The organism is Novosphingobium sp. 32-60-15 (assembly GCF_002280675.1).
In the GTDB taxonomy this organism is placed as follows: domain Bacteria; phylum Pseudomonadota; class Alphaproteobacteria; order Sphingomonadales; family Sphingomonadaceae; genus Novosphingobium.
In genome coordinates, this window is record NZ_NCEN01000011.1 from 1 (window position 1) to 109,223 (window position 109,223).

At 61.4% G+C, this 109,223-nt stretch carries 110 protein-coding genes and 1 tRNA gene; 83 read left to right on the top strand and 28 right to left on the bottom strand.

Annotated elements, in window-relative coordinates:
• A partial coding sequence (locus B7Y89_RS09705) for an electron transfer flavoprotein subunit beta/FixA family protein (RefSeq protein ID WP_292938019.1) occupies window positions 1-667 on the top strand: 667 nt, incomplete at its 5' end.
• Window positions 667-1,512 carry an electron transfer flavoprotein subunit alpha/FixB family protein gene (locus tag B7Y89_RS09710; RefSeq protein WP_292938021.1) on the top strand — a complete coding sequence of 282 codons (846 nt, stop codon included), beginning with the start codon at window positions 667-669 and terminating at the stop codon, window positions 1,510-1,512. The genes B7Y89_RS09705 and B7Y89_RS09710, both read left to right, overlap by 1 nt.
• A 128-nt stretch (window positions 1,513-1,640) precedes the next feature.
• Here B7Y89_RS09710 and B7Y89_RS09715 read toward each other — a convergent pair whose 3' ends face one another.
• Window positions 1,641-3,176, bottom strand: a complete 1,536-nt coding sequence (locus B7Y89_RS09715) for an acyl-CoA synthetase (RefSeq protein ID WP_292938023.1) — start codon at window positions 3,174-3,176, stop codon at window positions 1,641-1,643.
• A 147-nt stretch (window positions 3,177-3,323) separates the two neighbouring features.
• Here B7Y89_RS09715 and B7Y89_RS09720 point away from each other — a divergent pair, with 147 nt between their 5' ends.
• Window positions 3,324-4,007 carry a spermidine synthase gene (locus tag B7Y89_RS09720; RefSeq protein ID WP_292938025.1) on the top strand — a complete coding sequence of 228 codons (684 nt, stop codon included), beginning with the start codon at window positions 3,324-3,326 and terminating at the stop codon, window positions 4,005-4,007.
• A 133-nt stretch (window positions 4,008-4,140) separates the two neighbouring features.
• Here B7Y89_RS09720 and B7Y89_RS09725 read toward each other — a convergent pair whose 3' ends face one another.
• The 4 genes from B7Y89_RS09725 to B7Y89_RS09740 form a co-directional block, all read right to left on the bottom strand.
• Window positions 4,141-4,854 (bottom strand): M23 family metallopeptidase, encoded by a 714-nt coding sequence (locus B7Y89_RS09725; RefSeq protein WP_292938027.1) that lies wholly within the window; start codon window positions 4,852-4,854, stop codon window positions 4,141-4,143.
• A 192-nt stretch (window positions 4,855-5,046) separates the two neighbouring features.
• On the bottom strand, window positions 5,047-5,877 hold the full coding sequence (locus B7Y89_RS09730; protein ID WP_292938211.1) for a ferritin-like domain-containing protein: 831 nt from the start codon (window positions 5,875-5,877) through the stop codon (window positions 5,047-5,049).
• Between the two features lie 38 nt (window positions 5,878-5,915).
• Window positions 5,916-6,389: a peroxiredoxin gene (locus tag B7Y89_RS09735; RefSeq protein ID WP_292938029.1), complete on the bottom strand. Its 474-nt coding sequence runs from the start codon at window positions 6,387-6,389 to the stop codon at window positions 5,916-5,918.
• On the bottom strand, window positions 6,386-9,049 hold the full coding sequence (locus tag B7Y89_RS09740; RefSeq protein WP_292938030.1) for a glutamine-synthetase adenylyltransferase: 2,664 nt from the start codon (window positions 9,047-9,049) through the stop codon (window positions 6,386-6,388). The genes B7Y89_RS09735 and B7Y89_RS09740 overlap by 4 nt, the downstream gene beginning before the upstream one ends.
• A 44-nt stretch (window positions 9,050-9,093) precedes the next feature.
• Between B7Y89_RS09740 and B7Y89_RS09745 the strand changes: the two genes are divergently transcribed.
• The gene (locus B7Y89_RS09745; protein ID WP_292938032.1) at window positions 9,094-9,228 is read left to right on the top strand and encodes a hypothetical protein; all 135 of its coding nucleotides are present in this window, start codon (window positions 9,094-9,096) and stop codon (window positions 9,226-9,228) included.
• Entirely contained in the window at window positions 9,225-10,214 is a 990-nt protein-coding gene (locus tag B7Y89_RS09750; RefSeq protein WP_292938033.1) for an agmatine deiminase family protein, read from the top strand. The genes B7Y89_RS09745 and B7Y89_RS09750 overlap by 4 nt, the downstream gene beginning before the upstream one ends.
• A gap of 9 nt (window positions 10,215-10,223) precedes the next feature.
• On the opposite strand, the gene B7Y89_RS09755 is transcribed toward B7Y89_RS09750, so the two are convergent.
• The 3 genes from B7Y89_RS09755 to galE form a co-directional block, all read right to left on the bottom strand.
• A complete protein-coding gene (locus B7Y89_RS09755) occupies window positions 10,224-10,838 on the bottom strand; it encodes an HAD-IA family hydrolase (RefSeq protein ID WP_292938035.1) in 615 nt (204 codons plus the stop codon).
• Between the two features lie 123 nt (window positions 10,839-10,961).
• On the bottom strand, window positions 10,962-11,087 hold the full coding sequence (ykgO, locus tag B7Y89_RS09760; protein WP_011446910.1) for a type B 50S ribosomal protein L36: 126 nt from the start codon (window positions 11,085-11,087) through the stop codon (window positions 10,962-10,964).
• A gap of 107 nt (window positions 11,088-11,194) precedes the next feature.
• Window positions 11,195-12,199 (bottom strand): UDP-glucose 4-epimerase GalE, encoded by a 1,005-nt coding sequence (gene galE, locus B7Y89_RS09765; protein WP_292938037.1) that lies wholly within the window; start codon window positions 12,197-12,199, stop codon window positions 11,195-11,197.
• A gap of 137 nt (window positions 12,200-12,336) precedes the next feature.
• On the opposite strand from galE, the gene B7Y89_RS09770 reads away from it, so the two are divergent.
• From B7Y89_RS09770 to B7Y89_RS09785, 4 genes are all read left to right on the top strand, one after another.
• Window positions 12,337-13,011 carry a DUF4136 domain-containing protein gene (locus tag B7Y89_RS09770; RefSeq protein ID WP_292938039.1) on the top strand — a complete coding sequence of 225 codons (675 nt, stop codon included), beginning with the start codon at window positions 12,337-12,339 and terminating at the stop codon, window positions 13,009-13,011.
• 75 nt (window positions 13,012-13,086) lie between these two features.
• Window positions 13,087-13,680, top strand: a complete 594-nt coding sequence (locus tag B7Y89_RS09775; RefSeq protein ID WP_292938041.1) for a DUF4136 domain-containing protein — start codon at window positions 13,087-13,089, stop codon at window positions 13,678-13,680.
• The gene (locus B7Y89_RS09780) at window positions 13,677-14,807 is read left to right on the top strand and encodes a M14-type cytosolic carboxypeptidase (protein ID WP_292938043.1); all 1,131 of its coding nucleotides are present in this window, start codon (window positions 13,677-13,679) and stop codon (window positions 14,805-14,807) included. The genes B7Y89_RS09775 and B7Y89_RS09780 overlap by 4 nt, the downstream gene beginning before the upstream one ends.
• 44 nt (window positions 14,808-14,851) lie before the next feature.
• Window positions 14,852-14,980, top strand: coding sequence for a hypothetical protein (locus B7Y89_RS09785; protein ID WP_292938045.1), 129 nt, complete (start codon window positions 14,852-14,854; stop codon window positions 14,978-14,980).
• Between the two features lie 206 nt (window positions 14,981-15,186).
• Here B7Y89_RS09785 and arsC read toward each other — a convergent pair whose 3' ends face one another.
• The gene (arsC, locus tag B7Y89_RS09790; protein WP_292938047.1) at window positions 15,187-15,528 is read right to left on the bottom strand and encodes an arsenate reductase (glutaredoxin); all 342 of its coding nucleotides are present in this window, start codon (window positions 15,526-15,528) and stop codon (window positions 15,187-15,189) included.
• Between the two features lie 184 nt (window positions 15,529-15,712).
• Here arsC and B7Y89_RS09795 point away from each other — a divergent pair, with 184 nt between their 5' ends.
• Window positions 15,713-17,791: a TonB-dependent siderophore receptor gene (locus tag B7Y89_RS09795; RefSeq protein WP_292938049.1), complete on the top strand. Its 2,079-nt coding sequence runs from the start codon at window positions 15,713-15,715 to the stop codon at window positions 17,789-17,791.
• A 64-nt stretch (window positions 17,792-17,855) separates the two neighbouring features.
• Here B7Y89_RS09795 and B7Y89_RS09800 read toward each other — a convergent pair whose 3' ends face one another.
• Together B7Y89_RS09800 and B7Y89_RS09805 are read right to left on the bottom strand one after the other, a co-directional pair.
• The gene (locus B7Y89_RS09800) at window positions 17,856-18,371 is read right to left on the bottom strand and encodes a (2Fe-2S)-binding protein (protein ID WP_292938050.1); all 516 of its coding nucleotides are present in this window, start codon (window positions 18,369-18,371) and stop codon (window positions 17,856-17,858) included.
• Window positions 18,372-18,403: 32 nt separating this feature from the next.
• Window positions 18,404-19,168 (bottom strand): class II aldolase/adducin family protein, encoded by a 765-nt coding sequence (locus B7Y89_RS09805; RefSeq protein WP_292938052.1) that lies wholly within the window; start codon window positions 19,166-19,168, stop codon window positions 18,404-18,406.
• 28 nt (window positions 19,169-19,196) lie between these two features.
• Between B7Y89_RS09805 and B7Y89_RS09810 the strand changes: the two genes are divergently transcribed.
• A complete protein-coding gene (locus B7Y89_RS09810) occupies window positions 19,197-19,823 on the top strand; it encodes an SOS response-associated peptidase family protein (protein WP_292938053.1) in 627 nt (208 codons plus the stop codon).
• Window positions 19,824-19,825: 2 nt separating this feature from the next.
• On the opposite strand, the gene B7Y89_RS09815 is transcribed toward B7Y89_RS09810, so the two are convergent.
• The 4 genes from B7Y89_RS09815 to B7Y89_RS09830 all read right to left on the bottom strand — a co-directional run bounded on the left by B7Y89_RS09815 (window position 19,826) and on the right by B7Y89_RS09830 (window position 22,883).
• Complete coding sequence (locus tag B7Y89_RS09815; protein ID WP_292938055.1) at window positions 19,826-20,521, bottom strand: HPP family protein; 696 nt, start codon at window positions 20,519-20,521, stop codon at window positions 19,826-19,828.
• A gap of 117 nt (window positions 20,522-20,638) precedes the next feature.
• Window positions 20,639-21,187 (bottom strand): 30S ribosomal protein S9, encoded by a 549-nt coding sequence (rpsI, locus tag B7Y89_RS09820; RefSeq protein WP_292938057.1) that lies wholly within the window; start codon window positions 21,185-21,187, stop codon window positions 20,639-20,641.
• Between the two features lie 2 nt (window positions 21,188-21,189).
• Entirely contained in the window at window positions 21,190-21,669 is a 480-nt protein-coding gene (rplM, locus tag B7Y89_RS09825; protein ID WP_054105999.1) for a 50S ribosomal protein L13, read from the bottom strand.
• A gap of 158 nt (window positions 21,670-21,827) precedes the next feature.
• On the bottom strand, window positions 21,828-22,883 hold the full coding sequence (locus B7Y89_RS09830) for a COX15/CtaA family protein (RefSeq protein WP_292938060.1): 1,056 nt from the start codon (window positions 22,881-22,883) through the stop codon (window positions 21,828-21,830).
• 136 nt (window positions 22,884-23,019) lie between these two features.
• Between B7Y89_RS09830 and B7Y89_RS09835 the strand changes: the two genes are divergently transcribed.
• Both B7Y89_RS09835 and thiS read left to right on the top strand, forming a co-directional pair.
• Window positions 23,020-23,391, top strand: a complete 372-nt coding sequence (locus tag B7Y89_RS09835) for a MerC domain-containing protein (RefSeq protein WP_292938062.1) — start codon at window positions 23,020-23,022, stop codon at window positions 23,389-23,391.
• Window positions 23,392-23,432: 41 nt separating this feature from the next.
• Entirely contained in the window at window positions 23,433-24,443 is a 1,011-nt protein-coding gene (thiS, locus tag B7Y89_RS09840; protein WP_292938064.1) for a sulfur carrier protein ThiS, read from the top strand.
• A gap of 53 nt (window positions 24,444-24,496) precedes the next feature.
• Here thiS and ruvC read toward each other — a convergent pair whose 3' ends face one another.
• The 6 genes from ruvC to B7Y89_RS09870 form a co-directional block, all read right to left on the bottom strand.
• Window positions 24,497-24,973: a crossover junction endodeoxyribonuclease RuvC gene (gene ruvC, locus B7Y89_RS09845; RefSeq protein WP_292938066.1), complete on the bottom strand. Its 477-nt coding sequence runs from the start codon at window positions 24,971-24,973 to the stop codon at window positions 24,497-24,499.
• A 1-nt stretch (window position 24,974) separates the two neighbouring features.
• Complete coding sequence (locus B7Y89_RS09850; RefSeq protein WP_292938068.1) at window positions 24,975-25,325, bottom strand: DUF3147 family protein; 351 nt, start codon at window positions 25,323-25,325, stop codon at window positions 24,975-24,977.
• A 1-nt stretch (window position 25,326) separates the two neighbouring features.
• Entirely contained in the window at window positions 25,327-26,091 is a 765-nt protein-coding gene (locus B7Y89_RS09855; protein WP_292938070.1) for a YebC/PmpR family DNA-binding transcriptional regulator, read from the bottom strand.
• Window positions 26,092-26,206: 115 nt separating this feature from the next.
• On the bottom strand, window positions 26,207-26,524 hold the full coding sequence (locus tag B7Y89_RS09860) for a heavy metal-binding domain-containing protein (RefSeq protein WP_292938071.1): 318 nt from the start codon (window positions 26,522-26,524) through the stop codon (window positions 26,207-26,209).
• Between the two features lie 44 nt (window positions 26,525-26,568).
• Window positions 26,569-26,805 carry a DUF2312 domain-containing protein gene (locus B7Y89_RS09865; protein ID WP_054105943.1) on the bottom strand — a complete coding sequence of 79 codons (237 nt, stop codon included), beginning with the start codon at window positions 26,803-26,805 and terminating at the stop codon, window positions 26,569-26,571.
• Window positions 26,806-26,912: 107 nt separating this feature from the next.
• The gene (locus B7Y89_RS09870) at window positions 26,913-27,242 is read right to left on the bottom strand and encodes a DUF1244 domain-containing protein (RefSeq protein ID WP_292938074.1); all 330 of its coding nucleotides are present in this window, start codon (window positions 27,240-27,242) and stop codon (window positions 26,913-26,915) included.
• 64 nt (window positions 27,243-27,306) lie between these two features.
• Between B7Y89_RS09870 and pyk the strand changes: the two genes are divergently transcribed.
• Window positions 27,307-28,782, top strand: a complete 1,476-nt coding sequence (pyk, locus tag B7Y89_RS09875) for a pyruvate kinase (protein ID WP_292938076.1) — start codon at window positions 27,307-27,309, stop codon at window positions 28,780-28,782.
• Window positions 28,783-28,832: 50 nt separating this feature from the next.
• Here the strand turns inward: pyk and B7Y89_RS09880 are convergent, their stop codons facing one another.
• Window positions 28,833-29,498 (bottom strand): YggS family pyridoxal phosphate-dependent enzyme, encoded by a 666-nt coding sequence (locus B7Y89_RS09880; protein WP_292938078.1) that lies wholly within the window; start codon window positions 29,496-29,498, stop codon window positions 28,833-28,835.
• A 22-nt stretch (window positions 29,499-29,520) separates the two neighbouring features.
• Here B7Y89_RS09880 and B7Y89_RS09885 point away from each other — a divergent pair, with 22 nt between their 5' ends.
• Together B7Y89_RS09885 and B7Y89_RS09890 are read left to right on the top strand one after the other, a co-directional pair.
• Complete coding sequence (locus B7Y89_RS09885) at window positions 29,521-30,063, top strand: thiamine phosphate synthase (protein ID WP_292938080.1); 543 nt, start codon at window positions 29,521-29,523, stop codon at window positions 30,061-30,063.
• Between the two features lie 75 nt (window positions 30,064-30,138).
• Window positions 30,139-32,529, top strand: coding sequence for a DNA translocase FtsK 4TM domain-containing protein (locus B7Y89_RS09890; protein ID WP_292938082.1), 2,391 nt, complete (start codon window positions 30,139-30,141; stop codon window positions 32,527-32,529).
• 172 nt (window positions 32,530-32,701) lie between these two features.
• On the opposite strand, the gene B7Y89_RS09895 is transcribed toward B7Y89_RS09890, so the two are convergent.
• Both B7Y89_RS09895 and B7Y89_RS09900 read right to left on the bottom strand, forming a co-directional pair.
• Window positions 32,702-33,103 carry an acyl-CoA thioesterase gene (locus B7Y89_RS09895; protein WP_292938084.1) on the bottom strand — a complete coding sequence of 134 codons (402 nt, stop codon included), beginning with the start codon at window positions 33,101-33,103 and terminating at the stop codon, window positions 32,702-32,704.
• On the bottom strand, window positions 33,100-35,190 hold the full coding sequence (locus B7Y89_RS09900) for a S9 family peptidase (RefSeq protein ID WP_292938086.1): 2,091 nt from the start codon (window positions 35,188-35,190) through the stop codon (window positions 33,100-33,102). The genes B7Y89_RS09895 and B7Y89_RS09900 overlap by 4 nt, the downstream gene beginning before the upstream one ends.
• A gap of 62 nt (window positions 35,191-35,252) precedes the next feature.
• Here B7Y89_RS09900 and B7Y89_RS09905 point away from each other — a divergent pair, with 62 nt between their 5' ends.
• From B7Y89_RS09905 to B7Y89_RS09925, 5 genes are all read left to right on the top strand, one after another.
• Window positions 35,253-37,052, top strand: coding sequence for an aminopeptidase P family protein (locus B7Y89_RS09905; protein ID WP_292938213.1), 1,800 nt, complete (start codon window positions 35,253-35,255; stop codon window positions 37,050-37,052).
• Window positions 37,053-37,281: 229 nt separating this feature from the next.
• Window positions 37,282-37,926, top strand: a complete 645-nt coding sequence (locus B7Y89_RS09910) for an EF-hand domain-containing protein (protein ID WP_292938088.1) — start codon at window positions 37,282-37,284, stop codon at window positions 37,924-37,926.
• A 5-nt stretch (window positions 37,927-37,931) separates the two neighbouring features.
• A complete protein-coding gene (locus B7Y89_RS09915; RefSeq protein ID WP_292938090.1) occupies window positions 37,932-38,669 on the top strand; it encodes a response regulator transcription factor in 738 nt (245 codons plus the stop codon).
• 5 nt (window positions 38,670-38,674) lie between these two features.
• A complete protein-coding gene (locus B7Y89_RS09920; RefSeq protein ID WP_292938092.1) occupies window positions 38,675-40,078 on the top strand; it encodes an ATP-binding protein in 1,404 nt (467 codons plus the stop codon).
• Between the two features lie 98 nt (window positions 40,079-40,176).
• Window positions 40,177-42,843, top strand: coding sequence for a M1 family metallopeptidase (locus tag B7Y89_RS09925; protein ID WP_292938094.1), 2,667 nt, complete (start codon window positions 40,177-40,179; stop codon window positions 42,841-42,843).
• Window positions 42,844-42,994: 151 nt separating this feature from the next.
• Here the strand turns inward: B7Y89_RS09925 and B7Y89_RS09930 are convergent, their stop codons facing one another.
• Window positions 42,995-44,251: a NupC/NupG family nucleoside CNT transporter gene (locus B7Y89_RS09930; protein ID WP_292938096.1), complete on the bottom strand. Its 1,257-nt coding sequence runs from the start codon at window positions 44,249-44,251 to the stop codon at window positions 42,995-42,997.
• 88 nt (window positions 44,252-44,339) lie between these two features.
• Between B7Y89_RS09930 and B7Y89_RS09935 the strand changes: the two genes are divergently transcribed.
• The 6 genes from B7Y89_RS09935 to B7Y89_RS09960 all read left to right on the top strand — a co-directional run bounded on the left by B7Y89_RS09935 (window position 44,340) and on the right by B7Y89_RS09960 (window position 48,777).
• Window positions 44,340-44,987 carry a queuosine precursor transporter gene (locus B7Y89_RS09935; RefSeq protein WP_292938098.1) on the top strand — a complete coding sequence of 216 codons (648 nt, stop codon included), beginning with the start codon at window positions 44,340-44,342 and terminating at the stop codon, window positions 44,985-44,987.
• Between the two features lie 76 nt (window positions 44,988-45,063).
• Window positions 45,064-45,960 carry an acetylglutamate kinase gene (gene argB, locus B7Y89_RS09940; protein WP_292938100.1) on the top strand — a complete coding sequence of 299 codons (897 nt, stop codon included), beginning with the start codon at window positions 45,064-45,066 and terminating at the stop codon, window positions 45,958-45,960.
• Between the two features lie 118 nt (window positions 45,961-46,078).
• The gene (locus B7Y89_RS09945) at window positions 46,079-46,378 is read left to right on the top strand and encodes a YggT family protein (RefSeq protein ID WP_292938102.1); all 300 of its coding nucleotides are present in this window, start codon (window positions 46,079-46,081) and stop codon (window positions 46,376-46,378) included.
• A 28-nt stretch (window positions 46,379-46,406) separates the two neighbouring features.
• Entirely contained in the window at window positions 46,407-47,300 is an 894-nt protein-coding gene (gene folD / locus B7Y89_RS09950; RefSeq protein WP_292938104.1) for a bifunctional methylenetetrahydrofolate dehydrogenase/methenyltetrahydrofolate cyclohydrolase FolD, read from the top strand.
• Window positions 47,301-47,382: 82 nt separating this feature from the next.
• Window positions 47,383-48,150 carry a hypothetical protein gene (locus B7Y89_RS09955; RefSeq protein ID WP_292938106.1) on the top strand — a complete coding sequence of 256 codons (768 nt, stop codon included), beginning with the start codon at window positions 47,383-47,385 and terminating at the stop codon, window positions 48,148-48,150.
• Between the two features lie 6 nt (window positions 48,151-48,156).
• Window positions 48,157-48,777, top strand: a complete 621-nt coding sequence (locus tag B7Y89_RS09960) for a MarC family protein (protein WP_292938108.1) — start codon at window positions 48,157-48,159, stop codon at window positions 48,775-48,777.
• A 2-nt stretch (window positions 48,778-48,779) separates the two neighbouring features.
• Here the strand turns inward: B7Y89_RS09960 and B7Y89_RS09965 are convergent, their stop codons facing one another.
• Complete coding sequence (locus B7Y89_RS09965) at window positions 48,780-49,409, bottom strand: LON peptidase substrate-binding domain-containing protein (protein ID WP_292938110.1); 630 nt, start codon at window positions 49,407-49,409, stop codon at window positions 48,780-48,782.
• A 4-nt stretch (window positions 49,410-49,413) separates the two neighbouring features.
• Window positions 49,414-50,310 (bottom strand): tetratricopeptide repeat protein, encoded by an 897-nt coding sequence (locus tag B7Y89_RS09970; protein ID WP_292938112.1) that lies wholly within the window; start codon window positions 50,308-50,310, stop codon window positions 49,414-49,416.
• A 209-nt stretch (window positions 50,311-50,519) separates the two neighbouring features.
• Here B7Y89_RS09970 and B7Y89_RS09975 point away from each other — a divergent pair.
• The 36 genes from B7Y89_RS09975 (at window position 50,520) to B7Y89_RS10150 (ending at window position 80,865) form a co-directional block, all read left to right on the top strand.
• Window positions 50,520-50,594, top strand: a tRNA-Gly gene (locus B7Y89_RS09975).
• A 635-nt stretch (window positions 50,595-51,229) separates the two neighbouring features.
• Complete coding sequence (locus tag B7Y89_RS09980) at window positions 51,230-51,394, top strand: hypothetical protein (RefSeq protein WP_006964003.1); 165 nt, start codon at window positions 51,230-51,232, stop codon at window positions 51,392-51,394.
• 105 nt (window positions 51,395-51,499) lie between these two features.
• Window positions 51,500-51,979 carry a hypothetical protein gene (locus B7Y89_RS09985; RefSeq protein ID WP_292938114.1) on the top strand — a complete coding sequence of 160 codons (480 nt, stop codon included), beginning with the start codon at window positions 51,500-51,502 and terminating at the stop codon, window positions 51,977-51,979.
• Window positions 51,980-52,359: 380 nt separating this feature from the next.
• On the top strand, window positions 52,360-52,677 hold the full coding sequence (locus tag B7Y89_RS09990; protein ID WP_006964005.1) for a DUF736 domain-containing protein: 318 nt from the start codon (window positions 52,360-52,362) through the stop codon (window positions 52,675-52,677).
• Between the two features lie 93 nt (window positions 52,678-52,770).
• A complete protein-coding gene (locus tag B7Y89_RS09995) occupies window positions 52,771-52,989 on the top strand; it encodes a helix-turn-helix transcriptional regulator (protein WP_292938117.1) in 219 nt (72 codons plus the stop codon).
• Between the two features lie 226 nt (window positions 52,990-53,215).
• The gene (locus B7Y89_RS10000) at window positions 53,216-53,479 is read left to right on the top strand and encodes a DUF2285 domain-containing protein (protein WP_292938118.1); all 264 of its coding nucleotides are present in this window, start codon (window positions 53,216-53,218) and stop codon (window positions 53,477-53,479) included.
• 137 nt (window positions 53,480-53,616) lie between these two features.
• Window positions 53,617-53,814 carry a DUF6499 domain-containing protein gene (locus tag B7Y89_RS10005; RefSeq protein WP_129927267.1) on the top strand — a complete coding sequence of 66 codons (198 nt, stop codon included), beginning with the start codon at window positions 53,617-53,619 and terminating at the stop codon, window positions 53,812-53,814.
• A gap of 118 nt (window positions 53,815-53,932) precedes the next feature.
• Window positions 53,933-54,388 (top strand): DUF2285 domain-containing protein, encoded by a 456-nt coding sequence (locus tag B7Y89_RS10010; protein WP_292938123.1) that lies wholly within the window; start codon window positions 53,933-53,935, stop codon window positions 54,386-54,388.
• A 118-nt stretch (window positions 54,389-54,506) separates the two neighbouring features.
• Window positions 54,507-54,758, top strand: coding sequence for a helix-turn-helix domain-containing protein (locus tag B7Y89_RS10015; RefSeq protein WP_006964014.1), 252 nt, complete (start codon window positions 54,507-54,509; stop codon window positions 54,756-54,758).
• Window positions 54,759-54,820: 62 nt separating this feature from the next.
• Window positions 54,821-55,642 carry a replication initiator protein A gene (locus B7Y89_RS10020; RefSeq protein WP_292938126.1) on the top strand — a complete coding sequence of 274 codons (822 nt, stop codon included), beginning with the start codon at window positions 54,821-54,823 and terminating at the stop codon, window positions 55,640-55,642.
• A 247-nt stretch (window positions 55,643-55,889) separates the two neighbouring features.
• Entirely contained in the window at window positions 55,890-56,411 is a 522-nt protein-coding gene (locus B7Y89_RS10025; protein WP_082751203.1) for a DUF2840 domain-containing protein, read from the top strand.
• Window positions 56,408-57,001: a S26 family signal peptidase gene (locus B7Y89_RS10030; RefSeq protein WP_066283458.1), complete on the top strand. Its 594-nt coding sequence runs from the start codon at window positions 56,408-56,410 to the stop codon at window positions 56,999-57,001. Before B7Y89_RS10025 ends, B7Y89_RS10030 begins: the two co-directional genes overlap by 4 nt.
• Window positions 56,998-57,330, top strand: a complete 333-nt coding sequence (locus B7Y89_RS10035) for a DUF736 domain-containing protein (RefSeq protein ID WP_066283463.1) — start codon at window positions 56,998-57,000, stop codon at window positions 57,328-57,330. The genes B7Y89_RS10030 and B7Y89_RS10035 overlap by 4 nt, the downstream gene beginning before the upstream one ends.
• A gap of 144 nt (window positions 57,331-57,474) precedes the next feature.
• Window positions 57,475-58,107, top strand: a complete 633-nt coding sequence (locus tag B7Y89_RS10040) for a lytic transglycosylase domain-containing protein (RefSeq protein ID WP_292938132.1) — start codon at window positions 57,475-57,477, stop codon at window positions 58,105-58,107.
• A gap of 235 nt (window positions 58,108-58,342) precedes the next feature.
• On the top strand, window positions 58,343-60,097 hold the full coding sequence (locus B7Y89_RS10045; RefSeq protein ID WP_292938134.1) for a DUF3363 domain-containing protein: 1,755 nt from the start codon (window positions 58,343-58,345) through the stop codon (window positions 60,095-60,097).
• Between the two features lie 34 nt (window positions 60,098-60,131).
• A complete protein-coding gene (locus tag B7Y89_RS10050) occupies window positions 60,132-62,192 on the top strand; it encodes a conjugal transfer protein TraG (RefSeq protein WP_292938136.1) in 2,061 nt (686 codons plus the stop codon).
• The gene (locus B7Y89_RS10055) at window positions 62,189-62,599 is read left to right on the top strand and encodes a ribbon-helix-helix protein, CopG family (protein WP_292938138.1); all 411 of its coding nucleotides are present in this window, start codon (window positions 62,189-62,191) and stop codon (window positions 62,597-62,599) included. Before B7Y89_RS10050 ends, B7Y89_RS10055 begins: the two co-directional genes overlap by 4 nt.
• A 372-nt stretch (window positions 62,600-62,971) precedes the next feature.
• The gene (locus B7Y89_RS10060) at window positions 62,972-63,619 is read left to right on the top strand and encodes a cytochrome b/b6 domain-containing protein (RefSeq protein ID WP_292938140.1); all 648 of its coding nucleotides are present in this window, start codon (window positions 62,972-62,974) and stop codon (window positions 63,617-63,619) included.
• 3 nt (window positions 63,620-63,622) lie between these two features.
• A complete protein-coding gene (locus B7Y89_RS10065) occupies window positions 63,623-64,162 on the top strand; it encodes a hypothetical protein (protein ID WP_292938142.1) in 540 nt (179 codons plus the stop codon).
• Window positions 64,159-64,851, top strand: coding sequence for a VIT family protein (locus B7Y89_RS10070; protein WP_292938144.1), 693 nt, complete (start codon window positions 64,159-64,161; stop codon window positions 64,849-64,851). The genes B7Y89_RS10065 and B7Y89_RS10070 overlap by 4 nt, the downstream gene beginning before the upstream one ends.
• Window positions 64,852-64,868: 17 nt before the next feature.
• Complete coding sequence (locus B7Y89_RS10075) at window positions 64,869-65,477, top strand: LysE family translocator (RefSeq protein WP_292938146.1); 609 nt, start codon at window positions 64,869-64,871, stop codon at window positions 65,475-65,477.
• A gap of 667 nt (window positions 65,478-66,144) precedes the next feature.
• Complete coding sequence (locus tag B7Y89_RS10080; RefSeq protein ID WP_292938148.1) at window positions 66,145-67,509, top strand: TolC family protein; 1,365 nt, start codon at window positions 66,145-66,147, stop codon at window positions 67,507-67,509.
• A complete protein-coding gene (locus tag B7Y89_RS10085; RefSeq protein ID WP_292938150.1) occupies window positions 67,506-68,606 on the top strand; it encodes an efflux RND transporter periplasmic adaptor subunit in 1,101 nt (366 codons plus the stop codon). Before B7Y89_RS10080 ends, B7Y89_RS10085 begins: the two co-directional genes overlap by 4 nt.
• A 40-nt stretch (window positions 68,607-68,646) precedes the next feature.
• Window positions 68,647-69,777, top strand: a complete 1,131-nt coding sequence (locus tag B7Y89_RS10090; RefSeq protein WP_292938152.1) for an ABC transporter permease — start codon at window positions 68,647-68,649, stop codon at window positions 69,775-69,777.
• Window positions 69,774-70,886 (top strand): ABC transporter permease, encoded by a 1,113-nt coding sequence (locus B7Y89_RS10095; RefSeq protein WP_231023373.1) that lies wholly within the window; start codon window positions 69,774-69,776, stop codon window positions 70,884-70,886. The genes B7Y89_RS10090 and B7Y89_RS10095 overlap by 4 nt, the downstream gene beginning before the upstream one ends.
• Window positions 70,887-71,416: 530 nt before the next feature.
• Window positions 71,417-72,400: a P-type conjugative transfer ATPase TrbB gene (gene trbB / locus B7Y89_RS10100; protein WP_292938158.1), complete on the top strand. Its 984-nt coding sequence runs from the start codon at window positions 71,417-71,419 to the stop codon at window positions 72,398-72,400.
• Window positions 72,397-72,729, top strand: a complete 333-nt coding sequence (locus B7Y89_RS10105) for a TrbC/VirB2 family protein (RefSeq protein WP_104960090.1) — start codon at window positions 72,397-72,399, stop codon at window positions 72,727-72,729. Before trbB ends, B7Y89_RS10105 begins: the two co-directional genes overlap by 4 nt.
• Complete coding sequence (locus tag B7Y89_RS10110) at window positions 72,729-72,998, top strand: VirB3 family type IV secretion system protein (RefSeq protein ID WP_006964035.1); 270 nt, start codon at window positions 72,729-72,731, stop codon at window positions 72,996-72,998. The genes B7Y89_RS10105 and B7Y89_RS10110 overlap by 1 nt, the downstream gene beginning before the upstream one ends.
• A complete protein-coding gene (gene trbE / locus B7Y89_RS10115) occupies window positions 72,995-75,451 on the top strand; it encodes a conjugal transfer protein TrbE (RefSeq protein WP_292938160.1) in 2,457 nt (818 codons plus the stop codon). The genes B7Y89_RS10110 and trbE overlap by 4 nt, the downstream gene beginning before the upstream one ends.
• The gene (gene trbJ / locus B7Y89_RS10120) at window positions 75,448-76,167 is read left to right on the top strand and encodes a P-type conjugative transfer protein TrbJ (protein WP_006964039.1); all 720 of its coding nucleotides are present in this window, start codon (window positions 75,448-75,450) and stop codon (window positions 76,165-76,167) included. Before trbE ends, trbJ begins: the two co-directional genes overlap by 4 nt.
• Window position 76,168: 1 nt before the next feature.
• The gene (trbK-alt, locus tag B7Y89_RS10125) at window positions 76,169-76,423 is read left to right on the top strand and encodes a putative entry exclusion protein TrbK-alt (protein WP_292938162.1); all 255 of its coding nucleotides are present in this window, start codon (window positions 76,169-76,171) and stop codon (window positions 76,421-76,423) included.
• The gene (trbL, locus tag B7Y89_RS10130) at window positions 76,420-77,700 is read left to right on the top strand and encodes a P-type conjugative transfer protein TrbL (RefSeq protein ID WP_292938164.1); all 1,281 of its coding nucleotides are present in this window, start codon (window positions 76,420-76,422) and stop codon (window positions 77,698-77,700) included. Before trbK-alt ends, trbL begins: the two co-directional genes overlap by 4 nt.
• 21 nt (window positions 77,701-77,721) lie before the next feature.
• The gene (gene trbF / locus B7Y89_RS10135) at window positions 77,722-78,405 is read left to right on the top strand and encodes a conjugal transfer protein TrbF (protein WP_054109445.1); all 684 of its coding nucleotides are present in this window, start codon (window positions 77,722-77,724) and stop codon (window positions 78,403-78,405) included.
• Window positions 78,402-79,319, top strand: a complete 918-nt coding sequence (gene trbG / locus B7Y89_RS10140) for a P-type conjugative transfer protein TrbG (protein ID WP_292938167.1) — start codon at window positions 78,402-78,404, stop codon at window positions 79,317-79,319. Before trbF ends, trbG begins: the two co-directional genes overlap by 4 nt.
• Entirely contained in the window at window positions 79,316-80,641 is a 1,326-nt protein-coding gene (locus tag B7Y89_RS10145) for a TrbI/VirB10 family protein (protein ID WP_292938168.1), read from the top strand. The genes trbG and B7Y89_RS10145 overlap by 4 nt, the downstream gene beginning before the upstream one ends.
• Window positions 80,638-80,865 (top strand): DUF2274 domain-containing protein, encoded by a 228-nt coding sequence (locus B7Y89_RS10150; protein WP_006964542.1) that lies wholly within the window; start codon window positions 80,638-80,640, stop codon window positions 80,863-80,865. The genes B7Y89_RS10145 and B7Y89_RS10150 overlap by 4 nt, the downstream gene beginning before the upstream one ends.
• On the opposite strand, the gene B7Y89_RS10155 is transcribed toward B7Y89_RS10150, so the two are convergent.
• On the bottom strand, window positions 80,853-81,749 hold the full coding sequence (locus tag B7Y89_RS10155) for a LysR family transcriptional regulator (RefSeq protein ID WP_066652654.1): 897 nt from the start codon (window positions 81,747-81,749) through the stop codon (window positions 80,853-80,855). The two genes, B7Y89_RS10150 and B7Y89_RS10155, sit on opposite strands and share 13 nt — an antisense overlap.
• Window positions 81,750-81,901: 152 nt before the next feature.
• Between B7Y89_RS10155 and B7Y89_RS10160 the strand changes: the two genes are divergently transcribed.
• From B7Y89_RS10160 to B7Y89_RS10255, 20 genes are all read left to right on the top strand, one after another.
• Window positions 81,902-82,159 (top strand): hypothetical protein, encoded by a 258-nt coding sequence (locus tag B7Y89_RS10160; protein WP_292938173.1) that lies wholly within the window; start codon window positions 81,902-81,904, stop codon window positions 82,157-82,159.
• Window positions 82,160-82,375: 216 nt separating this feature from the next.
• Window positions 82,376-83,287 carry a hypothetical protein gene (locus tag B7Y89_RS10165; protein ID WP_292938175.1) on the top strand — a complete coding sequence of 304 codons (912 nt, stop codon included), beginning with the start codon at window positions 82,376-82,378 and terminating at the stop codon, window positions 83,285-83,287.
• A complete protein-coding gene (gene dbpB, locus B7Y89_RS10170) occupies window positions 83,284-84,396 on the top strand; it encodes a DGQHR domain-containing protein DpdB (protein ID WP_292938177.1) in 1,113 nt (370 codons plus the stop codon). The genes B7Y89_RS10165 and dbpB (B7Y89_RS10170) overlap by 4 nt, the downstream gene beginning before the upstream one ends.
• Window positions 84,393-85,724, top strand: a complete 1,332-nt coding sequence (dpdA, locus tag B7Y89_RS10175) for a tRNA-guanine transglycosylase DpdA (protein ID WP_292938179.1) — start codon at window positions 84,393-84,395, stop codon at window positions 85,722-85,724. The genes dbpB (B7Y89_RS10170) and dpdA overlap by 4 nt, the downstream gene beginning before the upstream one ends.
• On the top strand, window positions 85,687-86,775 hold the full coding sequence (dbpB, locus tag B7Y89_RS10180; RefSeq protein ID WP_292938181.1) for a DGQHR domain-containing protein DpdB: 1,089 nt from the start codon (window positions 85,687-85,689) through the stop codon (window positions 86,773-86,775). Before dpdA ends, dbpB (B7Y89_RS10180) begins: the two co-directional genes overlap by 38 nt.
• Entirely contained in the window at window positions 86,772-87,404 is a 633-nt protein-coding gene (queE, locus tag B7Y89_RS10185) for a 7-carboxy-7-deazaguanine synthase (protein ID WP_292938183.1), read from the top strand. Before dbpB (B7Y89_RS10180) ends, queE begins: the two co-directional genes overlap by 4 nt.
• Window positions 87,404-87,778 carry a 6-carboxytetrahydropterin synthase gene (locus tag B7Y89_RS10190; protein WP_292938185.1) on the top strand — a complete coding sequence of 125 codons (375 nt, stop codon included), beginning with the start codon at window positions 87,404-87,406 and terminating at the stop codon, window positions 87,776-87,778. Before queE ends, B7Y89_RS10190 begins: the two co-directional genes overlap by 1 nt.
• Window positions 87,775-88,485: a 7-cyano-7-deazaguanine synthase QueC gene (gene queC / locus B7Y89_RS10195; RefSeq protein WP_292938187.1), complete on the top strand. Its 711-nt coding sequence runs from the start codon at window positions 87,775-87,777 to the stop codon at window positions 88,483-88,485. Before B7Y89_RS10190 ends, queC begins: the two co-directional genes overlap by 4 nt.
• A gap of 47 nt (window positions 88,486-88,532) precedes the next feature.
• A complete protein-coding gene (locus B7Y89_RS10200; RefSeq protein WP_292938189.1) occupies window positions 88,533-89,522 on the top strand; it encodes a hypothetical protein in 990 nt (329 codons plus the stop codon).
• A complete protein-coding gene (locus B7Y89_RS10205) occupies window positions 89,519-90,307 on the top strand; it encodes an HAD family hydrolase (protein WP_292938191.1) in 789 nt (262 codons plus the stop codon). The genes B7Y89_RS10200 and B7Y89_RS10205 overlap by 4 nt, the downstream gene beginning before the upstream one ends.
• A gap of 13 nt (window positions 90,308-90,320) precedes the next feature.
• On the top strand, window positions 90,321-93,566 hold the full coding sequence (dpdE, locus tag B7Y89_RS10210; RefSeq protein ID WP_292938193.1) for a protein DpdE: 3,246 nt from the start codon (window positions 90,321-90,323) through the stop codon (window positions 93,564-93,566).
• Window positions 93,566-96,148: a protein DpdF gene (dpdF, locus tag B7Y89_RS10215; RefSeq protein WP_292938195.1), complete on the top strand. Its 2,583-nt coding sequence runs from the start codon at window positions 93,566-93,568 to the stop codon at window positions 96,146-96,148. The genes dpdE and dpdF overlap by 1 nt, the downstream gene beginning before the upstream one ends.
• A complete protein-coding gene (dpdG, locus tag B7Y89_RS10220; RefSeq protein WP_292938197.1) occupies window positions 96,145-97,047 on the top strand; it encodes a protein DpdG in 903 nt (300 codons plus the stop codon). The genes dpdF and dpdG overlap by 4 nt, the downstream gene beginning before the upstream one ends.
• Window positions 97,047-100,154 carry a protein DpdH gene (gene dpdH / locus B7Y89_RS10225; protein WP_292938198.1) on the top strand — a complete coding sequence of 1,036 codons (3,108 nt, stop codon included), beginning with the start codon at window positions 97,047-97,049 and terminating at the stop codon, window positions 100,152-100,154. The genes dpdG and dpdH overlap by 1 nt, the downstream gene beginning before the upstream one ends.
• On the top strand, window positions 100,151-100,885 hold the full coding sequence (locus B7Y89_RS10230) for a hypothetical protein (protein ID WP_292938200.1): 735 nt from the start codon (window positions 100,151-100,153) through the stop codon (window positions 100,883-100,885). Before dpdH ends, B7Y89_RS10230 begins: the two co-directional genes overlap by 4 nt.
• Entirely contained in the window at window positions 100,872-105,425 is a 4,554-nt protein-coding gene (gene dpdJ / locus B7Y89_RS10235; protein WP_292938201.1) for a protein DpdJ, read from the top strand. The genes B7Y89_RS10230 and dpdJ overlap by 14 nt, the downstream gene beginning before the upstream one ends.
• Window positions 105,422-105,961, top strand: coding sequence for a phospholipase D-like domain-containing protein DpdK (gene dpdK / locus B7Y89_RS10240; RefSeq protein WP_292938203.1), 540 nt, complete (start codon window positions 105,422-105,424; stop codon window positions 105,959-105,961). Before dpdJ ends, dpdK begins: the two co-directional genes overlap by 4 nt.
• On the top strand, window positions 105,958-107,028 hold the full coding sequence (locus B7Y89_RS10245; RefSeq protein WP_292938205.1) for a hypothetical protein: 1,071 nt from the start codon (window positions 105,958-105,960) through the stop codon (window positions 107,026-107,028). Before dpdK ends, B7Y89_RS10245 begins: the two co-directional genes overlap by 4 nt.
• 26 nt (window positions 107,029-107,054) lie before the next feature.
• The gene (gene dpdD, locus B7Y89_RS10250) at window positions 107,055-108,224 is read left to right on the top strand and encodes a protein DpdD (protein WP_292938207.1); all 1,170 of its coding nucleotides are present in this window, start codon (window positions 107,055-107,057) and stop codon (window positions 108,222-108,224) included.
• A 176-nt stretch (window positions 108,225-108,400) separates the two neighbouring features.
• Complete coding sequence (locus B7Y89_RS10255) at window positions 108,401-109,171, top strand: ArdC-like ssDNA-binding domain-containing protein (protein WP_292938209.1); 771 nt, start codon at window positions 108,401-108,403, stop codon at window positions 109,169-109,171.
• Window positions 109,172-109,223: the final 52 nt, after the last annotated feature.

The window sequence follows — 109,223 nt, forward strand, 5'->3', positions numbered from 1 at the left end:
TCTTGCGAACGTGAAGATGAGCATGAACCCGTTTGACGAGATCGCGGTTGAGGAAGCCATTCGCCTGAAGGAAAAGGGCGTTGTGACCGAGATTGTGGCCATATCGGTTGGCCCGCAAAAGGCGCAGGAAACGCTGCGCACGGCGCTGGCGATGGGCGCTGACCGTGCGATTCTGGTGCTGTGTGATGACGAGGTTGAGCCGCTGGCGGTCGCCAAGATCATCAAGGGCATTGCCGATGAAGAGGCCCCCGGCCTGATCATCACCGGCAAGCAGGCGATTGACGATGACAGCAACCAGGTCGGCCAGATGGTCGCCGCGCTGCTGGGCCGTCCGCAAGGCACGTTCGCCAACGAAGTCACGGTTGAAGGCGATTCGGTTGTCGTGAAGCGCGAAATCGACGGCGGTCTGCAGACGGTGAAGCTGGCGCTGCCCGCTGTGGTCACCACTGACTTGCGCCTTAACGAGCCGCGCTATGCCAGTCTGCCCAACATCATGAAGGCCAAGTCCAAGCCCTTGGCCAACAAGACGCCCGCTGATTACGGCGTCGACACCGCCGCGCGCCTCAAGACGCTCAAGGTTGTCGAACCCGCCGTGCGCAGCGCAGGCATCAAGGTGCCCGATGTCGATACGCTGGTCGCCAAGCTCAAGGAAATGGGAGTAGCCTGATGTCCAAGGTTCAAGACGCAACGCTGGCAGCAATCACTGCTGCATCGCAGCTTGGCGAAGTGACCGCGCTGGTCGCGGGTGCAGGCTGTGACGGCGCGGCCCAAGCCGCCGCGCAAATCGCAGGCGTTGCCAAAGTGCTCAAGGCCGATGACGCAGCCTATGCCAATGCACTGGCAGAAAACCTTGCGCCGCTGATCGCGGGCCTGATGGCGGATTACGACGGCTTCGTCGCGCCTGCCACCACCACCGGCAAGAACGTCGCCCCGCGCGTTGCCGCGCTGCTCGATGTGATGCAGGTGTCCGACATCCTCTCGGTCGAAGGCCCCAAGACCTTTACCCGCCCGATCTATGCGGGCAACGCCATCGCCACGGTGGAAAGCACAGACGCCAAGCTGGTGATCACCGTGCGCGGCACCGCCTTTGCCAAGGCTGACGCGACCGGCGGCAGCGCCAGCATCGAAGCGGTCAGCGCAGGCGCCGACAGCGGCCTGTCCACTTTCGTCAGCGCCGAAATTGCCAAGAGCGAACGCCCCGAACTGACCAGCGCCAAGATCATCGTATCGGGTGGCCGCGCGTTGAAGGACGCCGCGACCTTCGAGGCGATCATCACGCCGCTGGCCGACAAGCTTGGCGCAGGCATCGGCGCAAGCCGTGCTGCGGTTGACGCAGGCTATGTGCCCAACGATTATCAGGTCGGCCAGACCGGCAAGATCGTGGCGCCCGAAGTCTACATCGCGGTCGGCATCTCGGGCGCGATCCAGCACCTTGCAGGCATGAAGGACAGCAAGGGCCTTTTTGTTTCAGGCAGCCAAATGCCAAGACGGTTGCATCCCATGCAACTGTAACTCCGTCCTTCGCACTTGCGGGGCAACCCTGAAAACCCCAAAAGGAACTTGCCTTTCAGGCATCCTCTCCCAAACTTTTCAAAGGTCGATCTTCGGGTCGGCCTTTTTTTTATGCAACTGACACGGCATCAGACCACAACCGCACTTGCCTGACCCAGCGCACGATATTCATCGCGCAACAGCCGCTTGAACAGCTTGCCCGTTGGCTCACGCGGCAATTGGCTACGAAAATCAATCTGGCGCGGCAGTTTCATCCGCGAAAGTTGCGGCGCCAGCCATGCAATCAATTCCGTTGCCAGTGCTGGCCCTGCCTCGGCCATGTCGCGCGGTTGCACCACTGCCACCACGCGCTCCCCCATATCCGCATCGGGCGCGCCGATCACCGCCACGTCAGCCACTTTGGGATGCGTGACCAACAGGTTCTCGATCTCTTGCGGATAGATGTTCACCCCCCCCGAAATGATCATGAAGCTCTTGCGGTCGGTCAGGAACAGGAACCCGTCCTCGTCCACCCAGCCCACATCGCCAAGGCTGGTCCAGCCGTGCTTGTTGGTGGCGTCGCGGGTCTTGTCGGGATCGTTGTGATAGGCAAACGGGCTGCCGCCCTCGAAATAGACCTGCCCCTCGGTCCGCGCTGGAACCTCGTCATCCGCCTCATCGCAAATGCGGATCGTGCCGAGCAACGCGCGCCCCACAGACCCCGGACGCTTCAGCCATTCCTCGCTGGAAATATAAGTAAAGCCATTGCCCTCTGTTCCCGCATAGTATTCCCGTATGACCGGTCCCCACCATTCGATCATCGCCTGCTTGATCGGTACGGGGCAGGGCGCGGCGGCATGGATCGCGCATTTCAGGCTGGACATATCGTAACGGTTGCGCACATCTTCGGGCAGTTTCAGCATCCGCACGAAATGCGTTGGGACCCATTGGCTGTCGGTCACCTTGTACCGCTCGATCAGGGCAAGGGCCTGTTCCGGATCAAACTTCTCCATCACCACCACTGTCCCGCCCAATCGCTGCACGGTCATCGACCAGCGCAACGGCGCGGCATGGTATAGTGGCGCGGGCGATAGATAGACCGCATCTCCGCCAATCCCGAACGCCTGTGTAGCCAGGCCGACCAACGAATTGGCCGCGCCGATCGCGGGGTCATCCGGCAGTGGTATCCGCACGCCTTTGGGGCTTCCGGTCGTGCCGGACGAATAGAGCATGTCACATCCGGCCCGCTCATCGGCAACCGGTGTGTCAGGCATTCCCGCCAGTTCCTCCTCAAGCCCGCCGCCAAAGCGCAATTGCGCAATCTCGGGCACAAAGCCGGCCGCTTCATCCAGCAGTGCCGCGGTATGGCCTGATCCCACCACCAGACGGCTACCGCTATCGCGCAGGATATAGGCGATTTCCGGCGCTGTAAGCCGCTCGGATATGGCCACATAGACCAGCCCCGCGCGCTGCGCGCCCCACGCCACGGTGAACAGGTCCGCCGTGTTTTCAAGGCACATCGCAATCGTATCGCCAACTTGCAGCCCGCGCGCGCGCATCAGTTGTGCAAAGCGGTTCGATGCTGCATCCAGTTCGCCATACGTCAACACCCGGCCGCTGCCGCCCATGATGATGGCAGCGCGGGATGGATTGCGGGCGGCATGATACGTCGGGTGTAGCTGCACCGGCCAAATCCTCTCAAAGGGCGACGCAGCGTCTCGAAGGGCCGCGTTCATGGCAGAGTTTAACCGATCGCTTAATCAACGCAACCGCCATTTGTAGTGTCCGTCCTTTGCGCCTAAGGCGGGCGCGACCAACCAAGGAGCTTGTCCGTGATCCCGCGCGAATTGATCGGCACCGCGCAAGTGCCCGGCGGCGAAGAGCTGCGCCTCTATCGCCATGACCGCGATTTCATGATCGTGCTTGATCGCAACGAATTGATGAGCAGCCGCCTTAGCGGCTCGGAAATTGCGCTTGCCGACCAAAGCCTTGCGCGGATCAGCGGCGCGCAACGCCCCGCCGTGCTGATCGGCGGCTACGGCATGGGCTTCACGCTTCGCGCCGCACTCGCCAAATTGCCCAAGGACGCGCATGTCACTGTCGCGGAACTTGTGCCCGAAATCATCGAATGGGCGCGCGGCCCGATGCAAGAACTTGCCGCCGGTTGTCTGGATGATCCCCGCGTGCGGTTGGTGATGACCGACGTGGCCGATGTCATCCGCGCCAATGGTCTTAACGTCGGCGGCACCGGATATGACGCGATCTTGCTGGATGTCGACAACGGCCCCGATGGCCTTGTCCGCGCGGCCAACAACCAGCTTTATTCCACACGAGGCCTACGCGCTGCCCGCTCCGCGCTGCGCCCCGGCGGTGTCCTGGCCATCTGGTCCGCCGCCAAAGACCCCAACTTCACCGTGCGCTTGAAGCACGTAGGGTTTGATGTCGAGGAAATCGAAGTGCGCGCCCGAAGCAACGGCAAAGGCGCAAAGCACGTGATCTGGTTCGCGCGGGATTGATCCAGCCTCCCCTCCCACCTGCGGGAGGGGCTGGGGGTGGGCATACACAGCGTCTGAAACCAAAAGAAAAGGGCACCGTCGCCGGTGCCCTTTTCAGCATCCTCTCCAAGATGCAAGTCTAGGCAATTGTGCCTTATTCAGGGCCGCCGCGGCCATCTGTGGCAGCGTTGCTGGCATAAACTTTGTCGCCATTGGTCTGCATGTAAGGAACGGGGTTAACCGCTTCACCAGCCACGCGGACTTCATAATGCAGGTGGGGACCGGTTGAACGGCCGGTTGAGCCGACATAGCCGATCACGTCGCCCTTGCGGACCTGCTGGCCTTCGGCAACCGCAACGCGTGACATGTGGCCGTAACGGGTTTCCATCGCGCCGCCATGATCAAGCTGCACGAACAAGCCGTATCCGCCGAACCAATCTGCCTTTTCAACGACGCCATCGGCGCTTGCGCGGATCGGGGTGCCGGTGCTGGCCGCAAGGTCGATGCCCTTGTGTGCGCGGCGACCGCCCAGAACGGGGTGATTGCGCATGCCATATCCGCTTGACAGGTATGACACGGTAACCGGAGCCAATGACGGGATCGATACGCCGGCGCGGCGCGCTGTGGTTGTTCTGGCCGATGGCAGGATGCCGTTATCAAGCTGCTGCCAGCTGGCGAAAAGACGGCGGAATTCCTGATCGCCACTGTCAACCGAGACGCCTGCTTTTGCAGCTTCGGCGGCGCGAAGCGGAGCAGCGATATCGGCTGAGGCTGAGCTGTTGGCCAGCGCAGGAGCGGCGGAAGAGAAGAAGGCAACGGCTGCGAAGGCACCGAGAGCAGTCTTGAAGGTTTTGCTGTTGAACAACATTGAGACCCGTACGACCTTTTAATCTGCGTTCCGGTTGATGCCTTGTGGCATTCAATCCGGTGCGCGCTGACCCCCAGTGCGAACCCGTTTGTTGGCGACCGACAGGGAAAGAAGCCTGCCGCCTGGGAAATTTCAGAGTTGGTCGGAACCCCCCGCCATCTCGTGAATTGGGGGTAGTAGATGGTGTTGCGCTTAGGCAACCCCTGCCATGAATTCGCGCGATAGACCGGCTTGATCGCGGGCTGAGTCGTTGAACGGCGGCTTAACGGCCCCGTGAAAATGGCGCGCAACCAGCCTTTTCCAAGCTTTGGGCGGTGATTCGCTGCGTTTTTCACACACTGCGACGAAATGCATTGTGCCAAAGCGCACATGGCGAATTTCATCGTCAAGGATTCGTTGCAGCACGCGCGCGGTACGTTCATCGCCTGCGTTCGCAAACTTGCTGATGGCACCGGGCGTCACATCCAGCCCGCGCGCTTCTAGGACCATCGGTACAATCGCCAGCCGCGCCGCCACATCATAGGCGGTATCGCGCGCGGCGTCCCATAAACCGTCATGCGCAGGCATCGCGCCGTAAAAGCTGCCCAGTGTGCGCAGCCGCCGCGCCAGCAGCGCAAAATGCATCGCCTCGTCCGCCGCAACGCCCAGCCAGTCTTCCACGAACTGATGCCCCATTTCCGCGCCAAATCGCCCGGCGGCATCCAGTGCCAGATCCATCGCCACGAATTCGATGTGCGCCAGCGCGTGGATCAGTGCGAGCCGCCCATGCGCCGATCCGCGCCCGCGCTTTGGCATTGCGCCGGGGTGGAGCAATTGCGGAGCAGCGGGACGGGCAGGGACGTCAGGCATTGGGCAGTCGAAAGCAAACTCCAACTGCCCCGCGCGCCACATCCGGAAGGCCTCGCGCGTTGCCATGACTTTTGCGGCCGGATCGGCAGTAAGCAGCGCTGCACGGACAACATCGCCCACAGAACGGCGACTTTTGGACCGGACCGTGCCACTTTGCCAACTTTCCGGCACCATAACGCCCACTTGCGCCACCTTTTTGCAACTGTTTGAAATTACAGCGCTTTTGCAGCAGCCAAAACGTCGTCCGCGTGGCCCTTTACCTTTACCTTGTTCCAGATTTGCGCAATCTTGCCATCCTTATCAACAAGATAGGTCGTACGTTCCATGCCCATGTAGGTGCGGCCATACATCGACTTCTCGGTCCAGATGCCCAAAGCATCCGACACGCCGCCTTCTTCGGCGTCGCTTGCCAGTGGTGCGGTCAGGCCATGCTTTTCAGCAAATTTCACATGCTTCTTCGGTGGATCCTTGCTCACACCCAAAACTGCCACATCTGCTGCTGCGAAATCTGCATAGAGCGCTGAAAAGTCTTTGTTTTCTGTGGTGCACCCAGGAGTGTCGTCCTTCGGGTAAAAGAACACTACCAATTTTTTGCCCGCGAAACCGGAAGCCTTTACCACACCGCCATCAGGTGCGGTCATCGCGATGTCCGGAAACGCATCGCCAATTCCAAGTCGCTCGCTCATCCCGCAATCTCCAAAGCAATATCAAATAGTTGGTCCCAAGCCGCCGCGACTGTGTGCCGCGCTGCCAGCACCGCATCCAACAGCGAATCCCAGCTTTCCAGCCCGCAAGCCAATGCCACAATGCCGCGACTGGCCTCTGGCGGGAACATGCCATCGGGGGCAACTAGCCGGACAACCACCAGCAGGCGCGTCATCAAATCATGCGCAGCGTGCAGGCCGATCGGTAAAAGTCCAGCCTTTTCAAGCGTCAAGATGGCCTCGCCAAGGTCTGGCGTGCGCGCGGCATGGTCCCGCAGTTGCAGGAAATGGACCATGAATTCGATATCGACCAGCCCCCCGCGCGCCAGCTTTACATCAAGCGGCCCCTTGGGCGGCTTGTGCCCGGCCATGGTGGTTCGCATGTCAAGCACTTCGGCGCGGAGCTTTACAGGATCACGTGGGAGATCAAGCACTTGGCTAATCGTCTGTTGCAGCAGATCACGGTCCGGTGCCGTGCCGAACATCGGGCGGGCACGGCACAGGGCCATATGCTCCCATGTCCACGCCTCTTCGCGCTGATAGCGCTCAAAGCTATCAAAACTCACGGAAATTGGCCCTTGCGCGCCCGATGGCCGCAACCGCGTATCCACTTCGTACAGGGCACCTGCCGCCGTCGGTACTGACAGAGCGGCGATGACCCGCTGTGCCAAGCGATTGTAATATAACGTTGCGCCTAATGGGCGACGGCCATCAGACTCTGCTTCATGATCACCACTGAACAGCAGCACCAGATCAAGGTCGGAAGCATGTGTCAGCGCAGCACCGCCCAAGCGGCCAAGGCCAAGGATGGCGAGATGACTGCCCGGAACATCGCCGTGATTCTGGCGAAATTCGTCAATCGCCGCTTGGCCTAGAACCTGGATCGCCGCCTCGGCCACGCGCGACAACGCGGCTGCAACTTCAAGCGGATCGCGCCCGCCCTCGATCAGTTGCACGCCCAACGCAAAGCGCATTTCGCCCACACGGACGCGCACGGTATCAAGCAGGCGCTGGTAATCATCGCCCGCTTCGCCGCGTGAAAGTTCAGCCGCGATATCGTCAACGCTGCCGGGCAAATCGAAGGCAGAGCGATCAATCAGAGTGTCGAGCAAGTCCGAGCGGCGGGCCAGTTCATCGGCCAGAGTGGGTGCATGAGCCAAGATGCGCATGACCAGCGCGAGCAAGCCAGGGCGGGCTTCGAGCAGGCGGAACACGTTGATTGCGCTGGGAAGTCCGGCAAGCAATTGTTCCCATCGCAGCAAGGCACGCGGCGGATCGGGGGCATCGGCAAGTGCGCGCTGCAATTGCGGGCGGATACGGGCAAACGCCTCGCGCGCTTCGGCAGAGCGCAAGCAGCGGTATTGCCCGCCCTCCCACGCATCAATGCGCGCGGTAAATTCATCCGCCACGGTGACAGCTTCGACCGGGACCGCGCCGGTGGGGGCGTACGTTTCGATCAAGGCATCGAAACGGCGGCCAACCACGTCCGAAATATCAGTCAATTCGCGAACCAATGCAGCGCCATCGGGCAGGCCCTCAAGCTTTGCCACGCTGTCGAGCGCGGCAAGGTCGGTCGGCAACGAGTGCGTTTGCTGGTCGGATACCATCTGTAAGCGGTGTTCAAGGGTGCGCAGGCGGTCATAGCTTTCGCCCATGACTTCAGCATCTTCGCCCGAAATGATCCCGGCGTGGGCCAGTGCATTCAACGACGCCCGTGTGCCGCGCAGACGTAATGCGGGGTTGCGGCCACCGTGGATAAGCTGATGCGTTTGCGCGAAAAATTCGACTTCTCGGATGCCCCCACGCCCGCGCTTCAGGTCATAGCCGGGGCCAATCGCCTGGCCTGCGGAATAGTGATCGCGGATGCGCGTGGTCAGGCGGCCAATCTCGGCAATCGCGCCGAAATCAAGGCTGCGCCGCCACACGAAGGGGCGGATCGTATCAAGGAAGGATTGGCCTGCTGCTATATCGCCCGATGCCGCGCGCGCGCGAATATAAGCTGCGCGTTCCCACGCCAAAGCGCTTGATTCGTAATGGGTTATGGCTGCTTCGAAGGGCAGGGCCAGCGGGCTGACTTCGGATGCGGGACGCAAGCGCAAGTCCACGCGGAAGACATATCCCTCCGCCGTGACGTTCGACATGATTTCCATCAACGCGCGGGCAATGCGCTGCGCGGCCTCGGCAGGATCATCACGCTCTCGTCGGGGCAGAGTTTCAGGATCGTACAGCAGGATCGGGTCAATGTCGGACGAATAATTCAGTTCTTGCGCGCCGTGTTTGCCCAGCGCGATGGCAGAAAAGCCCGCAGGCTGTGCATCCGGCGTACGCCGCTGAATTGCCGCAATGATCGCGCGGTCAAGCGAGCGGTCCGCAAAATCGGACAATTCGGTGATGACGCGGCCCAGTGGAAAGGCGTGCGCAAGATCGCCAATCGCCAGAACCAGCGACAGTGCCAGCCGTTCGCGGCGCAATGCCACGGCGGTGTCTTCAATGCCCTCGCCTGCAGACTTTGCCTGGACAAGCGCTTGTTCCACATCGCCTGCGGACAGCATCGCTTCAAGATCGGGCAAGCGGCCCAGCGCCATGGACAGGAACGGGGCATGGTCACGAGCGCGGGCTAGGGCGTTTGCAAAGTCGGTCATTTCAAACGGGGGAATGCCTGTGATGTGCGGGAGGATCAAGCGTGATGGAATCCGCAATCCTGTTTCCAACCCGAATCCACCAGACTGATCGCGATTGGTACTGCTGGTGGTTCCACCTGACGGCGTATGCCGTTAAGGCAGCCGCCAACACCCAGAACGCCGGATACCCTTACGTATGACTGCAAACTTTCGCATGCCGCCTGAATGGCACCCGCAGGACTGGCTGTGGGTCGGCTTCCCGCACCTTGCCGAAGAATGGTCGGGTGTGATTGGCCGGGCGCAAGAGCAGATTGCCGCTTTTGCCAATGCCGTGGCCGATAGCGGGCAGCACGTGCGGCTGGTGGTGCGCGATGCCGCCAATGAAATGCGCGCCAAAACGCTGGTTTCAGCGGCAGTCACGCTGGAGCGGCGGACCTATGGCGACGTGTGGCTGCGCGATACAGGGCCGTTGGTGGTGCTGGATGAAGCGGGGAACCGTCAGGCGCGCTTGTTCGGCTTCAACGGCTGGGGCGAGAAGTATCTCATGCCCGGTGATCAGGAAATCGGAGCGGATCTGGCGGCCTCTGCAGGGCTTGAGACGGGTGCCAAGGCCGACTGGATTTTGGAAGGCGGCGCGCTGGACGGCGATGGCACGGGCCTTGTGGTGACGACCGGCCAGTGCCTGCTCAATCCCAACCGCAACCCGCATTTGTCCCGCGCCAATCTGGAAGCGCGGCTCTTGCGCGATCTGGGCTATGACCGCGTTCTGTGGCTGGGCGATGGCTTGATCAACGATCATACCGATGGCCATGTCGATAATCTGGCGCGGTTTGTAGCCCCCAACCGGCTGGCCCTGCCGCGCGCCACCGGGCCGGATGATCCGAACGCCGCGATCTATGCCGATGCCAAGGCGCGCGCGCTGGCGGCGGGCGTTGCCGTGGCCGAAGTGCCATCACCGGGGCGGATCGAATGGGGCGATATGATCCAGCCCGCCAGCTATATGAACTTTGTGATCACCAGCAATCTGGTGGTCGTGCCGATATTTGGATCGCCCCATGATGACGATGGCGTGGCGGCAATTGCCGAACTGTTCCCGGACCGCGCGACGATTGGCGTGACGGGCGATGCGGTTTTGGCTGGCGGTGGCGGCTTCCACTGCGCCAGCCAGCAAATGCCGGCGGTTTAAGCCGCGCGATCAGGAGGTTAGCAGCAAACCCAACTGCACCATCTGGTCCTCAAGGACCGCCGCATCGCCGGTAAAGTGATGTGCTGTCCATCCCAGTTGCCGAGCCGTGGCGACGTTTGCGGCGCTGTCATCGATGAACAGCATTGATGCAGGGCTGCGGCTAAAGCGCTGTGCGGCCAGTTCAAAGATGGCTTCGCCGGGTTTCACCAGACGCTCGACACCTGAAACCACGATGTCCTGCATGTGATCGAGGATGGGGAAAGTCGGGCGAAACAAGTCCCAGGCATCAACGCCGAAGTTGGTGATGGCGTATTGGGGCACGCCGCGCCGGGTCAGGCGCTTGATCAGATCGTGAGTCCCGGCGACCGGGCCGGGGATGCTTTCAAGCCATTGCGTGGCGTAAAGCGCTATCAGATCAGCGTATTGGGGAAATTCCGCCTGGCGGGCAGCGACCATGGTTGCGAATGAGACGCCGGCATCGTGCTGCATGTGCCACTGTTCGGACACGACATCTGTCACGAATCGGCGGCGGTCCGATTCGTCAGGGATGGCATCGCGGTAGATTCGCGACAAATCCCACTCGACAAGCACGCGGCCTATGTCCCAGACGACTGCTTCGATCATCTTTGTGTGCCCCACATACGACAGCGCCCCCGCTTTTGGGCGGGGGCAACGTGCTTCCTAAAGAAGCCTGCCGTGTTTCCGGTGCAGCCCCGCCGTCGCGAGACTGCACCGAAACTTGTTCGATTAACCCTGGCGCGCCTTGAAGCGCTTCTGGGTCTTGTTGATCACATAAACGCGGCCACGGCGACGGATCACGCGGTTATCGCGATGACGGTCTTTAAGCGACTTCAGGCTGTTGCGAATCTTCATGTCGAATCCCTTTGCCCGAAGCTGACCGGGCTGAAAACTGAAGCGTGGCCGTTAAAGAGGGCGTGCACCCAAGTCAACCGTTCACGGCACTTAACGGCAAAAGACTCTTATCCGGCCTTGCGAATTTCACCAAGCTTACGCTCCCAAGCCAGCGCATGCATGACGATGGTATCGAGATCGGCATAGGCCGGTTGCCAGGGCAGCGTGGCCTTGATTGCGCGGTTGTCCGATATCAGCGCATCAGGATCGCCAGCGCGGCGGCCCTGCATATTGCGCACGATCTTGCGGTTGGTGACGCGGTCTACCGCATCGAGCACTTCAAGCACCGAGAAGCCGCGCCCATAGCCGCAGTTCATGGTGAGCGAGCGTTCTGGTGCTTCGACAAGTGCCTCAAGCGCAAGGACATGGGCGGCGGCAAGATCGGAGACGTGGATGTAATCGCGCACACCTGTGCCATCGGGCGTTGCGAAATCGGTGCCGAATACGCCAACCGATTCGCGCTTGCCCAGTGCAGCCTCGACCGCCACCTTGATCAGATGCGTGGCGCCTGCCGTCGATTGGCCGGTGCGTGCCTGCGGATCGGCGCCAGCAACGTTGAAATAGCGCAGGACGCAGAAGTTGAGCGGGTGGGCGCGCGATACGTCGGCCAGCATCGCCTCGGTCATCAGTTTGGACATGCCGTAGGGATTGATCGGGTTTTTCGCGCTGTCTTCATGGACCGGCGAAACCTCGGGGATGCCATAAGTCGCCGCAGTGGACGAAAAGATGAAGTGCGGCACCCCGCCTTGAATAGCAGCTTCGATCAATGCGCGGCTTTTGACGGTGTTGTTGTGATAATACTTGAGCGGGTTTTCGACTGATTCGGGCACGACCACAGACCCTGCAAAGTGCATGATGGCCTTGACGCCCTGTTCGGCGATGATTCGCGCGACGAGCGCTGCGTCTTCAATGTCGCCTTCATAGAAGGCCACGCCTTCTGGCACGGCAAAGCGGAAGCCGGTCACAAGGTTGTCGATCACGCAAACCGGCCAGCCTGCGTCCTTCAGAGCAAGCACGGCGTGGCTGCCGATATAGCCTGCGCCGCCGGTGACGAGAACGGGAACCTTGGTCATCAACGTGTTACTCCAATTCGCACAAGGCTATGTGCGGCCTTGTATGTCCGTGCTTGCGGGCGTTCATATCTGCGACAGCGCCAGGTGCCTATGCATACGCGATGGGCCGTGCCTAAGTCGTTAAGGGGTTGATCCGAATGAATGCCAAAATGCTTTTGGGCGGCGCCCTGTTCCTGTCTATGCCAGCGGTCACACAGGCCCAGCCCGTGCCCGGCGGTTGGGGCAGGCCGATGATGGACCAGCGTTTGCGTCAGGATGACGGGCGGCGAGTGGGCCAGCCAGACAAGAGAATCGCTGTCGAAGCGTTCCGTTCCAGTGATTCAGGCGGGCTTCTGGGCAAGGGTGCAATAACCGTGGCTGCGGCGGCGGGTGCTGAAGCCGAATGGAAGCTACCGGTTTATGAAGCAGCGGTTGTCGATCAACTGGCCAAGCTGGGATATGACACAGCGGTGAGCGGCGCAGAAGGCGGGCAAATTGCGCAGATCGGTATTACCCACAACGTGGTGGTGCCCGAAGAAGTGAAGCGCAAGCCGGTTTCGGGCGCGATGGAAGTGGGCGTTTCCAACCGCGGCAATTACACCGCGATGGCGCTGAATGTGGACCTGACCAAGCCGCGCAAGGCGATTGTGGCAACACGGCTGGACGTGCGCATTCGCGATAAGACGTCGGGCCGCGTGCTTTGGGAAGGCCATGCCGAGGCGCAAACGCGTGAGGATGATGAGGGGCTGAACAACGGTGCAGTGGCGGCGCGTCTGGCCTCCGCACTATTCGCGCAGTTTGAAGATGCAACCGTGGTTGCGCCCGTCGGGTAACCGATTGTGCCATTTGCCATTGCGGCAGGTCGGCGCGCCAGCCATCTTTGCCACCGAATTGAGGGATGCCTGCCAATGAAACGCTTTGCTGCCACGTTTGCCCTTGCGGTGCTGATTGCCACGCCGCTGGCCGCAAAGCCTGCGCCTGTTGACGTGACGCGCTTTCACACCGCGCAGACCTTGCCCCGGTTGAAGGGAGCCGCAATTATCGTTGAACTGGCACCGGGAAGTGATCCGGCCAGCCTTGAAGACGGCTTGTGGCGCGAAGCGGTGGTGCGCGAATTGACCGCAGCAGGTTTTGGCAGTGCGACACCCGGCGCGGCAGATGGCATCGCGCAAGTAATGGTCGAGCGCGAGACGATCCGGCGCGAAAACCGGCGGGGACCGGTCAGTGTTGGCGTTGGCGGGCAGACCGGCGGCTGGGGCAGCGGGCTGGGCGTGGGTCTGGGTTTCAATCTGGGCGGCGGACCGAAGGATGTGGTGTTGACGCGTCTATCGGTGCGCATTCGGGACCGGGTGAGCGGTGAGGCGCTGTGGGAAGGCCGTGCCGAAACGCGTGAAAACGCCAAGGCCAAGGAAGCCGCGCCTGCGTTGACGGCTCCGCGTCTGGCGCATGCCTTGTTCACAGGCTTCCCCGGAACCTCGGGTGAGACTATCAGCGTAAAATGACCGACATTTCCATCAATGCCGCATTTGATTCCGGCAATATCGCAGTCCTTTCTGTTGAGGGCGCAACCGCGCGGCTGGCGATCCGCAAGGATAAAGCGTCCGAGTTTTTCCAATGGTTCCACTTCCGTGTCGATGGTGCAGGCGGTCGGGAATTAACGCTCAAGATCACCGGACTTGGCGCATCGGCCTATCCCGGTGGCTGGCCGGCCTATCGCGCGGTGTTTTCAGAAGACCGCGAATATTGGGGCCGTACCGATACCACGTATGACCCGCAGGAAGACGGCGGGACGCTGACCATCCGTCACACCTCCCAGGCGGGCACCTGCTGGTTTGCCTATTTTGCTCCCTATTCGATGGAGCGGCATCATGATCTTGTGGCGCAGACGGCGGCGTGTGAGGGCGTGGAATACCGCAACTTGGGCCTGAGCATCGAAGGTCAACCGATCGATTGTCTGTCGATGGGTGAAGGACCGAAGCAGGTCTGGCTCTATGCGCGTCAGCATCCTGGCGAATCGATGGCGGAATGGTGGATGGAAGGCGCGCTGGATATGCTGACCGACCCTGCCGATCCGCATGCGCGCGCCTTGCGCCAGCGCTGCCGGTTCCATGTGGTGCCCAACGCCAATCCGGACGGATCATGCCGTGGCCATCTGCGCACCAATGCAGCAGGCGTAAACCTCAACCGCGAATGGCGTGAACCCAGCGCCGAACGGTCTCCCGAAGTTCTGGCAATCCGCAATGCGATGGATGCGACCGGCGTCGATTTCGCAATGGACGTGCACGGCGACGAGGCGATTCCCTATGTGTTCATTGCCGGGTTCGAAGGCATCCCGTCGTGGACCGAGGCACAAGGGGCCAGCTATACCCGCTATCGCCAGATCCTTGAGCGGCGGACGCCCGATTTCCAGACCAAGCGGGGTTATCCGACGGCGGGAGCGGGCCGCGCCAATCTGACGATGTCGACCAATCAGGTGGCGGAGCGATTCGGTGCAGTGGCGATGACGCTGGAAATGCCGTTCAAGGACAACGACGATCTGCCTTGCGCCGCCCGAGGGTGGAGCCCGGAACGATCAAAGCTTTTGGCGCGCGAATGCCTTGCTGCCCTTTACGAATGGCTGGAAGACTGACCGCCTTTACGGTTTGTTAAAGGCTGGCGGCGCAATGATGTTGCATGACACGCGCCATCGCCCTGATCCAATCGCCATTGCCAGCGTTCGCGCTGCAAGATTTTGCGCGCAAAGTGGTTGTGCTGGGGTGCGCGGCTGCACTGATCCTCGCGGGCAATTCGCTGCCGTTCTGATCAACGGATGGCCGGTCTTTACCGGCCTTCATTCCGCTTGCTTCACTCTCGTCACCCTAACCCCGTCACCCCGAACTTGATCCGGGGTCCATTTCTGAACATTCACCGTCGTGTGAGTGGATAGATGAACCCTGAAACAAGTTCAGGGTGACGAAAATTGGGCACCGTACGTCGAAAGCGGTGAGCGCCACCGTTATTCTGGCTGTCTAAAGAATTTCCAGCACTTTCTCTTTCGGACGACATAAGCGCACGCCTTTGTCTGTTTCCACCAGCGGGCGTTCAATCAGCTTGGGCTCTGCGGTCATGGCGGCAAGCACGGTTGCATCGTCAGCCTGTGGAAGTCCGCGCGCCTCCGCTTCAGTACCGCGCAAGCGCAGGCCTTGCTGCGGGGTAATCCCGGCATCGCGGTAAAGCTGCGCCAGTTTGCCAGCGGCAGGCGGGTTTTTCAGATACTCGACCACCGTCACATCGACGCCCGCATCTTTCAGAATCGCCAAGGTATTTCGCGATGTGCCGCAGCCGGGGTTGTGCCAGATCGTCGCCTTCATTGCTGCTGCTCCTTATTCCGAACAGGCGTTTAACCTGTTGCGAAGGTGCCGCAAGTCCAACCGTTTGGGACTGCATTGATCCAGATCAAGCTTATTGCGAAAAATTCGCAATTATTCCCTTGCAAATGCGATTGCCTCGCAATAGTTACCTTCTTGCGAATGATAATCAAATCAGGGAATTGCCGTGAACCGTCCGATGTACCGCTTTGCCAGCCTGCTTTTGGCCGGAACCACGCTGGCTCCGGCTGCGGCTTATGCAGACGAGCTGATTCCCGCAGATGCAGGTTTTGCCGATCCGGTGATCGTGGTGACAGGCACGGCTGATGGCTATCGCCCGGTTGATGCCAATGCGGTGAAGACGCCGACTCCGCTGGTGGATGTGCCGCAGACGATCACCGTGCTGACGCGCGAACAACTGGATGATCAGGGCATCACGCAACTGGGCGATGCACTGCGCTATGTTCCGGGCGTGGTGCTGGGGCAGGGCGAAGGCCACCGCGACCAGATCACCCTGCGCGGCCAGAACACCACCGCCGATTTCTATCTCGACGGCTTGCGCGACGACACGCAATACTACCGCTCGCTGTATAATATCGAACGCGTCGAGGTGCTGAAGGGCGCCAATGCACTGCTGTTTGGCCGTGGCGGCGGCGGCGGGGTGATCAACCGCGTGAGCAAGACGCCCGATCTTGATCGCGCAAAGGGCCAGGCGAGCGCCAATGTCGACAGCTTCGGCGCATTTGCGTTGGCCGCCGATTTGAACCAGCCCTTCTCCGAAGCGGTTGGCGGGCGGCTCAACGCGACATACGAAGAATTCGACAATCACCGGCAGGACTTCGAAGGCCGCTTCATCGGCGTGAACCCGACGCTGGCATTTGAACCCGGCGATGCGACGCGGGTGGAACTGGCGTACAATTACGACGATGACCGCCGCATCACCGATCGCGGTGTGCCATCGGTCGGCGGCAGGCCGCTTACCGGTTTTGACGATACGTTCTTTGGCCGCGCTGATCTGAACATCGCCACGGTAAAGGCGCACATCGCGCAGGCCCGTGTCGATCACGATCTGGCCGATAACCTCAGCTTCAATGTGCTGGGCCAGTACAGCCACACCGACAAGCTTTACGGCAATGTCTTCGCCAGCGGACCTGTCAGCGCCGCGAACACGGTTGCGCTCGCGGGTTATGACAGTGGCACTTTGCGAAATAGCTGGGTGGGGCAGGCAAACCTTGTCTGGACCGGCCAGACCGGCGGCATTGGCCATACGGTGTTGGCAGGGGTCGAGGCAGCGGATCAAGACACGCTCTCGACCCGTCGCAGCACCAACAGCGCTACAGTGGTCTTGGCGGAACGCATCGTCATGCCAGCCTTCACCTATGGCGCGCTGACGAACAATGCGCGCACCGATGTTCGTACGCTTTCTGCTTATGTGCAGGATCAGGTTGAACTGGCGTCGTTCTTGCAACTGGTTGCCGGTGTGCGCTTTGACGAATTCCGCATCTCCGGGCGCAATGCCATCAATGGTGTGGCGGCTGAGCGCACTGACAAAAGATGGTCGCCACGGTTTGGCGTGGTGATCAAGCCGCAAGCGTCGATGAGCCTTTACGGCAGTTTCACCCGCAGCTTCCTGCCGCAATCGGGCGACCAGTTTGGTGCACTGGACCCCACGCAAGCAACTCTGGCACCCGAGCAGTTCGAAAACCTTGAAGCGGGCGTGAAGTGGGACATCAATCCCGGCCTTGCTTTCACCGCTGCGGCATACCGGCTGGATCGCGAGAATTCGCGCTTTAACAATCCGGTCACCGGCTTGCCAGAACTCTCCGGCAAGACCCGCACTAAGGGCATCGAACTGCAATTGGCAGGCCGCGTATTGCCTGATTTGCAAGTCAGCGTCGGCTATACTTTGCAAGATGGCGAGGTTCGCTCGCAAACGACCGCTGCGCCTGCTGGCCGGAAACTCTCGCAATTGCCGCGCCACCAGTTCGCCGCGTGGACGCGCTATGACGTGACCAGGCAGATCGGCATCGGCTTGGGCGTCACGCATCAATCGGACAGCTTTGCCACCATCAGCAATGCGGTGACGCTGCCTGCGTTCACTCGCGTTGATGCAGCGGTGTTCTACGATGTTTCAGACCGCTTTTCGGTGCAGTTGAATGTCGAGAACCTGACCGACACCGACTATTTCCCGGCGGCGCATACCGACAACAATATCTCGACCGGCGAACCGCTGAACGCGCGTATTTCGGTAAAGGCCAAGTTTTAGAGCCCCCCGCTGGCGTCCTCCCCCGGTACCCCCACCCTCCTGCCGGGGGAGGGCGTCACACTTTTCAAAGTTTCCCCGCGCCCGGTGCGGTGATCGCAGGCGGCGGGGCGGCGCTGATGGTTTCTTCGCCGCGCAACACGCGGGCGGCGCGCTGGATGGCGCGGATCAGGCGGGGGTAGACGCCGCAGCGGCAGATGTTGGTAATGGCCCTGGCGATATCCTCGTCGGCCGGATTGGCGTTGGCCGTTAGCAGGGCGGCAGCAGCCATGACTATGCCCGGCGTGCAAAAGCCGCACTGGATGGCCTGCTCGGCCACCAGCGCTTGCTGCACGGGATGCGAACGATCAGACGAAAGCCCTTCGATCGTGGTAATGTTGCGGCCTTCAGCCTCGCCCAGCAGCAGCGTGCAACTGGGCATGGCCTGACCATCGACGATGACCATGCACGCGCCGCATTCCCCCGTGCCGCAGCCATATTTGGTGCCGGTAAGGTTTGCGCCATCGCGCAGCGCCCACAGCAGCGGCGTATCGTCCTCAAGACGATACTGGACGGGCTGATTGTTCACGGTGAGGCGGGCCATGGGCGGGGCTTAGCGCGGAGAAGCCCCTGCGATCAATCCCGCCAGCTGCGATCAATCTTGTCGATCCGCCGGGTCCATGCGGCAAAGTCCGCCGCGCCGGGGGCGCCACCTGCATTCACTTGGCCAAGATCGCGCTGGTGCACGGCCACCACGTCATCGGGCACACGCACCACCGGTTGGCCCATGGACAGCGTCGCCATCTGGATTTCACAGGCGCGCTGCAGGCTCCACTGCATCAGGAACATCATCTGGAGAGTGGGCGCGAGTACAACAGGGCCATGATTGCGCAGCATCAGGATGCGCTTGTTGCCCAAGTTGGCCAGCAGGCGCTCACCCTCTTCGGCGCGTACGGTGACGCCTTCAAAATCGTGATAGGCCAATTGCCCCGCAAAATTGCAGGCATAAAAATTGACCGGCATCAGCCCTTCTTCAAGGCTGCATACGGCCATCGTCGCGGTGGTGTGGACATGCGAAATGGCGTGTGCCCAGGGCAAGTGGCGGTGGAAATAGGCGTGCTGGGTGAAGCCTGCCTTGTTTACAGGATACGGGCTGCCATCCAGCGTATTGCCATCAATGTCGATCTTGACGAGGTTGGACGCGGTCACCTCGCTGTACAGCAGGCCGAACGGGTTGATCAGGAACGCGCCCTCTTCATCGGGCACTTTCAATGAAATGTGATTGTAGATCGATTCCGACCAGCCAAGATGATCGTAAATCCGGTAACACGCAGCCAGATCCTGCCGTGCCTGCCATTCGGCATCGCTACATTCGACATTGGGTCGCAATTGGGTGGCCATCGCGCGCTCTCCGGATATATTGATTGCTATGTGCAACTTGTATCGCATGACCGGCAACGTGCAAGCCATCGCGCAGATGTTTGCGCCCGTAGCCAATGCGCAAATGAACCTGCCCGCATTTCACGAAATATACCCCGACCGCGATGCGCCAGTGCTGGTGGCCGATGAAGGCGCACGGCGGATTGAAACGATGCGTTGGGGCTGGCCGCCGTTTGGTGATGTGAAGCGCCCGGTGACGAATATCCGCAACCTTGCCTCGCCCATGTGGCGCGCGGCACTGGCTGATCCGGCTCGGCGATGCCTTGTGCCGGTGACCGAATTTTCCGAATGGTCGCAAGCGGCAGATCCGGCGACGGGCCGCAAACGCAAGCATTGGTTTGGATTGAAGGACCAGCCGCTGTTCGCCTTTGCAGGACTGTGGCGACAGGCGGAGGATGGCGCGCGGTTCGCGTTTCTCACCTGCGCGCCCAATGACATGGTCGGCCGCATTCATCCCAAGGCGATGCCGGTGATTATTGGATCGGCTGAGGATGCGGATCATTGGCTTTCGGCAGACGGTGCGGGCGCGGCGGCGATGCAGCGCGGCTATCCCGATGCGGCGATGATGGAGGTTGCGTATCCGGAGGAACCGCCAGCGCAGGCAAGCTTGTTCTGACGCTATTTGCCCTCGCCCTCCCAACGACGCTGCACACGGCGTTCAATCGCGCGGAACAACGCGTCAAGGTCTTGGCGGTTCACGTCTAGGACTTCGTCCCATTCCTCCAGAACGGCATCCAAGTCGGCTCTTTCGTAAGCGCCTGCCCAGCCGATTTCCGGTGTTGGTGGTGCTTGAACGGGGGTGTGAGGCCATGCGTGGCCGGTGAGATTGTTGTAGAGCCAGCCTGCGCCGATCAGCGCGATGACATTCAGCAGCAGTGGCAGCATCAGGCCAAGCCAGCCGCCGTCAGGAGCATTTGCCGCCAGCGCGCCGACAATGGCGCAGGCGCCGCCGGGCGGGTGCAGGCAGCGCGTATATGTCATCACCGCAATGGCGATGCCGACGGAGAGGCCCGATGCAAGCATGGGCACCGCAACGGTATGGCCGACAATGAGCCCTGCCAATGCTGAAAGCATGCTTCCGCCCAGTACCGACCAAGGCTGCGCCAAAGGACTGGCAGGAACCGCAAAGACCAGCACGGCGGATGCTCCGATCGGGGCAATAATCCACGGCCAATGGTAGGTATCGGGCAATGACAGGCCAAACACAGCCGCCAGAGCGACGCCGATCAGCGCACCTGTGGCACCACGCGCCCAGCCCAGACGCCCGCCAAAGCGCAATTGTCCAATGGCCATCGGGCGGGGGAGTTTGAACATCTGGCAGCTTCCTCTCATCTACCATGCTCTTTCGGTTGCCCAAGCAGGACAGACAAGAAAAAAGGGGCCAGCCCGAAGGCCAGCCCCTTGATTTCGTTCGGCAGAAGCCGCGCGAGATTAACGCTTCGAGAACTGGAAGCTCTTGCGGGCCTTGGCCTTGCCGTACTTCTTACGTTCAACGACGCGCGGATCGCGGGTCAGGAAGCCAGCAGCCTTTACGGCGCTGCGCAGTTCGGGTTCGAACTTCGACAGGGCCTGGGCAATACCGTGCTTTACCGCGCCGGCCTGGCCCGAAAGACCACCACCCTTGACGGTGCAGACGATGTCGTACTGCTCTTCGCGACCGGCAACCTGGAACGGCTGGTTGATCACCAGACGCAGGGTTGGGCGGGCGAAATAGACTTGCTGGTCACGGCCATTGACGGTGACTTTGCCCGAGCCGGGCTTGAGCCATACGCGGGCAACGGCGTCCTTGCGGCGGCCGGTTGCATACGAACGGCCCTGCGCATCAACTTCGCGGTCGCGAATTGGTGCAGGCGGACCCGTGCGGATGACAGGTGCTGCAACTTCGCCGTCTTCAGCAGGTGCCGAAGTGGTGACAGGAGCAGCAGCGGTCAGATCCTTGAGATCAGCCAGGCTGGATACTGTGTTGTCGGTGTCGGCCATGATTATGCACCCACCTTGTTCTTGCGGTTCATCGAAGCGACGTCGAGCGCCACTGGCTGGGTGCCTGCATGCGGGTGTTCAGCCCCTGCATAAAGGTGAAGAGCGCGCATCTGCGCACGGCCCAAAGGACCACGCGGGATCATGCGTTCGACCGCCTTTTCAATCACACGCTCAGGGAAACGGCCGCTGAGGACCTTGTCCGCAGTCACTTCCTTGATGCCGCCGGCATAACCGGTGTGCTTGTAGTAGATCTTGTTCTTCAGCTTGTTGCCGGTCAAACGCACCTTGTCGGCGTTGATCACGACAACGTGATCGCCGCAATCGACGTGAGGTGTGAAGCTTGGCTTGTGCTTGCCGCGCAGACGATTGGCGATGACGACGGCCAGACGGCCAACCACCAGACCTTCGGCATCGATCAGATGCCAGTTCTTTACCACCTCGGCCGGTTTAATCGACCGGGTGACCTTGCTTAGTGCCTTCATGGCGCTTCGGTTCCCTGAATTTCAATCCACCGGACACGGCAGGCGAATACCTGTGCATCACGGCGAGGAAGCGCGCCTCTGTTGCATATGCCCGCCAGAGTCAAGCAAATCAGGGTGTTTTGGGAGAGGTAAAATAATACCTTCCCGAAAATAGTCCGTCAAAAACGCCTCGTCCCCAACACATGCGCGCTCCACACCGTTGCTGCCACCAGCAGCGCGCCGACCAGTTGGTGCAGCACGGCGAGCCATAGTGTTACGCCGCTCCATACGGTGAGGATGCCGAGGAGGACTTGGGTGCCGAAGACCGAGTGGAGGACCACCGAAGCTTTGCGGTTGAGCGGGCGCAAGGCTCTGGCGAGGACGACCAGCACGGCGACCACCACCCATGCCCACCAGCGGTGGATGAAGTGGACGAGGAACGGGTCTGACAGGAGGGCGTGCGATGCCCCGAGCGCCCAATCGACGCCAGCGGGGTACAGGTTGCCCTGCATCAGCGGCCATGCGTCCCAATTGAACCAGCCGCCACCTGCCGATGTGCCCGCACGCATCCCGGCAACGAGCGCGCCGTAGAACAATTGCACAAGCAGCGCGATCAAGGCCAAAGCGCCAAGACCGCCCAGCTTCGCGCGGCGCTCCCCCTTGGCCAACGCGACCAGATCAAGCGCGGTCCAGATCAACCCGCCCAGCGTGAACAGCGCGACGAGCAAGTGCGCGGCGAGGCGGAAGTGGCTGACTTTCACATCATTGACGATGCCGGATTTGACCATCCACCAGCCGACTGCGCCTTGTGCCGCGCCAAGCGCCAGAAGTGCAAGGAGGCGGGGCTTGTAACCTTGCGGAATACGCCCCTTGATCCAGAACCATGCAAGCGGTGCGGCAAAGACGAGGCCGATGGTGCGCGCCAGCAGCCGGTGAACCCATTCCCAGAAGAAGATGAACTTGTAGGCGCTGAGCGTCATACCAGCGGGGCCGTTGATCAACTGGTACTGCGGAGTGGCCTGATAAGCCGCGAATTCTGCCTGCCACTGCGCGTCTGTAATCGGCGGGATGGTGCCGGTAACAGGCTTCCATTCGGTGATCGAAACACCCGATTCGGTAAGCCGCGTAATGCCACCCACTGCGACGATGGTGATGACCATCAAGGCGACGATAAACAGCCAGCGCGCAAGGGCTTGGGCGTTGGATTTCAGCAGAGGCGAAGTGGCATCAGACATGGTGCGGGCACTGCTCCTGCGCCCCAAAAAGCGCAAGAGGCATTGTTTGTCGGGGCTGCATGGCTCTTGGGGCAGGGTGACGGGAGATGATCGCACCCCTTGCGTGATGATACACTATAACATATATGAGTAGCAGATGAGTGACGCCATACTTGCCTTGCGCACCCGGCTGGACCGGATCGGGGTGCTCCTTTCGGGGCTGTGCCTGATTCATTGTGTGGCGGGGCTGTTCCTTGTGGGAATGCTGGGCGTGGGCGGTGGTGTTCTGCTCAATCCTGATATTCACCGCTGGGGTTTGGTGTTTGCGCTGGTGATTGGCGCTGCGACCATCGGCATTGGCGCGCTGCGGCATGGGCGGTTTCTGCCATTGGCGATTGGCAGCATCGGGCTGAGTTTGATGGCGGGTGCCGTGGCGGTGGGCCATGGCAGTGAAGAAGTGGCGTTGACCGTGAGCGGCGTGCTGCTGGTGGCGACAGCGCACATCCTCAACATGCGGCACGCACACTAAGCGCTACTTGCACCACGCCATCCCCGCGCTAAAGCGGCGGCATGAGCGATACCCTATCCCTTACCGTGAATGGCGAACCGCGCCGCGCCGCGCCCGGATCAATTGCCGATCTGGTGCGTAGCCTTGAATTGAACCCAGCCAAAGTGGCGGTGGAGCGCAATGGCGAGATCGTGCCGCGATCAACGCTGGCAAACGTCCAGATCGCCGATGGTGATGTGCTGGAAATCGTGCATTTTGTGGGTGGAGGACAGACCGACGTGACGAATACTACGGATACTTGGCCAAAAGACACTTGGACCGTTGCGGGCCGGACTTTCACTTCGCGCCTGATCGTGGGCACCGGCAAGTACAAGGACTTTGAACAGAACGCAGCCGCTGTAGCGGCTTCGGGCGCGGAAATCGTGACCGTGGCGGTGCGGCGGGTGAACGTGTCCGATCCCAAAGCGCCAATGCTGACCGATTTCATCGACCCCCAAAAGATCACGTACCTGCCCAACACCGCCGGATGCTTTACTGCCGAAGACGCGATCCGCACATTGCGATTGGCGCGCGAGGCTGGCGGCTGGGATCTGGTGAAGCTGGAAGTGCTGGGCGAAGCGCGCACGCTCTATCCCAACATGATCGAAACCATCCGAGCAACCGAAGTGCTGGCCAAGGAAGGCTTCTTGCCGATGGTGTACTGCACCGATGATCCGATTGCGGCCAAGCAACTGGAAGATGCAGGCGCGGTGGCCGTGATGCCATTGGGCGCGCCGATTGGATCGGGCCTTGGCATCCAGAACCGCGTCACCATCCGCCTGATCGTGGAAGGTGCCAAAGTGCCGGTGTTGGTTGATGCGGGCGTTGGCACCGCGTCTGATGCCGCCGTGGCGATGGAACTGGGCTGCGATGGGGTGTTGATGAACACCGCGATTGCCGAAGCCAAAGACCCGCTGCGCATGGCGCGCGCGATGAAGCTGGCGGTTGAGGCTGGGCGTGATGCGTACTTGTCGGGCCGGATGGGCACACGCAAATATGCTGATCCGAGCAGTCCGTTGGCGGGTTTGATTTAAGGCCCGACAAGCCCACCCCCCCGACCGTTCTCTCAGGCGGGAGGGGGGAAGTCTTAGCGGTGGCTGCCGAGCATGTTGGCGTGGGTAATCGCCACGGCCAAGGCATCTGACGCATCTTCGCCGGCAAGCTTCACGCCCGGCAGCAGGATTTTCAGCATGTGCTGGATCTGCTGCTTTTCCGCGCCGCCGGTGCCGACCAGCGCCTTTTTGATCACTTTGGTCGAGTATTCCTCAACCGGGATGCCCGAGCGCGCGATGGACAGCATGGCAACGCCGCGCGCTTGCCCCAGTTTGAGCGTGGATTGCGGGTTCACGTTCATGAACACTTCTTCCACCGCGCCTGCATCCGGCCCGTAAAGCGCGATGACCTCGGCAAGTGCGGCATCGAGTTCGACAAGGCGCTCGGCCATGCTGGTCTTGGCATTGGTGCGGATCTGGCCATTGGCGACGTGGCGCAAGTTGCTGCCGGATTTTGAGATCACGCCCCAACCGGTGACGGTAAGGCCGGGGTCGATGCCGAGGATGATCATATCAGAGCCGCAAGCCCAAACGCGGGCCGAAATGCATCATGGCCAAGTATAGAACAACCGTAAGCGCGCAGCCGGCGGCCAATGCCATCCAGAATGGCAAGCCCATACGCAGCATTTGCGGGATTGCCAGAAACATCGGGAGGGACGGGAGGACATACCAGAAGGTTGCCTCTGCATGGACCGCCATGTTTTCAGCATCTGGCCGCTGCTGCCAAAGCAGGATCATGCCGAGAACCGACACAAGCGGCAAAGAGGCCACCAAAGCGCCAACTGCCGGGAGCTTTCGTCCGATCTCGGCGATCAGAGCAATCAGCACGCCTGACAGTAGCGCTTTTGCGACCAGGGCGAACATGTCAGCCCAGCTTCTCCATCACGTCATCGGGGATTTCGTAATTGCCCCAGACGGTCTGGACGTCGTCATCGTCATCCAGCACGTCGATGAGCTTTAGCAGGGTTGCAGCGTCATCAGCCGAAACTTCGGTTTTGATGCTCGGCTTCCATGCCAGTTTCACGCCTTCGGCCTCACCCAAGGTCTTTTCCAGCTCGCGCGCAACCTCGTGAAGATTTTCGATCGCGACCCAGATCTGGTGGCTGCCGGGATTTTCATCACCATCGCCCATATCTGATTCGACATCGTCGGCGCCCGCTTCAATCGCGGCTTCGAGTACCTTTTCCTCGTCACCCACCGAGCCGGGGTACTCGATCAGGCCAAGCCGTTCGAAGCCGTGGCTGACGGCACCGCTGGCACCAAGGTTGCCGCCGTTCTTCGAGAACGCGGTGCGCACGTTGGTGGCTGTACGGTTGCGGTTGTCGGTCAACGCTTCGACGATCACGGAAACGCCGCCCGGGCCATAGCCTTCGTAGCGCACCTCTTCGTAATTATCGCCTTCGCCCTTGGTTGCCTTGTCAATGGCGCGGGCGATGTTGTCCTTGGGCATCGACTGCGCTTTGGCCGCGTTGACGGCGGCGCGCAGGCGCGGATTCATGTCGGGATCGGGCATGCCCATCTTGGCCGCGACGGTGATTTCGCGGCTGAGTTTGGAGAACTGCGCCGAACGCTTTTTGTCCTGCGCACCCTTGCGGTGCATGATGTTTTTAAACTTGGAATGGCCTGCCATGGTCCGTGCTTCTTGCTGGTCTTGCGGGAATGTGGGTTGCCCCTAGCCGACGACGCGCTTGCGGGCAATGTTTGCCCGATGGGTTTGCCCGATGACCATTCCAGCGGGGTTCGGGTTAAAGCAGTACCGCCGTACCGCTGACGCTGACCATCAACATGGATCCGCGCGCGCCAATGGTTTCATAATCGATATCGACGGCGATCACGGCATTGGCACCCAATGCGCGCGCCTTGTCTTCAAGTTCGCGCAAAGCCTGTTCGCGTCCGCGCGAAAGGACTTCTTCGTACTTGCCCGAACGGCCGCCGAAAATATCGGTAATCGAGGCGAAAAGGTCGCGCACAATGTTTGCGCCAAGGATCACCTCGCCGGTAACAACGCCAAGATAGCGCTGTACCGGACGACCTTCGATAAGGCTGGTGGTAGACAAAAGCATGGTAGGCCTTCCGCTGTTTCTATCCAGTAGGCCTACCCCAATTCTTATTCGATGCCGAGAGCGGTTTTGTAGAGTTCCAGAACGGCTTCCATTTCGCGGCGGTCATCGGGCTTCATCTTGCGCAGACGCACGACCTGCCGCATGATTTTGGCATCATAGCCAACCGCTTTGCCTTCGTTGTAGACGTCCTTGATGTCGTCGCCGATGCCCTTCTTTTCCTCTTCGAGGCGTTCGATGCGCTCAATCAACAGGCGCAGGCGGTCGTCGGCAGTTTCGGCCATCGGGAAATCTCCGGGTAACGGGTGAATCAGTTGGCGGCGCTGATAGACGCGCCGCCGCCTATCGGCAAAGAGCAGCTTGTGGAAATCTTGAACTCTGCCGCTATGCTTCAGTGTGTTCCGCCGTTTTTCTTCAGGCTTTCATCCATGCGCGCCAGTTGTTCGGGCGTGGCTTCGGTCTGGAAACGCGCTTTCCATTCAGCGGCGGGAAGGCCGTGAATAGCCTCGCGCGCGGCGGCTTTATCAAGGCCAGCGCCGGCATCGATGATCCAATCGGCCAGGCAATTGCGGCAAAAGCCGGCAAGGCCCATCAAATCAATGTTTTGCGCATCATGGCGGTGACGCAGATGGCGCACCAGACGGCGGAACGCAGCGGCGGCAACCGCATCAGGCAGCGTGTCCAATGGCTCGTCCTGAGTACGTGTTGAATTCGTATCCATTGTAATGGTCCTTGGGTTTTTTTAGGCCATACGCCATAGCGCGTGACATTGATGCATAAGGAGTATGATTGCTGTGGCCAAGACTGATCCGAGCGCCGTGATTACCAGGGGCCGCAAGGTAAAGATCCTCGCCACGGTGGGCCCTGCCAGCAGCGACCCTGAAATGCTGGAAAAGCTGGTGCGCGCAGGTGCCGATGCGTTCCGCGTGAACATGAGCCATGGCGAACACGCCATTCACGCCCAAACCATCGCCAATATCCGCGCGCTGGAAGAAAAGCTGGGTCGCGCCATCACCGTGCTGTGCGATCTGCAGGGGCCAAAGCTGCGCGTTGGCAAGTTCAAGGAAGGCCGCGCGGTCATCCGCCATTCGGGCCATTTCACGTTGGACCGCAATCCGGAACCCGGCGATGAAACCCGCGTCTGCCTGCCGCACCCTGAACTGTTCGGCGTGCTGCAAAAGGGCCAGCGCTTGCTGATTGATGATGGCAAGCTGCGCCTGCGCGTCATTCGCGCTGACGAGAACGAAATCCTGTGTTCTGCCGAAGTGGGCGGGGTCATTTCCGACCGCAAGGGTGTGAACGTGCCCGATGCTGTCGTGCCCGTGCCTGCGCTGACCGAGAAGGACCGCCGCGATTTGTCGTTTGCGGTGGAGCACGGTGCAGACTGGATCGCGCTGTCGTTTGTCCAGCGGCCCGAAGATGTGGCCGAAGCGCGCCGCCTGATGGGCGGATACGGCGCATTGATGGCCAAGATCGAAAAGCCCGCCGCCATTTCGCGGCTGGAAGAGATCATCGAACTGTCCGACGGGATCATGGTGGCGCGCGGCGATCTGGGCGTTGAACTGAACCCTGAAGAAGTGCCGCCGTTGCAAAAGCGCATTGTGGAAAGCGCGCGCCGTCAGGGCAAGCCTGTGGTTGTCGCCACGCAAATGCTAGAATCGATGATCGAAGCGCCAACGCCGACACGCGCGGAAGTTTCGGACGTGGCCAATGCGGTCTATGATGGCGCGGATGCCGTGATGCTTTCGGCAGAAACCGCGGCTGGCGCTTGGCCCGAAGAGGCGGTGACGATCATGCACCGCATCGCCGCGCAAGTGGAAGCCGATCCCGGCTATGCCGCCCGCGTCCACTTCATCGAAACTCTGCCTGATCCGACCACGGCAGACGCCTTGGCACAAGCTGCAGCCAGCATTGTGGACACTTTGCCCATCTCGGGAATCATCGTGTTCACAGGGTCGGGTTCAACCGCGCGCCGGGTTGCGCGTGAACGTCCGGGCGTGCCGATGCTGGTGCTGACGCCTTCTGCCAAGACCGCGCGCAAGGTGGGCCTGCTGTGGGGTGCCCACGCGGTCACCACCAAGGACATCGGCAGCTTTGAAGAGATGATCGCCAAGGGCAAGCGCATGGCCCTGCGTCACGGCTTTGGCACCGCAGGGTCACGTCTGGTTGCATTGGCGGGTGTTCCGTTCGGAACGCCGGGCGCGACGAACCTGCTGCATGTGGTCACGCTGACGGGCAACGAACTCGATCGGTACTCCTGAGCGGCTATGCGCAACTGATTGGCGCGCTGACGTTCACCAGGTACGCGGATTCAGCGCGATCCGAACAAAGCTGAGCCAACGCGGACATATGTCGCGCCAAGTTGTACGGCGATGTCCAGATCGTCGCTCATGCCCATGGATAGCTGGGTCAGGCCGTTGTCGTCTGCCAGCTTATCGAGCAGCGCGAAGAATGGCGCCGGTTCGATACCGGCTGGCGGTACGCACATCAGGCCGATGACGTCGATCCCGGCATCGCGGGCCTGTGCCAAAAGCGCAGGCAAATCAGAAACTGCGCATCCGCCCTTTTGGTCTTCGGCACCGATGTTCACCTGGATAAAGCACGGCACGCGCTTGCACAGTTTGTCTTGCGCCTTGGCCAGCGCGGTGACGAGGCTTGGGCGGTCAAGCGAGTGGATGCAATCGAACAGGGCAACGGCTTCCTCGGCCTTGTTGGATTGAAGCTGCCCGACAAGGTGCAGGGCCACATCGGGGTGCGCGGCGCGGATGGCGGGCCATTTTTCCTGCGATTCCTGCACACGGTTTTCGCCAAACACCCGCTGGCCCTGATCGATGAGATCAAGGATGGCGTCGGCAGGCTTGGTCTTGGATATGGCGATCAGCGTGACGTCGCCCGCTTTGCGGCCCGCAATTTTTGCCGCCGAGGCAATGCGGGCGATGACGTTTCCAAGGGGTGATGAAGGGGCTGCCTGTTCCATGGCGCGGTGCTATAGCGTGAGGATGGCAAAGCGCCAGACCAACAAACGGGCTCGTGTCCCTTGTCTCATCCTGATCAGCGATTGCCGCAACGATGCGGCGCTGGAACGCGCCCTTGCGCGTCTGCCACGCGGGAGTGCGCTGGTGTTCCGGCATTACCACCTGCCGCCGGTGGCGCGGCGGCTGCGGTTTGAGCGGTTGAAGCGTATTGCCCGCGCGCATGGCATTCCTGTCATTGGTGCCAGAGTGCCGCGCGGCTGGGGGGCTGACGGGGTTTATGGCAGCCCGCGCGAGGTTGCCGGGTGCAAGGGTCTGCGCCTTGCGACTGCGCATTCGCTGGCCGAAATTGGCGATGCAGTGCGGGCGGGGGCCGATGCTGTTTTGCTGTCGCCCGTTTTCCCCACACGGTCACATCCGGGCGGTGCAGTGCTGGGGCCGGTGCGCTTTTCAGGCATGGCGCAGCAATCGCCAATCCCGGTGATCGCGCTTGGCGGGATGACCGCGCGCCGCGCCGCACGGTTGCCTGTCCACGGCTGGGCGGCGATTGACGGGCTGAATCACAGGTAAACCCGTCGGGATTCTTGACGGTGAGTCCCCTTCAGGCGCATGGTGGAAACAGTAAAGGCAGGGATAAGCGCAATCATGGCAAGCCGGGCAGGATCAAGTGCACGCGGAAGCGGGGCAGACTGGCGTGCCGTGCTGCGCCGGTCCTTGCGTCGCAGCCTTGAACTGATTGGCGGTGGAGTGCTGGTTGCGCTGCTGGTATTCCTTGCACTGGCCCTGGTCAGCTATACCCAGACCGATCCTTCGGGCAGCACCGCATCGGGCAGTCCGGTCGAAAACTGGATGGGCCTGCCCGGCGCATGGGCGGCTGAACGCGTATTGCTGTTCTTTGGTGTACCCGGAGCGCTGCTTTTGCCGCTGTTGTGGGTGTTTGCGCGCCGGTTGTGGGATGCGCAAAGCGATCTGATCGACTTTGATGACGAAGATGGCGAGCTGGCATCGCCGCGCTGGTGGCGGCCAACTTTGCTGCTGTTTGTGGCGATGGCACTGATCGGTACGGCGCTGGCGCTGTGGGGCGCAAGTGATGCCAGCCGTCTGCCTGCGGGCCTTGGCGGCATGGCGGGCTTGCTGGGCGCTGCGGCCATTACGGGCGTCGCCAGCCTGCTGCCACAAGTGCCGGTGATCTGGTTTTCCGCGCCGCTGGGGTTGATTGCGCTTGGCGTCGGGATGGCCATTGCCAGCCGCGTGTTTGCGTTTGACTGGGCGCGCATGCTGTCATTGCCGCCGTTCTTGCGCCGCGCCCCGCGCGAAGACATGGACGGCGATGATTATGATGACACGCCGGTGGCCGCGCCCGCCAAAAAAGCCAAGCGTGACAAGGAAGCGCGCGCGGTGGCCGATGCCATCGACATCGAAGCATCGCTTGCCCCGCGCAAGCCGACCGAGATTTCAGACCCCACGCGCAATCCCGCGCCTGCTGCGGCCTTCCCCAAAGTCCGGCAGGGTGATCTGTTCGATAAGTATGAACTGCCCTCGATCGACATCCTGATCGAAGCGCCGCCGGGTTCGGAACAGAAGATCGACAAGCTGGCGCTGGAACGCAATGCGCGGCTGCTGGAAAACGTGCTGGATGATTTCAACGTAAAGGGTGAAATCACCGCCGTCCGCACTGGCCCTGTCGTCACGATGTACGAACTGGAACCGGCTCCGGGCATCAAGGCCAGCCGCGTGATCGGCTTGGCAGACGACATCGCCCGCAACATGAGCGCGATTTCCGCGCGCGTATCGGCCATTCCGGGCCGAACCGTGATGGGCATCGAATTGCCCAACGCCATCCGCGATATGGTTTCGTTCCGCGAACTGATCGCTTGTGAAAAGTTTGCCAATTCTAAGGCCTTGCTGCCGATCATCTTGGGCAAGGACATTTCGGGCGAACCGATTGTGGCTGATTTGGCCACGATGCCGCACTTGCTGGTGGCTGGCACCACCGGTTCGGGTAAATCGGTCGGCCTCAACTGCATCCTGCTGTCACTGCTGTACCGGCTTACGCCCGCGCAGTGCCGCCTGATCCTTGTCGATCCCAAAGTGCTGGAATTGAAGTCTTATGACGACATTCCGCACTTGCTTTCGCCTGTGGTGACCGAGCCTGCAAAGGCCGTGCGCGCGCTGAAATGGGCGGTTGAGGAAATGGAGCGGCGCTATCGCCAGATGTCGTCCATCGCGGTGCGCAATATCTCGGGCTTCAACGAAAAGGTGCGCGCAGCACAGGCCAAGGGCAAGCCGCTGGGCCGCCGCATCCAGGTGGGCTTTGATCCCGATACGGGTGAGGAATTGTTCGAAGAACAGCAGCTTGAATACGAAGTGCTGCCCCAAATCGTGGTGATCGTCGACGAACTGGCCGACCTTATGGTGACGGTGGGCAAGGAAATCGAAGTGCTGATCCAGCGGCTTTCGCAAAAGAGCCGCGCGGCGGGCATTCACCTGATCATGGCCACGCAGCGCCCGTCGGTTGACGTGATCACCGGCGTGATCAAGGCCAACTTGCCCACGCGCATCAGCTTTGCCGTGACCAGCCGCATCGACAGTCGCACGATCCTTGGCGAACAGGGCGCAGAGCAACTGCTGGGCAAGGGCGATATGCTCTACAAGCCCAATACCGATCCGGTAAAACGCGTCCACGGCCCGTTCGTTTCGGACGAAGAGGTTGAAAAGGTGGCTGATCACTGGCGCAGTCAGGGCAGCCCTGATTACGTTGATTCGGTTACTGAAGAACCCGAAGACGGCGGCTTCAACTTTGACGATATCGATGGCGCATCGGACAATCCCGAAGACCGCAAGTACCGTCAGGTCTGCCAGCTGGTGTTCGAAAGCCAGAAGGCCTCGGCCAGCTGGATCCAGCGCCAGATGGGCGTGGGCTATAACACCGCGTCCAAATGGATCGAGCGGATGGAAGCAGATGGGCTGGTCGGCCCTGCAAACCATGTGGGTCGGCGCGAAATCTATCGCGACAAGGACGGCAACGTGCTGTGATGCAACGCTGATTTCATACCCCAACCCCGCACATCACCACACCCGCTCATGCTGAGCTTGTCGAAGCATCACGCGCCGCGTGTGGTGCAGGCACCCTTCGACAGGCTCAGGGTGAGCGGGTTTGGGGGATTTCGAATGAAAGGGGACTGCCCCAATTTTTAGGGAATGCCCCCTAATTCTGGATCATGAATGGCGCGGCCACATCCTTGGGTACGCGCATCAGGCGGCCTGAGGCGCGATCTATCAAGGCCCATGTGGTTTTCGCGCTGACGATGATCTTGCCCGCCGCATTGGTGAAATCCACCCGCCGGTCAAACCGTGCGCCGGTGGGGCCTTCGGGCAGGAACGTCTCCGCATCGACGCTTTCACCCTGTGCGATGTTGCCGCGATAATCGATCTCGTGCCGCGTCACGACCCAGACGTAGGCCTGCTGGTGCGCCAGCGGAGCCACCGCCTCCCAATGCGCGGTGGCCATGTCCTGAATCCAGTTCACCCACACCGCATTGTTCACATGGCCCAGCTCATCGATATGTTCGGGGCCAGCGGTGAAGGTGAGGGTGTGGCTGTTGGTCACGCCTCCACGCCCAACTGCCACAGGATGAACGCGAATTCCTCGGCGGTTTCCTTTAAGGATTCGAACCGGCCTGATTTGCCGCCGTGGCCTGCGCCCATGTTGGTCTTTAGGATCAGTTCGTTGGAATCGGTCTTCACTTCGCGCAGTTTGGCGACCCATTTGGCGGGTTCCCAGTAGGTAACGCGCGGATCGTTGAGACCAGCGGTGACCATCAGCGGCGGATAGGCCTGCGGTTTGACCTGATCATAGGGCGAATAGGACTGGATCAGTTCGAACGCGGCCTTGTCTTCAATCGGGTTGCCCCATTCAGGCCATTCGCCCGGCGTCAGCGGAAGGTCCGCGTCAAGCATAGTGGCCAGCACATCGACGAAGGGCACGTGCGCAACGACCGCGCCCCACAGATCGGGATCGCTATTGATCACCGCGCCCATCAGTTCGCCGCCTGCCGATCCGCCCGAAATGCTGATCTTGCCCGCCGCCGTAAATCCGCGATCAATCAGGCCTTTGGCGACATCGACGAAATCGTTGAAGGTGTTGGTGCGCGCCTCCAGTTTGCCCGCCTTATACCAAGCGCGGCCCAGATCATCGCCGCCCCGGATATGCGCGATGGCATATGCAAAGCCGCGATCGACAAGGCTGAGACGCGTGGTCGAAAAGCCCGGCCCGATGGCGATGCCATAAGCGCCATAGCCATAAAGGTGAAGCGGTCCGCCCCCCTGCCCATTAATGGCCGCACGATCCTTGCGCCAGACCACACTGACCGGAACCAAGGTGCCATCGCGCGCGGCGATTTCCAACCGGGCGGTTTCATAAAGCGAGGCGTCATAACCGCTGGGGATTTCCTGCACTTTCAGAAGTTTCAGGCTGCGTGTGGCGACATCGTAATCGAACGACGAAGCCGGGCTGACCATCGATTCATAACCGACGCGCAGCACCGTCATCGCCCATTCGGGATTATCACCCAGCGACGCTTCGTAGCTGGCTTCGGGGAATTCGATGGGCTCGATGCGCGCAGGATCATCGTAATAGCGCACTTCGATGCGGTCCAACCCGCGCACCCGGCCTTCGACCACGTAGAAATCGCGGAACAGTTCAAAGCCGGTGAGGTAAAACTCGTCCGACCCTTCGATCAGCGTGGTCCATTCACCCGGATTGCCGAGCGGTGCGGTTGCGAGGCGGAAGTTTTCGTGGGTGTCGTTGGTGTGGATGTAAAGCACGCCGTCGCGTTCATCGACATCGTATTCCACGCCCTTCTGCCGCGCTTTGACGAGGATTGGTTCCGCCAAAGGATCGTGCGCGGGGACCAGCCGCGTTTCACCGGTTTCATGATCGCCGGTGGAGATGATCAGCCACTGTTCATTGGCCGAAAGCGCCGCGCCGACGCGGAAGCCTTCATCGTCCTCGTGATACAGTTCCACATCGTTTTCGAGCGGCTGGCCGATCCAGTGAAGCCGCGCATTGTCGGTCCGCCAGTTTTCGTTGGCGAGGCTGTAAACAAGGCCGGTATCGTTCTTCACCCAGATCAGGCCGGACAATGTGCCGGGGATTTCGTCCGCCAGAACCTCGCCCGTGGCGATCACCTTTATCCGCGCTGTGAAGCGTTCCGAGCCATTGTCATCGACCGACCACGCCAGCTTGGTGCCATCGGACGACACTGCAATCGCGCCAAGGCGGAAGTATTCCACGCCGTCGGCCAATGCTACTTCATCAAGGATCAGTTCGTCCGCGCTGCCGTCATCGGGCGAACCCACCGGGCGGCGCCACCACTTCTTGTATTCCGCGCCCTCTTCGTATTCGATCCAGTACAGGAAATTGCCGTCCTTCTGCGGGACCGACTTGTCAGCCTCTTTGATGCGCGCGCGCATTTCGGTGAACAAGTTGTCGATCACCGGTTTGCGTTCGCCCATGCGGGCTTCGAACCACGCGTTCTCTGCCTCAAGATGGCCGAGTATGTCCTTGTCGGTCACTTCCGGATAGCCGGGATCGCGAAGCCACGCGTAATCGTCGGTCACGCTCAACCCGTGGTGCGAAAAGGTGTGGGGCTTTTTGGGGGCGAAGGGAGGTGTGGCAAGTGTCATCCCCCGCATCTATGGTGTGCACATGATGCCCGCAAGTCGGGCTTTGGATGATTCAGGAATTGCCCATGTTGATGCACACGCACGAAGCCCGTCTTGACGCCCTGCGCAAGCAATTGGCGAAGGACGGATGGGATGGCTTTGTCATCCCGATTTCCGATGAACATATGAGCGAGTATGTCGGCAGCTATGCCCAGCGGCTGGAATGGTTGACCGGCTTTGGCGGATCAGCGGGCACAGCAGTGGTGCTGGCAGACAAGGCCGCGATCTTTGTTGACGGGCGCTACACCCTGCAAGTGCGTGATCAGGTGGACGGCGCACTGTGGGCTTACGAATCGGTGCCGCAGACCAGCGTTGCGGCGTGGCTGGCAGACCATGCGCAGCAAGGCGCGCGGATCGGCTATGACGCGTGGTTGCATTCCAAGGGCTGGGCCGATGGTGTGGCCAAAGCGCTGCGGGCGAAGGATGCATTGCTCCTGCCGGTGGGGCGCAATCCGGTGGATGTGGTGTGGGAAGACCAGCCTGCGCCATCGCTCGCGCCCGCAGTGCCCCATGCCGAGGCTCACGCAGGCAAATCCGCGCATGAAAAGCGCGCCGAAGTGGCCGAATGGTTGGGCGCGAAACGGCTTGATGCAGCCGTGGTGACGGCGCTTGATTCAGTGGCATGGCTGCTGAATATTCGCGGGGCCGATGTGGACCGCACGCCCGTGGCGCTGTCGTTCGTGATTGCGCACGCCGATGGCACAGCGGACCTGTTTATCGCGCCGGAAAAGGTGACGGCGGACCTTGCGGCTCATCTGGGCAATGCGGTGCGGGTGCAGCCGCGTGATGCTTTTGTGCCCGCGCTGGAGGCGTTGAAGGGCCGCAAGGTGGCGGTTGATCCCGAACGCGCGGTTGCGGCGGTGTTCCATGCGCTGGAGGGGGCAGGGGCCAATGTTGTGCCGCTGACCGATCCCGTGGTGCTGCCAAAGGCGATCAAGAACCCGGTCGAGCAGGCAGGCCACCGCGCCGCGCAAGCCCGCGATGGTGCTGCAATAGCGCGGTTCTTACGTTGGGTGTGCAAAGAAGCGCCGAAAGGCGACGTCACCGAATTGTCCGCCGCTGATCGTTTGCAGGCCTTCCGCGCTGAAGGTGGCCTGCTGAAAGACTTGTCGTTCGATACGATTTCGGGCGCTGGCCCCAATGGCGCGGTGGTGCATTACCGGGTGAGCGCGGAGTCCAGCCGCACGCTGGAGCCGAACAGCGTTTACCTTGTCGATTCAGGCGGGCAATATGTGGACGGCACGACCGACATTACGCGCACCGTATGGATCGGCCCCGATGCGCCGCCAGCGCAAGTGAAAGACCGGTTCACCCGCGTGTTGAAGGGTCACATCGCGCTGGCATGCGCGGTGTTCCCCAAAGGCACCGCAGGCAGTCAGTTGGACAGCTTTGCGCGGCAGTTCCTGTGGCAGGCGGGCCTTGATTATGCCCACGGCACCGGCCACGGCGTGGGCAGCTTCCTTTCGGTCCACGAAGGCCCGCAGCGGATTGCAAAGGCCGCAGGCGGGCAAGCTGGCACGGGACAGGAATTGCTGGCTGGCATGATCCTGTCGAACGAGCCGGGCTATTACAAAACCGGCGAATACGGCATCCGCATCGAAAATCTGGTGTTGGTGGAACGGCGCGAGATTGCAGGCGCAGAGGGCGAATTTTTCGGCTTTGAAACGCTTACCTTCGCGCCGATTGACCGCGCGCTAGTGGATGTGGCGCTGCTGACGGGAGAAGAACGCGCTTGGTTTGATGGTTATCACGCGCAAGTGCGCGCTATTCTGGCACCGCAGCTTGCCGGTGCTGATCTTGGCTGGCTGGAAGCGGCCTGTGCGCCGTTGTGAAGCTCCAGCTTTCGGGCAAGTGAACAGGCTGCACCATGCGCGACAAATTGCGACAAAGAACCGGGGTTTCCGGCATAGTCGCGCGACAACCGGCGCTTAGATAGGGAATACGGAAACTGCGGTCGTCCCCAACCAGTCCCCCCACTGGGCAAGGTTCCCCCCTCCCCTTCCTTGCCAGATGGCGGATGGCCGCAGTTTCTCCCCTATTACGCTCACAGGAGCACCCGACATGAAAACCAAATTCCAGATCGCCGCAGCCGCTGCCGTTATGGCAACTGCATCGATGGCGCTTTATTCTGCATCGCCCGCAGCAGCACAAAAGATGAACGCCGATGGTGACAAGACCATTTCCTGGAGCGAAGCCAAGGCCAAGTCCGACACGATGTGGGCCAAGCTTGATGTGAACAAAGACGGCAAGATCGATCCGGCTGACCGCGCCGCCAAGATGGGCGAAAAGTTCGCCTCGATCGATACAGACAAGAACGGCGCAATCAGCCGCGATGAATTTATGGCCCATCACAGCCAGATGAAAGCGGGCAAGGAAGCGCGCGGCGATGGTCACGGCAAGTGGCGCGGTGAAGGCCGCGCTGAGGGCGGCAAGGGTCGCGGCATGGGCCATCACGACATGATGGGTGGTGGCATGCGCATGCTCGCCATGGCTGACACGAACAAGGACGGTGCAGTATCGCGCGCCGAATTCGACAGCGTGACAAAATCACACTTCGACATGGCCGATACCAACAAGGACGGCAAGGTTACCGCTGAAGAACGCCGCGCCATGATGGGCAAGATGCGCGGTCATCACGGCCCAATGCATAAGGGTGGAATGGGCGTGATGGGCGATGGTCCTCCACCACCCCCTGCGGCCAACTGAATGTCATGAGCGACACGCCGATCCGTGTCCTCGTCGTCGATGACGAACCGGCCCTGCGCGAGCCCCTGGCGGACTATCTTGTCCGGCAGGGGTTTGTCGTAACGCAAGCCGGAACCGCCGCCGAAGCGCGCAGCCGGCTGAACGAGATTGGCTGCGACATCGTCCTGCTGGATATCATGATGCCGGGTGAAGATGGCTTGTCGTTGTGCCGCCATCTGGTTGAGGCGCGAAAATTGCCGGTGATTTTCATTACCGCAAAGGGTGAAGCGACCGACCGTATCGTCGGGCTGGAAATCGGCGCTGATGATTACGTGGTAAAGCCGTTTGACCCGCGCGAACTTGTCGCGCGCATCCGGTCGGTCCTGCGCCGCGCGAGCAAGCAATCGAGCGAGATTGCCGATGCTGTGATTTACGAATTCGAAGGCTGGCGGCTTGATCCGCTCAAGCGCCGCCTGATTGATCAGGAAGGCGCGGTTGTGGCCATTTCCTCGGCCGAGTTCCGCTTGCTGCTGGCCTTCCTTGACCATCCCCGTCAGGTGCTCGACCGCGACCGCTTGCTGGACATGGTGCAGGGGCGCGAGGCGCACTTGTTTGACCGCGCGGTGGATAACCAGATCTCGCGCCTGCGCCGGAAAATCGAGGTGGATAGCCGCAATCCGCAATTGATCCAGACGGTCTGGGGCGGGGGCTATATGCTGGCCGCCGAAGTGCGCAAACGCGCGCCCACCTCTGAAGAGGCGTAAGCTACTTGCCATCATTTCTTTCCGGATTACGCTTCTGGCCGCGCAGTCTTCAGGCCCAGGTTCTGGCTGCCATTGCGGTTGCCCTGCTGGTGGCGCAAACGATCTCGGCGGTGCTGATCTGGCGTGAGCAAAGCCACCGCCGCGAATCTTCGATGGTCAGTTCGGCAGCGTTTCGTCTGCTTGGTCCGCCACCTGAACGCCGAAAACAGCACCGCAATGATGAAGACCGCCAATCATCACCTTTCCGTGCGGTATACAGCGATGCATCGCCGCAGCGTGAGGGTGAAAAACGCCTTCACCGGGTTGAGCATGAGCTGGCGGAAATCCTGGGGGCGCAAGGGTTTGATGCTGCCGAGGTGGTGGTGTTTGAACGCAACCCCTTAAACGATGCGATCAGTCTGCGCTTCATGCAGCGCCATCGCCGGGAGCTGGCGGTTTTTTCCAAGGAGCCAAAGCCCCGGTTGGTCATTGCGGCAGTGCGCCAAACCTCGGGCAAGTGGATATCCACCCGCGTGTTTACGGAAGGTGGCGAAATGATGGTGCTGGCGCCGCTCGTCGCGCAAACCATCGTCCTTTATCTCGTGCTGGTGGGTGCAATGGCCTTGATCCTGCGCCGCATCACCCGGCCCCTGAAAGTGCTGACGCGCCGGGTGGAGGACTTTGCCGGAAACCGCAAGCTTGAAGGGCAGCTTGAGCCTGATGGGCCGGAAGACATCCAGGGCCTTATCCTGGCCCATAACGCGATGGAAGCGCGCATCGGGGCGATGCTCGATGAAAAGGACGTCATGCTGGGGGCAATCGGTCACGATCTGAAAACGCCATTGGCTGCGCTGCGCGTGCGGATCGAGGCGGTGGATGATGATGTCGAGCGCGGGCGCATGGCCGCCACGATTGAAGATATCAACCGCTCGCTCGACGATATACTTTCGCTTGCCCGCGTGGGCCGTCCGTCCGATCCCATCGAGCCGAACGAGCTGGCGGCATTGGTGGCCGATGTTATCGGCGAGTTTGAAGATATGGGCGAAGCGGTGGAACTGGGCGAGACGGACCGGATCGTCCTGCCCATCCGCGCCACGTGGCTGCGCCGCGCCTTGCGCAATCTGGTATCCAATGCGCTGCGCTATGGCGAGCGCGCGCGTATTTCATTGGCGCGCGAAGGCCGGATGGCGGTGCTGCGCATCGAGGATGACGGGCCGGGCATTCCCGAAGGGGACATTGCGCGGATGATGGAGCCATTCACCCGGCTGGAAGCTTCACGCAACAGCGGCACCGGTGGCACCGGACTTGGCCTTACGCTTGCGCGCGCGATCGCCGATCAGCATGGCGGCACGCTGACACTGGCGAACCGGCGTGGCCCGACCGGCGACATTGTTGGGTTGACTGCTGCGATAACGCTGCCGGTCGGGTAGGCCCAGTTCCATACGGCAATTCGTTGTAAGGACTAGCAAAGCCACCGACTGGTTGCTAGTGCAACCAATTATAATTGCGCCGAGGAGTTGGGTTTCGCATGCGTAGCATTTCGTTTGTTTCAGCGCTCGCGCTGACTGTCGCCTGCGTTTCCGCACCGGTCATCGCCCGGCAAACCGCGGCAAACCCTTCTGCCGCCGCCGGGGTTCACACCGATTTGCCGCGCGTTGCGCATCCTTCACACTATACGATTGCGATCACGCCCGATGCTGCGAACCTGACGTTTTCGGGCACATCTTCGGTTGACCTTGAAGTGACCGAGGCGACGGAGTTTCTGACGCTCCACGCGCTGGACCTCAAGATTTCCTCAGCCACACTGACCCCAGTGGGCGGCACGCCCGTTCCCGTTACGGTGACGATGGATGCCGCGCGCCAAACCGCAAAGTTTGCTGCTGCCCAGCCGCTCAGCCCCGGAAAATACCGGCTGGACACGGCCTATACCGGCGTCATCAACACTCAGCCCTATGGCATGTTCGCGCTTGATTACCCTGACAAGATCACCGGCAAGGACGTGCGCGGCCTGTTCACGCAATTCGAAGCGCCCGACGCGCGCCGCTTTGCGCCGATGTTTGACGAGCCGATTTACAAGGCTACCTTCGATCTGTCAGCGGTCGTCCCCGCCGCCCAACTGGCGATCAGCAACATGCCGGTGGCCAAAGAGGAAAGCCTCGACAAGGGGCTGAAGCGCGTCACATTCGGCACCAGCCCGAAGATGTCATCGTACCTCTTGTTCTTCGGCCTTGGCGATTGGGAACGGATGGCCAAGGATGCAGCGCCCGGCGTGCAAGTGGGCATCGTCAGCCCCAAAGGCAGCGGTGAACAGGCGCGTTATGCGCTGGATGAACTGGCGCCGCTGATCCCGTTCTTTGCCGATTACTTCGGCCAGCCCTATCCCCTGCCAAAGCTTGATAACGTGGCAGCACCGGGCCAGTCGCAGTTCTTTTCGGCCATGGAAAACTGGGGCGCGATCCTGACGTTCGAGCGCATCTTGCTCAACGATCCGGCGATCACCAGCGCCTCTGCCCGCCAGAATCTTGTGACCACGCAGGCGCATGAAGTGGCGCACCAGTGGTTCGGCAATCTGGTGACGATGGCGTGGTGGGAAGACCTGTGGCTGAACGAGGGTTTTGCCAGCTGGATGGAAACCAAGACGACCGCCCATTTCCACCCTGACTGGTTCCCGCTGCTTGACCGTGTTGGCGGGCGCGAAACTGCGATGGGCCTTGACGGCTTCAAGACCACGCACCCCGTGGTGCAAGAGATCAAGACCGTTGAGGAAACCAATCAGGCCTTCGATGCGATCACCTATCAAAAGGGTGAAGCGGTCATTGCCATGCTGGAGGCCTTTGCCGGCGAGACGGTGTGGCGCGATGGGTTGCGCAGCTATATGCGCGACCACAAATTCGGCAACACGCGGTCAAAGGATTTGTGGCAAGCCGTTGAAAAGGCAGGCGCGCCCGGCCTTACTGCGATTGCCACAGACTTTACCACAAAGCCCGGCATCCCGCTGGTGAGTGTTGCGAAGCATACCTGCAAAAAGGGTGTTTCAACCCTATCCCTGACGCAAAGCGAGTTCAGCATCGACCGCAAGGACGAAGTGGCCGCAAAGCCCACGATGTGGAAAGTGCCGCTGCTGGTTTCGGCAGGCGGCGAACCTGTCCGCGCGATCATGGACGGGGGCAAAAGCACGCTCACCGTTAACGGCTGCGGCCCCGTGGTTATTAACGCGGGGCAGTTGGGTTATTACCGTTCGCTTTACACGCCCAAGATGCTCGGGCGTTTGAAAACCGCAATGCCTACGCTGAAACCGGTCGATCAGATGGGGCTTCTGCAAGACAATCTGGCACTGGCCAGCAGCGGTTATCAGCCATACGGACCGGCGCTTGATTTGCTGGCGGCGGTGCCGGGCAATGGCAATCCGGTTGTCGCAGGCGCCGCCTTTGCGCGCTATGTCGGCGCGTGGCGTGCGCTTGAGGCCGATCCGGTGGCGCAAAAGAAGCTCGCCGCCAAAGTTGCCGCCAATTACAAGCCACGCCTGATGGCGTTGGGTTTTGAACCCAAGGCGAACGAAGCTTTGCCCGATGCCGATCTGCGCTCAACACTGATCAGCGGATTTGGCACAATGGGTGATGCCGATGTGGTGGCCGAAGCGCGCCGCCGTTTTGCAACGCTGGCCAGCAATCCCAAGGCGATGGATGGCCCGCTGAAAACCACATGGCTTGGCATTGTTGCGCGCAATGCCACCAAGGCGGATTGGGATGCGATCCAGAAAATGGCGGCTGCATCAAACAGCGCTGTGGAGCGGCAGTTCCTCTACACCCTGCTGGGCCGGGCATCCGATCCGGCATTGGCCAAGGCGGCACGCGATCTGGCGTTGACGAACACGCCAGGCAAAACCACCAGCGCGGCGATGATCGTGGCGTCAGCAGGGTTGTTCCCCGAAGCCACGTATGACTTTGCCATCGCCAACCGCGCCCGCATTGAAGATTTGGTCGATGCGCAAAGCCGCGTGACGTTTATCGCAAGCCTTGGCAGCGGCGCAACCGACCCTGCGATGATCGCCAAACTGGAAACCTTCAAGGCCAGCGTCCCTGCAGAAGCCGCACGTCCGGTTGATCAGGTCATCGGCGGGTTGACGGAAAAGGCCAAGGCACGGCCCCTGTTCGTCAAAGGGCTGACAGGCTGGCTGGCGAAAAACAGCAAGTAGGGCGGTAGCGCGATCAGCTATAAAGCACGATGACTTTGATCTGACCCAAATGTCCGTTCGTGTCGAGCGAAGTCGAGACACCGCGCCCAGTGTCTCGACTTCGCTCGACACGAACGGGGCATGTTGTGGTTCTTGCGAAAGTCATAAAGCCCTAAAGGCTGAGGAACATTCCCGCCAAGGCGGCGCTCATCAGGTTGCTGAGCGCCCCTGCCACCAATGCGCGCATGCCCAGTTTGGCAATGACCGGGCGTTGATTGGGGGCAAGGCCGCCGGTCACTGCCATCTGGATGGCGATAGAGCTGAAATTGGCAAAGCCGCACAGCGCGAATGTGACGATGGCGACGGTGTGCGGGGACAGCGCAGTGTCCTTGCCCAGTTCGATGAACGCGACAAATTCGTTCAGCACGATCTTGCTGCCGAACAATCCGCCCGCCTGCATCGCCTCGGTCCAGCCATCTGCACCCAGCAGGAGGAATACAGGCGCGAAAACATAACCCAGGATCATCTGGAAGGACAGTTCGGGCGCGCCGAACCAGCCGCCGACCCATCCCAGAATGCCGTTGGCCAGCGCCACCAACGCGACAAAGGCCAGCACCATCGCGCCGACTGCTACGGCCAGCTTCACGCCGGTTTGCGCGCCCTGGCTGGCGGCCATGATGATGTTGGCGGGGCGCTCTTCCTCGTCAGAGGCAAGGCCGGGTTTGACGTGGGGGTTAGGCAATGCCTCGCTGCCCACTTCTGCCGGTGTGGGCGGTTCATCGGGCATCATCATTTTGGCCATGAGGATTCCGCCGGGAGCCGACATGAACGCCGCTGCCACCAGATAATCGATGCGGATGCCCATGCTGGCGTAGGCGGCAAGGATGGTTCCGGCAACGCCCGCCATGCCCACGGTCATCACGCAGAACAATTGCGACGGGTTGAGCGCTGCAAGATAAGGCCGGATTACCAGCGGGGATTCGCTCTGCCCGACAAAGATGTTGCTGGCAGCGCACAGCGATTCAACTTTGCTGATGCCGGTCAGCTTTTCGAGCGCGCCGCCGATCCAGCGGATCACCAGTTGCATGACGCCAAGGTAATAGAGGATCGAAATCAGCGCCGCGAAGAACACGATGACGGGCAGTGCCGAAATGGCAAAGCTGGTGCCGCCAATGGCCGGATCAGCCAGCGGGCCGAACAGGAAAGCCACGCCCGCGCGCGCAAAGCCGAGCAAGCCTTCAACCCCGCTGGCCGCGCCCTGCAACAGCCGGTTGCCGAACGGCACATAAAGCACTAGCGCGGCAAAGCCTGCCTGCAACGCAAAGGCTGCGGCCACCACGCGCGGGCGAATGGCGCGGCGGTTGGTTGACAGGGCAAAGGCGAGCGCAAGGATGAGCAGCATCCCGAGCAGACTGTAAACGACACGCATCGGGTGGGACAGGCTCCGCGATCAAATTGGTTTCAGACGAACCTAATAGCGAATTGGCGCAAGCTGAAAAGCGCGCTATCGGCCTTTGATGCACGATAACGCCGCCCCAGCGCCCGCAATCCCCCGTTCTTTGTTCCTGCTTGCCCTGTTCTATGGCGGGATGGTCACGCTTGGCGGAGTTTTGGGGGCCAAACAAGTGGCCCTTGGTCCCTTGGCGGTCGAGGCGGGAATCTTTCCGTTCCTGACGCTTGTCGGCATTTCCAGCGGCGTTGCCGAACTGCATGGCAAAGTGGTTGCCGACAGACTGGTGCGTTATGGCTTTCTGCCGCTGGCCTTTGCCATTTTCCTCACGCTGTTTGTGCTGACGCTTCCCACTGATACGGGAATGTATGAACCTGCCAAGGAAGCCTTCCCGATCGTGCTGGGCCAGTCATGGCGCATGATGCTGGCAGGAATCCTCGCCTATGGTGTGTCGGTCACGCTTAATGTCTGGATATTCAACCGGTTGCGCGGGGCCGTGGGGCGTTTCCTGTCCGTCCGGGGCTTTGTTGCGGCGGCGCTTTCGCAAATCGTGGATACGCTGATTTTCATCTCGGTGTCGTTCTATGGTGTGCGGCCGATCATGGCGTTGATGGCGGGGCAGATGCTTGCGAAAGTTGTGCTGTCGGCGGTGCTGATACCGCTGATAATCGCGCTTGTGCTGTGGATCGGGCGCAAGCTTGATTCTGTAGACTGACCTGCCCGATCTCTGTTCAGTCTGGAACGCACAGCCAATATTGGATTTCGCACGCTTTGCGCGTAAAGGCGCGGCCATGACTCAGAACCACGATCCTGCGATGCTCGCCAAGGCCGAAACGCTGACCGAGGCACTGCCTTATCTCCAGCGTTATGCGGGCAAGACTTTCGTCGTCAAATATGGCGGCCATGCGATGGGCGATCCCGAAGCCGCGCGTGATTTTGCCGAAGACGTAGTCTTGTTGCAGGCTGTGGGGATCAACCCGGTGGTGGTCCACGGCGGCGGTCCGCAAATCGGGGCCATGCTGAAACAACTGGGCGTGGAATCAAGCTTCGTCGATGGCCTGCGCGTGACGGACAAGGCCACCGCAGAAGTGGCCGAAATGGTCCTTTCGGGCAAGATCAACAAGGAACTGGTGGGCTGGATTGCGGCGGCAGGCGGCAAGGCCGTGGGCATTTCGGGCAAGGATGCGGGGCTGGTTACCGCCACCAAAGTGGAACGCACCACCAAAGACCCCGGCAGCAACATCGAGACAGCCGTTGACCTGGGCTTTGTCGGTGAACCTTCAGAGATTGATCCGGCGATCATCTACACCGTCAGCGCGGCGGGCTTTATCCCGGTGATCGCGCCGATTGGCGTGGGCAAGGACGGGCACACCTATAACATCAACGCCGATACGATGGCGGGCGCGATTGCCGCTGCGCTTGGCGCATCGCGCCTGTTCCTGCTGACCGATGTTCCGGGCGTGCTGGACAAGTACAAGAACCTGCTCACCGACCTGCGGCCTGCCGACATCAAGCGGCTGGCCGAAGACGGCACGATCAGCGGCGGGATGATCCCCAAGCTGGAAACCTGTGTCCATGCAGTGGAAGCAGGGTGCGAGGCGGCGGTTGTGCTCGATGGCCGCGTGCCCCATGCGATGCTGCTGGAAATCTTCACGGCACAAGGCGCGGGCACTTTAATTCGCGCCTGAACCAATTCTCGCCTAAGTGTTCGGGCGTAACACTGCTTGTTGCGCCCGTAGGGGCTCTTGTGGCTGAAGGAGCGGGTCGGCTAGAAGCAGATGCCGCCCGCTTGAAGGATAAAGCGCCATGTTTTTGTACACGCTGATTTCGATGATCAATTACCTTGTGAACATCATCGTGATCGTGGTGATCGTGCAGTTCGTGCTCGGCCTGCTGATCTCGTTCAATGTCGTGAACATGCACAATCAGGCGGTGGCCGCCATCTGGAAGGCGTTGAACGCCATTCTTGAACCGGTCCTGCGCCCGATCCGCAAGATCCTGCCCGATACCGGCGGGATCGATTTCTCGCCTATGGTGCTGATTATCGGCCTTAACCTGCTGATGATCCTGCTGGGTGGCATTGCCGCTTCCAGCGTCGGGGCTTGAGCCACTTTTCCAAAAACGGGATGATGCAATGACGGCTGCTGTGATCGACGGGAAGGCTTTTGCCGAAGGCTTGCGCGCGCGGGTCGGGACGCTGGCCGCGCAATTCGAGGCGAAGGCAGGACGCAAGGCAGGCCTTGCCGTGGTGCTGGTGGGCGAAGACCCTGCCAGCCAGGTCTATGTCCGCTCAAAAGGCAAAAGCACCGTCGAAGCGGGCATGAACAGCTTTGAACACAAGCTGCCCGCCGATACGACCGAGGCCGATTTGCTGGCGGTCGTTGCGCAATTGAATGCCGATCCTGCGGTGGACGGCATCCTTGTCCAGCTTCCGCTGCCCGCGCACATCGACGAACAAAAGGTCATCGCCACGATTGCGCCCGACAAGGACGTCGATGGCTTTCACGTCATCAACGCAGGCCGCCTTGCGGTGGGGCAACCGGGCTTTGTGCCCTGCACGCCGCTGGGTTGTCTGATGCTGCTGAAAGACCGGCTGGGCGATCTGTCAGGGCTGGATGCTGTGGTGATCGGGCGGTCCAACATCGTGGGCAAGCCGATGGCGCAATTGCTTATCGCTGAAAGCTGCACCGTCACAGTCGCGCACAGCCGCACGAAAAATCTGGCCGAAGTGGTGCGCCGCGCCGACATCGTTGTGGCCGCTGTGGGCCGTCCCGAAATGGTCAAGGGTGACTGGATCAAGCCGGGTGCCGTGGTGATCGACGTAGGCATCAACCGCGTTGCAGGCGCCACAGTAGGCAAGACGCGGCTGGTGGGCGATGTCGACTACGCCTCGGCCGCTGCGGTTGCATCGGCAATCACGCCCGTCCCCGGCGGCGTGGGGCCGATGACCATCGCGGTCCTGCTGCGCAATACGCTGGTCGCCGCTTATCGCAACACCGGGCTGGAACTGGCTGCGGACGCTGTTTAGGGATTGAGGCGCTTCTTTCCCCTCCCTTTGCGGGAGGGGTTGGGGGTGGGCAGAGCGCAGGCCATCGTCTAGTCTGCGCCGCATGAAGCGCTTTATCCCTATCGCATTGCTCACCTTTACAGCTCCGGCCTTGGCGCAACCTGCCCCGGGAGCGGCTCAGGGCCGTCCTCAGCGCGCTTATGCCAACCCCAGCGCGCTGATTGCCGCAGACATCGCCTTTGCCCGCCTTGCGCGTGAGAAGGGGCAGTGGACGGCGTTCCGCGAAACCGCCGATGACGCAGCAGAATTGTTTGAAGGCGGGCGGGTGCTTGCCAAGGCGGCGCTGAAGGATCGCAAGGACCCCGCCAGTCCCAACCAGTGGGCCCCGCGTTCTGCTTGGATCAGTTGCGATGGCTCTGCGGGCCTTACCTTTGGGGGCTGGCAGAGTCCGGGCGGCAGCAATGGCGAATATGTCACCGTCTGGCAGCGCCAGATAAAGGGCAAGGTGGCTTGGAAGTGGGTGCTGGATGATGGCCAGGCCTTGCCAACACCCTTGCGCGCACTGGATTGGGCCGAGGGTAAAGTGGCCGATTGTCCTGCCCGCAAGCCATCCCAATCCGCCAAGCCGCAGGCCAACGGCAAACCTGAAAAGCAAAGCAAATTGCCGCCGATACAGCCACTTGCCGGGCCGATCCCGCCCAGCGATGCGCTACAAGGTACCGATAGCAAGGACGGCCAATCGCGCGATGGCACGTTGGCATGGCGATCAACCGTCCTGCCCGATGGCAGCCGCCGCTTCGCCGCATGGCTGTGGAAGGATGGCGTGATGCAAGAGGTCGTCGCCCGCAATTTTCAGGCGAATGGAGCGTAAATCCCCATGTGGCAACTGTTTCTCTCCGCCTTCGTCACGCTGTTTGTGGTGATCGATCCCCCCGGTTGCGCGCCGATCTATGCCGGCCTTACTGCCAATGCCACCGCCAAACAGGCGTTCAGCATGGCGATGCGCGCCTGCCTTATCGCTACAGGCATCCTGCTGGTCTTCGCGCTGTTCGGTGAAGATCTACTGGGGGCGCTGCACATCGAACTTGACAGCTTTCGCATTGCAGGCGGGATCATGCTGTTCCTGATCGCGCTCGACATGGTGTTCGAAAAGCGCACCGAACGGCGCGAAGAACGCGCCGAAAAGGTCCGCACCTCGCAACCGCAAGTCGAAGACGTTGCCGTATTTCCCATGGCCATGCCAATGCTGGCCGGGCCGGGTTCTATCGCATCGGTCATGCTGCTGACGGCACGGGCCAAAGGCTCGACCGAGACGTTCGTCATCCTTGGCGCGCTGGCCGCGGTCATGGTCCTCAGCTTCATCGCGCTGGTTGGCGCACGCCCGATCATCCGCGCGCTGGGATCGCAAGTAGAAGCAGTTATAACACGTCTGCTTGGCGTATTGCTCGCAGCCCTTGCCGCACAATTCGTGATCGACGGGATACAGGCTCAGTTTTAGGGTTATTGCAGCGTAACGCGCCCGCCATCATCATTGTCGCGCTTGCTGAAAAATTGCATCAGTTGCACCAGCAGTTCACACCGCGCGCTCAGGCTATCGGCCTCCAGCAGTGCCTGCTTGGCGGCGGCATCGAACGGCGCAATCTGCGACACGCCGTTGATCAGCGACATATCATCCAGCCGTCCGACTGAATCCCAATCCACGGCATAGCCCTGGGCATCGGCAAATTTGCGCGATTCCTGCTCGAATGAAGCGCGCTCTACAGCGCTGAGTGCCTCGTTCATGTCATCGACCAGCAGTTCTGCCTCGACCTGGCGGAACGGCGTGGTCACTTCGAGTTCACGGATGATGCGGAAGCGCGAAATGCCTTCGAGGATGATGTTATAGCGTCCGTCATCAAGCGCCTCGACATCGGCAATCTTGCCAACGCAGCCGACTGTGAACAACGGCGCGCCCTCAACCGGTGCTTGCGGCTGGATCATTGCGATGCGGCGGTCACGCGCCAGCGAATCGCTGACCAGCGCGCGGTAACGTGGTTCAAAAAAGTGCAGCGGCAATTGCAGGCCGGGATAAAGCACCGCGCCTGTCAGCGGGAAGATCGAAAGGCGCGTCGGGTTTGCTGTGGCGCCCATCGGATCAACCGAACATCACAGTGGAAAGCTTGCGCCGCGTGGCCGAAACCCACGGGTCTTCCAGGCCGGTCGCCTCGAAGATCTGCAACAGCCGCGCCTTGGCCGCGCCATCGTTCCATTCCCGGTCCGTCGCAACCATCGCCAGTAGCTTGGCTGCGGCGTCATCGCGTTGGCCGCTGGCATAGAGCGCGTTGGCAAAGGCCAGTTGCGCATCCATATCGGCCGGACGTTCTGCCGCAGCCGCGCGCAAGGCGGCAAGCTCTGCCTCCTCCGGCGCGTCTTCTGCCAGGGCAAGGGCGGATCGCGCCTGCGCAATTGCCGGATCTGCGGCAAGCGCGGGATCAAGCGCGTCCAGCACAGCCTGCGCCTCATCGCGTTGCCCCGCCAGCAACAGGGCGCGCACAAGGCCCGCATTGGCTTGGGCGTTGTCCGGTGCGATCTCGATGATCTGGGCAAAGATGCTGACGGCACGTTCGCCATCGCCTTCAGCCAGAACCTCTTCGGCCATGGCAAGCAGGGGGGTGATATCCTGCGCCGGTTCCCCTGCCTGTACCGGCAGCTTGGCCAGCAACTGGTCAAGATATTGCCGCAACTGCGTTTCGGTCTGGGCGGGCGTCAGGTCGGCCACAGGCTGGCCCTGGAACATCGCATAGACCGTGGGGATCGAACGCACCTGAAACTGCGCGGCGATGAACTTTTCCTCATCGACGTTGATCTTGGCCAGAACGACGCCCTTGTCCGCGTATTCAGCGGCGATTTTTTCCAGCAACGGCGTCAGCGCCTTGCACGGTCCGCACCATTCCGCCCAGAAATCGAGGATGACCAGTTGCGTCATCGACGGTTCGACCACGTCCTTGCGAAAGCGGTCTACTGCTTTCTGTTCGTCGAGGTTAAGCCCCATGCTGGCCAAGATACGTCTCCGGTAAATCTGTTGCGATTATCTCTCGCCCATAATGTGGGAAGCGCGCGGCGTTCGGCAAGGGGAAACGGGGTTTTGCCCAGAGAGTTGTGCCAATGTGCATTTTTGGTGTTGCGCAAATCCCGACTCACCGTTAGAGGCGCCAACACCCCAGCCGGAAGGGACACTTCCAACCGGCTAGAAACGCTCGAGCGGGCGTAGCTCAGAGGTAGAGCACAACCTTGCCAAGGTTGGGGTCGAGGGTTCGAATCCCTTCGCCCGCTCCAGTTTTCTCCCATAAAATCAACGATTTCGCCGACCGGCGACCCTTGAAATTCTGGAGACAACGCCTCGCCGAGACCCCCATTGTCTCCATATTGTCTCCAATTTTGGTACAGGTTGGGGCGTCGTGGGGAAAGCCGGTCGTAGCTCGTGAATTTTGAGCCCCCTTTTGCACCTAAATTGTCGATCGATGTCGCCCGAACTTGCGCCTAGCGTTCGGTGTGAAACGGCTCATCTTGCTGCTTGCAGTCGGACCCCTTGGTCGAGTGGCAGCGTGCTGCGCTAGAACAGCGCAAGGCAAAGTCTTTTTAGATTACCGAGGTCGCACACATTGATATTGCCGGCCGCATAGTGCCTGACCGATCTTGAGAATCTGGCCGTCAACGGTGGACACCTGAAGAATATGTCACCGCCGGAATCTGACTGGCGTAATCGGAATGGCCCCGATCGCCGCAGAACCATCCACTCGCATTAGCCGCTGATCCCTGGGCTCGAAGCCTGTCCTCCTTCAATCAACCCGTGAAGGGTCCGCTACGCGTGCGCGTGCGGCCGCAGCTTTGCTGCGGTGATTGCGGCCAGCCCCCGGCCTTTGGGGCGACTGTCGAGCGGGGTGGTCCCGCTCCTAGGCAGGAGCCGCAACATGCCACTGGCAACCGCACAATCGCTTGGCTGGAACCTCTCCCGGACGCTGATGACGGTCATCGTCCTCATCGAAACCAATCAGGGCTACTTCGTCATCCCCGCTGACGAATTTGATGGCGACCCCGAACAGGTGGTCCGCGAATATGACCCCTTCAGCCGCTAATCTCAGGCACATTTCGCCTTTTCGGCCTGCGTCCTGTCGTGCTATTCTTGCACTGCAGATTGCGCTGAGGTGGTGGTGGCGAGCGCGTCCAGACAAGGGACGCTTATGACCATTTTTCTCATCCTCGGGGCCGTTGCTGGCCTCTATGTGCTCGCGCTGCTCTTCCGCCTCGCCAGCTACGCGCTGCCTGTCTATGCCGGGCTCACTTGTGCTTTCCTGCTACTCCGCCATGATGTCGGCCAACTCGGAGCAATCCTGGGCGGACTGGCGGCAGGCATTGCCACGCTTCTGATTGGACAGGGCCTCATTGCCTTTATCCGCTCCCCCATGCTCCGTGCCGGGATCGCGCTCCTCTTTGCCATACCCGCGGGCATCGCCGGTTTTCAAGCCGCGCACGCGCTTGGATCACTGGCAACGGACAACAGCATGCTGCTGACGATCCTTGGATCCATTGCTGCTATGGCGACATCCCTCTCGGCATGGCGAAGCGTGACGATGTCGGAGCTTGATAGGCGCGTCACCTCACAGTTTGCCGGTCCCGTGGCTGGGCAAGCCTCTACAGGCCAATCAATGTCGGCCGAGTGATGGCCGTGAGGGGGCAATACCGGTGTTCCAGTCGCTTCCTTTGCTTGGCCGATTTTGAAACGAGGGTTCAGGGCCAGCGTTCACCCGAGCCAGTGCATGCGATCAGCATCTGGCGTCCTTCCCGGCAGGACCGACCAGTACGGCCTCTTTCGATCCGCGCCCATGTCAGCAAGGCGCTTCGCTTGGCAGGCTTGCCGCAACGGTGCTTGCCGAACTTTCTTCCCCCGGCGTTCCGCCGTTCCTCGCGAGACAAGAAAGCCCGACCACACCGTCCTTCGCTAACGCTGCGGGCTGACGCTGCGGCGCCTGCCACTGGCTGACCCTTATCCGCGCATCGAGGCCGCACTGGCGCGGTCCCGTCCAACGGAAAGGAAATACCCATGGCAAAGATCGGCAACTTCAAGATGGTTTCAGGTGAACTCCGGGGCCAGATCGTCACTCTCGCCCTTCAGGCCAAATCGGTCAGGATCGTCGCGGAAGAAAACACCAGCGGCAATGCCCCGACCCACCGGGTCCTCATCGGCGAAGTCGAAATCGGCGCAGCCTGGAAAAAGCACACCCAGGACGACCGGCCGTACCTTTCGGTGAAGCTCGACGACCCCAGCTTCATGGCACCCATTTTCGCCCAGCTCTTCGAAGCCGAGGACGGCAGTCACGATCTGGTCTGGAACCGCCCGAGCCGCCGCAACGACCATTGAATCGGCCAAGTCATCGCCCGGGTCACTCCGGGCGATGACGAATCCCTAGTATATTGGGTGGCAGTATATTAGGGTTACGCCGACCCACGAAGCATGAGGCTTCGGGAGATTTTTGGGACGAATTTAAGGCGATTGCGACACGCCAGTGGGCTTTCGCAGGAGGAATTGGCGCATCGTGCCGGAATCAACCGAAACTATGTCGGCCTTCTCGAACGCGCAGCCAACTCGCCGACGCTCGACACGATTGAGCGACTCGCAGCAGAACTTGCAGTCGATCCCGTGCGATTTTTCGAAAAACCTGGCGGTCGTTGAACGCAAACCCACCGCCATTCACCGAATCTCAGCAGCAATTTTACAATTTCTGAACTACAAAAGGCAGATCATTGCCTCTGGGAATGTTTTGTCCCGGCAATCTGGGCTCGGCATTATCCGATGCTGGGGATAGCCCACTGCCGGATTGGGGATAAGTTCGCCCGGCTTCTCTGCGCGTTTTGCAACGGCGCAGTCACGAAACGGGTTTTGCTACAAGGAGAGACCCATGTCGGCTCCTGAGTTTGCCGATGAACCACCGCAGTCAGACCGATTGAGCGCTTATGATGAGCGCCACCTTGTCACGTACCTTCGCCTGCTGGATGCCGAAAAGGACGAGGCATCATGGGAAGAGGTGGTTTCGATCATCTTCGCCATTGATCCTGCCAGTGAGCCGGATCGCGCGCGAAGGGTCTATGATACCCATCTCGCCCGCGCCAGGTGGATGACGCAACACGGCTACAGACACCTGATGGTCCCGCGAACCCAATAGAACTGGGCATTTAGCACCAATCTGGCGCAATCGATTGTGCCTTGCCGCGGGGGAGCCCGGAACTGACTCGAGCACTTCTCTCGTCACGGCTCAGACATGATCGTTCGACTCCAAAAAAACCTCATAGGAGAGGTGCGATGGAGAAGCCGCCCGACTGGCGTTCGGAGAATTACGCCAAAGCGTATGAAACCTATGACCGCACGGATTTCGCGCAGGAATTCCTGCGCCGCAATCCTGAATACCGCGACCAATATGCTGAAGCCGTTGACGCTGCGCCACTCGCGCTGAGTCGTCTGGCCCGGCACTGGGGGTTGGTCTTTCGCTGCGGACCCTGACCTACCGGCCCACCATCTCCCGATCATCTGGCATCCATCTACAGCGGCCAGCGTCATCCTTCTGCGCCCGGCGCCGTTCCCTTGCGACGGCTGCAGCCAATCCGAAATTGTCGGGAGCATGAATATCGCGGCCGAGCACCGTGATGAGAAAGGGCGGCATCTCGTCCTATCGACGGGGAAGCGCCGCTACCGACTGAATATTTGCGGCGAGACAACAGAGACCGAACCGCTCGCCTATGTTCTTCCGGGCGACGCATTTTGGGAAACTCGGCAGGCCGCTGTTTGCGACTTTCATGAGCATTGCCGTCTCGGACATGTGAAGAAGCTCCCGTTCTGCCTTGCGCCCGGTCCGTCAGAGCACTGGCGTCTGGTCCAATGGCTTCGGTTGCTCGATGCGCTGTCCGGCGGTGCAACCACGCGCGAATTGGCCATCGAACTTATAGCCCGCGATGCCGGGCGATATTCGGCCGCCGAATGGGACACGTCGAGCGAGCGCAAACGGATTGCTCGCTGGCAGCGACAGGCGCTCGCTATGCGCGACGGCGGCTATCTCGCCCTGTTGAGCGGCCACTGATCGGGACATTCGGCAGCCACGCCTTATGTCCGTTCACCCAAGTCCCTGAAAATCTCAAATCTCGCCTCCTGCTCGCCGGGCCAACCCCTTGTGTCCGGCACTTCACAGGAGACGTTTCATGGATGGAGATTTCGTCCCGGTATTCCCACGCTATGTCAGGACGCCCGATGCTGCCGTGCATTTGGGTCTCTCAGCCCGCACGCTTGAAAAGCACCGTTGCTATGGGACGGGGCCGGCCTTTCACAAACTTGGTCGGCGGATTGTCTATGCCATAGTCGATCTCGATGCCTGGGCGCAAAATGGTCGCCGCAATTCAACATCCGATCCCGGACAAGGCATTTGCCTTTCAGCGCGACCGGTGCGCCGTTGATGCGAAGTTCAGCTGCCTCTTCCGCGCATGAAAAATGTGCGCAGCTCGACCTGTTCTACTCGATGCCCGGTGACATTGCCGCGCGCGATGCTCAGGATCTGATGTCCTGGCCCTTCTTCAGCCTTGCCAAGTCGCGGCGCTCCGCGCCGATCGACTTCGCAATGGGGGCCACATGGATCTCGGTCGAAGCCGTAGCCGAACACGGCATGGCGACCATCTGGGATGCCGACATTCTGATTTGGGCGGCGAGTCAGCTCGTCGAAGCGCGCGACGCAGGCCGCCCAACATCTCGGCACATCGCCGCCCGTCCGCACGAGATTCTGACCTTCATCGGGCGCGGGACCGGCAAGGACCATTATGAGCGGCTGCGCGCAGCGCTCGACCGCTTGCAATCGACGACCGTTGCCACGTCGATCCGCCAGCAACACCAGCGCCGACGCCACCGCTTCTCCTGGATCAACGAATGGCGGGAGACACTCGACGACCGTGGCCGAGCCGTTGGCATCGAGCTCATCCTGCCCGACTGGTTCTATGCGGGTGTGCTCGATCGCGGCCTGATCCTGACGATCGACCGCGCCTACTTTGCGCTGACTGGCGGCGTCGAGCGCTGGCTCTACCGTATCGTGCGCAAGCATGGTGGACATCAGCGCGGTGGCTGGAGCTTCGACGTTCCGCACCTTCATCTCAAATCAGGTGCGCTTTCGCCGCTCAAGCAATTCGCATTCGAGCTGCGGACCATCGTCCGGCGGCAGTCTCTCCCGGGCTACCATCTGAGCCTTGAACACAGCTTCGGCCGCGAGCGGCTGATCTTCAAACCCATCCCCGTCGACCCGTTCGTTGCCGCTGCCCGGCGCGTCGGTTTCCCTGTGGAGAAGTTGGCATGACATTCGGCCTATCAAAAACCGTCGGACTCGGCCCATCGGAAACCCGATCCTCGGCCTATCGAAAACCGGGACCATGCGGAAACCCGCAGAAATCTGCGGCAAATCGGCGCTCCTCTAACGATGCTAATAGAAAAGAATCCTTCGGATTCTTGCTAACCCTTTTGCCGCCTGTGGATAATCTCGGTGCGACGGGCCTGCTCAACGTCCGCGTCAAGCTTGTCGGGTTCGCGGTGGCAGGAGCGCGGCCATGAGCGAGCCAACTGCGCAGCGGCACAGCTCCTCGCAGACCATCAGGTCAGCAACAGCCAGCGCCCTGACCGAGGTCGAAGTGACCTGGATCGAGAAGCGCTACGAACAATGGATCCGCTTCGGGCGCATCGCGGCAGACACGATCATCAACCGCCGCACGCGCGTCATCGCCTTCCGTCCCGGCGCGGTCTTCGCCTTCGTGCGCTGGTCGTCGAACGACTATGGCACCATCCATTCGTGCATCGACATCGTGACGGCAGTGGCACCGGGCGAGGCCTACACGACGTTGCGGTTTGTCCGTCCCGGCGCTGACATTCTGCTGCACATCGAGGGCTGGCCCAAGGTCGCACAGGTGTTGCAGGCCATCGATGCGGTCGAAGCCGCCGGTGTTGATCCGTGCGACGCATCGCCCGATCACTGGCGCCACGTCGGCAACCGGCTGAATGCCGGAATGCCGTTCAGGGCTTACACAGCGGAGCGGCACGCGGCCTGGCTCCGGCGCAAGGCGCTCGAAGCATGAGCCGCCGCCGCTATGTTCGCGCCACGATACTGTGGGCAGCCCTGTTCAGCGCCGGGTTCTCAGCAGTCGCCATGCTGTCGCCGCGACCGCGACTGATGTGGAACGCGAGCGCCAGTGCGCCCGTCGGCCTCTATCGCCTCGAGAGCGACACACGCCCAAGGTTTGGCGAACTGGTCGCCATTGTGCCCCCGGCTGCGACCGCGCGGATGATGGCCGAGCGCCACTATCTGCCAATCGGCGTGCCGCTCATGAAACATGTCGCGGCCTTGCCCGGGCAATGGGCGTGCCGCGCCGGCGCTGTCGTCTCGGTGGACGGCAAGCGTGTCGCCATAGCCAAATCGCACGACAGAATGGGTCGGCCTTTGCCAAGCTGGCAGGGCTGTCACCGTGTTCGGACAGACGAATTGTTCCTGTTGAACCCGGCGCCCGACAGCCTTGATGGGCGCTATTTCGGCGCTCTGCCAGCAGCCGGTCTTATCGGCACGGCACACCCCATCCTTACCCGTGATGCACCTGACCAGCCCCTGCGCTGGAGAGGCTTTGGTGCATCCGCCGCTTCCCCAACCACCAACCAGGAGCACAGGCCATGATGATCGGCGTCTTTCATTCCGCGCAGGACAGTTTTACCGGGCAAATCCGGACCCTCACGCTCGATGCTGTCGTGACGCTCGTCCCGGCTCCATCGAACGACAGCGACAATGCACCCGACTGGCGCGTGCTGCTCGGCGATGCCGAAACCGGCACTGAAATTGGTGCTGGCTGGAACCGCACAGGCGAGCGCGCCGGTGCCTTTGTCGCGGTGCAGATCGACGACCCGGCCTTTGCCCATCCTCTGCGCGCCAACCTGCTTCGATCCATGTCCCGTGACGACGAGCATCACCTGCTCTGGTCGCGTCCGACCAATCGCGATCGGAAATAGGCCATGACCGTTGCTTCGCTTCGCCGTCGCAGGTGTTCCGTAGTTCGGATTGCCGTTCGGCTGCGCCTTCACCTTCTCCTTCCCGGCACTTGTTTCGCTCTCGGCTTGGCAGCGGCGACTTCTCCGGTTGCCGCAGTTGCGACGGTGCCTGACCAGTTTGCAGAGCATCCTTATGCGCCGCATGTCGCAGAGGCATCGCAGCGCTTCGGCATTCCTGAGCTCTGGATATGGGCGGTAATGCGGGCGGAAAGTCGCGGCAATTCGCGTGCGGTTTCGCCTGCCGGAGCCATAGGGCTGATGCAGATCATGCCCGGCACTTGGTCTATGCTGAGCGCGCGGCATGGCCTTGGCTCTGACCCGTTCGATGTGCGTGCAAACATCCTTGGAGGTGCGGCCTATCTGCGCGCCATGTGGGATCGGTATCGCAATGTCAGCTTGATGCTGGCGGCCTACAATGCGGGACCAGGCCGTGCCGATGACTATGCTGCCGGTCGTCGCAGTCTTCCGGCAGAAACCGTCAACTACGTCGCCCAGATCGCGCCAAGTCTTGGAATGGCCAGCATCGCTTCGCCTGCTGCCATGCCACCTGCCAATGCTCATCCCTGGCGTCAGGCTACATTGTTCACACCGCGCGGGGATGGAGAAGCGAGCAGCAATGACGGTACGGCCGATGTGCAGCCACAGCGCACCCGGCTTACGTCGCCGTCGGCCTCTTTGCCGTCACCGAACCCCGCGCCGCACCCCCTGTTTGTGTCGCTTTCACCGCGAAATCCGTGATGGGTTGCACCAGCGCATCTCTGACGGTTCGGGCGTCGTGTCGGAAAGGTACGGCGGGGAAGCATGTGTTTAAGCGAGATGGCAATTTTGGAGGGCAAGATAAAAGGAGTGCCAGCACCTGGCCCTCATGTGGTTGTTGTAGTGCGATAATTTCGTATGGCACCGGACATAACCGGCCATACAATGTTTCCCACGCGCCCGGAAATCTGCCGCGCAATCGTCTGGCACCTTCAAAATGAGCCGCGACGACACTGAATTTCGGGTGCGGCCGGGAAGAAGCAGGGACAGCGGTGCAGCGTCTGGACGGCGAAGTCAGAAGCTGGCCGCTCAGGTCCAGCGTGCCGCTAACAAGGCGGGTCATGCCGGTTCGCGGCGAGCCGGTCTGAAGCGCGGCAGCGGCAGCGGCAAAGCCGCGCGCGGGCGTCGGACGGTTGCCGTTATGCGCCGCACACTGGGCCAACGCCGGGTTACTGTCATGGCACGTATCGCTCGGCATAAAGGTGCGCATTACCGCGCCGCACCGCTGGCAAAGCACATCACCTATCTTGAGCGTGACGGCGTGACCCGCGACGGGCGTGATGCCTCAATGTTCGATGCCCAGACCGACAGGGCTGATCGGGATGCCTTTGCAGGTCGTTGCGAGGATGACCGGCACCACTTTCGCTTCATCGTCTCGCCCGAAGATGCCGGGGACATGGAAGACCTGCGCACCTTCACCCGCGAATTGATGGCTGACGCGGCCAAGGATCTGGGCACTGAACTGGACTGGGTCGCCGTTGATCATTGGAACACCGACAATCCGCACATGCATGTGCTGGTGCGCGGCGTTGCCAGTGACGGCACCGATCTCGTCATTGACCGGGGCTATATCAGCGAAGGTCTACGGTTCCGGGCGGAAGAGCGGGTGACGCTCGAACTCGGGCCGCGCACCGAGCTGGAGATCCGCACCGCGCTCGCACGCGAGGTCGATGCCGAGCGCTGGACCAGTCTTGACCGGCAGCTTGAACGCTTGGGTCAGGATACCGCAGGCCTTATCGATCTGCGTCCAGGCGGCGACGCCGATCCCGAAATGCGCCGGCTGCTTCTGGGCCGCGCCGCCAAACTGGAACAGCTGGGACTGGCCGCGCGCGAGGGGCCTGCGGTGTGGGCTCTGGAGCCCGGTGCCGAAACCACATTGCGCGATCTTTCGGTGCGCAACGACATCATCAAGACGATGCACAATGCCATGAGCCGCGACGGCGGGCGGTTTGATGTATCGGCATTGGCCCTGCATCAGGACGTTCCAAGCGAACCGGTCATCGGACGCCTGGTCGAACGTGGCCTCCACGACGAACTGACGGGCAGCGCCTATGCCATCGTCGACGGTGTCGATGGCCGCACGCACCATCTGCGGTTCAAGGACATGGAGATGACCGGCGACGCCAAACCCGGATCGATCGTCGAACTGCGCTCATGGGAGGATGCCAAAGGGCATGACCGGCTGTCGCTCGCCACACGATCAGACATACCCCTCGAGGCACAGATCAAAGCGCCCGGCGCGACGTGGCTTGATCGCCAGCTTGTGGCCCGCAATCCCGTAGCAACGGGCAATGGTTTCGGGCGCGAGGTGCGTGATGCCTTAGATGCCCGCGCCAGCCATCTCGAAACGCAGGGGCTAGCCCGTCGTCAGGGCCAGCGGGTAACCCTTGCTCAGGATCTCGTCGGGACGCTGAAGAATCAGGAACTGACGGCCGCCGCTCAGGCCATCGCCGCGCGCACGGGACTTGAGCACAAACCGTCGGGCGCAGGCGACTATGTCAGCGGCATCTACCGGGAGCGGGTGACGCTGTCGACAGGCCGCTTCGCGATGATCGACGAAGGGCTGGGCTTCCAGCTCGTGCCTTGGCGCCCGGCGCTCGATCAGCACCTCGGCCAGCACATCACCGGCACCATGTCGCCGGGCGGTTCTGTTGACTGGGCCTTGGGCCGCGGACGCGGGATCAGTCTGTGACCCTCATTTACCCCCTCATCAGGAGTAACTTTCAATGAACGCCACCCGCATTCTCTGGGGTCAGGTCATCGCCGTCATCAGCGTCACCTTGCTTGGCATCTGGTCTGCCACCCAATGGACGGCCCACGCCCTTGCGTACCAATCCGAGCTCGGCCAGCCCTGGTTCTGGCTTGGACCTTGGCCGATCTATCCGCCCTATGCCTTCTTCTGGTGGTGGTTTGCGTTCGACGCCTATGCACCACAGATCTTCCAGACCGGCGCTTTCATCGCGGTCTCGGGTGCCATGGCCGCCATAGTCATCGCGATCGCCATGTCGGTGTGGCGCGCACGGGAGGAGAAGCAGTCAGAAACCTATGGTTCCGCGCGCTGGGCGACCGACAAGGAAATCCGCAAGGCTGGCCTTCTGAAACAGGACGGCGTGGTGATCGGCTCGCACAAGAACCGGTATCTGCGGCACAATGGCCCCGAGCATATTCTCTGTTTTGCGCCGACCCGTTCCGGCAAAGGCGTTGGTCTCGTCATCCCGTCGCTGCTCGCCTGGCCGGGCAGTTGCATCGTCCACGATATCAAAGGCGAGAATTGGGATCTGACGGCGGGCTTTCGCGCCCGACACGGCCGCGTCCTGCTGTTCGATCCGACCAACCCCGCATCCAACCCCTACAATCCGCTGCTCGAAGTCCGGAAGGGCGATTGGGAGGTGCGTGACGCCCAGAACATCGCAGACATATTGATCGACCCCGAAGGGTCACTGGAAAAGCGCACGCATTGGGAGAAGACCAGCCACTCGCTACTCGTCGGCACCATCCTGCACGTCCTCTATGCCGAGAAGGACAAGTCGCTGGCCGGGGTCGCTGGCTTCCTTTCCGATCCGCGTCGTTCGATAGAAACCACGCTGCACCGGATGAAGACGACCCCGCACCTCGGCAAAGATGGTGTTCACCCCGTCGTGGCTGCCGCAGCACAGGAACTGCTCAACAAGTCTGACAATGAGCGGTCTGGCGTCCTGTCGACCGCCATGTCGTTCCTCGGCCTTTACCGCGACCCCGTGATTGCGCAGGTCACCGGAGCCTCGGACTGGCGCATCACCGATCTTGTCGATTCAGCGGCACCTGTGTCGCTCTATCTGGTCATTCCTCCTTCCGATATCAGCCGGACCAAGCCGCTCGTCCGCCTGATGCTCAATCAGATCGGTCGCCGTTTGACCGAAGAGCTGAGAGCCAAGGGTCGCCGGCAGCGCGTGATGTTCATGCTCGACGAATTCCCGGCTCTGGGGCGACTCGATTTCTTCGAAAGCGCACTGGCCTTTGTTGCAGGCTACGGGATCAAGGCATTCCTGATCGCGCAGTCGCTCAACCAGATTGAAAAAGCCTACGGATCGAACAACGCCATTCTCGACAACTGCCATGTCCGCGTCGCTTTCGCTGCCAATGATGACAATACCGCCAGCCGCGTGTCCAATGCACTTGGCACCGCGACCCAGATGCGGGCGATGAAGAATTACGCCGGACATCGGCTCTCGCCATGGCTCGGCCATATCATGGTCTCACGTACCGAGACTGCGAGGCCATTGCTGACCCCTGGCGAAGTTCAGCAATTTTCTGAGCACGAGGAGATAGTGCTGGTGGCCAGCACGCCGCCGATCCGCGCGGAAAAAGCGAAATACTTTCTCGACCCAAGGTTTCGAGCGCGCCTTCTACCCGCACCCACCCCCAAACCGCTGCACCCGAAGAAACGGCCAAAGGACGACTGGTCTGCGCTCGCACCCATTGCGGCACCGCTGCCGGTCAAACCAGCCCAGGCCGATGCGAAGAGCTCCGAACAGCCGCCTGTTGATCAGCCAAAGCCGGATGTGCCGTCAGATGCCGATGGGGCCGAATCCGAAAATGATACGGCAAACTCCGGGATCAGGCGAGAACCCGAACTGGGGGAACATGAGGATGTCGTTCCCGCCCCCAAGCCACCGGTCAACGAGTTCGATCTTGATCGCGATGCGCCCGAGGATGACGCAGCCAGGGCGAAACGGGAAGCTGATCGCACTATGAACCACAATGCCCGCAATGCATCGCTCGACCCCGATGACGGCATCGACCTGTGAGGAAGAAGCCCCACAGCAAACAAACCTTCCGGCTCGAAATCGAACTGGCCAAATTGCTGGAGGAACGCGCGCATGCCCGCGGAGTCTCGCGCACCGAAGTGGTGGAAGCGGCGTTGATGTCCCTGCTGCAATCCGATCAGGATGAACGGATGGAAGCCGCTCTGGCGAGGCGGCTCGATCGTCTGTCGCGGCAATTGGATCGGCTCGAATGGCATGTGGAATTGACGAACGAAGCGATCGGCCTGTTCGTGCGCTTCTGGCTCACCAGCAATCCGCCGCTACCCGACACGGCAATGAAGGCGGCGCAGGCGATGGGCAAGAAGAGGTGGCACGGATTTGTGGAATCACTTTCCCGGCGGATGGAGGCGGGGCCGAAGCTGCGGGATGAAGTGGGGCGTGAAAACTAACGTGGCACTTGAGCTAACGTTCAAACTGTCCGACCGAGATGACCGGATAAAATTTATCAAGCATTTGACACGAGTCCTTGGCCGGGCCTGGGACAAAGCCGCCGCTTGAGGCTCAACTAGCGACTGGCAGCTTGCGGAAATAGCAGACCTTCAGGCTCCGCCAGTCTCAACCTACGAATGAGCAAGCCTGGCCGTACCCAGACTGGAGGCTTTCGGCCCGCCATCCGAGTAGCAGACCAAGCTTCCTGTAAACGGAACTGTAGAACCTCGTGAGAACGTCAGCAGATGCGTATCTCGCGATTATAAGCAGTTTACCGATAGAGCGTGCTGATAATTCATGATCAGTTTCTTCTACCAACGAAGGAGCATGTCATGTCCAATCCCACACCTCTGGGCCCCGCTGAACATCGCGCCCATCCTGCCCCCTCGCTCCGGCGCTGGGACCCTGTCGTCAAAGTCACCCACTGGTCGATCGTCGCGGCGATCCTCGCTAACGCTCTCCTCACCGAAGAGGGCTCTGGGCCGCATATTTGGATAGGCTATGCTCTTGCTGCCGTCCTGGCACTTCGTCTGTTTTGGGGCTTGATCGGCCCCGCCGAGGCTCGCTTTTCTGCTTTCCCGCCGAGCCTGCATCGGGCTTTCGGCCATGTGCGAGATATCCGGGCGGGCAGCAATGGAGTCCATAGATCGCACAATCCGCTCGGCGCGCTCATGGTCTATGCAATCTGGACCGTGCTCGGAGTCATTATCGCAAGCGGCATAGCGATTGCCGGACCGCCTTCGACGGCTTTTCTTGACCAAGCGGAGCGGCCCAGTGAGGCCGGTCAACACGCGGTCGTTGAACGCGGTGATGGCGATAGGGGAGCCAAGGGCGAGGAAGAAGGCATCTGGGGCGAAGTGCATGAAACGGCCGTGAACCTCCTTTACATCCTCATTGTCCTTCACGTCGCGGGGGTCGCGTTCGAGACGCGCCGCAGTGGCAAGGAAATCCTGTTGGCTATGTTGCCCACAGGGCGGTAGACCGTGACCATGCGGGAAAGACGAAGAGCGCTCGAACAACGGGCGGCAGCGATCACCTTCGTGGTGGTCCTCCAGGCTCTGGCTACGATCTTCTTCGTCGCCGACGTCGCGGGGGATATCGCCACTGATGGCTGGAGCATGCATCTGCTGGTTGAGGCCGGCGCAACAATGGCGCTCGTGGCGGGTGTCGTGTTTGGCTTACTGCAGCTGCGCTGGCTGATCCTTCGTGCCCAGCTTGACGAGACGGCCGTCGCCGCGGCGCGCGGCGCCATGTCGGACCTCGTCCGACAGCGGTTCCTGGACTGGGAACTGACCGGGGCCGAGGCCGATGTCGCCTTGTTCGCGCTCAAGGGGTTCGACGCGACCGAGATTGCGCTCCTGCGCGGCGCAGCCCCAGGCACGATCCGTTCGCAGCTGGCACGCATCTACGCAAAGGCTGGTGTGCATTCGCAGGTCGGCCTGATGGCCTTGATGGTCGAAGATCTCGTCGATGGCGACGGGATCAAAAAGATCGAAAATTTGGAACAAGGAAAAGATGCATGAGAAGCCACCGCGAAAACCATCTCGTTTCTCGCATCGGCTGGCTGCGTGCGGCCGTGCTCGGCGCCAATGACGGCATCGTCTCGACCGCAAGCCTCATCATCGGCGTCACCGCCTCCGGAGCGCCGCGTTCGGCGATCCTTGTGTCTGGGGTCGCGGCCCTTGTCGCCGGCGCGATGTCGATGGCAGCCGGAGAATATGTCTCCGTGAGCTCGCAGTCGGACACCGAACAGTCGGACCTCGAGCGCGAACGGCTCGAGCTGGCCACAGGCCCCAAAGCCGAGCTCGAGGAACTCGCCGGCATTTACCGGGCGCGCGGCGTCGATGCCGATGTCGCACGAACCGTTGCCCAACAAATGACTGCGTTTGACGCGCTCGGAACCCACGCACGCGATGAACTTCACATTACCGAAATAACCGCCGCACGCCCGATCACCGCGGCGTTCACCTCGGCGGGCACCTTTACCGTGGGCGCCCTCCTTCCGCTGGTGGTGGCGCTGCTGCTCCCGCAGGCCCTGCTTGTGCCCGGCGAGGCGGTCGCATCGCTCCTGTTCCTTGCTCTGCTCGGATGGATCGGTGCGGTCGCTGGCGGGGCGCGGCCGCTAAAGCCTGTCGCGCGTGTCGTTTTCTGGGGGGCGCTGGCCATGGCGCTCACGGCGGGCATCGGACGGGCGCTCGGCACCAGCGTCTAGCCGAAGGGGAGAAGCATTTGGACTTTCTTGGGTTTGCGCTTGCCGTCCTGCTGATCGAGCTGACGCCCGGCCCGAACATGGCCTGGCTTGCGGGGCTTGCCGCCACCGAAGGCCGCCGCCGGGGCTTGGCGGCCGTCTGGGGCGTCGCGCTTGGGCTGCTCGCAAATGGCATAGTTGCAGCGCTGGGTCTGGCTGCCGTGCTGCAGGCCGCGCCTCAGCTATGGGATATACTGCGCTTTGCGGGAGCCGCCATGATGCTATGGCTTGCGATCGATGCGTGGCGCAACTCAGGCAATGGATCCCGGTTCATCCCGCTGGATAGCGCGCCCCACCGAGCGTTTGCGACCGGCGCGCTGATCAATCTGCTTAACCCGAAGGCCTATATATTCTTCATGGTCGTCGCGCCGCAGTTCCTGCGCGGAGAAGTGCTCGGCATGAGGAATGCGCTCATCCTGTCATTGATCAGCGTGACCATCGCCACGACCATTCACCTGGCGATCGTCCTGGTGGGAAGTACAGCCCATGACTGGCTGTCCGATGCGGGGCGTACGAGAATCGTGAGGCGAATCTTTGCGGTTATCATGCTCGCGGTCGCGATTTCGTTTCTGATTGCTGATCTTGGCTGAGGGAAAAGGCGAGCACCGGGAAAGGCGTGCTTGAGCCGCGCCCTCCCGCGATCGTTAGTGCGATTAACGGCCATGATCTGAAGACTCGCGCTTCTCGAACGAGCGGCGGCTTACAGGACGGCGGAAAGCGAGGCCCGACGACCGTATTGGGCACACTGCCGCCGCCCGTCAGGTCCTCGCCTGGCGAATGCACGGTTTCGGGAGAAGCAGTCGTTCGCCCGCATATTTGGGAATGCCTCGAATTGCTCGCGTGCTGCCGGAAGCCGAATGCCGGATCGTGGGACTTACCCGCCATTCAAAAGCGCACGAAGAACGGCGGCTTTCGGCAGGAGCGGACGTTCGATAATTTGCCGATGTCATCCCCCGAAACAAGCAAGATCTGGTCGATTGCTGTCCAGAAGCACGCGGCAGAACAACGTGAGAAGCCGATGTCTATCTTTCAATGTTCATTCAGAAATGCGCCTCTCATCCAAGTCGAGTTTCACCCCAATCCATTTTTCAAAAGAGAAGGAACGGACTGAATCCGGGATAATGCCCTCGGCGCGCATCAGAATGAACCGATCATTCAGCTTCCTACCAGTCGTGCGGAGCGTACCACATGCGAAATCACTCTTTACACGGACAAAAATCGGCATCAATCCGGCCGGCGTAGCTGGAGATACTGCCGATGCGCTTTTTGACATGGTCGATGCTCTGCATTGTGGCTTTCGCCTCACCGGCGTTTACGCAGGACGTGCTGCCGCTTCCGCTTGATTATGGTGCTGCGCAAGAGCGGCTGCTCCACCGATCCGACGCGATCGAGGCTTCTGCCGCGAACATACGCAGCAAGGAAGCACAGGAAGGAGCGACCCGGACGCTCGGCCGCCCCGATATCGATATCGAGGCGCAACTGCTGGAATATCAAAAGACGCTCTATCTGCCTCTCGGCTCGCTGGCACCTGTGGCGGAAGCCTTCGGCATCCCCGATCCGCTGAAGTTCAGGCAGGAACGCACCAGTACACGGCCGATCGTCACGGCCACGTTGCCAATCTACGCCGGCGGGCAGATCAGTGGCACGCAGGCCGGCGCACGCGCCCAGGTCGCGCAGGCAAAGGCGGATCGGGACATTGCGATCGACGATGCGCTCGTCCAGCTTGTCCAGGCCTATTACGGGCAACAGCTTGCCGAACGAGCGCTTGGCATCCGCCGCGATGTGCTCGATGGCCTCGAGCGGCACGTTGCCGACGCGGTGAAGCTCGAACAGGCACGCTTCATCAGTCGCGCGCAACGCTTGCAGGCGGAGGTCGCGCGCGACGACGCGGCGCGCGACTATGCACAGGCGATTTCCGATCTTGCCACCGCCAATGCCGCGCTCGCCGGGATACTGCGCGCGCCGGCGGGGGTGCGCCCAATCAGTCCGCTCGGGGTCGATTCGCGGCCACTCGCGCCGCTCGCCACGTTCAAGGCCGCCGCGCTGGACACACATCCCCAGCTCGCCCGGTTGCGGGCGCTGGAGGACCAGGCGGAGGCCGGCGTGAAGATCCAGCAATCAAAGCTCCGGCCGACCATCTACGGCTTTGGGCAATATAATTTCGACCGACGCAATTCACTGCTCACGGATCCCGATTGGTCGATCGGCATCGGCTTGAAATACAAGCTCATCTCCGGCGCGGGCCGGCAGCAGCAGGTGGAGGCCGCGCGCGCGACAGTGGAGCAGGCCGACGCCGGGCTGCGCGAGGCGCGCACCCAGCTCGATATCGGCGTGACCAAGGCGTGGAATGACGTGGAGGCGGCGCGTAAACGGTTCCTGCTCCTCGACAGTGCGCTGGTCTCGGCGGACGAGAATGTGCGTCTCCAGACCCTATCCTATCGCGAGCAACAAGCGACGTCGCTCGACGTGGTCGACGCGCAACTCGGGCGCGGCCGGGCCCGCATTCAGCGCGCACAGGCGGCGAATGACTATGTGCAAGCGCTCGCCCGGTTACTCAGCATGAGCGGGCAGATCGACCGGATGCCGGAATATCTCTCGCGGGCCGACAAGGTGATCCCATGACCGAACCCACGCAAGACGACGCGCGCCCGCCTGTCGAGGCCCCCGTGCCCGCCGCCATTCCCGCCGACGCACCCGCACCATCCGACGCGCCAGCACCCGCTGCCCCGCCCGCGCCCACCACGCACGGTCGGCCGATGGTGATCATCGCGGCGATTATCGTGACGGCACTGCTCGCGCTTGGTCTGTGGCTCAGCTACCGCCCCGCGCCCGATCAGCTTCAGGGCATGGTCGATGCGCGCGCACTTCGGATCAGTAGCAAGGTGACCGGGCGGATCGCCGCCTTCCATGTCGAGGAGGGCCAGCCGGTGAAGGCAGGGCAATTGCTCTACACAATCGCCAGCCCCGAAGTTGCCGCCAAGTCCGAACAAGCGGGCGGCGCGCTCGTGGCGGCGCAGGCGGTGGAAAGCAAGGCGGACGAAGGTGCGCGGCCAGAAGATATCCGCGCGGCGGAGGCACAGTGGCGCCGCGCAAAGGCCGCCGCCGAGCTCGCCCAGACCACCTATGCACGCACCCAGCAGCTCTATGAACAGGGTGTGCTCGCCGGTCAGAAAGCGGACGAGGCCCGCACCAATGCCGTCGCCTCCGCCGAACAGGCCAAGGCGGCACGCGCGCAATATGATCTCGCGCTGGCCGGCGCGCGACCGCAGGACAAAAAGGCAGCGAGCGGCCAGGTGCAACAAGCGCGCGGCGCGGTGGCGGAAGTGCAGGCGGCGGCCGACGAAACCCGCGTCATCGCGCCGGCGGATGGCGAAATCGGTAAGCGGCTCGCCCAGCCCGGTGAACTGGTGCCGCAGGGTTTTCCGGTGTTCACGCTCACCGATACCGCCCATCCATGGGTGACGCTGAACGTGCGCGAGGATCAGCTCCACGGCCTCGCCCGCGGCAAAGAACTGAGCGGCACAATCCCCGCGCTTGGCAATCTGCGCGCGCGCTTCCGCGTGATCTATACGGCGCCGGCTGGCGACTTTGCGACCTGGCGGGCAACGCGGCAATCGAGCGGCTTCGATATCAAGAGCTTTGAGGTTCGCGTTATGCCCATCGCGCCAATCGTGGCGCTGCGGCCGGGCATGACCGTGCTGTTCGACTGGCCGGCATAACAGGGTGGGGAACGCCTTCGGCAGCGCGCTTCGCCGGGAAATGCGTTTCCTCGCCACCAGTTTCTGGGACCGTGCGCTGGTGATCTGGGTGCCATTGCTGCTGATGGCGGTGGTGGCGATCCAGTTTTCCGCGGGCGTGATGCGCGACCTGCCGATTGCGGTGGTCGATCTGGACGGCACCGCCGTCGCGCGTGAACTGACCCGCCGGCTCGATGCGGCGCCGGGGCTGCGTGTCGTGGCGCAGGTGCCAGATATGCAGGCGGCCGAACGGATCGTACGCTCCAACCGCGCCTATGCAGTCGTGCTGATCCCGGCGGATACCGAGCGCGCGGTGCTGCGCGGGACGACCGGCAGCATCACCACCTTTTACAACGCCAGTTATTCGACCGCTTCGGGGGCAGCCCTGCGCGAGATTGGCGCGGTCGTGCAGGCCTATGCCGCAACGCTCGGCACCGAGCAGGCCGCCGCTCTCGCCGGGCCCGGCCAGGTGCGCCGGCCGCCGGTTGCCGCGCAGAGCACCATCCTGTTCAATCCGCAGAGCAGCTACGAACTGCAACTCGTGGCGCTGATCCACCCCGCGCTGCTGCACCTGATCTTCATGGTTGCCGTCGCGAGCGCACTGGGCCGCGAGTTGCGCGACGGCACGATCGGCGCATGGATCGGCGGAGAGGATCGGCGGAGGGCGATCGCCGCGGTGGCGGGCAAGTTGACGCCATATCTGGCAATTTTCACCGGCTGGGGATTGCTGGCCACCGGCTATCTCGCCGGGCTGCGCGGCTGGCCGGTCGCGGGCAGCGTGATTCTGCTGCTCATCGGCTATGTCGCCATGTACCTCGCCTATATCGGCGTGACCTTGCTGATCGTCGGCCTCACCTTGTCGATGGGCAGGACGTTATCGATCGCCGGGCTTTACGCGGGCGCCTCCTTCGCCTTTGCGGGCGCGATTTTCCCGATCGAATCCGCCTCCAGCTTCGCCCGGATCTGGAGTGCGCTCCTGCCCTATTCGGCATTCGCCAAGCTGCTGTCGGAACAATGGAGCATGGGCGCGCCCGCGATGAAATCTGCCGGGCAGCTGCTCGCTATGCTCGCCTTCCTGATCGTCGGGACAGGCATCGGGCTGCCGCTTTACCTGGCGGCTGCACGCCGACCGCAAACCTGGGGGCGACGATGATCGGCCGCGCCTTCCTCGCCACCTTCCGCGCAATCTTGGCCGACAGCTCGGCGCTGTTGCTGCTGATCGGGTCGTGCCTTCTTTATTCCTTCTTCTACCCCACCGCTTATTCCGGCGAGGTGCCGGTGCGGATGCCGGTGGCGGTGGTCGATCTGGATCATAGCGCCACCAGCCGATCGCTGGAGACCCGGCTCGGCGCGTTGCAACAGGCGGAAGTGGTCGCGCGGCTCCCGTCCCCCGCCGTCGCGCTACGCTGGCTGGAAGAACGGCGGGTGAGCGCGATCGTGGTGATTCCGCAAGGCTTTGAACAGCGCATCCTGTCCGGCGGTCAAGGGACCGTCGCGCTCTATGGCAACGGCGCCTATCTGCTGCGCAGTTCGACCGCGCTTGCCGGCATTGGTGCGGCATTGGGAGAGATCGGACGCGATGCTGCGGTTGCCCAGGCGATGGCCAGCGGGGCGCCGGCCGCCGCCCCGCTGGCGATGATCCAGCGCCCCTTGTTCAACACCCGCGAGGGCTACGGCAGCACGATCTTTCCCGGTGTCGCCTTTCTCATCATCCAGCAGACCTTGTTGATGGGGCTCACCGTGCTTGCCGCAACGATGCGAGAGCGCCAGGGAACGCTCAGCTTCGCGCCACGCACCCTGCTCGGCATCGCGCTGGCCTTTCTCGTCATCGGGTGCGCGGACATCGCCTATTTCACTGGTTTCGTCTTCTGGTTTCAGGATTATCCGCGCGGGGCTGCCGATCCGCTGACGCTGGTCGTGTCCGCAGCGCTGTTCATATCCGCGACGGTCGCCGGCGCGTTGGCGCTCGCCAGCTTTTTCCGCACGCGTGAGCGCCCCATCCAGTTGTGGATCGTCACCTCGGTCCCGATCTTCTTCCTGTCCGGTCTGTCCTGGCCAAGCGAGGCGACGCCGCACTGGCTATCGCTGTTGGCGCGCCTCCTGCCGACGACGCCGGGAATCAAACTGATGGTTGGCGTCAACCAGATGGGCGCAACGCTGGTCGAGCAGCGAGGTGCGTTGATCAATCTCGCGCTGCTAACCATTTTTTACGGTGCGATCGCGGTATCGCGCTATCGCCTGCGGCCTTGCGGAGCGCCATAGCCCGCCGACTGAACATGCCCCCTGTTTGGTAGCGAGCCATTCACATCTCACGGCCGATTTTAAACTTTACGGGCGGACGAGGGACGCTCTGCCGCTGTCGTCTCACGGCCTCTTACCCCTTCGTCTTGGGATCTGACGATCGCTCAGTGACTTGGCTCCAGCCGCGAGCGCGTAATTCCACCTCCTGAATGAATAACTGGTTTCGAGATCATGCCTTCAGAAATTGAAGGACACCGATCGGGCGCTCCGCGACTCTGCGGTTGAACGAAACCCGAACGGCCATTTTTGGCAGGAGCGGTCATTCCACGAGCGTCGGAGAACGACTTGAGTTGGTCGTAGGCTGCCGCTTGGATGACGACGTCGTCGGCGCAAAAGCCCTAGTCCAAGAGCTTCGAACTACGCTCCTCCCTGTTTTTCTATCCCCCACTGCTACGACGCTAAATCCTTGTTGAACTAGCCCCTTTTCTGCGTCTCTTACTCGTCCCCGTCGAGCCGGACGATCTTGTCCCGCTCCTGAAGCGGGGTATCCGATGGGCGCTGAGCCAGTCCGAATTGAAGCACGTTCACGTGGCGCACGCATGCTGCGCACGGCGATGGGCGTATCGATCGCGACCTGGTTGGCTGACCCGCAGATCACCGAGATCATGCTCAATCCTGATGGACGCCTGTGGGTCGACCGGTTGGGCATCGGACTGTCCGACAGCGGTGAACGCCTGACCGCAGCCGATGGTGAGCGCATCATCCGATTGGTTGCCCATCATGTGGGTGCCGAAGTTCACGGCGATGCACCGCGCGTGTCAGCGGAGCTGCCGGAAAGCGGAGAACGGTTCGAAGGCCTCCTGCCACCGGTGGTGGCGGCTCCCACCTTTGCCATCCGCAAGCCCGCCGTCGCGGTGTTCCTGCTCGATGACTATGTCAGCGCAGGAATCATGTACGCGTCTGAAGCAGACAGGCTTCGTTCGGGCGTTGCACAGCGGCTGAACATCCTTGTCGCCGGGGGCACTGGCACCGGCAAAACGACGCTCACGAACGCCCTGCTCGCCGAGGTCGCCAAGACCACCGACCGGGTCGTGCTGATCGAAGACACCCGCGAACTCCAATGCCGCGCCCCAAACCTTGTGGCGATGCGGACCAAGGATGGCGTTGCCTCGCTCTCTGATCTGGTTCGTTCCAGCCTTCGCCTTCGCCCTGACAGGATTCCGATTGGCGAAGTGCGCGGCGCCGAGGCGCTTGATCTCCTCAAGGCCTGGGGCACCGGCCACCCCGGCGGGATCGGGACGATCCACGCCGGGAGTGCAATCGGTGCGCTGCGGCGGATGGAACAGTTGATCCAGGAAGCGGTCGTCACCGTTCCGCGCGCGCTGATCGCCGAGACCATCAACCTCATTGCCGTGCTGGTGCGCGATGGCACCGGGCGGCGCCTCGCCGAACTGGCCCGCATCGACGGGCTCGACCCGGTCACCGGCGACTACCGCCTGATTCCCACCACCCAAACCCAAGGAGACTCCCTATGATCCATGCCCTTCGGCGCGGCACCAATCGCGTTGCGCTCGCTGCTACCGCTGCCTTCGTGATGGTGGCCACTGCCACTCCGGCGCATGCCGGCGGTTCGTCGATGCCTTGGGAAGCTCCGCTGCAGTCGATCCTCGAGAGCATCGAGGGGCCGGTCGCCAAGATCGTTGCGGTGATCATCATCATCGTCACCGGCCTCAGCCTTGCCTTTGGGGACACGTCGGGGGGCTTTCGCCGGCTGATCCAGATCGTGTTCGGCCTCTCCATCGCCTTTGCCGCATCGAGCTTCTTCCTGAGCTTCTTCAGCTTCGGCGGCGGAGCGCTGATCTGATGACATCGGCAGACGACATCCCCGGCTTCTATGCCCCGGTCCACCGCGCACTGGCCGAGCCGATCCTGCTAGGCGGTGCGCCGCGTGCACTCGCCATCGTCAATGGCACGCTGGCGGGCGCGATTGGCCTCGGCTTGCGGCTCTGGCTCGCTGGCCTTGCCATCTGGGCAATCGGCCATGTGCTTTCGGTCTGGGCTGCACGCCGCGATCCGCAGTTTGTCGATGTCGCGCGCCGCCATCTCAAATATCCGACCTGGGTGCGGCCATGATGTCGCTTCAGGAATATCGGACCAAATCCGCCAGTCTCGCAGACTTCCTCCCCTGGGTCGCACTGGTGGGGCCGGGCGTGGTGCTCAACAAGGACGGATCGTTCCAGCGCACGGCGCGCTTTCGCGGTCCCGATCTCGACAGTGCCACGCCCGCTGAACTCGTCGCCGTCACCTCCCGGCTCAACAATGCCCTGCGGCGGCTGGGCTCGGGATGGGCGGTCTTTGTCGAAGCGCAGCGCACCGCGGCACAAGCCTATCCGCAATCCCGCTTTCCCGATCCTGTGTCGGCACTGGTCGACAGGGAACGCCGCGAACAGTTTCGTGAGGAAGGCGCGCATTTCGAAAGCGGCTATTATCTGACGCTGCTGTGGATGCCGCCGCCCGAGGAAGCCGCGCGCGCCGAAGGCTGGCTCTACGAAGGCAAGGCGTCGACCGGGGTCGATCCCAAGGAACTCGTCAAATCCTTCGCTGATCGTACCGATCGCGTGCTGCATCTGGTTGAGGGATTTATGCCCGAGGCCGCGTGGCTCGATGACGCTGCCACGCTGACCTATCTCCACAGCACGGTATCGACCAGGACGCAGCGCGTTCGCGTGCCCGAAACGCCGGTCTATCTCGACGCGCTGCTGGCCGATGAGCCGCTGACAGGCGGTCTCGAACCCATGCTCGGCGCCCATCATTTGCGCACGCTCACCATCACTGGCTTTCCGACGGCGACCTTTCCCGGGCTGCTTGATGAGCTCAACCGGCAAGCCTTCCCTTACCGCTGGTCGACGCGGGCAATCATGCTCGACAAGACCGACGCCACCAAGCTGCTCTCGAAAATTCGGCGGCAATGGTTCGCCAAGCGCAAATCGGTCGCCGCCATCCTCAAGGAGGTGATGACCAACGAGCAGTCGGTGCTGATGGATTCGGACGCCTCGAACAAGGCGGCCGATGCTGACATGGCGCTGCAGGAGCTTGGCGCAGATCATGCCGGCATTGCTTATGTCACTGCGACGGTCACGGTCTGGGACCGCGACCCGGCGCTGGCGGCGGAGAAGCTGAGGCTGGTCGAAAAGGTCATTCAGGGCCGCGACTTCACCTGCACGATCGAAGGCATGAATGCGATCGAGGCATGGCTCGGATCGCTGCCCGGCCATGTCTACGCCAATGTCCGGCAGCCGCCCATTTCCACACTCAATCTCGCCCACCTGATCCCCCTGTCAGCGGTATGGGCGGGAGCGGAACGGGACGAGCATTTCGGTGACGCCCCCTTGCTTTACGGCAAGACCGAAGGCTCGACCCCGTTCCGCCTTTCCCTTCATGTCGGCGATGTCGGACACAGCCTCATCGTTGGCCCGACAGGGGCAGGCAAATCCGTGCTGCTGGCGCTGATGGCGCTGCAGTTCCGGCGCTACAAAGGCAGCCAGATCTTCGCCTTCGATTTTGGTGGATCGATCCGCGCTGCGGCGCTCGGCATGGGCGGCGACTGGCAGGATCTCCGCGGCGCGCTGCATGCCGAGGAATGCGACAGCGCTGCCGTCGCCCTGCAGCCGCTTGCACGGATCGACAACGCCGGCGAACGCGCGTGGGCCGCTGAATGGCTGGCGGCGATGCTGGCCGGCGAAGGCATGGTGATTGACCCTGCTGCCAAAGAGCATCTTTGGTCGGCCCTGACGTCGCTTGCGTCCGCACCACCTGCCGAGCGCACACTCACCGGTCTCGCGGTCCTCCTGCAATCCCAGGAATTGAAGCAGGCACTCGCCCCGTATCTCATCGGCGGTCCGTGGGGACGGCTGCTTGATGCCGAACAGGAACGTCTGGGTGAGGCGTCCGTGCAGGCTTTCGAAACCGAAGGTCTAATCGGCGCGTCATCGGCCGCTGCTGTGCTCGCCTATCTGTTCCACCGGATCGAGGGGCGGCTCGACGGCTCGCCGACCATGATCATCATCGATGAAGGCTGGCTCGTGCTCGACAGCCCAGCGTTCGCCGCGCAGCTGCGCGAATGGCTGAAGACGCTGCGAAAGAAGAATGCGAGCGTCATCTTCGCGACCCAGAGCCTTGCCGACATCGAGACGTCGGCCATCGCGCCTGCCATAATCGAAAGCTGTCCGACGCGCATCTTTCTACCCAACGAGCGCGCGGCCGAACCGCAGATCGCACGGGTCTATGAGCGGTTCGGCCTCAATGATCGCCAGATCGAAATCCTGAGCCGGGCTACCCCGAAACGCGAATACTACTGCCAGTCGCGGCGCGGCAACCGGCTGTTCGAGCTGGGCCTGGGCGATGTCGCACTCGCCTTCAGTGCCGCCTCTTCCAAAACCGATCAGATCCGCATCGCCGAACTTGTCGCAGCCCATGGCCGCGAAGGCTTTGCAGCGGCCTGGCTCCAGAACCGCAGCCTCGAATGGGCGGCCGAGCTGCTTCCTCCCCCGCCGCCCGCACTAACTGACAAGGAAAACCGCCCATGAAAATCCCCGTCCTCCGCCGCGCTCTTATGGCGACGGCGATCGCCACTTCGCTGGTATCAGGCACCATGATCGCCGCGCCGGCGCAGGCCCAGTTTGGCGGGATCGTCTATGATCCCAGCAACTACGCGCAGAACGTGCTGACCGCCGCCCGGACGCTGCAGCAGATCAACAACCAGATCCAGCAGATCCAGAACCAGGCGACCAGCCTCATCAACGAGGCCCGCAATCTTGCCAGTCTGCCGGTCTCGACGATCCAGACGCTGCAGCAACAGGTCGACCAGACCCGCCAGTTGCTGAACCAGGCCCAGCGCATTGCCTATGACGTTACCGACGTGCAGCAGGTGTTCAACGGCCGTTACAAGGGGGCGGCACTGACCGGCGGGCAGGCCCAGATGGTCGCTAACGCCAATGCGCGATGGCAGGACAGCGTCGGCGCCTTCGAAGACGCAATGAAGGTTCAGGCCGGGATCGTCGGCAATCTGGGTGCGACCCGCAGCTCGATCACGACACTGGTCGGCGCCAGCCAGTCAGCGACCGGGGCTTTGCAGGCGGCACAGGCCGGCAATCAGCTACTGGCTTTGCAAACCCAGCAACTGGCCGATCTGACCGCCGCCATTGCGGCGCAGGGCCGCGCGCAGTCGATCGAGGCCGCGCGCAATGCCGCGACCGAGGCCGAGGGCCGCGAGCGTTTCCGCCGCTTCCGGACCCGGAACTGACATGAGCCGGTCGGTCAAGCTGGCGGCAGCCGCTGCTTTTGGCGGATTGCTGATCGCGGTCGCGGTTGTGTCGGCAACGCGGCCGCCGGCTCGGCAGGACACAACGACCTATGTCGCGGACGAGACAGGATCTCCGAACCCTCACGCCGCAGAACTCAAGCGCTGCAGCACGATCACCATGCCGGAATCGGGATGCGATGCGGTGTGGGAAGCTGAGCGCCGCCGATTTTTCCATGGAAGGGAGCGGCAGCCATGAATGATACCGGCGTCATCGACCAGTTTCTGACGGTCTTCACCCAGTATATCGACAGCGGCTTCGGCCTGCTCGGCGGTGAGGTCGGCTTCCTGTCGACCACTCTCATCGTCATCGACGTGACCATAGCTGCCTTGTTCTGGGCCTGGGGCACCGATGAAGATGTGCTGCAGCGCCTGATCAAGAAGACGCTCTACATTGGCACTTTCGCCTTCATCATTGGCAACTTCTCGAATCTCGCTGGCATTATGCTCCAGAGCTTTGCCGGGCTTGGCCTGCAGGCCAGTGGCAGCGGCATGGCCATCGGCGATTTCATGCGCCCCGGCGTTGTGGCCGCAACCGGTCTTGATGCCGGGCAGCCACTGCTCGATGCCACCGCCGATCTTGTCGGGCCGGTAGGTCTGTTCACCAATTTCGTGCAGATCCTGATCCTGTTGATCTCCTGGCTGATCGTCGTGATCGCCTTCTTCGTGCTGGCGATTCAGGTCTTCGTCACCATCATCGAGTTCAAGCTGGTGACGCTCGCCGGCTTCGTGCTTCTGCCGTTCGCCTTTTTCGGGCGCACCGCCTTCATGGCCGAGCGCGTCCTTGGCCATATCATTTCCTCCGGCATCAAGGTCCTGGTGCTTGCCGTCATCACCGGCATTGGCACGACCCTGTTCACACAGTTCATCAATGCCGGACTCGGGGTAGAACCCGACATCCAACAGGTCATGGCGATTGCGCTCGCAGCGCTGACGTTGCTCGGCCTTGGTATCTTTGGTCCCAGCATCGCCAACGGCATTGTGTCGGGCGGACCGCAGCTTGGCGCAGGGGCGGCGGCAGGCACTGCGATCGCTGCTGGCGCGACGATTGCGGGCGGTATCGCAGGTGCCAAGCTCGCGGCAGGTGCCGCCGGCTCGGCCATGGCGGGCGCGGCCACGGGCGGTGCTCGCGCGGCAGGCGGCGCGTCGGGTGCCTATGCAGCCGGAGCCGCTGGCAAAACCGGACGGGCTGCGGCTGCTTCGGGTCTCGCCAATGTCGCAAAATCAGCCGCGAGCAGCGCGGCGTCACCACTTCGCCGCGCCGCGGAGAGCCTCAAAGCGAACTATGCCGCTGGCAAGGCCGGGACGCCTGCCAATGCGGCAGCGACCGGCGCTGCCGATGGTCCTCCTGCATGGGCCACCGCGATGAAGCGCCGTCAGGCGATGACGCAGGGTGCCAACATGGCCTCGCACACCCTCAAGGGCGGCGACAGCCACGGCGGCGGCTCTGGCCCCGACATCTCCGACAAAAGCTGAAACTTCCGAAAAGGATCCTACATGTTTCGACGCCCCTCTATCCGCTACGGGACCAGTCCCGAGCCCGTCACGCCCTATCAACGCGCCGCCCAGGTCTGGGACGACCGCATCGGTTCCGCACGGGTGCAGGCGAAAAACTGGCGGCTCGCCTTCTTCGGTTGCCTTGCGCTTTCGGGAGGGCTGGCAGGCGGTCTCGTCTGGCAATCGGCGCGCGGCACGATCACGCCCTGGGTGGTCGAGGTCGACAAGCTCGGCCAGGCACAGGCCATCGCGCCTGCCGATGTCGATTATCGCCCGACCGACCCGCAAATGGCGTTCCACCTTGCTCGCTTCATCGAGCAGGTGCGCGCCATTCCCGCCGATCCGATCGTGCTGCGGCAAGACTGGCTCAGGGCTTACGACTTCACCACCGACCGCGGCGCGCAGGCGCTCAATGACTATGCGCGCAACAACGATCCCTTTGCCCAAGTCGGCAAGGTGCAGGTCGCGGTCGATGTGTCGAGCGTCGTTCGTGCGTCGAACGACAGCTTCCGCGTTGGATGGACTGAGCGGCGTTACCAGGATGGCGCACTTCTCGAGACTTCGCGGTGGTCAGCGATCCTGACCACCGTCGTGCAGCCACCACGCACCCCCGATGCCCTGCGCAAGAATCCGCTCGGCCTGTTCATCAACGCCATCAACTGGTCAAAGGAGCTTAGCCAATGATCCGCCCGACGCGCGCCCTCCGCACATCGATTATGCTCTCAGCGGTAACACTGATCTGCATCCCTGCCCAAGCCATGGCGCGCGAACAGCGCGCTCAGCCCCATGCATTTCCTGCTGCATCGGCGCAGACCGTTGAGACTGCCGACCCGCGCACCCGTGTTGGTAGGGCCAACGCCGCTGCGCGCGTGGAACCGGAGCGCACCAGCTATTTCAATGCTATCCAGCAATATGCCTATACCGATGGAGCCCTGTTCCAGATTTACACCGCACCGGGGCAGATTACCGACATCATGCTGCAGGAAGGCGAGGAACTCGTCGGACCGGGGCCGGTCGCATCGGGCGATACGGTCCGCTGGATCATCGGCGACACGGTAAGCGGGAGCGGATCATCGCGCCGCGTTCACATCCTCGTCAAGCCGACGCGGGCCGACATTCGCACCAACCTCATCATCAATACAAATCGGCGCACCTATCATCTTGAACTCAGCGCGACGAACTCGACCTATATGGCCGCAGTCTCCTGGACCTATCCGCAGGACGCCTTGATCGCCCTGCGTACTGCCGAGGCCGAGCGTGAACGCACGGCTCCGGTGGCGGCGGGAATCGATTTCTCAAGCCTGAACTTTCGCTACCGCATCGGGGGCGATCATCCCGGATGGCGACCAGTGCGGGTGTTCGATGACAGCCGGCAGGTGTTCATCGAGTTTCCGGGTGACATTGCCAGCGGCGATATGCCGCCGCTGTTCGTGATTGGCGCGGATCAGGCAGCTGAGCTGGTGAACTACCGCGTGCAAGGCCGCTATATGATTGTCGACCGGCTGTTTGAGCGTGCCGAATTGCGGCTTGGCGCAGGCAACAGCGTCAAGCAGGTTCGCATTGAGCGTGAACGCGCACGCCGCCGGAGCCGCTCATGAACACGCGACCGCAGGATGATGGCGTGCCACCGGTCTCCAACCGGATTGTTGAGGCTGAAGTCGAGACCGACGTTGAAACAGACGTTGAGGTCGATGCCGAAGGCGACGAGCCTGACGACGAGCGCCCGGTTGCACTGGCCAGCCCGGACGGGTTTCGCCTTGGCGGGGAACCGCCGCGCGTCATGCGCTTGTCGCGCAAGGCATTGGCAATCCTTGGCGTCATCGCCAGCGTCGGGATTGGCGGTTCGCTGATCTACGCACTTCAGCCCAAGAACCACGCGCCAGCCGAGAATCTCTACGACACGAACAGCCGCAACCGCGCGGACTCGGTCAACGGTGCGCCTGCCAACTACGGCGACGTGCCAAAATTAGGTCCTGCACTGCCCGGTGATCTCGGCGGCCCGATCGTTGCCGCGCAGCAGCGCGGGCAAAATGTCCCGATCCCGCCCATTGACACCGCCCCGGCCGCAGGACAGCCCGATCCGCGGATTGCCGCCGCCGAGCAAGCGCGTGAGCGCGCGGCGCAGGAGCGTGATAGCGCCCGGACCAGTCGCCTGTTTCTTGCCGGAGAGACCGGAACGACCGACAGTCGGTCTGCAACCGCACTAGGGCCAGCGCCATCATCTTCGATACCAGGTGCGGATCCAGCTCAACCGTCTGCACCAACAGCCACGTCAAGCCGCCGCGCATTTCTCGGACAGCGCGGCAACCGCAGCACGGAAAGCCCTGAGCGCATCATGCGTCTTGCATCGCCTTACATTGTACAGGCCGGAAGCGTGATACCGGCAGCGCTCATCACCGGCATCCGGTCCGACCTTCCAGGTCAGATCACGGCGCAGGTTACGCAAAATGTCTATGACAGCCCCACCGGCCGCATACTTCTGATCCCCCAAGGCTCAAGGCTGATCGGTGAATATGACAGCGACGTAGCCGCCGGACAGAACCGCGTGCTGCTGGCGTGGGACCGCCTCATCCTTCCCGGAGGTCAATCGATCCTGCTTGATCGCCTGCCCGGCGCTGATGCTGCCGGTATGGCCGGCCTTGAAGACCAGACCAACTATCATTGGGGCAACATGCTCAAGGCCGCGCTCATTTCGACATTGCTGGGGGCTGGTACAGAGCTGATCTCGAACGGCGATAGCGATCTCATCCGAGCGCTGCGTTTCGGCACGCAGGACACCGTAAGCCAGACCGGCAGGCAGGTCGTGCAGCGGCAATTGAACGTGCCGCCGACATTGACCGTGCGCCCCGGATTTTCGCTGCGCATCATCGTGACGCGCGATCTGGTGCTCGAACCTGTGCTTGCAGGAGGAACGCGATGACCCGTCTCAAACTGGCTGATCTGGCAGATGAAAAGCCGGTGCGGCTGACCTTGGAGCTCTCTGCCCGGCTTCACCGCGATCTGGTGGCTTATGCGCTCGCCGTAAACGGCGGGGATGCCAAAGGTGCGCCGACCGCCGAGCGGCTTATTCCGCCCATGCTTGAGCGGTTTATCGCAACTGACCGGGCTTTTGCCAAAGCGCGCAAGACACCTCAGACGGGGTAACGCTCGTTGATCAGGGTAAAGAAGCGTTGCAGCGCCGGATTGTCATTGTCTTCGCGCCAGTAAACCGAAAATTCGAGGCGCGTCGTGCCGTTCTGATCGTGGATATCACGGAAATGGAGATCCGGCCATGTCACGCCCTGCGAGGCTTCGGTTGCGATGGATATGAAGCGGCCGACAGACACAATGCTCAGCACGCTTTCGAGGCTGGTATTCTGCACGATGATGTTCGGCCGCCCGCCTTGTCCGGTCAGCCGCGCAGCAAGCAGATTGGCTAGAGTCGGACCAATGCCGCCGCCCGGCACCACGAACACTTCGCGGCGTAGATCACTCCAGTAGATCCGGTCGCTTTCAAGAAGCCGATGGCCCGACTGCAAGGCGACCATCAGCCTGTCAGACCAGACCGAGCGCGCCAGAATGCCGCTCTCTTCCATCCCGGCCGGAGCCACCGCGACATCGATGGTCCGAGACTGCAAGGCATTCAGCAGCTTTTCCGGAGCGGCTTCCTCGCCATCGAATTGGACGTCAGGAAATCGGGTCAGATACTCAGAGAAGGTCTGCTTCAGATTGCCTGCCATCAGCGAGGAGCTGTAACCGACAGCGAGACGCCCCTGTTCGCCATAGCTGACTGCTCGCGCAGTGGTCTGCAGATTGTCGATGTCGGTGATGATGCGCCGCGCAGACTCCAGAAAGACCTGGCCCATCTCGGTCGGCTCAGCTCCCCGCGTCGAACGCGTAAACAACTTGATGCCGAGTTTGTCCTCAAGTTGCGTAACCCGCAGGCTCAGCGTCGCCTGCTTCATGTTGAGCGCCGTGGCAGCACGGGAAAAGCTGCGGGTATCTGCGGTCAGAACGGCGTAGCGGAGTTGCCGAACCTCGATCGTCATGCTGCTAATGCTCCCCCGTTCTCTTTCTTGCCGGCATTGAGGCGTAATCGGACTGAAATCGCAATATAAATTGCCGGAGATTTCGCCGCATACAACGTCATTCTGGAGTTATGCTTGACCAATCAAGCTGATACTGAATTTTACGTGCAAATATGATTGATCTATTTTGGAGCAAAGCGGTTGAAAGGAATGCCTTAAACGTAGCGCTAGCTGTCAGCGCAATTCAGTCGCTCAATACCGTCAGCTTCAATGGACACCTGCTCATATCAATAGGAAGCGGCTCCGACGGCATTGCAACCCGTATTCCAAAACATGGCATTTGCGGCCTCGGTTGCAGTCAGAATTCCGACAATTTGAGGCGCAGCGAAAAGAGGATCGCTTCGGCATTCCGCCGCATCGGCTTTGCTTGATCAACCTACGATTGAAAGGGTGAGGGCACAGTTTCGAAGGACCAGATTGGCGACATGGTTTTCGGACACAGCCCGGTTTGGCGTCGGATTTGACCCCCAGCGCTGGCGCATTAATCGTTGCACCTTGACCCTGATCAAGGGACATTAATTGTAGCAAAATGATGCCAGATGCTGTAGCATAAATGCTGATAATCATTCATCCAATGAGCGACAATTTTGGCCATCGTTATCACAACCTGTACAAATCGAAAACGCAAGCCCGTCGATCCAGCGCTTTGTGCGATGTCGCTTGTCAAAGGTGATGTCGGTGAAGTGTCACAGCAATGGGCGCAGAAACTTCGCGGCAACGCGCCTCGCTATTCGGCACTGGAAGTTTACGGAGGTCGATCGTTTCAAGATGCATCTTATGCCGCGAAGGTGCTTGATGCGAAGCTCTTTGTAGTTTCGGCGGGTTTGGGCTTGATCGATGCACTCGAGCAAATCCCTGCTTATGCTTGCACTGTCTCTGAAAATGCGCCTGACAGCATTTCATCTCGAATTATGGCTCGGTATCGGAAGGCTGATTGGTGGGACGCGCTGCAGCGATCTTCGCCATATGCTGTGTCATTTCTGGTAGCTGCTGGCTCAGACGATGTTCCCATTCTGGCATCGCTCCCTGAAAGTTACATGGAGATGGTTGTGGCTGAGGTTATGGGCTTGCCCATCGATCGCTTCGCTCGCCTTCGGCTCTTTACCCGGACTCCAAGGTCGCGCATTCCAGAGGGGTTGCGCAATTATGTCATGCCTTATGATGATCGGCTTGATGGACCCGATAGTGATATACGCGGAACCCGAAGCGACTTCGCAGCCCGGGCCTTGCGCCATTTCGCTGGCCTTCAGACCTGTGGGACGGCAACCGAAGACGCGGCCGCCGTCGATGCGGCGCTAGCTGGCTGGCGTATGCCCAAGATACAAAGCCGCATTCGCAGAGATGATTCTGAACTGCTCAACTTGATGCGGCAACATTGGGATTCAGCAGAGGGTAAATCGTCAAAGCTGCTGCGGCTTTTTCGTGACGATCTAGGCGTTGCCTGTGAACAAGGGCGATTTGCAACTTTGGCGCGCCAAGTTCGCGGAGAGCGGTCATGACCAACAGGAAATGCCTCAAAATCCGCGCGGTCCGGTCCGAGCAAGGTGAAGGCATCGGTGTCTATGCCTTTTTCATCTATGGAGCTGATATCAATCGAATCGCGGATATCAGCCGTATCCGGCGCGACGACAATGAACTTAAGGGTTTCCAGCGCCGCGAGATTCGTGACCATGTAAAGGATATTACCGCCTTCTTGGATAGCGGTCCGGTGCTTTTCCCGAATGCAATCATTCTTGCCCTTTCACCCGAGGTAGAGTTCTCGAAGTCACGCGGGCGAACGCCAGGCGGTGCTTCTGAAGTCGGTGAAACCGGCACACTGTCAATTCCTATCTATCCCGAGGGGCGTCGGGCGGCGTGGATTGTGGACGGCCAACAGCGCTCCCTTGCTCTCGGTGCCGCCAGAAACTCAGCGATTGCAGTGCCAGTAGTGGGGTTTGTTTCGGACGCGCTAACAACGCAGCGTGAGCAATTCATTTTAGTAAATAAGGTAAAGCCGCTTCCAACAGCGTTGATCAACGAACTACTTCCTGAAGTAAGCGTTCTATTGCCACGGGATCTTGCCGCAAAACAACTGCCGAGCGCGTTATGCGCTGCGCTCAACGCCGATCCGAATTCACCGTTCCATGGCTTGATCAAGCGTGAATCGGATCGGACAGGTATCGTCACCGATACTGCGCTCATTGAGGTAATGAAGGTCAGCCTAAAAACTGCTGCAGGTGCACTTGGCCAATTCAAGCAAAGCGGTTCGGGCAATGACACGGCTGCAATGTATGACGCCCTGCTGCTTTATTGGCGTGCTGTTCGAGACACATTTCCTGAGGGGTGGGGTAAGCAACCTACCGAAAGTCGACTTATGCACTCAGCAGGTATTCGGGCAATGGGGGCACTTATGGACCCATTAATGCTTCGGGCTGACTCGGCGCCTGACAAGGCTGCAGCTGTGCGCACCATGCTTGCGCGTTTGGCGCCGCATTGCCGTTGGACCAAAGGTGCCTGGGAAGGCTTGGGCCTCGAATGGAACGAAATTCAGTCAACTTCGCAGCATATTACGAAGCTTACTGATCATTTGTTCCATCTCGAGCGAGATCTGGCGCGAGCGTCAAAATGAAGTTCATTTTCGCCGATAGTCTAGACTATGTGGATCCAGCGTTCGACTTCATCGCTGATCGCAGTCCTGCAGACCGCCAGCCGTATTGGGACGACGCCTATCCGCACGAGATCCTCGGCTACGCTCCCTATGATGGCGTGCTTGTCTCGCGAGGCATCATCGGCGATCACCGCGTCAAAGGAAAATATACCGCCAGTCAGGCGCGCCGTTTCCATCTCGTCGGCGCGAGGAAATTTCTGCGGCTCGACAAGCCGGAATTCGCCCATCTAAATATCTTCGGCGATTGCGGCGCCTTCACCTACGTTCAGGAAGAGCGCCCTCCCTATACGCCCGCCGAAATGGCTGAGTTCTACGACGAGTGTGGCTTCACCCATGGCTGTTCGGTCGACCATATCATTTTCGATTTCGACGCCAGCGAGTTTGGCCTTGCAGGTGGCTCCGAAAACGCAAAAGAGCGCTTCGAGATCACCCTCGAAAATGCCGATGGCTTCCGCCGCGAGACAATTGCAATCGGCGCGGACTTTACCCCCATGGGCGTGGTGCAGGGCTGGTCGCCCGGCAGCATGGCGGAAGCTGCGCGCCGGTTAGTCGCAATGGGATACGACTATTTGGCACTTGGTGGCATGGTCCCTCTAAAATCCCCAGAGATTAAGCTTTGCCTTCAGGCGATCCGCGACGTCATCCCGTCGGCAACTCGACTACACATTCTGGGTTTTGCCAAAGCCGACGATATCGACAGCTTCCACGGCTACGACATTGCCAGCTTCGATACGACATCGCCGCTGATCCGGGCCTTCAAGGACGCCAAGCAGAATTACTATCTGCCCGGCAACGGCCCTGGTCTGCGCTATTTCACCTCGATACGGGTGCCCCAGGCGATCGAAAACCCCAAACTCCAGCGTGGTGTGAAAAAGGGCATGTTTCGGGCCGAGGAACTCGTCCGGTTAGAAGCATTGGCACTCAATTCGTTGAGGGCGTTCGACCGTGGCGAAGCAGACCTAGAGGAAACTCTCCACAACGTGCTCGTCTACAGCGCCCCTCTTGTGGAGGAGAAGCCGTATGAAGACTGCAAGGACAGCATTGTGCTGACCCGCCTGGCAGAACGCTACCGAGTTACCCTCACGGAACAGCCTTGGAAGCAATGCTCCTGCAGAATCTGCCAGGATGCTGCGATCGACGTTATCATCTTTCGCGGCAGCAATCGTAACAAGCGCCGCGGGATACATAACCTCGCAATCTATCACGAACACATTGAACGACTGGATTTGAAGCGTGCCGTCTACCCCACCGATGACCTACCTCACCGTCTGTGCGCAGCAGAGCAATGAGCATACCGTGCTCAGTTTCGCTGCTAGTGCCGCGGACGTACTCCGTTTCGCATCGATCGAGCGTATTGGGCGAGACGCGCAGGGTGAACTCAGCGGGTTTCAGCGCCCGCAAGTGGCGGCACATATCCGCGAGATCCGCGACTATCTCGACAAGCCCAACTCGGTCCTTCCCAATCCGATTGTGGTCGCCTTCACAGACCGTGTCATGGTCGAGGAACTTGGTGAAGGCCTTGTCAGATTGTCCATCGATATGAGCCAAGGCACTCCTGGATTAGTCGTCGACGGCCAGCAGCGCCTCTCGGCGCTGGCGAGCGTGAACCGGGATTTCCAGATTTTTGTCTCCGCCCTCATCTGCCGCGATGAGGCCGAGCTTCGACGTCAATTCGTGCTGATCAACAACACTAAACCACTACCCAAATCCCTGATCTACGAACTGCTGCCAACCGTCGACAATCTCCCCCCTCGGCTCAGCCGCCGTTCGGTTGCCGCCGACATCACGGCGCGGCTCAATTTCGAAAAGACAGCTCTTAGCGGGCGCATCAAACAACATACGCAGCCGGACGGCATGATCGCCGACACGGTCATGCAAAAGGTCATCATGGAATCGCTGAGCAACGGTGTGATGCGAGAGATGATCCGTGACCCGAAAGGCATTTCACGTTGCGTTCGCCTCGTGTCCAACTTCTTCGAAGCGGTGAAGACGACGTTCTTCGAAGATTGGCACGGGCACAAACCTGCCACATCGCGCCTGCTGCACGGCGCAGGCATCCAAGCGCTCGGGGATGTCATGGAAGTGCTTGCCCAGCGCTCGGATGCCCGCAGCGTCGAGGAATTCCGCGAGGGCATCGAATGTCTGAGAGGTAAGACTGCGTGGACGAGCGGGGAATGGAACTTTAACGGCGAAACACGGCGTTGGAATTCGCTCCAGAACGTCAATCGCGACGTCGCACTTCTCAAACATTATCTGGTCGGCGTCGTTAAGGCCGATCTGCGCCGCCGCCGTAAGCCAGCACCAGCCCCGTTGCTCGAGCCAGAGGGCCGGGCGTCATGAGTTACGCCGTCAAAGAACTGTTCAAAACCCTGCAGGGCGAAGGCGCACAGATGGGCCGTGTAGCGGTGTTCTGTCGTTTTTCCGGCTGCAATCTTTGGTCGGGACGGGAGGCAGACCGCGCGGCTGCCATATGCACGTTCTGCGACACGGACTTCGTCGGGATAAACGGAACCGGGGGTGGACGATTCTCGACTGCAGCCGAACTCGCCAACGCGATCGCGCGCGAGTGGGGCGGTTCAGTTGAACGACGCTATGTCGTCCTGACCGGCGGCGAACCGTTGCTTCAGGTGAATACCGCGCTGATCGACGCCCTCCACGAACGCGACTTTGAAATTGGCGTTGAGACCAATGGGACGCAGCTGGCACCAGAAGGGATCGATTGGATCTGCGTCAGTCCAAAAGAGGATGCCGAAATCGTCTTAAGGACCGGCAATGAACTCAAACTGGTTTTCCCGCAGAATTGCGCTCGGCCAGAACGGTTCGAGCATCTCGCATTCGACCATTTCTTTCTTCAACCGATGGACTCGCCGAAAGCAGCCGACAATCTCGAGGCCGCAATCACCTATTGTACCGACAACCCTCGCTGGCGCCTTTCGCTCCAGTCGCACAAGATGATCGGAATTCGCTGATGTTCGAGCTCAGCAAGCAATTTCGCTTCGACGCCGCCCACACCCTCGACCGGTTGATCGACACCGAATCGAGCCGGCGCATTCATGGTCACAGCTACCGTGCGGAGGTAACCGTGCGCGGCCGGCCCGACCCGGTCACCGGCATGGTGGTCGACCTTGGCCTACTCGAACGGAAGATGGCCGATGCCCGCGACGCGCTCGACCACCGCTTCCTGGACGAGGTCAACGATTTGGGGCCGGCGACCATGGAGAATCTCAGCCGCTGGATCTGGGACCGGCTCTCGCCCGAGGTCGGCAACCTGTTCAAGGTTAGCGTCTACCGCGACAGCAGTGGCGAAGCCTGCTCTTACTGGGGCGAGGAGATCACGGCATGACCGAGAGCACTGGCGCGCTCGTCCTTTTCTCAGGCGGGCAGGATAGTGCCACTTGCCTCGCTTGGGCGCTTGACCGGTTCGAAGTTGTCGAGACGGTCGGCTTCGATTACGGCCAGCGCCATCGTGTCGAACTCGAATGTCGGGACGAATTTCGGACGCGTGTCACTGATCTGAACCCAGCTTGGGCAGCTCGACTTGGGCCCGATCACATGCTCGACCTTTCGGTGCTAGGCCAGGTCAGCGAGACCGCGCTTACCCGCGATGCAGAAATCTCGTTACGCGCAGATGGCCTTCCGAATACCTTCGTTCCCGGGCGCAATTTGCTCTTCTTCACCCTCGCGGCAGCACTCGCCTCGCGGCGGCAACTGAGGCATCTCGTCGGCGGCATGTGCGAGACCGACTATTCGGGCTATCCCGATTGCCGTAACGACACGCTCAAATCGCTTGAAGTCACGCTTAATCTCGGCATGGGCAGCCGCACTGTGCTTCACACGCCGCTGATGTGGCTAGACAAGGCCCGGACATGGGAGCTCGCCGACCAGCTTGGTGGACAGCAGCTTGTCGAACTGATCCGGATCGGTACGCATACCTGTTACCGTGGTGAGCACGACCAATTGCATAGCTGGGGCTTTGGCTGCGCGGTCTGCCCCGCATGTGAACTGCGGGCGCGGGGCTATGACAGCTTTGTGAGGGCTTTGGCATCGTGAACGAGAACAAAGTGCCCGGAGAAACATCTTGGTCCACGCCTACGTCCATGGCGGAGGAAGAAACTCGCAAGGTCAAGACAGGCGCTAACCTCAATGGGCTATTTGCTGCATTTTCCTCCTTTTTCGACCGACCGCTCGATTTTTATCCACGTCTGGATACGCCTTCACGCAGCGTTTCTTCAGACGAGCTAATCGATAGATTCTACAGTCCGCCGAAGAACAATATGCCTGCGGGCATCTTTGGCGCGTGGGCAAGGCTCAAGCCGGAGGATCCTGGCCTCGACGAGGCGATCGAATTTGCAAGGGCCTCGCTGCAGGAAGCCAAAGCCCAGACAGAATACCAAGACCAGAAGGCGACAAGGCTACTGACGATCTCGACCTTCCTGACTGCGCTCGCCGGTGCATTCTACACAAGTTTCGCGACCGAATATCCGCTGAAGACGCTCGCGCATCAGTCGGCCCGCGACTGGTGGCTGCTAGCGGCGACCTACGCCTCCTTCTTCTTGTTCATTCTGTTCTCGCTGTCAGGAGCGCTGGTGACCTTTCATGCATCACGCACGCGCTTCAAATATCCGGCGAAAGCGACAGTGGAGCGCCAGAACAGCAAGACACGGTCTTATTTGTTTTTCCGCGAGATGATCGGCGTGACCCCCGAAGGCTGGGCCAATTCATTCGTGACGGTCGAGGGCGAAGGCGAAGCGCAAACAGCTACACTCAACCCTAATCTGAAGATCGAATATCTCAAAAACTATGTGAGTGAGGCTTACCTGATCGCGGCCAAGACGGCCGACAAGCTACGCTACCTGCAGCCCGCGCAGAGCCTGCTGTCCTATGCGCTCCGCTGCCTATTGGTTTATATTCTGCTCCTAGCGTGGGTGATGACGCATCTGGTGTCGACCAAGCCGACGACCCAACCAACTGAGGTGAAGGTCGTCACATTACCGCAACCCGTGCAAGTTCAGACCATGCCAACTCCGCCCCCCCCCACCACCAGCACTGTGTCCAACGAAGAGCAGAAGGTCACGGTTCGTCCATGAGAAAAGACGACACCTCCGCGACGGTCTTCATCGATGCTGATAATACTCTCTGGGACACCGACGGTGTTTTCGCGGCAGCGCAGCTAAACTTGCTCGCTGCGATCGAGCAGGTGACTGGAAAGAAAATCATCGATAGCAACCGTTTGGCTTTCGTACGGGTCGCGGATCAAGCGCTTGCCGAGCGCCATCATGCCGGTCTTCGCTATCCGCCCAGACTCCTAATCAACGCGCTAGCAGACGTTTTGCATGGCGAAGATGTCGAACGCGCAGCCCGCCTTGCTCTGACTGGATCGAGCGTGGCACAATTATCGGATGATCAAGCCCCGCCTCTGATTAGTGCATATTTTGACGACCTTGGCCATCGCCCCCCCTTACGGCCGGGTGTACACGCAGGCTTAGTAGCGTTGAAAGATATTGGCTGTACGGTCCTTATCTTGACAGAAGGTGCGCAGGCTCGAGTGAAGCGAACGGCGGAAGAGCTAGGTCTTGTCGGCTTCTTCACTCGAATCGTCGAGGGAGCAAAGCGACCGGATCTGTTTCGTCGCATGCTCCGGCTAACGGACGCGCCTGACAACGCCTTTATGGTCGGCGATCAACTCGATCGAGACATCGCGCCGGCCAAGGCTGCTGGGGTCAATACGATATATTTTCCCGGCGGCTTTCAACCCCGATGGGCACCCGACTTGCAAAGCATTCGTCCCGATCATGTTATTGCTAGCTTTGCCGAAGTTCCAAACATAGTATTGAATTTCATTTCAGAAGGTAAGCGATCCAAGCCTTTGTAAGGTTCGCGCAAGGGTGGCTGTGTTTGTTCGAGCGATAGAAGGCGAGTGCCAGGTACTCGGAATAGGCAAGCAGATCGACCAGGTGGGATCGATCTGTGCCGTGCAGTATTTTGACGGCCCCACGTCGGATCCGGTTGTTCGTGAGATCAAACAAGACCTAATTGAACACGTGACGCTCGCAGAGCAGACCCGCATTTATCACTTTGATGAAGCGGTCGGGGTTTGGGAAATTGGACGGCTGCTCGACGATCACGGGGATAGCCAGCTCGTCCAGTTTCCCAACAGCAAAACCAAACATCTCAAATCTGATGGGGTGTTCGTGCGTTGGGCTCCACCGATAAAGGACCCGACACCATTTCTGGCAAACCGGATAAACGAAAGTCCGCGGTTTTCGGACGCGCGCAGCGCCTTCGTCCGCTCGCAAATGCGCCAGCGCGCCGCATCGATAGGAATGTCGGCGCTGCTGGCCTGTGCGGTCGAACTCGAGGCGCATCAGATCGAGGTAGTACGACGCATCTTGCAGGATCCGGTCCAGCGCTACCTTCTGGCCGACGAGGTAGGCCTCGGCAAAACAATCGAAGCGGGTGTGCTCATTCGTCAATGCGTGCTCGACACACAGCATAAGTGCACCATCCTCGTGCTGGTGCCTCAGGCACTCGTGAGCCAGTGGCGCGACGAGTTGGCGAGCAAATTCTTTCTCGGTCGCAGCCTCGACCGTCTCATCCATGTCGTTGCACTCGACGATGGCGATCGCATCCGCGCGATCCTGCCAAGGGCAACCATGCTCGTCATCGACGAGGCGCATCACCTGACTGAGCGCAGCTTGGGCGGTGCCAAGGGAATTTACGCCGACATTGCCCAAACTGCGCCGGCGATCGAGCGGGTGCTGCTGCTGTCAGCGACACCGGCACTGCACAATGAGCGCGGTTTTCTCGAAATGCTGCACCTGCTCGATCCCGGCACCTACCCGCTTGATGGTGAGGCAGCATTCCGTCGCAAAGTCGAGGGGCGACAGGCACTTGCCGAAATCGTTGCTGGCCTGACGCCGGAAAATGCCCTTTATCTCGATTACACCATTGACCAGTTGGGTGCGCTGTTCCCGGATGACGACCTACTTCAGCAGCATGCCTCGGCGTTGCGCGCGATCGTCGAGACGATGCCTGTCGAGAGCGACCCGGCGCTTGTTGAAGCCATCGGCCGGCTGCATGCCCATTTGAGCGAAGTTTATCGGCTGCATCGCCGCATCCTGCGTCATCGTCGCCGCAGCATTGGTGGACTCACTCCCGAACGGTCGGGTGCGGAAATTGTGCGCTACCGTAGCAGCGATCGCGCAGCGCTCACCGCGGCGATCGACGACTGGCGCTTCGGCGAAGCGCTGGCGCTCGATGCTGCGGCATCCGAGGCGCTCTGGGCCGACCGCGTACGCGCGTTCTGGCAGGTGCTCGACCGGGCTTCGCAATATCCGGGTTCGGGCGCAGGCATGATCGGGTTCCTCGCGCGGCAAACTGCAATGATCGGCGAGGCCGTACGGTTTGCGTCTATCAGTCGATGCCTCGGGCGTAGTGGCTTGTTCGAGGATCGCGCCGACGCACTGATCGAGGCGCTGCGTCCCTTGCTTGATGCCAAGACACAGTGCGTCATCTTCTGCTCCGACGCTAAGACCGCCGATATGTTGGCGAAGCGGATCGCGGAGCATCTCGGGATCGTCGTGTACCGGCACGATCCGGACGGTACGGACTGGATGGTGTTTCGCGACAGCGCCGAACATCCGATCCTAGTCTGTGATCGCCGCGCTGAAGAGGGCCTCAACCTTCAGGGCGGCAAGAAGGTAGTCGTTCACTACGACCTACCCTTTAATCCCAATCGGCTTGAGCAGCGGTTGGGGCGCGCCGATCGCTACGGATCGGGCGAGGCAGTTCGGTCGCTCGTCCTTGCTTGCGAGGATGATCCGATAGAGATCGCTTGGATCGCCTATGTCGATTCAGCGCTCAAAGTTTTCAATCGATCTGTTGCCAGCCTGCAATATTTGATCGAGCAGACAGTGCGGGACATCGCGCGCGCGCTATTCACCGACGGCGCCGAAGCGCTCGTCGATCTGACCAACGACAGCATTGGCGAGCATGGCCTGATTGAGCGCGAGATCAAGGCGATCGATCAGCAGGATGCGCTCGATGCGCTTGGGATGCCACCGAGCGATCTCGTAGACGAACTGGCCGATGTTGACGAGGATTGGCAGGCTCTGGCTAGCGACACCGCGCTTTGGCTTGAGCAGATGCTACAGTTCGGGAGGGGCGATGAACACGGTGCGAGCGATGGACCTTCCTCACAGTTCCGTTACGTCTATTCAACGTCGAATCGACACACACTGATTCCGCTTCCGGTCTTCATGAGCCATTGTGCAGACGCGCTCGACCTTGCTCCGAATATGCGCAGCGGCAGGTCTATCAGAACAATTCCCTATACCTTTCGGCGCCGAACCGCGCTCGGCCGCAGCGCGCGCGCGCGCGGCGTAGGGCTGCTGCGCTATGGTGACGCGCTATTGAGCGGTATGACCGGGATCACCGAGGCCGACGACCGGGGGCGATCGTTCGCAATGTGGCGCTTCGATCCAGATCACGTCGGTGATCCGGTCGCGGATGTCTACTTCCGATTTGACTTCGTGCTCGAAGCCAACATCGCCGAAGCCGTCGAAACATTGTGCGATCACCGGCGTGACACCAGCGCGGCAGGCGCAGCGATCCGGCGGCGCGGCGACATGGCCCTGCCGCCGTTCCATCGCTCGCTGTGGCTAGACCGCGAGTTAACGACGGTGACCGATTCGGCGCTGCTTGCCCGGCTGGCGCGGCCTTATGCGGCGGAACCGGGTCAGGGTGGGGCGCTTGATCTCAATCTCAACGCGCGGCGCTGGCCACGTGTTCTCCAGCTAGGACTTCCGGAACTTAGTTTTTGGTCGGACCTGTGCGGAAAAGCACGCGTGGCTGCCGAAACTGCACTGCTTGCTGATCCGAATCTTATCGAAAGCCTCGCGAGGGCCGAGCAGCGGGCGCTCCAGATCGATCTCGGGCGGATCGGGCAATTGCGAGCGCGGTCACGTGCTGAAGTCGCCGCCGAGGACGATGGAGAACTCGCCTTTGAGGAACGTCTCGCAGTAGCGATACGAGACGGTATCCGCGCGCCAAGCGTGCGAGTCGATACAGTTGGGGCTGTCTTCGTCTCTGCAAGTCGGCCCGCCACCGATCGTGTATCGGGTGGCGCTTAATGGCTGAGTTTGATTTCGGTGCCCTCCAGGATCTGACGCTCGACCCGACCAGCGATGGCGGCGGCGAGATCAACGATGGCCTCTTCAACCGGCTAGTCCAGATTCTGAAAGCATCGCAGGCAACTGGGCGGTTGCCGAGCGTGCCTGATGCGATGGCGCTATTCCGGCACGTGCTACGTCGCCAATCGCTGCGCGCTGGCCAGCAGGCGCAGTTGCGCGTACCCTTAAGACCCGGTTGGCCGGATCGCACCGCTTGGGCGTCGTGCGGCGTTCGCGCGCATAGTGAGGCGAATGGTCATGTCTTGATTGAAGCTCAGCCATGGTACGCGCCGTGGCTGGAAGAGCGTGACAATCCAGTCTTCGAAGACATTTTCGCGGAGCAGAATATCCGGCTCGACTGGCAGCGCCCGATCGATCCCTTCCTCGGCGAGGCGAGCGGCTTTGACACCTATGTATCGCCGGGGCAGCGCGAAGCGGTGCGCAGCGCGTTTCTGCTTCCGCCTGGCGAGACGCTGATTGTTGCGCTGCCAACAGGCTCGGGTAAGAGCTTCGTAGCCCAGGCGCCAGTACTCGCGCGTGGGTTGGAGGGCGGCCTGTCACTGTGCATTGTGCCAACGACCGCGCTCGTACTCGATCAGGCAAGGCAGATGCGCCAGATGCTCAAGCGCCGCTTTCCCCGCCGCGAAGTCCCGCCGCTCGCCTGGCATTCAGGGATAAATGGCGAGGATAGAATGGCGATCAAGGCCGCGATCCGCGAGGGCCGCCAAGGTATCCTATATTGCTCCCCGGAAGCGGCTACGGGTGCCCTGCTGCCTGCGCTCTACGATGCGGCGCGGACCGGATTGCTGGCTTATCTGATCATCGATGAAGCGCACTTGGTAAGCCAGTGGGGCGACGGCTTCCGCCCGGCGTTCCAGATGCTTGCTGGCGTCCGGCGCGGACTACTCGCGGCATGTCCGCCGAGCGCACCCTTCCGGACCCTGCTCATGTCAGCGACAATGACACCCGATACGGTCACAACCATCGACGCTTTGTTTGGTCCGACCCGCACGGTCCATATGGTCGCCTCGATCCACCTACGCCCTGAGCCACAGTATTGGGTTCACCACGAGGACGATCCGGACGCGAAAGACCGCAAGGTCCTGGAGATCCTGCGCCACGCGCCGCGTCCCTTCATCCTATATGTTACGAAGCGCAGCGACGCGAAGCGCTGGATCAAACTGCTGCGCAAGACGGGTTATGACCGTGTCGACTGTTTCCACGGCGAGACGCCCAATCGCGATCGCCAGCGGATAATCGAGCAATGGTCGGAAAACCGCCTGGACGGCATCGTTGCAACCTCAGCGTTCGGGGTAGGGATCGACAAGCGTGACGTGCGAACAGTGGTCCACGCCGCCGTGCCCGAGACTCTCGATCGCTTCTATCAGGAAGTCGGCCGCGGCGGCCGCGATGGCTGCCCTTCTGCGTCGTTCCTAATCTACTCGCTTGAGGATCAGGAGACCGCCAATCAGATCGCGTCGCCCTCGCTGATCAGTGACGACCTGGCATTCGAACGTTGGTCGACTATGTATAGCAATAGCGAGCAGCGCGACGGGATCGGCCAATTGCTCGAAATCGATCTCGCTGTCGTGCCGCCACGGTTGAAGCAGCAATCGGACTATAATGAGTCGTGGAACATGCGTACGCTCATCATGATGGCGCGCGCGGGGATGCTCGAACTCGAGTCGCAACCGCCCTCGAAGATCGCGCAGCAGGAAACAGAGACGGCGTCCGAATACGAACTTCGCAACGAAGAGTATTGGTCAGACTATTTTCAGCGCGCGGTCGTCGGCATGGCTGAGTTCGGGCATTTGAGCAAAGATCGGTTCGAGGAGCTAATCGGCCAAGAACGCCAACGCTCGTTCGACGCAGCAGCCGAAAACCGTGGCCTGCTCGACAAGCTGCTTGGGGGCTCGGTCGAAGTCTCGTCGCTACTTGACCATCTCTATCGCAGCAACGCACCGGGCCGATCGGTCATCGTGTCGCGCGCCTGCGGCGGATGCCCGACGCATCGGCGCGAAGGCACTGTGAATACCCACTATTCCGCGCCGCCCGCCTATGGCATCGAACAGGTCGGCCGACGCGACCTTAGCCTGTTCGCGGCCCGGTTCCCGCAACTTGATCTTGATGTGCCGGTTATCCTGCCGGTGGAAGAACCTTATGACGATGCCGTGTTGATCGCTCTTCTCAAGGACTTCGTGTCGCTGTTCGCGGTGCGCGAGATCGCGACAACTGCTGCGTTCCGGCAACGCAGTCCCGCGCTCGACACGCTGCACAAGCAGAGTGAGGATCATGTGCTGCTGCTCCAGTCGCTCGAGGAGGAGGCGCTGCGCCCTTCTTCCTACGAGCTTCCGCGGGTTTCGCTCTGGACCGGGGGCCCGGGAGAAAGGCTTCCTTCCCATCTTTTCACGCTTAAGCGGCCGCTGCACGTTATCATCGCGCCAGAAACGACTCCCGATCCCTGGACTAGGGGACGCCGGATCGCGGACACCGGATCAAACGTGCTGGGCGCCGACCAATTCAAGCTCGGGGCGCGCCAATGAGTGTCCTGAACCAGGCGAGCGACGGCCTCTATACCGTACTGATCGTGCTCGTTCGCGCGATCGTGCGATTCGGACCGCGCAGCCGTGAAGATCTTCTCCTTGCGTGCGGCGGCGCTGTAGACGCGGTCGACACGAGCCAACTGACGCAGACGCTCAATCGTTGGACGGAACTCGGCCTATTCAGTCAGGAAGCCGGGTCGGTGACCGTTGCCGAGCCATATCGATCGGGCCTCGGCAAGTCCGCTGACGAGGCGGAAGCACGGTTGCCGAGGATCGTCCGCACCGTGGCGATGCTGGCTGAAAACAATGAGCGGTTCTGGGAACGCGAGAAGTCGAGATCGGCCGATCTCTCGCGTGCCGTCGCGTGGATGCTCGCGCAGGACGTCTATGCGCTCGACGGAAATGTCAAAAAGCTCGCGGTACTCGAAGAGGCCCAAATCGTCGACTCGGCGAAGCAAACCATCGGCAAGAACGACACCCGCTGGAACGGTCTCAAGGCTTGGATGCTCTACTTGGGTTTCGCCCGGGACGGCATGCAATGGGTCGTTGATCCCACGCTAGCGCTGCGAGACGTGCTGCCGGACATTTTCGGCTCGAGCCGCGAACTGACAGGCCCGGCATTTATCGAACGCGCCGGATCTGTGTTGCCGGTGCTTGATGGCGGCGCGTACCGGACACAGGTCGAAGCATCGCTGAAGGAGCGTTCCTGGCCACGGCCTCGCGCCGGGCTTCTCTCATCCTCGCTGTCGCGTGCGATCCAGCGGCTCGACCGTGAGGGCGCCATCACGCTCGCGAACCGCAGCGATACCGAAGGCGTGGTGACGCTGGCCGGAACCAATATGCGCACGTGGCGGGAGGTCTCGCACGTAGCGTTGCCGCCGGTGAGGAAGGCGCGGTAATGCTCGAGAAATATTGGCCCGAGGCCGACCAAGTAAATGCCTGCATAAAGAACGAGGCGGAGACCGCCGACGTCTCCGTACTGCTGGCGGTCCATCAGCCTTCGCAACTCACCACCCGCAACGCCGGCACCAACATCGAAACGCCGGCTTCCGAGCAGCAATTGCTTGACGCTTTCCTCTCCGACGATGTGCCCGGCGGCTATCTGCTCTTTCCTATCACCGGACCGTCGGGAATCGGCAAATCGCACATTGTTCGCTGGCTCGATGCGCAGCTTCAGCGGTCGCCCAAGCGCGAGCGCCTCCACATCATTCGCATCCCGAAGAGCGCCAGTTTGCGCAAGGTCGTCGAGCTTATCCTTGCGCCACTGGCGGGAGACCCGCGCTTCGAGAAGTCACGCGCCGACCTCACCAGCGCGGTTGCCGAGGTAGACAAGCGTAAAGCGGTGGTGCTGTTCCGCGCGCAGATCGAGAATGCCCTGACCAGCCGTGCCGAGGCGATGCAGATCGAAGCCCGCGAGCACAAGGATCGCGCCGCCGACCTGCGCCCGCTGATCGGTCACGCGCTGTCGTTACCTAAGTTGTTCGGGGACGCTGCACTCAAGGATCATTTCGACGAAACAGTTCTCGCACGCGTGGTCGCACGCGCGCTCCAGGGCCGCGAAGACGGCGCGGAGGGCGATGAGACGAAGTCCCAATTCTTCGCCGACGATCTGATCCTTCCGGACGATATCGATCTTAACAACGCCGCGCTCTCGGTGAAGACTTATTACCAGACCCAGCTCGCCGTGTCGGATGCGAGGCGCCGGCAGGCAGCAGTCGATCTGCTCAACGCAATCGTCGATACCGCGATCGGCAATGTGTTCCAGCTCGAGCAGAGTACGGGCGGGATCAGCTTGCAGGAGATCATTCTAGGGGTCCGCGAGATCCTGCTGAAGGACGATATGGACCTCGTCCTGCTGGTGGAGGATTTTGCGGCGCTCTCGGGCATCCAGGACGTTCTGCTCAAGGTTTGCGTCCAGGAGGGCGCCTATGACGGCAAGAAGGTCCGCGCGACGATGCGGACCGCGCTAGCGCTCACCGATGGCTATTTGGCATCGCGCGATACGATCTTGACCCGGGCGCAGCGCGTCTGGGTGATCGGCAACCGGCAGCAGAGCGATGACGAGATCAAGAGCGCCGTGGTTGACTTGGTCGGCGCCTATCTCAATGCCGCGCGATGGGGTGAGGAGGGTCTGCGCACGCGCTTCGATCGGCGCGGCGCCGGCGAGGGCCTAACCGACTGGCTGCCGACGTGGAATGACGAGGAACAGACCGACGAGGAAGGCGAGGCGCTAAACGCCTTCGGCTATTCGGACCGTGGCCACGCGCTGTTTCCATTCAATCGCTTGGCCATCGAGCAGCTTGCCCAGCGGCATCTGACCGATGCGGGAAAGCTCGGCTTTAATCCGCGCCGCGTGATCAACGAAATCCTGCGCCGCCCGCTTCTGATGCGCGGCAGCTTCGTCAGCGGCGCCTTTCCGCCCGCCGACTTCCACAGCATGCGGCCCAATCTCTACCTCGCCGGACTGGTGCGCGAGGCGAGCCAGCCGGAAGTGGTAAAGCGACGTCTGAATTCGGCGCTTGCCGTCTGGGCCGGGAACGCGGCCGATCAGAGCGAACTCGCTCATGTGCCACCGGCAATCTTCACGACCTTCTCGCTGCCGACGCCTGCCGACCTCGCCAATGTGGCGTTCGTGCCGGACGAGCGGCCCGCAAGCCCGCCGACGCCTCCCGGCCAGGATGAGGCAGCGCCGTTGGCACCGCCATCGCCGCCGGTCTCACAGGATCCGCGCGTCGCGGCCTGGTCGAAAAAACTGGACGCTTGGGCAGGGGGCGCCGAACTAGTTCAGGCCGACGCGCGTGAGTTGCGCGCCGCGCTTGCTGCGATGCTGAAGGGCGCCATCAACTGGCCCGCGCTTCGCATTCCGGATCAGGAGATCAAGGCGACTTGGCTGTTCATCGCGGGCGCGCGCAACAACCCGGTCGCGGGTCGCACACTGGTCGTCTGCGACCGGCATGAGGACGAGGATGCGACGCTGCGCGAAGGGTTTCTCGGCGCGCTACGGTTAGGCTTCAACGGTAATCGCTGGGACTATCCCGAAGCCGATATCGACTATGTCGCCAGTGCCGCGATCATCGACCGGCTTGTTGCCCAACTAGTGCCGATGCTGGTCGCGGATGCGAACGCGCAAACGGCCGTGGTCGGGCGAGCCTTGCTCAATCAGTCACGTATCGTAGGTCTCTCTCCACCCGTGCGGCCGGGCGCGGCGGAACCGCTGTTGCGCGGCCTGTTCTCGCCCCCTCCGCAGACGGACAATCAGATGTTCGAGGAAGGCTGGGACCAACTGCGCGCACAGGCGCTCGGATCCGTCAACGGCCGCAGCACGCGCAACATGTTGCAGACGCTTCTGCTCGACCGAACGGCAAGCTATCAAGGAGCAGGCAACAAGCCGTTCGCGATCGATAGTCCGCGGCTGCTCGATGCGCTGTCAGGTGAGCCACCGACCGGCGCGTTACCCGAAGGACTGCCCGACGAGGCGCGCAGCTTCATCCCAACGATGAGTGAGGCACGGCTGTGGACGCGGTTGCAAACGGTAATCGCCAAGCTTCGCAGCTTCCGCGAAAACATCGCCGACTTTGTCGATGACAGTCTCGACAAGAACGCCTTCGTAGCCGACCTGCGTGAGATCATACCGCTGCTGCAAAAGACCAATTGCTGGCCGGCTGCGGTATCGATCAAGCACGCCGAGTTTGAAACGCGGCTGACGGAGTTCCAGACCAGCCGTTTCGTTGACCTAGTCGCGAAGACCGCAACAATCGTCGACGAGGCCGATCGTGAGCAGATCCCCAAGCTCTTGAACGCACTGGGGTCGATCGACCTTGGGCTGATTCAACGCACCATGTCGTTCCTGAAGATCGCCAACGAGATCGTAACGCTGGCAGAGCCGCGCGTTGCGCAGCAGGAGGCAATCCGCGGCCAATCCGATCCGAGCGTTGCTGCAGGCGAAATCATTGCGCTGCTCGAAGGCGTGAGCGGCGTGCACGCAGTGCCGGAGGCTGTCCCATGAGCACTTCGCTTCCTGCGCGCACAAAGACTCTGCGTGATCGGCTGATAACGCTCGATCAACTCGGCTCCAACGTCGAGGAAACCGGTCTGCTAGAGGATCTGCGGTCCGATCTCGCGGCGCCGGCCGCTGAACTGAGTCGGGCGCTGGATCAGCGCACGCTGCTGGTCGATGCCGGGATCGCCGCAGCGGCTCCTCCGAGCCTCGACGCCGCCCGCAAGCGCGCATCCGCGCTCCTCGAGAAGTTCATGGCGGAAACGAAGGCAGCGACGCTTAAGAAGGGGGTGAGTTGGGCTAATCTGGTCCGCGATATAAAGGCTGCGTCAAGTGATGTCGCCGCCATGGTGACGAAGAGTTGGAAGGCCTATCGCCAGGAAGCGTTCACCGGTGAGGCCCCCGGCGTCGTCAAAGGTCGCATTGCGTTCACACCGGCCAATGGCGAGGCGTTCAAGCGCTATGAGCAGCTTCACCAAGCCTTTCGGCTTGAATTCGAACGGCTGCCTGCGGATGGCGCCGCGATCGAACGCGCACGTTCGCTTGCCGCCGAATTGACCGAGACCGCCAAAGCCTTCGACTATGCCGTTCCCACCGATGTGAAGCGCTTCCTAGAAGCCGTGCAGAGTGGGGGCGCGACGCTCGATCTGCTAACCGACACGGTCAAAACTTGGCTTACCGAAAATCATGCCGTCGCAAGCTATCGCATCCTGCCGCGGGGTTCCGATGGAGGCCGATGAAACTTTGCTCCTGGCCGCGCTCGATCAGATTGAACAGCGCGAAGCCCGACTGCTGACCTGGGGACTTGTCGATGGCCATGTTACGGCGGGTGAGATGCACGGGATCATCGATGCCCTGCTCGACGACCCTACGGTAGGTGCCGGGGTCAGCTTCCATGATGCAGGCGAGGTGATCGCCGAACTGATCAGCCGGGCACTGCTGTTCGATCTTGGCGAGGAGCCGGCCACCCGTTATCGCTCACGCATGGCCGAGGGGGTGCGGCTGCTGTTCCGGCTTCGCCAGTTGTTCCCGCAGCATAGGGGGCCGATCGGCTGGCAGACCGCACCGACGCTCGTCGCCGACTTCCGCTTCATCTGGCGCCGTCGCCGCTATCCGCGGCGCAACATCGACGCCGCCGCAGCGCTGGCGCGGATCGCCGCTGCCACGACTGACCCGTCGGCACGCGCCGCCCTGTCCGCGCTTGTCGACAGCTTCGGGCCCGCGTTCGCGCTTGCCGGCTTCCAGATCGACGCCGCCGCGCGGATCCTCGGGGGTTTCGAGGGGTCTCAGTCGATCGCTACCTTGGTCAGCGCGGGAACCGGCAGCGGTAAGACGCTGGCCTTTTATCTGCCGGCACTGTCGCGTGTTGCGTCACATATACAGCGCGATGCGGTCGGCGATCGCTGGGTTAAGGTCCTTGCGCTCTACCCGCGCAACGAATTGCTCAAGGACCAGTTTGCCGAAGTCTACAGCCAGGCCCGCCGCCTGGATGCAACCTTGGCCGCGACGGGTCGGCGCAAGATTCTGATCGGCACATTCTTCGGCCCCACGCCCCGCACTGCTGAAAATGCGCATGAAGCGCGCAGTGGCTGGCGTGCGACGTCGCACGGTCTCGTCTGCGAGTATCTGCGCTGCCCGTCGTCCGGTTGCGACGGCGATATGGCCTGGCGCGACTCGGATCGGAGCGCCAATCGCGAGCGCCTCGAATGTCTGGAATGCGCCGAGTCAATCGAAAGCGATGAGATCATTCTCACGCGGCAGCGACTGCAGATTGAAGCGCCGGACATATTGTTCACGACCACCGAAATGCTCAACCAGCGCATGGGCGACGACCGGTTCCGGCACTTGTTCGGAATTGGAGAGCGTGCGCAGCGTCCCGTCGAGATGATGCTACTCGACGAGGTCCATACCTATTCCGGAAGCTCGGGCGCGCAGGTCGCATTCTTGCTGCGGCGCTGGCGCCGGCTGCTGCGCCGACATGTGAGCTTCGTCGGCCTGTCCGCCACCCTAAAGGATGGCGCTCGCTTCTTCGCGCAATTGACGGGCTTGTTCGAACAAGCGTCGGTCGAGATCACACCGGCCAACAGCGAGATGATCGCTGAAGGTGCTGAATATCTCCTGGCGCTTCGTGGTGACCCGGTGTCGCGCACCGCATTGCTGTCGACGACAATCCAGACCGGCATGCTGCTGTCGCGTCTGCTCGATGCGCCCGACGAGCGAAAAAGCCGGGGTATCATTGGTGAACGCGTCTTCCTGTTCACGGACGACATCGACGTCACCAATCGCATGTATTTCGCTATGTTGGACGCCGAGGGTCGCCGGAGCAGCGGCGCACCCGACCTCGCGAATCGGCCGGATGGTGGCCTAGCATCGCTGCGTCGGCCATTGCCCGTCGAGCAGCGGAAGCTCCACGGTCAGGATTGGGAAGCGGTGGTCGAGATCGGCCACAACCTGCAGCCCCAGGACCGCAAGTCAGTTGGGCGCGTGATGTCGATGGACCCGGGCGTTGGAAACAACCTCGACATCATCGTTGCGACGGCGTCCCTTGAGGTCGGCTTCAACGATCCGCGGGTCGGTGCAGTCATCCAGCACAAGGCGCCGCGCGACGTTGCGCAGTTCCTCCAGCGCAAGGGCCGTGCGGGACGTTCGCGCACGATGCGTCCGTGGACCGTCGCCGTACTGTCGGATTATGGCCGGGATCGCCTCGCTTATCAGGGTTATGATCTGCTGTTCGACCCCGAACTGCCACTTCGCACGCTGCCGGTTGGCAATCGCTATGTCATGCGCATCCAAGCGGTATACGCAACGCTTGACTATTTGAGCCAGGCGCTCGGTTCGTCGCGTCAGGGCAGCGTCTGGCTCGACCTTTCAGCTAGTACCGATAGCAGCTACCAGCGCGCGCGCCAGACGGCGCTGGCCGTTCTGATCCGCCGCATCTTGACCATCCCAGCCGAACTGGATCGTTATACCGCCTATCTTGCCTCGGCTCTAAAGGTGGTCGAAGGTGCCATCGCACCGCTGCTGTGGGACCATCCCCGGCCGCTGATGACCCAGGTCCTGCCGACGGCGCTGCGTCGGCTAGAGAGCAATTGGCGGGCTCGGGGGCGGGTCGGCGACGATTATCAGGTGTTCAATTCGCCTTTGCCCGAGTTCGCGCCGGCCAATCTGTTCAGCGATCTCAACCTGCCCGAAGTTAACATCGTGCTACCGCAGCCAGGAACCGCGACACCAGATGAGGTCGCGATGCCAATCGCCCAGGCACTGCGCGAGTTTGCGCCAGGGCGCGTATCGCGGCGCTATGGCATCAGCCATGCGTTCGAGCGCCACTGGATGTGCCCGGAGCTCGACCAAAACCGCGAGCAAATGGTTCCATTGGAGCCGTTCGCGAGGCTCGATCCGCTCGGAGACTGGCAGATCGCGATCGCGGGCTCGGTCCGCCAGGTTCCTGTCTATCGCCCGCGCGTCCTAGAGGTCCAGCCGCCGCCTGGAACGGTCGTCGATACTTCGAATGCCCGGCTGCGCTGGCGAAGCCAACTGATCGCCCGGGAATCAGGTTTGGTTCTGGATCCACCGCGCGGCAGCCCCTGGACGCCGTTGGTCGAGGATGTGCGCTTCTACAGCCATGAAGGACTCAGCCCGATCGAGGTGCGCCGGATGGCGCTTGGCAGCGACGCCGGCATTCGTTTCCGCGACGGCGGATCGCTTTCCAAGGAATTCATCTTCGAGGTTGGCGGCGAAGCAGCTGCACTCGGCTTCAGCCTCGCCGTCGATGCGATGTGCATCCGCCTTCGCTTTCCAGAGGCCTTGTGGTCTAACCTCGGGGTCGAGGCTGACCCACGCTACCGTGCGATGCGCACCGCCCGGTTTTATCATCAGGCGGTCCACGGCCCCATTCTGCAGACGGTCGACAATCCGTTCGCGCGCGACTGGCTGGCGCACCTCATGCTGGCGGCCCTCAGCCACGAGGCCATGGCGCGGGGTATCACCTTGCGGGAGGCGGCGGCGCGCCTTGCCGACGGTAGCGCGGAGCTCGATCTCGACCGGACGCTGAACATCCTGTTCCAGTCGGCGATTGTCGATGATGCCAATGCGCAGGGCAATCAACAGGACAAGCTGCGCCAGGATTTAGCGGGATTTCTCGCCGATCGGCAGGTGGTCGATAGCTTGTTCAACCTCGCCGCCATCCTGTGGACGCCAATCGACGCCGGATGGGAGCCTTGGCTGCGCGAGCGCTATGCCGCGACCGTCGGCGCGGCTGCGCTGAGCGCGATCACTAGCCTCTGCCCGCAGATCGACGCCGACAGCCTAGTGCTCGACGTCACGGCCGGCCCCCGCGAAGCAGATGATGTGCTCGCTGGAAGCGCTAGTGGCGAGATCTGGATCAGCGAGATGACGCCGGGCGGAAACGGCCAAATCGAGGAAGCACAGCGTCAATATGTCGAGGATCCGCGGCGCTTCTTCAGCCTTATGACGGCGGCGATTCGCGACAATGATTTCTCGCTAAGCGACTTTCAATTGAGTCGCTTCCTCATCACCGTGGTCGAAGGGGACCGCGACGATCCGCTGCCGGCCGCCACGCTGCGGTTCCGGCACGCGTCGGGCGCGGAGGAGAGCCATGCGGCATTCACCGCGCTTCGCCATGTCCTGGCGGAGGAGGGCTTCGTCACCTTCCATGCCTTCCTCGTTGCGCTAGCCAATCGTATCCTGCGTCCGGGCTCGAGCGGCGACAGTGATGCCTTTTTTCTCAACGCGGTGCGCATGTGGAATACTGAAGAAGCGCGGCTGGGCGTCGAACTCGACGCACGCGTGCTCGCCTATAGGCTGGCCCGGTCCGACGACATCGACGCCGCACTCGGTCTCGCCGGCATCGATGCTCCCACAGTCAATCCGGACCAGTGGCGCTTCGGAGTGATCTACGGGCTGCTATGGCCTCGGGGGACGCATATTCGTCAATCGGGCCTGCGGATCTATTCGCCATTTGCTGAGTTGCCCGCGCCCGAGCCCTTGATGCTGCAGGCCTATCTTGCAGAAGATGCGAGCCTCATAGACCTCGAGGCAGAGGGCTGGCAGGACCAGTGCCTCGATCGTTTGGCCGATGTCGGCGCCGCGACTCTGGTCTGCCCGATGGCGGCCGCTCCGCTTCTTGCTGACGCATTGAGCTTCCTCGCCACCAATCCGGTCCAGACGGTCTATCTCTCAGTGTTCGCGCGGGTTCAGGCTGTCCGCCGTGTCGAGAACATCTTCCATGTCGATCTCGACGTCGCGGAGGCGTTGCAATGAGTTTCGAGACGCGACGCATCTTCAAGAGCGCGGTGACCAGCCAGAATCTGATCCGCGAACTGCTGCAGATGATGTTCCTCGGCGAACTACTGGCGCCTGGCGGCCAGCGTGCCTGGCTGGTCAGCCCATGGATCAGCAACATCGTCCTGTTCGACAACCGCGCGGGCGGTTTCGGCACAATCAATCCCGAATGGGGCAATCGCGAGATCCGGCTGATCGAGGTGATGACCGACTTGATGGCGCGCGGGACGACGCTGGGCATAGCAACCAGCTTGGACAGCCACAATGATCCGCTGATTGACGCGCTTACGATGGCTGCCGACGAAGGCGGGCTCGGCGACAGGCTGTGCATCGTCCGTCGCCAGCACCTGCACATCAAGGGCGTGCTGCTTAAGCGCGGCCTGCTAACGGGCTCGATGAATCTCACCTATAACGGCCTCGAGCTCAACGATGAGATGGTTGTCTACGACACCACTCCCAAGACGCTTGCCGAGGCACGGATCAACTTCGAATCCTATGTTGGAGCCCGCAGATGATCCAGCATCTGCCCCCACAGGAACAGGCTTGGCTGGCTCGCTTTTTCGCAAGACCCAACGAGTTGAACTGGTCGTCGCTTCTCGACGGATCGGCCCCGCTGCGCGAAGCGGACCAAGTCCGACAGTGGCTTAGTCTTTTGGGGTCGCGTGCCGCGCCGCTCATCTTGCCGTTCATGCGAGGCGGTGGGGTCACCGGCTGGTACGCGACGACGCAAGGCGCGGCGGGTGGCTATGAGCTCGGCGACGAGATCAATGCCTGGCTCGGTCCAACCTGGCTCAGCCGGTTTGAGCGTGTGCCAAAGGATTCGAACGACTCGATGGCGACCGCGCTGCGGGATCGATTCGGAGGTACCGTCTATCGGATCGCGGGTGCCGACGACGCGGCGATGCAGACCATCACTGCACGGCTGAGCGACTTTGCGAGCGTTCTTGAACGCCGACCGCTCGCGACGCGGACACGCGTCCGGCCGGTTGGGGCAATCCGCAGCGACTTCGAACGGGCCCTGCTCGCCGGTGACGAGACCCAGGCCGAGGCGATGATCGCCGAGTTCAAGCAAACCGGCCGCCTTAATGAGGAGAATCTTCGCTACCTCGAGGTGCGGCTGAGCGCCGGGCTTGGGCTCTGGCCGCAGATCGCGCGCGATCACTGGCTTATAAAGACCTTGGCTGATCTCGCGCTGCCGCCCCAGATCCTCGCCGACCTGATCGAATCGCTGTATCGGACATATGTCGAAGAGGCGGAGGTCCTTGGTGACGGCACAGCGATGCGCGACGCATTCGCGCAGCACATTGGAATCCCCTATCCAAAGCTCTTCGCGTCGCGCCGGGGCATTCGTGCACCACGTGTCGTCAAGGCGTTCGCGCTGTACGAGCATTTGCAGCCTGACCCTGATCCCTCGATCATAGAGGCGTTGTTTAGGCTTCTGCCAACCGGCACCGACACCTCGCTGTTTGAAGTTGCGCCCGCGCCACAGCTTGTGCCGTCGTCAGCCGCAACATTGGAGCAAGCCGACGAGGCGTTCGATGATGGCCAGTTCGATAGGCGTTTGAATTTTACCTGCGGCTAACGCCCAGCAGGAAGACGATCAGTCGGATGGTCTCCTGCGTCCGCACGATCGGCACCGATGAAGCCCGCGACAAACTGCTGAGCATTGTCGACGAAGCAGAAGATGCACTTTTCGATAGTTTGGCCCCGGCAGTAGCGACGAACCTCCAGAACCTTCGACAAGCGCAGTCGGTGAGCGCAGCCTCATCCTCAAACACTGTACTCCCCCCAGAGAACACAAATCCATGGATGGCTTGGGCCGAGCAATTGCAGGCGGGTCAAAACCTGGCGGGCGCAGAGCGCGATGCGCAATCCGCCCCGACCACTTGGGATGCATCGGTGATAAGGGACAGCGGCCAAATGGCTCAGAAGTTCGCCGACATCATCGGTGGCTTGAATGGTGATGCCGGTGCTGTCGCGCGCACCGCAGTGCCGCAGATTTATGCCAGCTTCTTCCCCGATGACCAGAAACCATCGTCGGCGGCCAAGCCGATAGCATCGTTGCTGTTCCTGCTGATCGCGATGGATGAGACGCTCTCGCGTGCCGACCTCGATTTACTCGCCCAACTGACAAGTTGGATGGTCGAGCAGGGGCTGACATCTGTCGAATATGTGTCGCTCATGGGCGACCTTGAGGATGTGCAAAAGCGCGTTGGCTCCTATGCATATCTGCCGTGGAGTCTGGACGTGAGCGAGACGCTCGCGATCTTGCCGTGCCCGTCAGACGACACCCGAGACGCGCGCCTTAGGCTCTTCCTTAACATGCTCGGCCAGGCCGCCGGGTTTGCACATCGGCTGGTACAGGCCGATTTACTGCCGATCGAGACGCTGGCGAAAGATTTCGGCGTCGGCCCAGATGCTTTGACCGCTTTGAAGCGAGATGCGGAAGCAGGCGAGCACGGCGCTGCATCCCTACCGAATCTCAATGGTAAGACGATCGGAATCTACACGTTGGCGGAGGCAGCGGGGAGCCGGGCTAAGTTTGCGCTCGAGAAACTCTTCCCGGGCTGCAAGGTCATTGTGAACTCAGACCTTGTCGCGACAGCGCAACTTACGAGCCTCGCGAAAGCGGCTGACCTGTTCGTCTTCGCTTGGAAGAGCAGCAGTCATCAGGCCTTTTATTGCGTAAAAGAAGCCTTGGCTGGGAAGGACCCGATCTGGGTCCCAGGTAAGGGTACCGCAAGTATATTGCGAGCCATCCGGGAGCATCTTGGGTAGTTTGGACTTTGCAGGGGAAAGCATTCCCCTGCTGCTGAGCCCACCGGTCTCATCAGACCCCTTCGTGCGGGACTGGCGCCCCGCAACGCCCCGCGAGAGGAAGAGAACGGGATGGCCCCGTGACGGGCTGAGAGCGGCGAGAGAGGCTCGCTGCGGGTCCGTCGCGGAGACCTGCCATGGCGCAACGACATGTTGCCCGCTCAAACCCTGAGCGGATCAATCTTTACCAGCAAATCACCGACCGGATCATCGCTGATCTCGAGGCTGGGCGCGTCCCATGGGTTCAGCCCTGGGGAACGGCCAAAGCCGGCATAGGCATGCCGCACAATGCTGTCAGTTCCCGTCGATACAGTGGCATCAATGTGCTCACCCTCTGGCATGCCGTCGTCTCCCGAGGCTTCTCGAGCCATGCCTTCCTGACGTTCCGGCAGGCTGCGGCCTTGGGGGGCTCGGTGCGTCGCGGCGAACGCGGTGTCGGTATCATCTACACCCGCCGCTTTGTGCCCAGCAGCGAACGTCGCCGAGCGGATACCGAAGGCACCGCAACCAGTGGCGGGATTCCGTTCCTCAAGCATTTCACGGTGTTCTCGGTCGACCAGTGTGACGACCTGCCCGAACATATCTGTCTCCCACCGCCGCCCATCCCGGATGGCCTGATCCTGCCGCACGCCGAGGAACTGATTGCCGCGACGGGCGCCGATTTTCGCATCGGTGGCCCGTCCGCTTATTACAGCCCGGGGCATGACTATGTCGCCGTGCCGCGGCCCGACGATTTCCATGAGCCGATCAACTGGCATCGCACGGCTTTTCACGAACTTGGCCATTGGACTGGCCATGCCAACCGACTTGGCCGCGATCAGAACGGCAGCTTCGGCTCCAAGGACTATGGCCGCGAAGAATTGGTCGCCTTATCTGGACAGTCTGCACCGAGCCTGACGCACCATTGAACGGTATGCTTTGGCGCGACGCAGGGGGGCATCAGGCCGGATGAAGCGCTAT

What these genes read in the sequence shown, in the direction of transcription:
- B7Y89_RS10255 (WP_292938209.1), top strand. Translation starts at nt 108,401, where the DNA reads ATGGCGCAACGACATGTTGCCCGCTCAAACCCTGAGCGGATCAATCTT.
- dpdD (WP_292938207.1), top strand. Translation starts at nt 107,055, where the DNA reads ATGGTCTCCTGCGTCCGCACGATCGGCACCGATGAAGCCCGCGACAAA.
- thiS (WP_292938064.1), top strand. Translation starts at nt 23,433, where the DNA reads ATGAGCGATACCCTATCCCTTACCGTGAATGGCGAACCGCGCCGCGCC.
- B7Y89_RS10000 (WP_292938118.1), top strand. Translation starts at nt 53,216, where the DNA reads ATGTCGGCTCCTGAGTTTGCCGATGAACCACCGCAGTCAGACCGATTG.
- trbL (WP_292938164.1), top strand. Translation starts at nt 76,420, where the DNA reads ATGAATGATACCGGCGTCATCGACCAGTTTCTGACGGTCTTCACCCAG.
- B7Y89_RS09945 (WP_292938102.1), top strand. Translation starts at nt 46,079, where the DNA reads ATGTTTTTGTACACGCTGATTTCGATGATCAATTACCTTGTGAACATC.
- trbK-alt (WP_292938162.1), top strand. Translation starts at nt 76,169, where the DNA reads ATGAGCCGGTCGGTCAAGCTGGCGGCAGCCGCTGCTTTTGGCGGATTG.
- B7Y89_RS09755 (WP_292938035.1), bottom strand. Translation starts at nt 10,838, where the DNA reads ATGATCGAAGCAGTCGTCTGGGACATAGGCCGCGTGCTTGTCGAGTGG.
- B7Y89_RS10245 (WP_292938205.1), top strand. Translation starts at nt 105,958, where the DNA reads ATGATCCAGCATCTGCCCCCACAGGAACAGGCTTGGCTGGCTCGCTTT.
- dpdK (WP_292938203.1), top strand. Translation starts at nt 105,422, where the DNA reads ATGAGTTTCGAGACGCGACGCATCTTCAAGAGCGCGGTGACCAGCCAG.
- dpdG (WP_292938197.1), top strand. Translation starts at nt 96,145, where the DNA reads ATGAGTGTCCTGAACCAGGCGAGCGACGGCCTCTATACCGTACTGATC.
- B7Y89_RS10145 (WP_292938168.1), top strand. Translation starts at nt 79,316, where the DNA reads ATGAACACGCGACCGCAGGATGATGGCGTGCCACCGGTCTCCAACCGG.
- B7Y89_RS09890 (WP_292938082.1), top strand. Translation starts at nt 30,139, where the DNA reads ATGGCAAGCCGGGCAGGATCAAGTGCACGCGGAAGCGGGGCAGACTGG.
- B7Y89_RS10090 (WP_292938152.1), top strand. Translation starts at nt 68,647, where the DNA reads ATGCGTTTCCTCGCCACCAGTTTCTGGGACCGTGCGCTGGTGATCTGG.
- B7Y89_RS09805 (WP_292938052.1), bottom strand. Translation starts at nt 19,168, where the DNA reads ATGGCCACCCAATTGCGACCCAATGTCGAATGTAGCGATGCCGAATGG.
- queC (WP_292938187.1), top strand. Translation starts at nt 87,775, where the DNA reads ATGACCGAGAGCACTGGCGCGCTCGTCCTTTTCTCAGGCGGGCAGGAT.
- B7Y89_RS09800 (WP_292938050.1), bottom strand. Translation starts at nt 18,371, where the DNA reads ATGGCCCGCCTCACCGTGAACAATCAGCCCGTCCAGTATCGTCTTGAG.
- trbF (WP_054109445.1), top strand. Translation starts at nt 77,722, where the DNA reads ATGTTTCGACGCCCCTCTATCCGCTACGGGACCAGTCCCGAGCCCGTC.
- B7Y89_RS09995 (WP_292938117.1), top strand. Translation starts at nt 52,771, where the DNA reads ATGAGGCTTCGGGAGATTTTTGGGACGAATTTAAGGCGATTGCGACAC.
- B7Y89_RS10230 (WP_292938200.1), top strand. Translation starts at nt 100,151, where the DNA reads ATGAGCACTTCGCTTCCTGCGCGCACAAAGACTCTGCGTGATCGGCTG.
- B7Y89_RS10160 (WP_292938173.1), top strand. Translation starts at nt 81,902, where the DNA reads ATGATTGATCTATTTTGGAGCAAAGCGGTTGAAAGGAATGCCTTAAAC.
- queE (WP_292938183.1), top strand. Translation starts at nt 86,772, where the DNA reads ATGAGTTACGCCGTCAAAGAACTGTTCAAAACCCTGCAGGGCGAAGGC.
- B7Y89_RS10080 (WP_292938148.1), top strand. Translation starts at nt 66,145, where the DNA reads ATGCGCTTTTTGACATGGTCGATGCTCTGCATTGTGGCTTTCGCCTCA.
- B7Y89_RS10020 (WP_292938126.1), top strand. Translation starts at nt 54,821, where the DNA reads ATGCCCGGTGACATTGCCGCGCGCGATGCTCAGGATCTGATGTCCTGG.
- B7Y89_RS10070 (WP_292938144.1), top strand. Translation starts at nt 64,159, where the DNA reads ATGAGAAGCCACCGCGAAAACCATCTCGTTTCTCGCATCGGCTGGCTG.
- B7Y89_RS09930 (WP_292938096.1), bottom strand. Translation starts at nt 44,251, where the DNA reads ATGCGTGTCGTTTACAGTCTGCTCGGGATGCTGCTCATCCTTGCGCTC.
- ruvC (WP_292938066.1), bottom strand. Translation starts at nt 24,973, where the DNA reads ATGATCATCCTCGGCATCGACCCCGGCCTTACCGTCACCGGTTGGGGC.
- B7Y89_RS09935 (WP_292938098.1), top strand. Translation starts at nt 44,340, where the DNA reads ATGCACGATAACGCCGCCCCAGCGCCCGCAATCCCCCGTTCTTTGTTC.
- pyk (WP_292938076.1), top strand. Translation starts at nt 27,307, where the DNA reads ATGATTGCTGTGGCCAAGACTGATCCGAGCGCCGTGATTACCAGGGGC.
- B7Y89_RS10190 (WP_292938185.1), top strand. Translation starts at nt 87,404, where the DNA reads ATGTTCGAGCTCAGCAAGCAATTTCGCTTCGACGCCGCCCACACCCTC.
- B7Y89_RS10050 (WP_292938136.1), top strand. Translation starts at nt 60,132, where the DNA reads ATGAACGCCACCCGCATTCTCTGGGGTCAGGTCATCGCCGTCATCAGC.
- B7Y89_RS10005 (WP_129927267.1), top strand. Translation starts at nt 53,617, where the DNA reads ATGGAGAAGCCGCCCGACTGGCGTTCGGAGAATTACGCCAAAGCGTAT.
- B7Y89_RS09735 (WP_292938029.1), bottom strand. Translation starts at nt 6,389, where the DNA reads ATGAGCGAGCGACTTGGAATTGGCGATGCGTTTCCGGACATCGCGATG.
- B7Y89_RS09965 (WP_292938110.1), bottom strand. Translation starts at nt 49,409, where the DNA reads ATGGGCGCCACAGCAAACCCGACGCGCCTTTCGATCTTCCCGCTGACA.
- B7Y89_RS10025 (WP_082751203.1), top strand. Translation starts at nt 55,890, where the DNA reads ATGAGCGAGCCAACTGCGCAGCGGCACAGCTCCTCGCAGACCATCAGG.
- arsC (WP_292938047.1), bottom strand. Translation starts at nt 15,528, where the DNA reads ATGAAGGCGACGATCTGGCACAACCCCGGCTGCGGCACATCGCGAAAT.
- B7Y89_RS09860 (WP_292938071.1), bottom strand. Translation starts at nt 26,524, where the DNA reads ATGCTTTTGTCTACCACCAGCCTTATCGAAGGTCGTCCGGTACAGCGC.
- dpdH (WP_292938198.1), top strand. Translation starts at nt 97,047, where the DNA reads ATGCTCGAGAAATATTGGCCCGAGGCCGACCAAGTAAATGCCTGCATA.
- B7Y89_RS09775 (WP_292938041.1), top strand. Translation starts at nt 13,087, where the DNA reads ATGAAACGCTTTGCTGCCACGTTTGCCCTTGCGGTGCTGATTGCCACG.
- B7Y89_RS09910 (WP_292938088.1), top strand. Translation starts at nt 37,282, where the DNA reads ATGAAAACCAAATTCCAGATCGCCGCAGCCGCTGCCGTTATGGCAACT.
- B7Y89_RS09985 (WP_292938114.1), top strand. Translation starts at nt 51,500, where the DNA reads ATGACCATTTTTCTCATCCTCGGGGCCGTTGCTGGCCTCTATGTGCTC.
- B7Y89_RS09830 (WP_292938060.1), bottom strand. Translation starts at nt 22,883, where the DNA reads ATGTCTGATGCCACTTCGCCTCTGCTGAAATCCAACGCCCAAGCCCTT.
- argB (WP_292938100.1), top strand. Translation starts at nt 45,064, where the DNA reads ATGACTCAGAACCACGATCCTGCGATGCTCGCCAAGGCCGAAACGCTG.
- B7Y89_RS09850 (WP_292938068.1), bottom strand. Translation starts at nt 25,325, where the DNA reads ATGTTCGCCCTGGTCGCAAAAGCGCTACTGTCAGGCGTGCTGATTGCT.
- B7Y89_RS09960 (WP_292938108.1), top strand. Translation starts at nt 48,157, where the DNA reads ATGTGGCAACTGTTTCTCTCCGCCTTCGTCACGCTGTTTGTGGTGATC.
- rpsI (WP_292938057.1), bottom strand. Translation starts at nt 21,187, where the DNA reads ATGGCCGACACCGACAACACAGTATCCAGCCTGGCTGATCTCAAGGAT.
- dbpB (WP_292938177.1), top strand. Translation starts at nt 83,284, where the DNA reads ATGACCAACAGGAAATGCCTCAAAATCCGCGCGGTCCGGTCCGAGCAA.
- B7Y89_RS09885 (WP_292938080.1), top strand. Translation starts at nt 29,521, where the DNA reads ATGGCAAAGCGCCAGACCAACAAACGGGCTCGTGTCCCTTGTCTCATC.
- B7Y89_RS10110 (WP_006964035.1), top strand. Translation starts at nt 72,729, where the DNA reads ATGACATCGGCAGACGACATCCCCGGCTTCTATGCCCCGGTCCACCGC.
- B7Y89_RS09980 (WP_006964003.1), top strand. Translation starts at nt 51,230, where the DNA reads ATGCCACTGGCAACCGCACAATCGCTTGGCTGGAACCTCTCCCGGACG.
- B7Y89_RS10015 (WP_006964014.1), top strand. Translation starts at nt 54,507, where the DNA reads ATGGATGGAGATTTCGTCCCGGTATTCCCACGCTATGTCAGGACGCCC.
- B7Y89_RS09730 (WP_292938211.1), bottom strand. Translation starts at nt 5,877, where the DNA reads ATGGTGCCGGAAAGTTGGCAAAGTGGCACGGTCCGGTCCAAAAGTCGC.
- ykgO (WP_011446910.1), bottom strand. Translation starts at nt 11,087, where the DNA reads ATGAAGATTCGCAACAGCCTGAAGTCGCTTAAAGACCGTCATCGCGAT.
- B7Y89_RS10030 (WP_066283458.1), top strand. Translation starts at nt 56,408, where the DNA reads ATGAGCCGCCGCCGCTATGTTCGCGCCACGATACTGTGGGCAGCCCTG.
- folD (WP_292938104.1), top strand. Translation starts at nt 46,407, where the DNA reads ATGACGGCTGCTGTGATCGACGGGAAGGCTTTTGCCGAAGGCTTGCGC.
- B7Y89_RS10045 (WP_292938134.1), top strand. Translation starts at nt 58,343, where the DNA reads ATGAGCCGCGACGACACTGAATTTCGGGTGCGGCCGGGAAGAAGCAGG.
- B7Y89_RS10105 (WP_104960090.1), top strand. Translation starts at nt 72,397, where the DNA reads ATGATCCATGCCCTTCGGCGCGGCACCAATCGCGTTGCGCTCGCTGCT.
- B7Y89_RS09905 (WP_292938213.1), top strand. Translation starts at nt 35,253, where the DNA reads ATGCACACGCACGAAGCCCGTCTTGACGCCCTGCGCAAGCAATTGGCG.
- B7Y89_RS10010 (WP_292938123.1), top strand. Translation starts at nt 53,933, where the DNA reads ATGAATATCGCGGCCGAGCACCGTGATGAGAAAGGGCGGCATCTCGTC.
- B7Y89_RS09915 (WP_292938090.1), top strand. Translation starts at nt 37,932, where the DNA reads ATGAGCGACACGCCGATCCGTGTCCTCGTCGTCGATGACGAACCGGCC.
- galE (WP_292938037.1), bottom strand. Translation starts at nt 12,199, where the DNA reads ATGACCAAGGTTCCCGTTCTCGTCACCGGCGGCGCAGGCTATATCGGC.
- B7Y89_RS09900 (WP_292938086.1), bottom strand. Translation starts at nt 35,190, where the DNA reads ATGCGGGGGATGACACTTGCCACACCTCCCTTCGCCCCCAAAAAGCCC.
- B7Y89_RS09725 (WP_292938027.1), bottom strand. Translation starts at nt 4,854, where the DNA reads ATGTTGTTCAACAGCAAAACCTTCAAGACTGCTCTCGGTGCCTTCGCA.
- B7Y89_RS09870 (WP_292938074.1), bottom strand. Translation starts at nt 27,242, where the DNA reads ATGGATACGAATTCAACACGTACTCAGGACGAGCCATTGGACACGCTG.
- dbpB (WP_292938181.1), top strand. Translation starts at nt 85,687, where the DNA reads ATGACCTACCTCACCGTCTGTGCGCAGCAGAGCAATGAGCATACCGTG.
- B7Y89_RS10155 (WP_066652654.1), bottom strand. Translation starts at nt 81,749, where the DNA reads ATGACGATCGAGGTTCGGCAACTCCGCTACGCCGTTCTGACCGCAGAT.
- B7Y89_RS09745 (WP_292938032.1), top strand. Translation starts at nt 9,094, where the DNA reads ATGGAATCCGCAATCCTGTTTCCAACCCGAATCCACCAGACTGATCGC.
- B7Y89_RS09880 (WP_292938078.1), bottom strand. Translation starts at nt 29,498, where the DNA reads ATGGAACAGGCAGCCCCTTCATCACCCCTTGGAAACGTCATCGCCCGC.
- rplM (WP_054105999.1), bottom strand. Translation starts at nt 21,669, where the DNA reads ATGAAGGCACTAAGCAAGGTCACCCGGTCGATTAAACCGGCCGAGGTG.
- dpdF (WP_292938195.1), top strand. Translation starts at nt 93,566, where the DNA reads ATGGCTGAGTTTGATTTCGGTGCCCTCCAGGATCTGACGCTCGACCCG.
- B7Y89_RS10060 (WP_292938140.1), top strand. Translation starts at nt 62,972, where the DNA reads ATGTCCAATCCCACACCTCTGGGCCCCGCTGAACATCGCGCCCATCCT.
- trbJ (WP_006964039.1), top strand. Translation starts at nt 75,448, where the DNA reads ATGAAAATCCCCGTCCTCCGCCGCGCTCTTATGGCGACGGCGATCGCC.
- B7Y89_RS09955 (WP_292938106.1), top strand. Translation starts at nt 47,383, where the DNA reads ATGAAGCGCTTTATCCCTATCGCATTGCTCACCTTTACAGCTCCGGCC.
- dpdA (WP_292938179.1), top strand. Translation starts at nt 84,393, where the DNA reads ATGAAGTTCATTTTCGCCGATAGTCTAGACTATGTGGATCCAGCGTTC.
- dpdJ (WP_292938201.1), top strand. Translation starts at nt 100,872, where the DNA reads ATGGAGGCCGATGAAACTTTGCTCCTGGCCGCGCTCGATCAGATTGAA.
- B7Y89_RS09785 (WP_292938045.1), top strand. Translation starts at nt 14,852, where the DNA reads ATGACACGCGCCATCGCCCTGATCCAATCGCCATTGCCAGCGTTCGCG.
- B7Y89_RS09770 (WP_292938039.1), top strand. Translation starts at nt 12,337, where the DNA reads ATGAATGCCAAAATGCTTTTGGGCGGCGCCCTGTTCCTGTCTATGCCA.
- B7Y89_RS10085 (WP_292938150.1), top strand. Translation starts at nt 67,506, where the DNA reads ATGACCGAACCCACGCAAGACGACGCGCGCCCGCCTGTCGAGGCCCCC.
- trbB (WP_292938158.1), top strand. Translation starts at nt 71,417, where the DNA reads ATGGGCGCTGAGCCAGTCCGAATTGAAGCACGTTCACGTGGCGCACGC.
- B7Y89_RS10150 (WP_006964542.1), top strand. Translation starts at nt 80,638, where the DNA reads ATGACCCGTCTCAAACTGGCTGATCTGGCAGATGAAAAGCCGGTGCGG.
- B7Y89_RS09925 (WP_292938094.1), top strand. Translation starts at nt 40,177, where the DNA reads ATGCGTAGCATTTCGTTTGTTTCAGCGCTCGCGCTGACTGTCGCCTGC.
- B7Y89_RS09710 (WP_292938021.1), top strand. Translation starts at nt 667, where the DNA reads ATGTCCAAGGTTCAAGACGCAACGCTGGCAGCAATCACTGCTGCATCG.
- B7Y89_RS10200 (WP_292938189.1), top strand. Translation starts at nt 88,533, where the DNA reads ATGGCGGAGGAAGAAACTCGCAAGGTCAAGACAGGCGCTAACCTCAAT.
- B7Y89_RS09990 (WP_006964005.1), top strand. Translation starts at nt 52,360, where the DNA reads ATGGCAAAGATCGGCAACTTCAAGATGGTTTCAGGTGAACTCCGGGGC.
- B7Y89_RS10205 (WP_292938191.1), top strand. Translation starts at nt 89,519, where the DNA reads ATGAGAAAAGACGACACCTCCGCGACGGTCTTCATCGATGCTGATAAT.
- B7Y89_RS09750 (WP_292938033.1), top strand. Translation starts at nt 9,225, where the DNA reads ATGACTGCAAACTTTCGCATGCCGCCTGAATGGCACCCGCAGGACTGG.
- B7Y89_RS10095 (WP_231023373.1), top strand. Translation starts at nt 69,774, where the DNA reads ATGATCGGCCGCGCCTTCCTCGCCACCTTCCGCGCAATCTTGGCCGAC.
- B7Y89_RS09855 (WP_292938070.1), bottom strand. Translation starts at nt 26,091, where the DNA reads ATGGCAGGCCATTCCAAGTTTAAAAACATCATGCACCGCAAGGGTGCG.
- B7Y89_RS09815 (WP_292938055.1), bottom strand. Translation starts at nt 20,521, where the DNA reads ATGTTCAAACTCCCCCGCCCGATGGCCATTGGACAATTGCGCTTTGGC.
- trbE (WP_292938160.1), top strand. Translation starts at nt 72,995, where the DNA reads ATGATGTCGCTTCAGGAATATCGGACCAAATCCGCCAGTCTCGCAGAC.
- B7Y89_RS09810 (WP_292938053.1), top strand. Translation starts at nt 19,197, where the DNA reads ATGTGCAACTTGTATCGCATGACCGGCAACGTGCAAGCCATCGCGCAG.
- B7Y89_RS10035 (WP_066283463.1), top strand. Translation starts at nt 56,998, where the DNA reads ATGATGATCGGCGTCTTTCATTCCGCGCAGGACAGTTTTACCGGGCAA.
- B7Y89_RS09780 (WP_292938043.1), top strand. Translation starts at nt 13,677, where the DNA reads ATGACCGACATTTCCATCAATGCCGCATTTGATTCCGGCAATATCGCA.
- B7Y89_RS09740 (WP_292938030.1), bottom strand. Translation starts at nt 9,049, where the DNA reads ATGACCGACTTTGCAAACGCCCTAGCCCGCGCTCGTGACCATGCCCCG.
- trbG (WP_292938167.1), top strand. Translation starts at nt 78,402, where the DNA reads ATGATCCGCCCGACGCGCGCCCTCCGCACATCGATTATGCTCTCAGCG.
- B7Y89_RS09970 (WP_292938112.1), bottom strand. Translation starts at nt 50,310, where the DNA reads ATGGGGCTTAACCTCGACGAACAGAAAGCAGTAGACCGCTTTCGCAAG.
- B7Y89_RS09865 (WP_054105943.1), bottom strand. Translation starts at nt 26,805, where the DNA reads ATGGCCGAAACTGCCGACGACCGCCTGCGCCTGTTGATTGAGCGCATC.
- B7Y89_RS09835 (WP_292938062.1), top strand. Translation starts at nt 23,020, where the DNA reads ATGAGTGACGCCATACTTGCCTTGCGCACCCGGCTGGACCGGATCGGG.